Consider the following 99,248-nt stretch of genomic DNA (forward strand, 5'->3'; position numbering starts at 1 on the left):
AGCATCGAAATCTAATTATATCCAAATATTCGCACCGGATGGTAACCTGGTGGGGTACTTATCCAAACAAGGAAATATCATTAAGGAAAAACAATCGTTCTATAATGGGGTATATTCAATTCTGGAAGACAAAGATGGAAATATATGGTTGGGGACTAAAGAAATCGGACTTTTCCAACTTAAAAAGACAGGAGCAAATCATTACTCTATTCACCATTTTGAACACCAGACAAATGATCCTTATAGTTTAAGCAGTAATAGCATTTATGCTATCTTTCAGGACAGTCGTAATAATATTTGGATAGGATGTTATGGGGGTGGATTAAATCTGCTGGCACAAGCTAAAGATGGAAAAGTTTCATTTATTCATAGTAATAATGAGTTAAGAAACTATCCCATAGCTTACGGTATGAAAGTACGCAATATTGCAGAAGCTCCGGGAGGAGTGATTTTAGTGGGAACGACTAACGGACTGCTGACATTCTCGAACAACTTCGAACGCCTGGAAGAGATTAAATTCTACCGGAATATCCGTAGACCGGGAGATAAAAACAGTCTTAGTGCCAACGATATCATGCATATCTATACAGACAAGAATAAAACCACTTATATCATCAGTTTCACCGGAGGCGTAAATAAAGTGATATCTCCCAATCTGCTGAACGAGAATATCCAATTCAGAAACTACGACAAGAACAACGGGCTGGCGTCCGATTTGGCACTATCAATGATTGAAGATACACAGAATCAGCTATGGGTTGTTTCGGAGATTGCGCTCTCCAAATTCGATCCAGCCAAAGAAACTTTTGAGAACTATGAATTAAGTTCCATCTATCAGGAATTCAATTTCTCCGAAGCTCTTCCTATTATCAATGCCCGCAACCAAATTATCTTAGGAACTGATAAAGGCTTTCTGGAAGTTTCTCCGGAGAAGATGCGGAAGAGTAGCTATGTCCCTCCTATTGTGTTTACGGGACTCAAGATTCAAGGACACCTTACCGATCACTCTATTGACAATCTGGAAGAATTGGAACTGGAGCCCTCTCAAAGGAATGTAACTTTCCAGTTTGCTGCACTTGATTATGTCAATCCAAAAGGGATTTTATATGCCTATCGCCTGCAAGGACTAGAAGAAGAATGGAATGAAGCAGATAATAACCGTTCCGCTAGCTACATCAACTTACCTGCAGGCAAATATCAGTTGCAGATAAAGTCAACAAACAGTGACGGGGTCTGGGTGGACAATGTACGGACTCTATCTATACATGTACTCCCCACCTTTTGGGAAACCTACTGGGCATGGCTGCTCTATTTCATTCTATTCATACTCTTTACGGCAAGCATCGTATATGTATTATTTTACATCTACCGGTTACGTCACAGAGTGGATATGGAACAACAATTAGCAAATATCAAACTGCGATTCTTTACTGACATATCTCATGAATTACGTACTCCGCTAACTTTAATCAGTAGCCCTGTGACAGAGGTATTAGAGAATGAGCCGCTTTCTCCTTCCGCCCGTGAGCATTTGACTTTGGTACATCAGAACACAGAGCGCATGCTCCGACTGATGAATCAGATTCTGGATTTCCGCAAGATTCAGAATCAGAAAATGAAACTACTGATTGAAGAGACCGATTTGATTCCACTTTTGCAAAAGGTGATGAGTAGCTTCAAACTGATAGCTGAAGAAAAGAACATAAACTATCAGCTGACTTCTACCATCCAGTCGGTATATAGCTGGGTGGATAGAGATAAGTTTGAAAAGATATTCTTCAATCTGCTTTCCAATGCATTCAAATATACACCTGCCGACAAGTCGATTACAGTCAATATCACAACGAAAGAGAAGACGGTAGAGATAGAGGTTGCAGACGAAGGAATCGGAATTGCAGTAGAAAAGCAACATTCCTTGTTCCAACGCTTCGAGTCATTGGTAAAACAGAATATTCTGCAACCATCTTCCGGCATCGGGCTGTCTCTCGTGAAAGAGATGGTGGAAATGCATCATGGCACTATTACAGTAAATAGTCAACCCGGAATAGGCAGCCGTTTTACAGTAAGCTTGCCTTTACAACGGGAAATTTTCGAAGAGGATGTACAAGTCGAATTTATCCTGAATGATAGTCAGAGTTCAGCACCTCATCCCGTCGATAGCATGAAAGCGCCAGAAGAGGTGGAAGAAAAAGAAGACCTTGAGACTAATTCGGATGGTTTCTCCATATTGGTGGTAGAAGATAATGAAGAGTTAAAGGCTTTTCTGAAAAGTATTTTGTCGGAGAATTATACGGTAATCACAGCTTCCAATGGTGAAGAGGGATTGCAACATGCTGTTGACGACCTGCCCGATCTTATTATCAGCGATGTTATGATGCCGGTGATGGACGGTTTAGAAATGATTAGGCAAATCAAAGAGAACAACAATATTTGCCATATCCCCATCATTGTATTATCAGCCAAAGCCTCTCTGGACGACCGTATCGCCGGATTGGAACAAGGCATTGACGATTATATCACCAAACCTTTCAGTGCTACTTATCTAAAGACCCGTGTAGCCTCCTTGTTACGACAACGCAAAGCATTGCAGGAGCTCTATATGAATAGGCTGATGGAAGGAAAGAATACCTCTTCTCCCGATCCTCTGACTCCTTCACAACCACAGATTACTCCATACGACGAGCAATTTATGAAAAAAGTAATGGCATACATGGAAGAACAGATGGACAATGCCGAACTAACGATTGACGAATTTGCAGAACAGTTGATGCTTAGCCGTACAATCTTCTACCGGAAATTAAAATCAATCGTCGGACTGACACCTGTTGACTTTATACGGGAAATACGTATCAAACGTGCCGTACAACTGATTGACAGCGACGAATATAACTTCTCCCAGGTAGCATATATGACGGGGTTCAACGATCCGAAATATTTCAGCAAGTGCTTCAAGAAAGTGATAGGAATTACCCCGTCAGAATACAAAGAGAGAAAAAAATAACTCTTTGATAAGCATATAAAAAGTCCCTTTATACCCGGTTGTCTCATTATTCGATCAATCAAAATTTGATAGAGTAAACTGATATAAAGGGACTTTTCATACAAGATAAAGAGATTTGCCTGTCAACAACACATCAATATCCAAACTTACATTGACAAACAAACACCTGTTTTTCCGAATCATCATTAAATACTTCTTCTTCAAATCCTCCATATTTATGAATAATACTAAAACCATTCCATTCCAAATATGAATCCAACTCTTGAGGGAAAAACATTCTCATATCCAGATTTTGAATAGAATTGAATTCACCATTGATAAAATAATGCCATTCGATCCGATTAATCTGGGTTTTATTTTCATATCGCATTGTCTGCTTTATCGAAACTTCTCTTCCATCATCAGTTGTATACGTGGCTATTTCCTGCTGCTCTTTCTCATCTTCAACTATATACCGAATATTCGGATTAAAACAATCCAACAGAAATAAGCCTCCGTCTTTGAGGTGATTTTTAACGACATGAAGTACCTTAAATAAATCTTCATTCTCATATAAATGATGGATCGAATTAAATGGAATAAAAATAAGGTCGTACTTCTCCTGTAAATCCAGAGTCCTGATATCCGCCTGAATGAAATTGATTCTTAGTCCAGCCTCGGCAGCTTTCATCTTAGCCTGATGGAGCATTGAAGCAGTGTAATCAACCCCACTTATATCATATCCATCCTTTGCAATAGGAAGAGTAAGTCTGCCAGTTCCACAGCAAAGCTCAAGTATTCGGGCATCCTTGTTTTTAGGTAACCACCGCTTATAAAATTGCAAATCATCCATGCTGGTATTCATTCCATCATAAATATTTGCATCATAAATTAAATCGCCAACTTTATAATCACTATTCATTTGCCTCCTCCAATATCCATTATTTACTATTATTTCTTATACAAACAAGAATATCCCCAACGCACAATGTACCAAAAGGATATTCTATAAATAACCGGAAGTATTACCGGTCGTTCGCAAATGTAGTAAATATCTATAAGCCAGCTATGATTATCCTCTAAAACCTTTACTTTAGTGATTTTCTATTTCGATAAAGGTTCGATATATGACCTTGTTGGATATTCTACTCAAATATGAAATTCTTAATAGATAAGCTCTTATTTGAACCTCTGAACACAAAATAGACTTTCTCTTTCTTTCGTAATTTCTTTACTTCAAAACTCTGCTTCGTCCACTCCCCGTTAGTAGATTGAATAGTGCAAGAAGCCAACAGTTCCCCTTGTAAAGAACCTCTTCTCATCTCAAGAACTCCTCCCGGATTCAAAGCCTGCAGTTCGAATGTTATCTTTCCGGGTCTTTTCTTAAATGTCAAGTTATTAAACACAAGCCAATCGCTGTCCTTTATATCCGTTAGAAATTGCATCGGACGTTTGCCGACAGGACGAACCAATGTCATCCCTTCCCGGTCGTCATAACGAAAGAAGTCTATTTCCGTAAATGCATCATAATGATTGCCGCGATGCGCACTTTCCAGTTCAAAAGAGTCAAAGTCGGCATATCCGCAAGGATTTCCTTTCATTACATTATAACAACAGAGTGCATGCCGTATCCCTAGAAATCCCCAGAAATTAGAAACACCTTCAGGACCGAAACGATGATATTGGCGATTATCCAAACTATAATGAAAACGAGTAGCCCCTTCTTTCGTTGTTTCTGTGCGCAGATAAATTCTCTGAACATCTTTCAATTCAAGACTATCCACAATCATCTCTGCCGCATTCCGGTTCCCTTTTCTCATTTCAAGCCAAAAGCGGTTGTCCTTCTTTCTGACTCCAAATTGATACATCATTCTTCCCATAATCCCATTTCCGGCAAAGTCACCTTCCTTTAAACCGGACAAGTCTAATAATACCGTGCCCGTGCTATACGGTCCTGTCACCTTTTGAGTTAACGAGTTCCTCGCCCAATAAAAACCTTTGGCATGTTGAGCATATATTCTAAAATAACCCGGCCTGTCCGTCAAGCTCCACTTCTCTTTATACGGAACATGATTAAATTCCCAGACCGGAGCCAATTCCGGTTTGTCAAAAGAATCGGAATGATGAGGATAATTCATCTTATGTTTACCTTTGACTGCCGGTTTCCGATAAGTAACCACTCCTTTCCCCGGTCTGCCTTCCGGTCCGACAACCGGCCATTCATTCTCCCATTTCATAGGATATAACATAAGACACCTCCCCATATAATCGCGATCTTGAAAAGTGTATGCCCAGGATTCTCCTTCAGCCGTTTCTATATACCCACCCTGATGAACACCTGCACCGGCATAATTAATATCATCATCTATCAGAACTTTCGTTTCATAAGGTCCATAAAGGTTTCGTGAACGGCTTATCATCTGCACCCCATCATACCCCAACGCCGGATTAAAGACATAATACCATCCGTTTCTTTTATAAGTGTGACATCCCTCAAACAAATGGCCGTAACCTTCGGGAGCTGTTATAATGAGCGTTCCTTTATCTTGAGGGTCGAGCACTCCCGTAGCATCATCTTTCAACCGCGTCAGATAGATTTTCCCTTTTCCGTGAGTGACATACTTTTTACCGTCATCATCAATAAAAAAGCCGGGATCATACAACCGCTTTTCAAACTTATGCATCGTATAAGGACCTTCCGGCCTCGTACTCTTAAACATGACGAAGCCATCATCCGCAATATTGACTCCTATATAATAAATGCCTTCATCATATCTGATGGTAGGGGCCCAGCACAAACGGCTATAAGCCGTTTTCTCATTTTCCATCCGATATTGAGGCTGGAAAGTGATACTGTCATAGGCATGACCGATAATTTGCCAATTAATCAAATCTTTCGAATGACAGACCGGAATTCCCGGCATTGCCACGAAGGACGAACTAACCATGTAATAATCCTCCCCTACACGGATAATATCCGGATCAGGATAATCGGCATTAATCACCGGATTGGTATAGGTTCCGTCACCATTATCGGAGGATAACAGGACATATCTCTGAACAGGTGCACAAGCTTGCAGGAACGTCAATATGCACCCCAGAATCAAAAGATAAGGTAAACACTTAAAAGAACAAGTCGAATGATACATCATAGTATTCGCATTTTAATCAATGAATAAACGCCCGGATGAGCTTAATTAACAATGCAATATTAAGCATTTCCTCCATCCTGCCAGAGTAATAATCAGTACAAAAGGAGGACAATCATACATACCCTTTCAAACAAACATTTCAGTATCTTTCTATTTACATTATAAAGTTCACGTTCTATTCAGCTAAAATGTTTTATCTTTGAACAGGTCTATGGATTTATCGGCTCCAAATAAGCCTTGCATAGGAAATCCTCCTTTTCTACCGGATATTCCCCACAAAAATAATGAAAAGCACGTACTATTGCAGTCTCAAATCTAAAAACCAAAAGAACTAGAAAATGAAAAAGCAATGGATCATTGCCTGTCTTATCGGAATTCAAGGGGTAAATGTACAGGCACAACAACCCAGCAAGTATCCCTATCAGGACACGAAATTAACTGCGGAACAACGGGCGGACGATTTACTTCAACGCCTCACATTAGAAGAAAAAGTGGCGTTGATGCAAAACAACTCACCGGCTATTCCCCGGCTTGGCATTAAGCCGTATGAATGGTGGAACGAAGCTCTTCATGGCGTTGCCCGCGCCGGACTGGCTACTGTCTTTCCACAAGCCATAGGTATGGCCGCTTCTTTCAACGACGAACTATTATACGAAGTCTTTGATGCCGTATCTGACGAAGCACGCGCCAAGAACCGCCAATTCAATGAAAAAGGACAATATAAACGTTATCAGGGACTGACCATGTGGACTCCCAACGTCAATATCTTCCGCGACCCCCGCTGGGGACGGGGACAGGAAACATACGGCGAAGACCCTTATTTAAGCGGACGTATGGGAATGGCGGCAGTCAGAGGTCTGCAAGGACCGGAAGATGCCGAATATGACAAACTTCATGCCTGCGCCAAACACTTTGCCGTACACTCGGGTCCCGAATGGAACCGTCACAGCTTCAACGCAGAAAACATTGCACCCAGAGACTTATGGGAAACCTACCTTCCTGCTTTCAAGGAACTGGTACAAAAAGCAGGAGTTAAAGAAGTGATGTGCGCTTACAACCGTTTCGAAGGCGATCCCTGCTGCGGCAGCAACCGTCTGTTAACCCAAATTCTCCGCAACGACTGGGGATTCAAAGGAATCGTAGTCACCGACTGCGGAGCAATCGGAGACTTTTTCCAACGCAAGAAACATGAAACGCATCCCGATGCCGCCCATGCCTCTGCCGACGCTGTTTTAAGCGGAACAGATCTCGAATGTGGCGGTAACTTCAAAAGCATCACCGATGCTGTGAAAAAAGGCCTGATTTCGGAAGAGAAAATCAATACATCAGTCAAAAGACTACTGAAAGCCCGCTTTGAACTGGGAGAAATGAATTCGACTCATCCCTGGAGTAACATTCCATTTTCTGTTATCGACTGTCCCAAACACAAAGAACTGGCACTGAAAATGGCACATGAAAGTCTGGTATTACTCCAAAACAATAACAACATCCTTCCATTAAACCGTCAGATGAAAGTCGCAGTCATCGGCCCCAACGCCAACGACTCGGTAATGCAATGGGGTAACTACAACGGCTTTCCTTCACATACCGTCACTTTACTGGAAGGAATACGCGCCAAACTACCTGACGCACAAATCATCTACGAACCTGTATGCGGATATACAAACGACACCACCCTGCACAGCCTATTCAATCAGTGCAGCATCGACGGAGAAGCCGGATTCAACGCCACCTACTGGAATAACCGCGAATATAAAGGCAAAATTGCTGCAACCGACCGTCTGACCACTCCTTTCCATTTCAGTGCAGAAGGTTCTACCGTATTTGCTCCCGGTGTAGGATTGAAAAACTTCACCGCCATCTATCGTTCCACTTTCCGCCCAACAGATTCCGGTGCCGCCACTTTCCGCGTGATGACTAACGGAGGAGTTACTTTATTCCTCAACGGCAAGCAAATAGCAGAAGCCACCAACATCAAGAATCATACCAATCTGTATTCTTTCAACTACGAAGCAGGAAAGAGTTACGACATCGAGTTGCGTTTTATTCAGGTTAAAGATAACCCTGCACTGAACTTCGACTTGGCAAAACAAACTCCAATGGATGCCCGTGAAATCCTGAACAAGTTGCAAAGCGCAGATGTAGTTATCTTTGCCGGAGGCATCTCCCCCCTATTGGAAGGAGAATCCATGCGGGTATCCGACCCCGGATTCAAAGGCGGCGACCGTACAGAAATCGAATTGCCCGCCATCCAGCGAGAAGTTCTTGCTCTTCTAAAGAAGAATGGAAAGAAAACAGTATTCGTCAACTTCTCCGGTTCGGCAATGGCCATCGTGCCTGAAACGCAGAATTGCGATGCTATCCTGCAAGCATGGTATCCCGGACAGGCAGGTGGAACAGCCGTTGCCGATGTTCTTTTCGGAGATTACAATCCTGCCGGACGTCTGCCTATCACTTTCTATAAAAGCATGCAACAATTACCGGATTATGAAGATTATTCGATGAAGGGACGTACCTACCGTTTCATGACGGAAACACCTCTTTATCCATTCGGCTACGGTTTAAGTTATACCCGTTTCTCTTATGGGAAAGCTACCCTGAACCAATCGAAGCTGACCAAAGGCGAAAAAGCAATCCTTACTATCCCGGTAAGTAACGTCGGGCAGAGAGACGGTGAAGAAGTGGTTCAAGTGTATATCTGCCGTCCTGACGACAAAGAAGGTCCGCAAAAAACTCTTCGTGGTTTCCAACGGGTTAGCATTGCTAAAGGTAAGACACAGAACGTCCAGATAGAGCTTCCGTACGATTCTTTCGAATGGTTTGATGCAGCGACCAATACCATACGTCCTTTAAACGGAACATATAAGATACTTTACGGAAACAGTTCAAATGAAAAAGACTTGCAAACGTGCAGTATTCAGATTCAATAGGCAATGCTATTACATACAATTTGAGGCCGGGTTAATGAACTTAGGCTACATTGAGAATTTATAAAAAATGGTTTTTATTGTCAGGCCAAGAGTTATGGCTTCATAAAGTGATTGTTTTCAAGCTATTACCCACTGACAATAGAAGCTGACAATAGGCTGACAATAAAGATTTCCGTCTTTTATTGTCAGCCTATTATTGTTTAAAACTGCACTATGCAGCTATTATCCCTTACTTACCAAGCCTGCATTATTCCGCAAAGACACCGTTATTGTTCAACTAAGGTGCCGTTATCGTTCTGCTAAAGTATCGATCTTGTTAGTTCTTCACGGCCGTGACGAGATCTCTCCACGGCTGTGGTAGTATCTCACCACGGCCGTGAGAAGAAGCTACCACGGCCGTGGGAAGGTAAAGATAGCGGCACCTTTCAGGGAAAACGCATTATACTCTTTCCTTAATCTTTTATACATTTATCTTACACCAATATTGTCTTTTCATCTTATTAATAAGATATTTATCTTTCATTTACAATATTATTTGAGTACATTTACGTGATTATAAATCACAATTAAAATGAAGCAAGAAACTAAAAGAAAGATTGAGATCAGCAACCTACATGAATTTGCTGATTCATTAATATTGATAGATAACCGGATAGACCGTTGTAAAAAACATCAGGCCAGTACCATTGTTCTTATTGCAATTTCTGCTGTTATATGTGGCGCTGATACTTGGAATTCAATAGAAGACTTTGGTAAAAGTAAAGAATCTTTTTTTGCAGCCAAGCTTTCCAATTTTAATGGTATCCCTTCCCATGATACATTTAATCGCTTTTTCTCGGCATTAGATCCTTTAAAATTTGAAGAATCTTATAGGCAATGGGTCCAAAGCATTCTCAAATGTTATTCGGGGCATATAGCCATTGATGGTAAAACCATACGAGGAGCCTATGAATCCGAATAGGACAAGCGTCATCGTAAACAAGGAGTGCTTCCTGATTCGAATACGGGAAAGTACAAATTGCATGTCATCAGTGCATTTGCAACAGAACTGGGAATCTCCCTTGGACAGTTATGTACACAAGAAAAGGAAAATGAGATAGTTGTCATTCCTGAATTATTAGATATGTTGTGTATAAAAGATTGTATTATTACAATTGACGCTTTAGGATGCCAGCGTACAATTGCAGAGAAAGTCATAAAGGGAGAAGGTGACTACATTTTTATAGTGAAAGATAATCAACCGAAATTAAAGGAAATAGTACTGTCAGTAACAGAAAGTATTGTATCAAAAGGTACAACAGTACGATTTGACAAATATGAGACGCATGAAGAAGGACATGGCAGGAATGAGTCGAGAATCTGCTATTGCTGCAACGATCCTGGTTTCCTGGGAGCAGATATTAGAAAGAAGTGGAAAAATATACAGTCTTTCGGATATATAGAGAATACCAGAAATACAAACAAAGGCACTACAGTGGAAAAAAGATGTTTTATATCTTCCTTGGAACCTGATGCGCAGAAGATACTTAAAAATAGTAGAGAACACTGGGAAATTGAGAATAATCTACATTGGCAGCTAGATGTCAATTTCCATGAAGATAATACCAGAAGAAGAAATATATCAGCATTAAACTTCTCCGTACTGGCGAAAATTGCATTGGCTACATTAAGAAACAACAAAAGAGAGATACCAATCAATAGAAAAAGATTAATAGCAGGGTGGGATAATGAATTCTTATGGGAACTTATTTTACATGATTTATAATGCGTTTTCCCTGCGGCACCTTTGTCCAACTATACCGGCACACTAATCAAACTATACAGGTATACTTACTCAACTATACAGACATACTTACTCAACTGTACAGGCATACGAATGCAACTATATCAGAACCTTAAAACAACAATTCCAAGATGTCAGCATAACTATACGATAAAAAAACAGGCTGACAATAAAAGACGGGAATCTTTATTGTCAGCCTATTGTCAGCTTCTATTGTCAGCATGTATTATACTGTAATTCACATCTTTAACTGCCACCCTGACAGATTGACAATAAAAACAGTATAAAAACAATTAGTATAGTTAGTTTTTGGTTAGTAACCGCTTCTCCGAAATCGTTCCCAACTCTTTTCCGTTAATGGTGATATCCGTTGTATTTTCTATCTGTATCATAGATTGATCGGGAGTGTCAATTTCCACATTCTCAATGTTGAGCTTTGCCACTTTATTCACTACAATACCCTCTTTAGCACCTGTAACCACCATATTCTTGATGGAAATATTCTCAATCGGCATTTCGGGAAGTCCGTTCAGATACGCCGCCCGTCCTGCTCCCCTGCAAAACACATCCGAGATATAGATGTTCCTAAAAGCAGGAGTCTCTTCACTCACACTCGGAATCGGTTCACCGGGAGCACTTTTGGCCGCATAATATAAATCGGCAATCAAAGCATCATTAGGAATATCAATCATATTTATATTGTTGATGTAAATATTCTCCACGACGCCACCACGTCCACGGGCACTTTTAAACCGCAACCCGACATCCGTGCCGATAAAAGAACATTCGGACACATATACATTCTTCACTCCTCCGGACATCTCACTACCAATTACGAATCCGCCATGACCATGCAAAACGGTATTGTTTCTCACAATCACATTCTCACAAGGTTCACCTCTGCGACGGCCATCTTCGTCTTTACCAGACTTCAGGCAGATTGCATCATCTCCCGCATCAAAGAAACAGTTGGCAATCAGCACATTCTTGCATGATTCCACATCGAGCGCGTCTCCGTTCTGCGAATACCAGGGATTGAACACCTTTACATCATTCAATATCAAAGATTCGCACGAAAGCGGATGAAGACACCAGCTCGGAGAGTTTTTGAAAGTCACGCCTTCCAGAAGCACCTTTTTACTCTTCACAATACTTAGCAGTACAGGACGCAGCCAACTTTTCATCTCCTCCCATTCTTCACTCGTGATTTCAGCCTGTTGATTCCCCTGGCCAGACATGAGAACGGATGCTTTCAATGCCCCTTCATTAGGATACCACACCTTGCCGTTCTCATCCACATTACCACCGGAGTTCACCAGATTCTTCCACTGTCTGTCCGTCATTTTATCCTTCTTCACAGGACGCCATCTGTCTCCCGCTCCATCAAAAACGCCATAACCGGTAATAGCTATGTTTTCTGCATTCATTGCCGAGATAGGCGACTGGCAGCGCCGTGTATCCAGTCCTTCAAATGAAGTCGTAATAATCGGATACAACGAGGTGTCACCGCTAAACACAATCAAAGCATTCTTTTCTGCATGCAAATTGACGTTACTTTGCAAAACAATGGGGCCTGTGAGCCACAAACCTTCCGGAATGATTACTTTCCCCCCTCCTTTGTCGTGCACTACTTTGATAGCCTTATTAATAGCCTCCGTGTTCAGCGTCACCCCATCGCTTTTTGCTCCGAAATCACAGATATTTACCTGATAATCGGGAAAAACGGGACGCTCTATGGCGGGCATGGAGAAAGGAAGGTCTGCATACATTGCCTTCAAATCTGTCTCCACATCCACCTGCTTGGCAGTACCCTGACAAGCACAAAATAGTCCTATGATGACCGGCACCAAGCCAGTCATTCGATTCAATCTATTCATCGTATCTTTTTACCTAAACATTTTATTATTTGAACCAAGCCGCATCGGTATAGCCATCCCAACTCATGATGGTTTCACGTGTACCGAAGTATTGATCGTATTGTTCCTTACTAAGTTGCAGCACTGTATTGCGCACCGTTGCCGGAATAGATTGATAAATATCCGAACCCGATTCAGTCTTGCAGTTGTAAAGTTTGCAGCCGGTGGCAACAGTAGGTACAGCCGGTGTCAGCGGTTTATTCTCTCCTACAAAGTTAGGACCGTACACATCGGCAAACGTACAGTTTAAGAAGGTCAGATTGTCCGGCTCGAACTGATAAATCAAAGTAGAGTTAGTGACGCCTTCGCCTACCGTGAAACGGCTGTTCAAGAATACATATCCCAAGTAACCCGCACTGACACGCGCTTGCATTACAGCACGTGTACCGGTAGGCGCATGAAGTTCGCAGTCTTCAAACAGTACCACCTTACCCGCCCCCCAGATGAAATCGGTAGCTCCGGCTATGAAACAATCTTTGAACCAGTTGTAACCTCCACCGGGAAGCAAAGTATCCTGGAAACTCAAGACACGGCAATTGATAAAAGCAGCCGATTTGTTGTTAATATAAAGTGCCTCGGCCTGACCATTCTTGCCTAGTGTCCAGCCATACGCATTCTCTATCGTCACATTTTCAAAGCGGATTTTATCACTGTTACCATCGAGTATCACCACCGAACGACCTCCGGAAGAGGGCACAATAGTGCCGGTAGGGGCAAACTGATCGATATTGGTTCCGCCGCCTATACCACCGTTAATATCATTGCTGTTATCATATTGAATATTGACAACCGTATTATCACTAGCATTTCCTTTTACTGTGATGTTGCTTTGATCGCGCAAGTAGATAATCTCCTGATAGATACCGTCATCCATCCGGAATGTCTTAGCAGCATTCAAATCGACATGTGTGGCACAGAAGTCAATAGCACCTTGCAAAGTATAGAAGTCAGCATTGGGGTCGGTGTGACTAATTTTCACCTCATAGTTCGGTCCGGTCAATGCTGGTGCCGGCTTCGTCTTGAACGTCCATGCACGGCCATATACTCCCTTGAAGTCTGTTTGTTTCACTGCTGCCTGTTCGATGGTTACATAATATTCGGTGTCGGGTTGTAAGCGCTGTTGATGAGGCTTGATAATGAAACTCTTACCTTCCACCCGTGCCGGATAATAATTGACGATACGACGACTGACGGAAGAACCGGTAGGCGTAACGCCGATAATATCCATCCACGTATTCAGTTGGGTCTGACCGTTTACGATAGACTGTCTGCGTTCTGCCATATTGATTTCATCTACCTGTTTATGGTCGCTCATACGATAGATGCGGATACAACCACTCGTACCAAGTTCGGGTGCAGTGCCTTCAAAGGCGATTTTCAGTTCGGTATCTGCTAGTGCTTGCTGCGTGCCGTCGGCAGGTGTGAAGGCATATCCTGATACAGGAGTCTTGTCACCTTCGGCCGTTCCGTCCTCACTGCTTCCGTCTTCCCAGGGAGCTGATGAGTTTCCACCTTCCACATTTTCAAGACGTCCCATCTCTACAAAGCCGCTGTCGTCTATGTAGAGTGCGAATGTGTAGCTATAACCTTTGTGGAATTGCGGCAAAGCAATGTCCAAATTAGTAAATATCCACTCTTTCTCTCTATCGTCCAATACGAAAGACACTTTATAGCTGTCTGTCAATGCCGATGGAAGAATGATAGCTTCGTAGAATCCTGTTGTAGCATTGTGATAAGGGTTGATTGTAGCAACAGAGCTTTCGTCAACCGTCAGTACATCTGTTTGTATATTGAATGAAGCGGCAGTTTGCATCCCCTCAATCCGTACATCACTTACTTCCAACGGTTCTTTTTCCATATTCACAAACTTCAGAATCACTTTTGCCAGACGATGGGTAAAGTTTAATGAGATATGGGGTTCGTTCTCCGGAGAGTAGGTGTATTCTTCTTTCGTGGCAGCATATAGTAAGTCGCACGCCGTACTTCCTCTTTCTTGAGCGGCCAGTTGCACGGGATAATTAAAATTACGTACATCGGCATTATACGGATAGTATGCCACAAACTTCACCGGTGTTCCATCATTTTGCACTTTCAGCGGTGTAGTGGAAGTGAAAGAAACCGACGCACCCTCTTCCGAGCAGACATAAGGTACATTCGCTGCTTCTGTGACAGGTTCAAGAGTCTTCATATCCAATACGTATGTTCCGATCTTATCTCCGTCATTCCATGACGATCCGTCTTGGGTGACACGGGTTGAGAAACCTGTGAGGTCTACACCGAAGGTAACCTCTCCCGCAGTAGTAGGTTGTTTTGTGCCTGTATCTTGCTCATCATCCGAACAAGAGAGGCAAAACAAACCACCTAACAAGGGATATAATAATGAATGAAATAATTTCATAACTGTAATGTTTAATCAGTATTACAAGAGTAATTCAATGGTTATTTTACATTCTTATACCAACGCGGGTCACCTACTTGAGCATCAATTCTCAGTTTGAAGTTGCCGTTTCCTGCATCTTCAAACAGTTCGGTAACTGTTTTGGACGTATCTATCCAGGCATTAGGAAAAGTATTGGTATCAATTGCTTTTCCATGTACATTCAATACAGGCATCTGTCCGGCTTCGGTAGCTGCCGCTGCATAGTTACCGGAGAATTCCCGTACATCCATTTTATAGCCTATGTTAGGGTTACTTGTAACGAAGCAGGCCGAAATATTATTCTTATAATAGAGATTACCATTCGCATATCGGCTTTCAAATGGAGTCTTTGCCATATCTGCCAATGTGCAATTTTCGACAGTGATAACTACACTATTGGCATCTTTCACGTAAATGACGCGTTCTGTCATTTTATAAAGTGTAGAGTTAGTGATAGTGATTGCTTTAGAACCATAATAGTTGAAGACATTTTGCATATTGGCAAACAGACAATCATCGATCACTACAGCAGAAAGTAAGTTTTGTGCCCCGTTATCTCCGGTTGACCAGTCACAAACAGTCTTCATGTTACTAAAGTTACACTTCTTGAAATCTACCACAGCATCAGTAGCGAGTTGGGCAGTTTCATTGTTAGTCAGCAGAGCGGTTGAGTTATCACCTGTAATATCTAAGTTATTCAATGCTATCTTTTGAAGACTGGTATATTGTATCTGTTTCAGATTCATCTTCACTTGTTTTTCTGTATCACCAATCAGTAACAACTCTGTTACAGCTTCGGGCACTACCATTGCATCGCTAAAGGTATAACCTTCTGCATTGGCAGCAAATACTAACGCAACTTTACCGGAAGCACCGGACAATATTGTCGACAGGTTTGTTTCTGCATTAATCGCTTTTTGAGCATAATCAGCAGGAATTGCTTCATTCTCTGAAACTTTATCACCGTCGCCATCCTCGCTGCCACCATCACCCCAAGGTGTGTTGCTGCCGGAACCACCGCCTATTTCTCCGCTAGTCTCTTTTCCTACATTGATATTGAAGGTATACTCATAGCCTGCAACAAACTTATCTATCTTGCTGCCTTCAGGCACTGTGTACTGATACTTACCACCGTCTGCCATGATAGTGAGCGACATTTTATTTATCAACTCTTCAGCAGGCAACATGATACCAATAAAAGATTTATCTCCTGTTTTCTGCAGGGAAATAGACTTCTGCGTATCCATGTTAGTCAATTTCCCGTCTATCAGGCTGAAAGTAGCTGTGGTATTCATCCCCCCTACCGTTATACTTGTCACATTCGACACGTTTTCATTCGTAATCTTAACACGTAGAAGCACTAACTTATGATGGAAAGTGAATGCCAATCCACCTGCCAACAATGATTCCGTTGACTGGTTGGCAGCCTTTGCCCACATTAAATCGTGGGCAGAGATACCGTCAGACTGATCGCTTACATCTACTTTATAAAGTGCTGCTGTGGCATCAATAACATCTGCAGATGTAGTATGCGGATAATAGGCTACGAAATTCGTAGGCATATCATAGATTGCTATTCCGGGATCGGACGAGAAGTTCGCCGTAAGCCCCTCGCCAATCGTCGTATATTTCACGTTAAGGGCATCGTTCAACACATTCTTATCTTCCGTATCGAACATATATATACCAATAGCATCACCGTTCTCCCATTCACTGGTTTCGCTATTCAATCGTGTAGTGAAACGGTCGTTGCCCGAACTGATAGTGCGAAGCATTCTTTGACCATCGCCATCAGTAAGAGAATTTTCATTAACTTCACTACAAGCTACTGCCAACGTTCCGGCAACCGCTAAGAAAAATAAATGTTTCAGATTCATAATATTATATTTTAATTTATTCTTAATCATGTAAGTTCATATTCTCAATTTAAATTTAAGGCAACCAACGAGTATCACCGGCACGGTTGCTTACAATCGGAGAAGAGGTATCCTTAATCGTCAAGTCTCCATTAGCCGGATCGGCAAACAGTTCGACTGCCGTAATTTTCAAATCGGTCGCATTCATATTCTTACCTCCCAATGTATAGTCTGCGGTGGTATAGTTATTAGAGAATGTAGTAGTAGTGTTAGCACCGATAGCAAACAAGTCACCGCAAGGGGATGCCAACAAGATACCTTCCATTACCAATTTAGAACCTACGGCAGATTCAATGTTAATCAGACGTTGATTACGGCTGTAGTTGTAAATAGTTACATTCTTATATTCCAGGTCGATAGGTTTATCCATATAAGGAGCATAGAAAAGGTTACCCCAGCCATAACCATTGGTTCCATCATTGTCGTTGCTAAATGTACAGTTGCGGAAGATTGCACGGTCTACCTGGTCATAAGAAACTCCGTTATCTTTGTCGAAAGACTGAAGATTAAATGCACCATAAGCACTTGTTTGCCATCCACAACCTTCGAAACGGCATCCTTCCATTTCCAGATTCATAATGTACTTGGCATTAGCGGACTGATGGCGCCAGAAACCTCGGCGAAGACTTATGAAATCGCAATTTACAAAGCTGACATTCTCTATTGTGTATGCCTTGCTGGTATTCATAAAGTAGTTATTGTTTGCTTCATGACGGAATTCAATATTATCAAACTCCAGACTGGAGAGGTAAGAACCCTCTGCAATACTCCAACTACCTTCCAAAACAACAATAGGTTTAACTCCATCACGACTACCGGCCAAACGGAAGCCTTTCATCAAAGCGAACGGAGTGACGCGGTAAGAAGAACCTGCAGGCAAATAGTATTCTGTACCTTCGGGCACTTCAGGATCGACATCGTTGTTCAGCAACATCGCAGATAAATCGTCATCCAAGCCTACCGGTATGGACATAGCCGACGGGCCTGCCGTACGGAACGTTACCTGATTATAAGGTTTGTCATATTTACGCGGTTTACTGGTATCATACAGGTTGACAGCATACAGTGTATTCTTCGTTAAACCATCCACCTCGGCAAATCCCTGCATCATTTCTTCAATGGTCAGATAGCGGCTAATACCAGGCAGTGTCGTATTCATCATAGGGATAATGCTTATACTATCCACCGGATTCTGTTTATTGTCTTTCTTCCAGCGAATGATAGCCGATGATTCCGTAATTTCGGTTTTGGAAACATCTTCCACCAGTTGGGCATATTCCGGACGAGCTTCAATAGAGGCACTGGTGTATTTCCATTGCGAGTTGTTGGTAGCGTTGGCAGCATTACTGCGTACACGAATATAGAAAGTAGTTCCGTAAGGAATATCATCGATAAACACATAAGGATCAGTGGTTTCTATCTCCATAAACAAGCTGGTATAATATTGATCCTGATGTAGTTGTACCGTATAAGAGATAGCATCGTTCACTTTATACCATACCAATGTCACAGAGTTTGCTTTCACCTCCGGTTTCTCCAATACAAACCGGGGCTGGAACAGGTCGTCCACTTTCGTATATTTATCATCTGCCTCGCAGCCTATGAACAGGGTGCCGCAAAGGAGTGCGGGCAGCATAGCCGTTGCAAGTTTTCGTAATAACTTTATCATAACGTTTGTCTTTTTACTGATTAGTATCCATAATAGTTCCGAATCAATCCGCGATGGTCTGTTATAACCTTTGCAGGATAAGGACACAGGTATCTCACAGGATCGGTAGGTTTCACTAATTGATCGTTGTTCTTGTTGATAAATCCACGGAAACTCCATGAAATAGCATCCAACGTTTCATAAAGCTGTGTTTCTTTGTTCAACACTCTCCATCCCAACGCATACTCCAATACTGTGTAACCGGCAGGGCGACCTACACCGGGACCATATTCGTCAATACCTACAATGTCTAATACCTTTCTATCAGAATGTTCAGGGTCCGTCACTTGCTTGTAATAGATATTAGACGGTACTTTCTCAATGCCTGGTACGTAAGCTCCGTTAGCTACCAATCCCCAATTAGTCATCTCGTTATAAAGATTGTAGATAACTTCACCATATTTATTCCAACGCGCAAGATCGTATTTACGAATACCTTCACCACCAAACTCCCATTTACGCTCATCCATGACTGCTTGGAAGAAATCTGCTTCATTAGTCAGGCTCTCTACATAACTTTCTACTTTATCCGTCCATTGAGCCGCATCGAAAGCACGGCGGCGAACACGCTTCAGTGCTTCTTTTGCATCGTCACGCGGTCCGTAAAGTTCATTGACTGCTTCAGCATACATCAGCAAAACATCTGCAAAACGCATACGTACACTGTTGATACCTGTATTAGAACCACTGGAAGCACCCAGCGGAGACTGCATATAGAGTTTGGACCATTTACCAACACCCATACCAGTCACTCCCATATCAATCTCCTGATTCAGGTCTTTATCATATTTATAAGGTACACAAGTCATATCACGACGCAAATCATCCTTATCAAACGAATAAACATACGTACCGCAGAAAGTTACATAGTTGCGGGCGCTGCCATAAGAGTGCTTACCTTCTGCAATAGTAACACCGATATTATAGCCATAACGACTGGTGACACTTTTCAGCATCGGAACAGCGAACATGACATCATCGTTGTTGGCAGTCTTCCAGTTACATTCATTTACCCACAAGTTTTCAAAACTTTGACTCAAGTCGTGTTTGCTTTCTTTGATTACTTTTCCCAGATAAGTGACGGCAATTTCATAATAATGTTCAAAGTTATCGCCACGTTCCATGTAACCTACGTGAGTCACATCTTCTTTGTCGGCACGAAGAGTCCAACCACCCCGATAGAGAGCCAACTGTCCGATAAGCGACTGGCAATATTCGCGTGAAGCACGTTCTACGCCATAATCCAAATCGACTGCATATTTCATCGTCGGTTCTACAGCTATCAAGTCATCAATCAGATATTCCAGAATGACATTGCGGTCGGTAGTACCCAGGCTGAAGAAGTCATCGGTCGCTTCCGTTGGTTTGATAATAAACACTACATCTCCCCATGTACGGATCAAGTCCAGATAGAGCATGGCACGAAGAGTTTTCACTTCTCCATACATCTGTTGTGTTTCGGAAGGAGTATCACCTGTTACTTTATCGGAAAACAATGGTGACTCCTGCACAGCCTGCAAAAAGTCGTTGGCATAATTGATAGCATAATAGATATTGTTCCAAGTAGCGTTCAATACCGACCAGGTGGGACGGGAATCAAAGCAGCCTATATCCGAGCCATTGGTACTGACAGTGTTGTTCTTGAACGAACTCATTTCCACATCGGTATTCGTATTCAAACCGCTGGCAAGGTTACTTCCGTACAATCCGTCTTCCGTCATGGAAGAGTAGATACGGGTCATCAACGCTTTCATCTCCGATTCGCTGGAAAATATGTACTCGGGAGTAAAGCCGGAGGCGGGCTGCACATCAAGAAAATCATCGCAAGACGTCAAAGTGAACATAGTTCCGGCAATGAGTGAGTATATTAGTTTCTTATTCATTGTTCTTTCATTTTATAGATTTCAATTAAAAAGTCAACTGTGCACCAAATGTATAGGTACGGCTACGCGGATAACGGTTATAATCAATGTTCGGTGTCAAACCGGTAGCGATGTTCACCTCCGGATCATAACCACTATATCCGGTAAGGGTAAACAGATTATTGCCCGATACATAGAAACGCACTTTACTCAAACCGACTTTCTTCGTCCACACACTTGGTAAGGTGTAACCGAGGGTAGCTGAATTAAGACGCAGGAACGAACCGTCTTCCACGGCATACGACATACAGATGGGGCGCCCGATGGAAGTGGGATTCCACATGGTAGCATTCTTATTGAATTCTGCCAGTACTTCCGGACTATAACGGATCTCATTCCCCATGTCGTCGAAGTTACGCCAGCGTTTATCCGAAGCAATGTCCATCAGGAAGTTGTTCTCTTTATTGTCCGCCCACGTGGTCAGCATGATTTTGTTGGCATTCAGTACATCAAAATCATACATAAAGTTGAAGAACATACTCATGTCGAACCCTTTATAAGTAGCATTCAAGCCAAAACCTCCCGAGAATTTCGGAGTGGTGTTACCAATAACAGTACGGTCGGCTTCTGTCAACTGATAAGGATTGGTGCTGTTAGGATCTACCGGAGTGAGTTTCTTGAACTTGGCATTACCGGGACGCGGAGTGTCGGACAATGGGCTTGAATCTACCACTCCTTCTTTCAGTTTCCATGTTCTGGATTTGGAGTCGAAGGATTCAAAATCGGCTACGGTATAGAATCCGTCATTGACATAACCGTAAATCAAACCACTGGTACCACCCACATAGGCACGGTAATCATCCGAGTTCACCACATCATTTCTCCAACCCGAAGTGAGAATCCATTCTTTTTCACCACTTGCCAGTTTGTCAATCTTGTTTTTATTATGACCGATATTAAAGGTAGCGTTCAGTGAAAAGTCTTTCGTCTCTACCAGCCAGGCATTCAGTTGAAGTTCTATACCACGATTTGACGTTTGTCCCACATTGGTCATCAGCTTAGTGTAACCTGTATAACCGGGAATATCCGAAGGCACCAACAAATCTTTCACTGTATTCCAATAAACATCAACAGTACCGCTAATGCGTTCTTTGAAGAAGCCGAAGTCAAAACCAATGTTACGTGTGATGGTAGTTTCCCATCTCACATCGGGATTGTAGACATATTTAGAGTTATAAAAATTGTAGTAATAGTGACTGTTTTCTCCCCAGCCGGCAGGACGGGAACTGCTTACACCATACAATTTCTGATAAAGGTCGGCATCAATACGGTCATTACCGGAAGTACCGTAACTGACTCTCAACTTTAAGTTGGAAACGACCTGATTATCTTTCAAAAAGTCTTCATTAGAGATACGCCATGCCAACGCTCCTGCCGGGAAGAATCCCCAACGGTTACCTTTGGCAAACTTGGAAGAGCCATCGGCACGCAACGTTACTGTAGCAAGGTATTTATCATTATAGCCATAGTTGATACGACCAAAGAATGAAGAAATACGCGAGGGAGAGGCCGCTGACGAGGAGTTCTCGTAAGGAGTACCTAGCGACAAATTATCAAAGACCTTTTCTGCCGTGATATTTTCCGGAAAAAAACGGGTAGAGTAAGTTTTGGTAGTAGTCTGGTTATGCTTGATTTCCTGTCCCAACATCAGACGGATATCATGTACATCTTTTAGCATAAAGTTGTAGTTCCACACGTTGGTAAGCTGCCACTTAGTACCTTGTTTCATGCTCCATTCCGCCACCGGCTGGTTATTGTTGCTACGAGCTTTACTAGTCTCCATACCCCAGAAACGGCGTTGTTCTTCAGAGTTATTTTCGAAACCAAATTCACTACGGAAAGTCATACCTTTCATAATATCCCAAGTCACAGCTCCCATCGTATTGAGAGACTTATTAATTCTCTTTTTATAATTTCTTTTCGATTCTTCTTTGGGATCAAAAAGAGTTTCCTCTTCCAGTTGATCGGGATCGAAATACGTATCGTCTTCAGGAAGTTTCATATATTCATCCAGACCCTTAGTAGGTTTTTGGCGCAAAGCAGTCAACAAACTAACGCCTTCCGTACCGGATCCATCCACTTCCTTATGTAACAAACGCGTGCGGTATTCCAACGTCAGGAATTTAAAAGGCTTGAAGTTGAAAGAAGCATTCATATTATTTTGTTTCAGTCCGTTACCTACCATCACACTCGGTTGGTCCTGATGGATAAAGGATAGTTTATATTTGGCTTTTTCCGTACCACCATTCACACTAAGGTCTACATATTTAGCCACCGGATTGGAACCGAACACCTCGTCCTGCCAGTCTTTTCCGGCATTCCCTTGATAGATATAGTGTTCGTAAGCATGTCCATACTTATTATTGAAAGCTGTTGGGTTAGAACTTTTCTGACGAGCATTTTCATATTGCATCAATACAAATTCGTAAGGGTCCATCACATCCAGCTTGTTAGAAAGTTCTTTGGTCTGCACATAAGTGTTCAGACTAATGACAACCCGTCCTTCAACAGGACGTTTGGTTGTCACCAAAATAACACCGTTCGCACCGCGTGCACCATAGATGGCCGTAGAGGCCGCATCTTTCAACACTTCGATAGATTCAATATCGGTAGGAGGAACATCGTTCAGGCTGCCCACTTCAAATCCGTCCAATATGATAAGCGGACTGTTATCTTGTGTAATAGAACCGCCACCACGCACCAAAATCTTGATTTCTGCATCCGGCGAGCCGTCTACAGCCGTCACCTGTACGCCCGGCAGCTTACCGACGATGGCTTCAGCAGCAGAAGTGGTCTGTACTTTTTCCAATATCTTGCCGGATACGCTGGCGATAGAACCGGTCAGGTTACCTCTTTTCTGCGTTCCATAGCCGATTACGACTACATCGTCCAACATTCCGACAGCTTCTTTCATGTGGATATTAATGTTCGAGGTACGTCCTTTCAACGGTTCTTTTGCTTCTTCCATACCTACATAGCGAACTATCAACACGGCCTTGGCTACATTGGACACGCCAGTCAATGTAAATTTACCGTCCAAATCGGTCGTGGCACCGATCGAAGTGCCTTGCACCGTTACTGTGGCACCAATCACCGGTCCCATGTCGTCGGTCACCGTACCGGTCACAGTAGCAGTCTGTGCCATAGCACCCACCGCTACCCACAGCAGGATAAATATGTTTATGATTATTTTATTCATCATTCTATGCTTTTATTGTAAATAGATTTATTTGCTCCACACCATTATTTCTTTTCCATCACTATTCCGCCTTGGTTCTGATAGTAAATGATATGCTGAACCAGGTTGTGAAAATAAACTTCGATGTTCGGATAGCGTCCGTTAGGATCAACCGACGAACTGATTTTTTGTGCATCACTCGGATCGTTAGGATTCAACCCGTAAGCTTCTTCCCAAATATCAGGAATTCCATCACCATCCGTATCAGGCCAGGGATTCAACGACTTCACCTTAATGTAACCTTCAGTATCTGATACTGTATCAATGATACCGGGTTGCTTGGCTTTGCCGTCTTCTTCGGGTTTGGAACCGATATAGGTGTAAGTACCATTCTTTACTTCGCGAACGATACGCTGATCTATCACATCTCTACGCAAAGAAGCTCCGGCATATTCCAATACTTTATCGTAAGCTTGTTCAGCCGTGTGACTGGTCAGTTTGCTGAAAGGTTGGTAATCTGCCATCTTCATAGCTTGCTTTTCTGCTTCAGGAACCGTACCCAGTGAAGAGTCGAATTGTCCCCAAACACCCTCTGTCCAGTTATCAGCCGTGACACCTGTGTTACCTAACACATAATTGCCATTGATATAAGCTCTGGCAGTAGGATCACTTGACAGGATACGGTAAGAACGGTTGTTTGTTCCGGTAGCTGGTCCCGGTTTATAATAGCAGTTGGTCAGGTTGAAAGCAGCATACTTTCCGCCGTAACTGCCTTGTCCTCTTCCACTCCAGTTGTAGTAGACATTATTCCTCACATCGAAATATCCGGTAAAGTCATAAGATTCTTGTGTACCGGGAGCAGACAAATCGGAGATACGCGGGCAGCGGCTACCGTGGTGTGCTAACAGTATGTGGTGGAAAGAAGCATTATCTCCACTAAACATAGCACCATAACCATGAGCACCCTTGGCATGGTTAGACAGGTTCATACTTTCAGAAGCGATACACCATTGTGCCGTGAAGTTCTGTACGCCATAGAAAGTCAGTGTTTCATCCACACTCCATCCGGCTGTAATATGGTCGATAATGGCATCTTTGAAATAGCGTCCGCCAATCGCATCTTCTCCATAATCGGCAAACTGATCGCCCGGACGGCAACGCAAGAAACGAACAATAGCATTCAGACTGCCACCTGCACCAATAGCCGGATCTTTCGACAGGTTAAAGGTGAAGTTGTAATTCTTCAATGTGATACCGTCGCCCGGTGCGGTCTGACCAATGATACTCAAATTAGGATATTCATTCAGATACAGCCCTCTTTTCAGTTCGATGATACCGGATACATCAAAAATGATGGTGCGTGGTTGGTTGGATTTCTCAATTCCGTAGCGTAAACTGCCCTCAATAGGGGTTTCGTTTTTGTTATAATCTGCCAGCGTAGTCACACGATAGATTTCGCCGCCACGACCACCGGTAGTAAAACGACCGCCACCTTCGGCACCCGGGAAAGCGAGTATAGAAGTAGAATGATCGTCACCGATGCTTGTATCGGGTTTACCATATTGGAAGATGGTAATTACTTTATCCAACATCTCTACCGTTGCTGTACGTGGGAAGACTGTTTCATTATTTTCGATATTCAATACGACTTCATTGGCAGTAGAGTTTTTCTTATCCTGCGTAATCCAACTCTCGGATATTACAGCATCGTAATCTACCGGGTTTTCTCCTTGCGGAGCCGAGATAACCAGTTTAGGACATTTATAAGGAATGATATACTCATCCTGTTCTATCGTCACCTCACCGCTTACACCGTCTTGTGTCACTTTCAGGACACGCTGCAATGTATAATCTCCTACGGATTTGAATATCAGGACGGCTGTTCTGGTTTTGTTTGCATTTGCATCTACGGCAAATGTTACTTCATCCGTCACAAAACTGCGGGTTCTGGGAGTTGCTTCCTTCAACTTGATCCAGTCGTACTCTGCTGCTATCTCCAGTTCCCATTCCACATTTGCCACTACTTTGCAGGTGAATGTACCTCCCCGGAATGACAAAGGGTCTGATGAATAATCAAACAAAATATCGGGATCGGCCCCCAGTTGCTCTACGCTAATCTCTTGTTCCAATGTCGAGCCTGCACCCGACATTGATACTTTTACTGTTCCGGTGCGCTTGGGACCGTCTGTATTCTCGGTAAAAAACAAACGGAGATCACCATTCCCCTCTCCGGAGCTTTTTGATATAGTCAACCAGTCGCCTGTCGAGGTCACTTCGGCAGTCCATGTAGAGGTAGCCGTTACGTTGATTGTAAACGAACCGTCTACGTTACTCAACTTCACCTCATTCTTCGACACTTCCAGTTTGGCAGCTGTTGCACCCGCATTAGATTCGTCGTCCGAACTACATGCGCTCAACAATCCTACCAATAATATGAATAGAAAATATCTCATGTTTTATATCTTTATATTGTTAATACTCTATTGATTATTTAATCCAATGCGGATCACCAATTCCATTTGTATATACTTCGGAGTTTTTATCGGTAATAGTGAAATCTCTACCAGCCACATCTTTGAAGAGTGTTTCCATAGGGAGAGCTGTTTCTACCGGTATTTCAGCAGTATCAACTCCCCAGTTAGCCACTACAAAGCCATTGGTGCGATAGTTATTCTCGAAAGTCTTGCTTGTGACGTTTCTTGTAGTGAACCAAGTTCCCTGTCCGACTTCACAAACACCACTAAAGAGATTATTACGGACAACTAAGTGGAATGAAGAGGTATTCTTCGGATTTAAGTCGAAGAAGGTCATTGCAGCAGGAGCCATACTCACAAATGTACAATTCTCTATTGTCACATTCAATTTGCCTGTCATACTGCCCAAACCGGTTATCAAAGCTCTTGTCAGATTGTTGGCATGGAACGTAGAGTTCTTGAACACAAAGTTGTGTACCGGCGCGTCCTGCTTGGTAGAAAGACCGAACAGGCCACTTCCACCGGAATTCAAACCTAAGAAACGACAATTCTCAATCACAATATGATCGGCAATCTGTTTCTGTGCAGCATCTACTTCCTGATACCACATTGTACGTACCAAATCGCTGATTTCACAGTTCTTCCAAGAGATAGTAGATACATGGAAAGCTTGGTTTTTAAACTTAAAGAAATCGGAAGTTGTCACCTTTATTTTCAGATTCTCGAAGTGGAAGGCTTCAATAATGGCATCAGGACAGTTGATACTCATGTTGCCCATTTCCATAAATGCCAATTCTTCACCATCACCCGGTGCCTGTCCCATGATGTAGAGAGCTTTCGGTATTTCGGTCTGTGTACCTAATTTATAGGTAGCACCTGCTTTCAGGAAAAGTTTCACCTCATTTACAGAAGCATCCGCCAGCATTGATTTACAGATTGATTCAAGGTTCTCTTCCGGACTTACATATCTGTATCCGTCAGGAATTCTCATCGGAGCTTCCGGATTGATATCTTCTTCGTTCCATCCTTCCGAAGCAATTGTTACAGTGTAATCTTGTATGATCGGTTCATCTACGTTGTTCAGTGCAAACACCACTTGTACCGTATCATCAGGCAAGATGGGGAATGTGCCATCGATAGCTTTAGATTGGACTACCGTATTATTCTTATCCAGATAGTCGATACGCACGGATACTGTTCCGCCTTCGCTTTGCGTTTGAAACAATACAAAGTCATCGGTGTAGTTCACTCCACCGGTTGTTGTCTCTTTCTCGCGTTGCACATCTGTCGGAGCTTTTACAAAAGTAGCATCCGATAGTTTATATCCTGATATTGGTGAAGAAACGACTGCGCGTAATTTCGAGTAGCTTTTATCCGATTTACGATCGGTAGACTTCAGACGAAGCACACCTGTACGATTGTACATACGCACACTAAGCGGTTCGTCGAACGGGGATTTATACGTCACCGGTGCCGAAATGGCATATTTTGTTTTAGCCGTCGGATCCTGATGTATCACAATATCATTCAGATTCTTCGGACTGGGAATAGAATCGGATTGTGTGGTAGAAATAATGTTATAACTCCCATTGGGCAACTGAAAGCGATAAAGCGACGAATAGTTGGCTACATACTCACCATCGGCTGTATAGATAAACAGGGGTTTGTTAGAGGCACCTGTGTTCACCGCCCACGGTTCGTCATCCAGAAACAGTTGTATCTCTTTTACTACCGAAGTGGCATATCGTTCTTCTTCCGAACAAGCTGTTATTCCCAACAGGAGCATTATTCCCGTCAGTGAATAGAATATATTTCTCATATAACTCCTGTTTTAAAATTCTGAAACTTCTATTGTAAACGGTTGAGTGGATGTACTCTTATACATGACTGTGCGTACCGAAGGCCACGGCTCGTCCAAGTAATTCTCATCCATAATTTTCATATGTACGGTAGAACGCTTGGAAGACTCAAAGCCTATACCGGTATCAAGAGGGCTGATGATGCGATTCACCTCCTCGCCTCCTTTCAGATATACCACATCTATAGATGTTCTGGAATCTCCATTCACTGTGGGAAATGAATAAACCGAAGCTCCAAAGCCGGTAGAAAGATTAGTGGAAATGGTCACATTTTCTGTAATACATTCTTTACTCTTTACTTTATAGCCTATTGCCACATTTGTAAAAGTGACATTCAACTGGTCAAAACGAGTGATAGCACTCAATTCCTCCTCCGTCTCTTTCGGCTGGAACACTGCTTGCCCGACTAAACGTTTCAATTCTACGTTGAGCGAACTGACCGAGTTATCTGAAGTAAAGCCTACGACATCCGAAATATAAACCGGCTTTTGAATATGAGCATCCTGATAAACTACCACTTTGGAAAGACTATCTGTATCCACCAGATGATCGGCATTTGCCACGATGAAGGTTTGCAGATTTTCTCCTAAAGGAAGGTCGACTTTTAAATCTCCATTATTTAAAGGGAGATTTTTTCCATATACCATGGAATCTTGCAGGTAGACATAAACACCGACCTCTGTAATTCCATGTTCAGCAAAAGTTTCAAGACTAGCCCTACTGAAAGAAACGCCAACCGGGTGGGTTTCGGGCACATTGGGAAGTTGTTCATTCGGTTTCCATTCATCATCCATTTGCTGTGAACAAGAACAGCAAAGCAGAAATGACAGAAGAAATAAACTTGCTAGATGTTTCATAAATATTAGTTTATATATAATTTAAAGATATACAATTATTAAAAGAATAAAAATTCTATGCCCTTTTTCTTTAAAAGGCGGATTCAAGCCTAAGGAGGATTGGCTATTATAAGTGCTGGCTTCATGTTTCTCATTTGTTTAGATTTTCATTGTACATTAATGATGTTTTTCGCTAGAGTGATTTTTTTGTTCTTTCACCAGTGCAAAATTGAGGATTAAGCAAGAGAAGATAGAGTAAGATTTAGTAGAAAAGGAGTAAAAAACGGACTGGGGTAAAAAAGTGCCCCTCTGGTATAGCCATGCACAAAAAAGATATGCCCTTCAAATGTTATCATAAAACACCTGAAGGGCATATCATCTAAATTCTCCGCATTGAACGGGGAATTGCTGATTACCTATTTGTTCTGTGCATCGACTATATGTTGCACCAAACTATTCAAATATACCTCAAGATTCGTATATTGTCCATTCGGATCTTTCGTTTTTGTATTTCCATCTACGGGATTATTCGGATCAAGTCCGTTTTTTATTTCCCACTCATCAGGTATGCCATCACCGTCCGAATCTACCGGTGCCGAAAGACCTGTTATTGATAATTCCGGCCAGGGAGAATCGCCTGTGTCTTTGGGGCTATTGATAAATCCGGGTTTATTTCCTTCTCCGGTGAAAGTTGCCGTTCCTTTCCGCGTGTCGGAAATGATACGTTTGTCTACTTCATCACGATAATTACAGCAACCTGCATAGTTCATCACCTGTTCATAAGCCTTGTCAGCCGAATAAGTAGTGATTACTCCAAAATCAAGAGGTTCTTTCAGACGGATAGATTCTTTGGCATCTTCTGTCCAGAGGAAATCTACTTTTTCATCATTCTTCAACTGGGCATAGACTCCGTCCGTCCAGTTATCGGCAGTAACTTTGTTGTTACCTTCTATCTTATTTCCATCAATATAGAAAGTTCCCCATTTCTGCAGGTAAGGTTGAAAAGCCAAGTTCTTTTTGGGTTCTCCATCAACGTAAACATAAGCTTGCGGATAAACTCCGACTTTGGCAATACGATATTGCACCTGTTTGGAAGCCTGTTTTGTTGCCGGTCCCGGTTTATAATAGTTATTGACGATATTGACATGCTGATCTTCCCCGCCATAGCAACCGTTTCCAGCCCAGTTGTAGAAAACATTATTCCGGATATCAACACATTCGCCAAGAGCTAATGTAGAAGGACGAGGGCCCAAACGAGGCACGCGACTCTCACAGTGAGCGATCAGGTTATGGTGATAAGAAGCTTTATGTCCTCCCCAATTGCCTCCATATCCATGTGCCCCTTTTACATGAGTCGCTTTTCTTAATGCTTCAGAGCCAATACACCATTGTACCGTAGAGTTTTCCATACCATAAACGGAAAGACATTCATCTACACTCCAACTGACAGAGCAATGGTCTACCATAATATCTTTCTTATCACAGCCGCCCAACCCATCGGGTTCTTTCCCACTGGCTTCTCCGGGGCGGAAACGAAGAAAACGGATAATTACATTATTAGAATTAATAGAAAAGCCATAATCAGCCAGACAGATTCCTCCGGGAGAAGTCTGTCCTGCAATGGTGAGATGATCTTTCCCTGTTCGTAATTCCGATTTCAGATGAATCGTACCTGCCACATCAAAGACAATCGTTTTAGGTCCATTTTGTTTCAAAGCCCAACGTAAAGTCCCCTGCGAACCATCGTCTTCCAAAGAAGTCACATGATACACTTTACCACCACGGCCGCCTGTCGTGTATCTACCGTGTCCTTCAGCTCCGGGAAAAGAGATCACTCGATCTTCCCGGCCGCCTGTCTCCTGTTTTTCGGGTATGTCATAGGAAAAGGACATCATTCCTCCCGCAAACATTGCCAGCAGACAAACATAAACTAATTTTCTTTTCATTTCCTTATTCACATTATTAGATGATGGAAACAAAAGTAGTGGAAGCTTTTCATTCTGACATTCATTTTTTGACCGATATGGGGGAAAAATCAGTTTTTATGATAAGATTGAACAAATTTTAGATCCCCAGCCGCTCTTTTAATAACCGGTAACCGGAAAGACTTACTTTAAGTTTCACGCCAGTCTTCAATAACAACTGATAAGTTTCTTTTCCAAAAAGCTCGACCCGCGAAATTTGTGTTACGTTGACAATCGTAGAACGATGCACACGCACAAAAGTATCAGGAGACAGATGGGTCTCAAAATATTTCATAGTTTGTTCTTTCAGATATTCTCCGGTAGGGGTTATCAACATTACATAATCTCCACAGGCTTGTATGTAAATCAGTTCGTCTGTCTTTACCAGATGAATGCGGGAACCGTCTTTCACCGTAATGCGATCTATTAATTCTGTCTGTGGTTCTCCTTGTTGTTCGGTCACAGTTAGCTGATGTGCAGCCAATTCTTTATCCAGTTCCTGATTCTGTACTTCTTCTTTAGTTACGATCAGGCGATACCATAAAGTAATGGCAATCAAGGTTGGCAGCCCGAACAATAACCGGAAAGGTATGGTCTGCGCAAAAGGAATATAGGATATGCCTACAATCCTCACCATGATATCACAGATCATAAAACTACCCGCCAGCCATAACAGGCTTCCAACGATTATCATGATTATATCCGTCTGGAACAACGAAACAAGACCGACCACAAACCAGGCCAAATAGGCTATGGCTGCCAGCCAACCAATTGTTGCCACTCCATCTACCAGAGCAGGAAGATAGTCGTTTCCGGTATATCCACAGACTAAAGCCACCTGTGTCGCAACCAGAATAAACGCCAGCACCAGCATCGGAATCCAGCGGAATGGATAATCTATTATCGGATGTGGTTTCATACGCTAGTCTTTAACTTCCAAGCCTCCGAAAGAAAGCGTTCCACGAATGACCAATATATTCTCCTTGTTTACATTCCCATTTTGCCAGCGTTTGTCATCACATCCTCCAAAGAAAGCATTGCATTTGAAGACGACTGTCCAATCCGACGGGACATAAATCTCGACTCCTCCCCAACTGCAATCCAAATCAATATAGGTTTCTCCCGGTGCAATATGGGTATGGCGAAGATCAATAGTCGTCCCCCCGAAAGAGGTACGAATCATGGCTCCTTTAAACAACTCATCAAGTACTACGTGACGTGCAGCTCCCCAGACATTCTCCGAACGCAAAAAGCCATCTACTGATTCCGATTGTTGTTGCTCACTCTCAAAGTTCATGCCGGGTCTACCCTGATGCATCTTCATCCATTGCCGACGATGTTCCATTGTATGCTGACGAGCCCATTGCGCCCTCTTATTTCTGCCGGGTTTGAAGATAAATAAAACACCTGCTATTATCAGAGCGAGGGGCCACACCATTGCCTGTGAATTTTCCGGTAACCAGGAAAGTCCTCCTATCAGAAAATACACACCTATCAGCAAAAGGATGATTCCACCGATGAAATGGCGGCGAATCATTGCATATATACCTAATAATATAAGGAGTGAATGCCAGGATACGATCAAATCAAATACTTCTGAAGTTATCCATCCCATATTACGGGCAAACAGTAGAATCCCGGAAAGGATAAAAAGCAAAGCTATCAGTATTTTACCGGAAAAGCCTGTAGCACGGGGAAAATTTTGTTTCTCTTCCATTGTTTCTATTATTAATTGATTAATGGTTCAAAGATACATCATTTCCCTATGCTTCCACAGGCTTTTCAGTTGATTTACGGTATAAATTCCGATGAATGCCGGATAAAAACCGGTGAAAAAATCAATTTATAAATCTCTGATTCGTATATTTGCCGGCCTTTAGAACACAAATAACACCCTTCAAAGCTAATAACTACACCTCGTAACAAACTAAAAAACAAAAAATACGAGGTGAAAAACAAATATTGCACATCACTGTATCTTCATTCTCATACTTTTGTAGCGATGAATGAACTCTCATCGGGATTTTTATGAAATATCAAACAACAACCATTAATTAATAAACATGCAAAGAATGTCTAACAAAGTGAAAAACATGCGCTCCTTATTGCTAATACTATTTTCAGCAATATCGCTTAGCGTATCTGCGCAAACGATTACCGTAAAAGGTAACGTGAAAGACACCAGCGGAGAGCCTGTTATTGGAGCCTCTGTTGTAGAAAAAGGTAATACTACCAATGGTACGATTACAGATTTAGATGGTAATTTTTCTATTAAAGTTGATGGCAAAAAAACATTGGTTATTTCATACATAGGTATGAAAACTCAAGAAATAGCCGTTCAAGGTAGAAAAACAATTAATGTACAAATGGTCGACGACTCGAAAGCTTTGGACGAAGTCGTAGTAATTGGTTACGGTACGGTCAATAAAAGAGATTTAACCGGTTCTGTAGCCTCTGTTAGTGCCAAAGACTTAGCTGCTATACCAGTAGCAAGTGCATCTGAAGCCCTTACCGGTAAACTTGCCGGAGTTAGTGTTACTACTACTGAAGGTTCTCCCGATGCAGATATAAAGATCCGTGTTCGCGGTGGTGGTTCACTATCACAGGATAACTCTCCTTTATATATTGTAGACGGTTTCCCTGTTTCAAGCATTAGTGATATCGCTCCCTCGGAAATTCAAAGCATCGACGTATTGAAAGATGCTTCTTCCACAGCCATTTATGGTGCCCGTGGTGCAAATGGTGTAATCATCATTACTACCAAGAGCGGAAAAGAAGGTAAAACGCAAGTAGACTTCGGTGCTTCTTTCGGTTTTAAACAGGTAACCAAACTGACTGAAGTCTTGAGTCCTTACGATTTCGTTGCTTATCAGCGTGAAATCGGTTCTCTGGATTATGGAAACTTTGCCGATATGGATATTTGGCGTTCTATTGATGGTACCGATTACCAAGACGAGATGTTCGGACGTACTGGAAACCAGCAACAATATAACATTAATGTAAGTGGCGGAACCAAGCAAATGACTTATAGTGTCAGCTATGCCCATAATGAAGAAAAAAGTATCATGCTTAATTCCGGCTTCAAAAAAGACAATGTAAATGCAAAAATTAAATCAGAACTGAATAAATGGATGACACTGGACTTTAACGCCCGGTTAAGTTACTCTACCATTGACGGTTTAGGTGGTGGTGCTGATACCAATGAATCCAATGCTGCCAATTCAACTGTGGCTAATGCTACCGTATTCCGTCCGGTTGATTCACTTAAATACAGTGATGACGACGAAGAAAACAGTTCGGCACAACAGAAATCTCCATTGGAACGTCTGCTTGCAACGGATAAAACCCGCAATACTTTCAACCAGAACTACAATGTAGGTTTAAACTGGAAACCATTCAAGAACTGGACATTCCGTTCCGAATTCGGATATGGATGGAAGTTTGACGATACAGAACAGTATTGGGGAGTAGATGCAGTATCTAATTCTAAATATGGATATAACGGTCAGCCACAAGCCTACCTGTTGAGAGAAAAGACGATGAGCTGGCGTAATGCCAACACATTGACCTATGATAACAAAAAACTGTTCAAAGGTCGTGATAAACTCAATGTATTGATCGGACATGAAGTAAGCAGCAGCCAAAGGAAATCAATAGAAAATGTATCTGTAGCTTTCCCTGTTACTATGAATTTCGATGATATGAAAGCAAATATGGGTTCGGGCAAAGCTTTAGCCAACCAATCTACCATTGCTGCAAAAGAAAACATATTATCATTCTTTGGTCGTGTGAACTATACTATGATGGATAAATACTTGCTTGCTGTTACAGTACGTGCAGACGGTTCGAGCAAGTTCGGTTCCGGAAATCGTTGGGGTGTTTTCCCGTCAGCAGCTTTGGCATGGCGTATCTCTGACGAGGCTTTCATGAGTAACACTCAAGACTGGCTGTCAGCTTTGAAACTACGTTTAAGCTTCGGTACTGCCGGTAACAACCGTATCAATTCCGGTTTGCTTTCCACCACTTACTCTTTGGGAGGTAATGATGCACGCAATCCTTTCTTCAACGGAGAAAGCACTACCATGTTGGAACATGGAACGAACTTATACAACCCCGATTTGAAGTGGGAAACAACAGTTACCCGTAACATCGGTATTGACTATGGATTCTGGAACAATCGTATCTCCGGTGCTATCGACTTTTACTGGAATACAACCAGAGACTTATTGATGCGTACTGAAATTCCTTCTCTCTCCGGATATAACTATCAGTACAAGAACTTCGGACAGACATCCAATAAAGGTGTAGAATTGTCTGTTAGTGCTGTTTTATTTGATAAAAAGAATTTCTCTTTGAACTTCAATGCCAACATTGCTTACAACCGCAACCGCATTGATAAACTGAATACAGACTCTCCCTGGCAAAGTAGTAACTGGTCAGGTAGTACAATGGCCAAATACGAAGACTTCCGCGTAGAGAAAGGCGGACGTTTGGGTGAAGTTTGGGGATATAAGACAAACGGTTATTATACTGTATATGATCCTGTCACCAACCCTACCGGCGAACTGGTTTGGGCAGGTAGCGAATGGGGATTAAAAGACGGAATGCAAGATAACAGTCCTACTATCACCGGTGGTAAATACTATCCGGGTGGTTTGAAACTGGAATGTGATAAAGATGGTAACCCTCTCAAACAACGTTTGGGTAACACTATCGCTCCTACAACCGGAGGTTTTGGATTCGATGGTCGTGTAGGTAATTTCGATTTCAATGTATTCTTTAACTACTCTCTCGGAAATGTAATTGTCAATGGAACAAAACTGGCAGCTTCTTTCCGTTCAGGTTCAAGAACCGGTTATAACTTAAACAATGATTTCAGATTGTCTAACCGTTACACATGGATTGATCCGGAAACTGGTTTGAACCTGTCGTCCAGCTCTACAGATGTCCTCAATACCTATGGAGACATGACAACAGCAGGATTACGTCTGAATGAAATAAACGCTAACGCCAATATGTACAATCCGGCCAGCGCTACTACCATGCAGCTGACTGATTATGCAGTAGAAAAAGCCTCGTTCCTGCGTTTGAATAACATTACTATCGGATACTCTCTTCCGAAAACAATTGTAAGGAGAGCGTTTATGCAGAATGTGAGAATCTATCTGACAGGATATAACCTGTTCTGTTGGACTAACTACAGCGGAGCAGACCCTGAAGTCGATACAAGCAGTAAGAAAAATGCGATGACTCCGGGTATAGATTACGCCGCTTATCCTAAGAGCCGCACATTTGTGGGTGGTATTAACGTTACATTCTAATTAAAACATTAAACAGATTGATCGTATGAAAATATATAAGACATTATTCCTGGGGCTGGGGTTAATTGCCCTGTCTTCCTGTTCGGACTTCCTGAATCAGACCTCACCGTCTGAATTGGATAATGAATCAACTTTTAATAATGCCTATTATACAGAGTTGGCACTTAATAAAGTTTACGGCAGCCTGACGCAAGACCAGACTTATTCTAACTTCCTACCTATCATTGCCGGAACCAATACCGACTGTGAACTGATTGACGGTTTGGGTACGGATGCAAGCAACACGTCCAGCGAACGTGGTAATATGAACTACAACGCTAATCCGGGATGGTCACAACTTTCCAAAGTATGGGATGCCATGTACGGAGTAATCGAGAATGCGAATCTGGTAGTAGATGGTATAAACAATAGCCAACTGATACAACAAGCAGGAGCAACCCGTACCAGCATGATGAGATTCCGTGCAGAAGCGATGACATTGCGTGCGATGATTTATTTCGATCTGATCCGCTTGTTCGGTGATATTCCTTTCAAAACAGAATCTTCCAACAGCGACCTGTCTAATGTTTACATTGGAAAGGCAGATCGTGACGATATCATGGATGAATTGATAATTGAACTCGAGGAAGCTATCGGATATTTACCTTGGGCTGGTGAAGACGGTTATACAACCGAACATGTAAGCAAAGGCTATGCTCACGCTCTCTTGGCTAACATTGCAATGACACGTGCCGGATATGCTATCCGCGAACAAGCTAAAGACGGATATATCACCGGAGATAACAGTGACGCTACTTATCCTACTCAACGTTGCAGCGATACCAAACGTAGAGAACTATTCGAATTGGCCGAAAAACATCTGGCAGCTGTTGTCAGTTCAGGAAAACATAAACTGAATCCTTCTGTAGAAGAATACTGGCGTTTAATAAATATCGGACAACTAGATCAGACTTATCAAGAAAACCTGTTCGAGATTCCAATGGGACTAAACAAAAGTGGTGAGCTGGGATATACTATCGGATATCGTATAAACGGTGCCAGTTCCCTATTCGGTCCGAAAGGTAACTCATCCGGTAAGTTGAAACTGACTGCTCCTTATTATCTGTCATTTGGCGAAGGAGATATCCGCCGCGATCTGACTTGTGCTATTTCACAACTTTCTACAGACAAAAACACCAAAGTATTTAAAGAATATATGTTAGGAAATGCTCCTTTCGGTCTTTATTGTGGAAAATGGGATTATCGTAAGATGATGGAAAACTCTGAATGGTACGCAGCTGTATTGGCCAGCGATCAGAAAGTTTGTTCCGGTATCAACGTAGTGAAAATGCGTTATCCGCAAGTATTGCTGATGTATGCCGAAGTTGTGAACGAACTTTATGGTAAGGGTGCAACAGCCGAAGGTTGTACATTAACAGCCACAGCAGCCCTGAAAGAAGTACACGACCGTGCTTTCACCGATGCAACCAAACGTGATGCTGCATGGACTGCTCTAATGGGAAAAGACTTCTTCGATGCAATTGTTGACGAAAATGCATGGGAACTGGCAGGAGAAGGTGTTCGTAAGTTCGACCTAATCCGTTGGAACCTGTTGAGCGAAAAAATAGACGAGTTCAAAAACGAATATACAAATGCAGTGTATAATGGTACATATCCACAGTATGTGAACTATAAATATCGCACGGACAATCCGATGTATATCGATATGACTTCTCTCGTATTTGGAGCTAAAGTAGGTGGAGAATATGAAAACAAGAGCTTCTTCGGAGCTGAAACCAGTGACAAGGAGCAAAAGAATCTGAAAGTAAACTTGCCTAGTATTTCTGGCGGATTGAACAAGGCTGTGAAGAATCGTTATTTATTGCCGATAGCTTCTACAACCATCTCTACCTCAAACGGTAAATTATATAACTCTTATGGTTATTCGGATTAATCTTAAAATCGTAAAATGATGAAGAATATAAAAAATATATTGGGAATGGGAGCTTTCATGCTCCTGGCCTCTTTGGCTGTATCTTCGTGTACAGAGAAAAGTGATTGGGATATTGACTCTTCCTATAGCCGTCCTTTCGGAACTGATGAAAACGGAATCAGTGTAGAAACAGACAGTAAAGTAGCCAGAGCGGTAGTAACTTGGAGCTCAACATCTAATACCGACTATTACATTATCGAGATTAGTCCTAACGAGATGACTGACGAAACTCCAATGGGATCAGAAGAAAATGGAAATATCGTTTATGGAAATGATCCTGCCAACCGGATCAAGCAGTCACCTTACACAATGGATAATCTGGCTGTAAATACGACTTATTATATGCGTATCAAGTCTATTTCCGGAGAGAAAGAATCTCGCTGGGTAAATTATAAAAAGACTTTTGCTTCAGTTAAGGAAGAAGCTATCCTGAATATCCCAACTACTGAAGACTTACCTGAAGGTCAAGGAAAAGTACGCATGTCATGGGAAGCCGGATTAGCAGTCGATCATTTCGAAATCATGGAAACAGGTGCCACAGAAGCAACTTCACGTGTTATTTCGTCAACAGAAGCTGCCGCAGGTGAAGCATGGGTTGAAAATTTGAAGTCGTTCACTGAATACACAATTACTATTTATAATGAAAATAATCCGCGTGGTTCACAGACTGTTACCATTCCTGGTTTGGAAATCGAATCTACCATCAGTGATATAACAGCAAATTCAGCTGTATTCTCATGGGAAGAAACGGTGGATGTAGATGAATATGCTTGTGTTCTTTCTACCGAAGGAGTACCTGAATCAGGAACCCAATTATCACCAGCAGATATTGCTGCACATAAGGTGACAATCACAGGTTTGGCTTCCAGTACGGAATATACGGCTTATGCTTTCGCAAACGGCTCTATATGTTCCCGTATCACCTTTACAACTAAGAAAGGTAAACCGACGGGTTATACTGAAATAGAATGGGAAAATGTAGATTGGTCTACTTTGAGTGGAAAGGTATTGATTAATATAAGCAACGATGCATCAATAATTCTGCCTAATAACAGTATTCCTGCTGACATTGAGGAAATTGTATTCTGGGGAAGCGAAACAAAACCAAGTGTAGAAATTAATAACATTGATTTCTCTGGACAATGTAAAAAGATTGAATTCTATAATCTAGATATTTATTCTACAAATAAAGGTGGCAATTTTGTCATTTATTTGGATAATCAAGGTAAGACTAATTCTGGTTCTGTAGAAAAGTTAGTTATCTCATCTTGTATGATAAGAGATTTCCGTGGTGTTATTCGTGTACGTAAAACAACAAGTAATGCAAATACAACAATAGAAATTGACGATTGTATTATCAAAGGATTACAAGGTGGACATTATGGCATTCTACATGCAAGCGATATAACAGGAAGTAGTGGTGCAGGTTCTCTCGCATCTCTCAAATTAAATCTAACCAATTCTACCATTGCAAACTTCATTGGAGCCGCTTCATCAATAGTAAGAACAGCAAACACTCAACAGAATGTCACTACTAATATTGAAAATTGTACGTTCTATGGCTTAACAACATCTGGTGAGCAATTAATGAGAGATATTACTGGAGCAACATGTACATTTAATGTTTCAAATACTTTGTTCGCTGCAAGTAACACTAATTATAAAGTCTTTAATTCGGCAACAGTTGCACCGTCAAATGTTAGTTGGCAGAAAGTTTATGCTACTAGTGACTTCAAATTCACTAATACAACTAGTTCTACAACATATGACACTATGACTTTAAGTTCATCTGAATTATTCTCATGCACTGATTCTAATTCCGAATTCACATTGACTTATGGCAACAATGTTTCTGAAGAATACAAAGTCATCGGTGACCAACGTTGGAACAAATAACTAAATAAAACTACAAGGTTTTCCGTCAAGTCTGGAATTTGCATTTACTTGACGGAGAATCTTCTCTAAAAAGCAACAGATATTATGAATACAAATTCAATCAATACAATAAGTAAATACTTACTTCTGCTCTTGTTGATTCTTACAGGTGCTTCCTGTAATGACAACGATGATGCAGAAGATACAAGCATCCCTGTTCTGATTTCACAGAATATCAATGATGGTGATGTAGTAGGTCCGAGCGGATATGTAGAACTGACTTTCAGCAAAGCTATGCGTCAGGCTCCAGACACAGAAATCTATTTCAACGGAGGAGTAGTGCGTGTATCCATCAACTACGAAAAAGTACGTTATACCTTCTCTGGTATGGAAAACAAAGAATGTACTTTCGAAGTTCCTGCCGGAGCATTAACGGATATGCAGGGAAGAGCTTACGACGAAGACTTCTTTTTAAGCTTTACTGCCAAATCTGAAATTTCGGGTGGTGGAAAAGTATTCGATGCAATTGTTGATTCAAAAGGGAATGGCGATTACACTACTCTCCAGGCAGCAATCAACGCCATCACTACTCCACCGACCAGTCCTTATAAAATCTTCATAGCCAACGGAACTTATAATGAATGTGTCCGGATCAATAAGAATAAACCATTTGTTCATTTAATCGGTGAGAGCCGCGATGGTGTTAAAATCCAGTTTGCAGTAAACCGTGTAGATGATTCAAGTAATGCTACCTCATGGCCTTATTCTATTTTCAACGAAAACTCACCAGCCCGCAAAGCCGGATATAGTGAAGAGCAAAACACAGTAGTGTTGATTGAAGCCACAGATTTTTATGCTGAAAACATTTCAATCATCAATCTTTATGGTGCATTCTCAAATCGTCACACTGGTGGTTTAGGTAAAAACGGACAGGCAGAAGCCTTGATAAACCGTGAAGACCGCTTTGCTTTGAATAATTGTTTGCTTGTCTCCTATCAGGATACATGGTGGACCCGTTATTGGAACAATACAACCCCTCATCGTGCATACGTTTATAACTCATGGATTGAAGGTCATACAGATTATATCTGGGGAAGTGGCGATGTACTTATCGAAAACAGTACATTCTATAATACAGGCAATGACGGTGGTAGCGTTATAACTGCTTCGCGTACCAGTGAAAGCGATAAATACGGATATGTTATAAAAGATTGTACGGTAAACGGTGATGATACAAAATTCTCATTCGGACGTTCCCAAGCCACAACCACGAAAACTGTCTGGATCAACACCAAGTTGAAAATGGATATTATAGATTCACACTGGGGATATGGTGGACAAGTACCTACACTATATGCTGAATATAACACTATCGACAAGAATGGAAATATGATTGCGGAAAGTAAAACAATCACCTCCGGAAACGTTTCCTTCACTAGTTCAGTGCTAACAGCATCCGAAGCTGCTAAATATACATATGAGAATATAATAACTATTGACAGTTGGAACCCGAAAGAGTATATGGAAACTCCCCTTGCAGCACCTACCAATGTCAATCTGTCGGGAAACACTCTGACATGGGATGCAGTATCCGGTGCTGCCGGTTACCTCATCTTTATGAATGGCAACTATGCAGGGCAAACTACAGACACTACCGTTACACTGACCAACACTGACGAAAGCAATATTTATACAGTGAAAACTGTAAGCCAGTACGGTACAGTAAGCGAATAAAACCAATAAGATTTAATAAAGAGTTCTTTGTCACATCATCAGCAAATATAATGTATGAGACAAAGAACTCTATTTTTTTAAAAGATAATTTGTATGCTCAAATCTATTAAAATGGGATTATTGTGCTTCTGTGTAATCAACCTATCGGTTGCTTGCAGCAGCGAAGACCCAAGTATCACTGATGAAACACCGGGACAGAATACCGGTAACGGTGGTAATGAGAACGAAGGTGGTGAAGAAGAGACACCTGCCGAAACGCGTTATGCCTTTCCGGGTGCTTACGGTGCAGGTCGTTATACTACCGGCGGAGCAGGCGGAGAAGTGTATACAGTAACTTCGCTTGAAGACAACGATAACACAACACAAGGGACACTACGCTACGCATTAAATCGCACGGGAAAGCGCACGATCGTATTTGCGGTAAGCGGATTGATAGAACTGAAAAGCCCCTTGAAGATAACCAACGGAGATGTAACGATTGCCGGCCAGAGTGCACCGGGTAACGGTATTTGCCTGAAAGGACATCCCGTATCCGTACAGGCAGACAACGTAATCATCCGTTTCATGCGTTTCCGCATGGGATCGGACAACTTTACAACAGAAGCAGAAGCCGACAGTGGTGATGCACTGTGGGGAAAGCAACATAAAAATATTATCATTGACCATTGTTCGATGAGTTGGAGCACTGATGAATGTGCTTCTTTCTACGATAACACTAACTTTACCATGCAATGGTGTATCATCAGCGAAAGTTTGAATCGTTCGGTACACACCAAAGGTAATCACGGTTATGGAGGAATATGGGGAGGATCACCCGCTACATTCCACCACAATTTATTAGCCCACCACAGTAGCCGTACACCACGTTTATGCGGTAGCCGCTATACAGGGAAACCGGAAAATGAAAAAGTCGATTTACGAAATAATGTTTTCTATAACTGGGGACCGACCAATGGTGGCTATGCAGGAGAAGGAGGAAGCTATAATTTCGTGAACAACTACTACAAGCCCGGACCAGTTACCAATACCAAGAAAAATATAGTAAACCGTATCTTCCAACCTAACGGTGATGACGGTACAAATAAAAACACCAAAGGTATATGGGGTACTTTTTATCTGAAAGGAAACTATTTTGATGGCACATGTCCTGAATTGAAAGCCGAATATCAATCTCTGCTTACTTCTGTAAACAATGACAACTGGCAAGGGTTACACCCCAATGCAACAGAAGCCGTTCCTTTACCCGATGGAGGAGAAAAAGCACTTCAGTCAAGTAACGAATTTACTATTTCCGAAGATGCATCCGAATTCACTCAATCGGCAAAAGAAGCTTATGAATCAGTATTAAAGTATGCCGGTGCTTCCTTAAAATATGATGATGTCGATAAACGCATCATAGCCAACGTTCGCAACGGAGATTATACGGCAGACGGCAGCAATGGCAGTGAAAAGGGACTCATTGATAAAGCCAGCGATGTAGGTGGCTGGCCGGAATATAAAAAGGAAACTGGTCCGAAAGACACCGACGGCGACGGCATCCCTGATGAATGGGAGACTGCCAACGGTTTGAACCCCAAAAGTAAGGCCGACGGTGCCAAATATACTCTAAGTAAAACGTATACCAATCTGGAGGTTTACCTCAACAGTCTGGTAGAAACGTTGTATCCCAACAAATAAATCGTCTATATCCCCAAACAGTTAAAAGATAATGAAGCAGAAAATATCTCTATTTTATGTAGCTATTGCATTCAGCATCGCAGGATTATGTACCTCATGCTCTTCCGACGATCCTGTAGATGATACAGGTGGAGGAACAAATAATCCAGGTGGGACATCTTCTGATGTCAAGCAACTGGATTATGGAGAACTTCTTGCTTTCCCATACGCCGAAGGCCACGGTCGCAATACCACCGGAGGACGCGGAGGAAAAGTTTATCATGTGACTAGCCTTGAAGACGACACCAGTGGAAGTATCAGCGGAAGTCTGCGCTGGGCTATGAAACAAGACGGTCCTAAAACGATTGTATTTGATGTGTCGGGTACCATCTATTTGAAATCGGAATTAAAAACCCAGAAAGATGATCTGACCATTGCCGGACAAACATCACCGGGCGGTATCTGTATCGCCAATTATCCATTTACGATTAATTCCAGCAATATCATCATTCGTTTCATCCGTTTCCGCCCCGGAAACTCTAACGTAGACTGCGACGGATTAGGAGGTTGTGACAAACAAAATGTAATCATCGATCATTGTTCGGTAAGCTGGGGAAGCGATGAATGTCTTTCTGTCTATGGTATGCAAAATTCTACCGTACAATGGTGTTTAGCTTATCAAGCCTTACGTGTGACTGATGTAAAGATCAATGCTGCCACAGGTAAATTCGCTTCTCACGGATATGGCGGTAACTGGGGAGGAAACTATGCCTCTTACCACCATAACCTGATAGCCCATTGCGAAAGCCGTGTTCCACGCCTTGGTCCCCGATATACTACATTAGCACTGAACAACAACGATGGAGAGCGAGTGGATATGCGCAACAATGTTTACTACAATTGGGGAGGCGAAGGCTGCTACGGTGGTGAAGCGCAACACGTGAATATCGTTAACAACTACTACAAGCCAGGCCCCGGAACCGATGAAAGCGGTAAAGCAGACCGTGCTTACCGTATCGCCAAGCCGGATGTATATCCGGAAAATTACTCCGGCGAAGCTTACAAAAAATGGCTTCAAACTTGGGGGAAGTTTTATATCGACGGAAATAAAGTGGTAGGCAATACGACTGTTAGCAATGATAACTGGACAAAAGGCGTATTTGAACAAATGGATAATAAAAACTGTGCAACTACGGAGCTTTGGAACCAACATACCCAGATAAAATCAAGTTCACCGGTAGTTAAGGCAGGAAATGTAAGAACTCATACGCCGGATGAGGCTTATGAACGTGTGATGAGCTATGCAGGAGCCAGCAACTATCGTGATAAAGTCGACGAGTTGATAATCAGCGACGTTAAAAACAGAAAAGCAAGTTGCACGGGAGATGCCAGCAAATGGAAAGATCTTTCCGGCTACTCACAAAACAAAAGTGGATATATCAACGACCCGAAAGATGTCTGCACAGCCTTAGGAGTAAATGATCCCTACGATGTTCTGAAATCTGTAACCAATGCAAACGTGAAAGATACGGACGGTGACGGTATTCCCGACTACTGGGAAGAAGAATATGGTTTGAATCCCAAGAAATCTGCTGATGGAAAAGAAACGACTATTGACAAAAACGGGAAGTACACTAATCTGGAAATGTATCTCAATAGTCTGGTGCACGAAATCATGGTAAATGGTGCGACAGGTGGCAGTGTTATAGAATAAATTTAGTAAATTCGAACCCAAATGATAAATTAGTAATGAAAAAGAATATATTAGCAATCTGTAGTTTGATATTGGCTTTTCCTCTAGTGGGACAAGCCATGCAACCTGCCATTTCGGTTGAAAAAACATCAAAGGACTATCCTACCCCGGATCGTTCCAAAGTTCTCGCCTTCCCCGGTGCCGACGGAGCAGGAAAATATACCACCGGTGGTGCCGGAGGTGCTGTATACACTGTTACGTCCCTGGCAGACGACGGTTCGGAAGGGACACTTCGCTGGGCTATCAGCAAGAAAGGTCCCCGCACCATTGTCTTTGCGGTTAGCGGAATTATTGAACTACAAAAAGCATTAAAACTCAGCAATGGTGATGTGACCATTGCAGGACAGACAGCTCCGGGTGATGGCATTTGCCTGAAAAACTATACATTCTCTATTCAGGCAGACAATGTTATCGTCCGTTTCATCCGTTCCCGTATGGGAGTCGACATCAAACAAAAAGGTGACGACTCAATGAATGGTACTAAAGCGCACCAAAACATTATCATAGACCACTGCTCCATGAGTTGGTGTACGGACGAATGTGCCACATTCTATGATAACCGTAATTTCACACTTCAGTGGTGCATCATCAGTGAAAGTCTCGCCAATTCTATCCACGAAAAGGGAGCACATGGTTATGGGGGTATCTGGGGTGGAGAACCTGCTACTTTTCACCATAACTTACTCGCCCATCACACTAACCGCACACCCCGTCTTTGCGGAAGCCGTTATACGGGTCGTCCGGAAGATGAAAAAGTGGAATTATTCAATAATGTGATTTATAATTATGGCAGTGACGGTGCTTATGCCGGTGAAGGAGGTTCCTACAACTTTATCAATAACTACTATAAACCGGGACCTTTCAGTGCGACAAAAGGTTCTTTCAAACGCTTGTTTACAGCGTATGCCGATGATGGCAAAAACAACAATAAAGCAGGTGTTCATGGTGTATTCTATTTCAAAGGTAACTATATGGATCCTACCTGTCCCAAACTGACCGATAAGCAGAAAGAGGCTCTTTATAAAGTGAATATGGATAACTCTTACGGACTGGTTATCAAAAAGGACTTTGCCACAGAAAAGGAAGTACTGTCTAAAAAAGCATTTGACATAGCCGAACATACTTCTTTGCAACCTGCCAAGAAAGCCTACAAAGATGTTCTCGAGTTTGCCGGTGCTTCATATCGCCGTGACGCCATAGACCAACGCATCGTAGATGAAACTCTCAAAGGCACTTATACTTACGAAGGTTCTCACGGAAGCACGAATGGAATGATTGACCAACCGTCTGATGTAGGAGGATGGCCGGAATATAAATCAGAAACAGCACTTGTTGATACAGATAGTGATGGTATTCCCGATGAATGGGAAAAGAAACACAACCTTAATCCCAATGATCCTTCAGACGGAGCCAAATATACATTAAGCCCGGAATATACAAACCTGGAAATGTATATGAACAGCCTTGTGAATCATCTATACCCTAAAAAATAATTTCGGATAACCAAGATGAGGGTAAATGTATCGGAACTCTCATAAACAAAAAATCACCCTCGCCACAGATAGTTGTAGTGAGGGTGATTTCGATAAAAGGGGAGCTTTGAACATCCCCCTTTCTATTTCTTTCCTTTCCTATTATTATCTCCCCACTCTATCCCGATACTCTGTAGGCGTCATTCCAACCTGTGCTTTAAAGCATTTACTGAAATAACGCGGATCATTAATGCCGACCATATACGAAATCTGGGTCATATTAAATTCTCCGGTTTCTATTAATTGTGTAGCCCGCTTGATACGCATTTCTTTGATAAATTCAATCGGAGCCAATCCGGTAAGTGTTTTCAGCTTCTTGAAGAAGACAGAACGGCTGACAGCCAGTTCCCGAACCAAATCATCTACCACCAGTTCTCCATTATCCATGTTCTGCTTCATCAATTCAACCAATTTATCCATAAACTTACGGTCGTTGGGAGACATTTCGAGAGTTGTAGGTGGAGTTTCGGACACATCTTCTTCAGCAGACGGCATATCCGTAGCCACAGGCACTTCCTCCTGACCGGTAGAAATATTGATATGCATCAGACTATCCCGGTAGAAACTTTGCAGTTTCTTACGCTGCATCAACAGATTTTCCACACGTGCTTGCAGATAGGTAGCACTGAAAGGCTTCGTTATATAATCATCCGCACCATATTCCAATCCCTCCAGTTTGCTTTCAATCGTAGTTTTGGCAGTAAGCAAAATGATAGGTATATGGCTGGTCGTCATATCCGCACGCAGTTCACGCGTCATTTCGATACCGTCTTTTTCAGGCATCATCACGTCACTGATGATAATATCCGGCAGGTACTTCAAAGCCTTGCTTGCCCCCTCCTTACCGTCAGCAGCTTCCACCACCCGGTACATCGGAGAAAATATACTGCGCAAGAATTCACGTAACTCCTGATTATCTTCGACTAACAGCATCAATTCTTTGGAGTTCTCTTCTTTCGCAAATTCTTCCCCATACACATCATCAATCTTCTCCGAATCATCGCTTACCAACGTTTCAGACTGAATGGAAGAATTGGCAATATCCACTACCTGTCCCATTCTTGCCGGAGCATCCGCATCTTCCAGAATAAACTCGGCTTCCTTATCGTAATGTTCTTTTCCCTTGAGGAAATCGACTTTGAAGCAACTCCCTTCTCCCAAATGACTATCAACGGAAATAGTCGCTTTATGCATTTCCACCAACTCTTTCACCAATGAAAGTCCGATACCCGTACTAGCCTGATTGAAAAGATTCTTATCTACCAGATTCTCAAAACGGACAAACAGTGACTTCTTTTTGTTTTCTGCGATACCGATCCCCTGATCTTGCACACCGATAGAAACCGTCTTTTCATCTTCCCGGATAAACATCGTAATCATCTTGCCATTCGGCGTATATTTAAATGCATTGGAAAGCAAATTGAATACAATCTTTTCCAGCTTATCGGCATCCACCCAAAGATAAAGATGTTCCTTTTCGGTCTGGAACAGGAAATCAATCCGATGTTCCTCGGCCACAGCTTCAAAATTATCCATCACCTTACGGACGAAAGGTACAATATCCACCCGCTGCACCTGCATCTTCATCTTCTTATTCTGAATCTTGCGGAAGTCCAGAATCTGATTGACAAGACGGAGCATCCGATTGGTGTTCCGTTCAACCACCACTAACTGTTCGCGAGCATCAGCCGGCAATTTATCATTCTTCAAGACCTGCTCCACCGGACCGGATATCAACGTAAGCGGAGTACGCAACTCATGCGATATGTTAGTAAAGAAACGCAGTTTTATATCTGAAATCTGCTGTTCGACCGAAACTTCATGCTTCAACCGATAAATAGTAAACAGGATATAAACGGCTACGAGAATAATAATCAGAATAAAAAGAACATAAAGCACATAAGCTACCGGCGTCTCCCAGAAAGAAGGCAGAATAACAATGTTCAGTATACGTTCATTATCCACCCACACACCATCACTATTCGTTGAACGAACACGGAGCACATACTCTCCTTTCGGAAGATTCGTATAAGTCACACTACGCTGCTTGTCGGCAAAAGTCCATTGTTTCTCAAATCCGTCGAGAATATAAGCATACTGTATATTCTGCGGATTAGTATAATCGAGTGCAGCGAAGTGAACGGAGAAAATATTCTCTTTGTGTGAGAGCACCAATGGGTCGGTATCGTCAATATCCACCTTCAACAAGGAGTTATCTCCGGGCGTAATATCCTCATTAGTCACCATCAGTTTGGAGAATACGATAGGTGGGATATAGCTACTCTTACGAATAGAGTCGGGATTAAATATAAAGACTCCCCCACTGGCACCGAAAAGCATACTTCCTTTAGCCGTCAATGTGGAAGCCGCTTCACTAAAGCGCACTGGGAAAGTAATACTACGTTCGTCGTAACTTTCAAAACGTTCTTCAGACGGGATAAATTTACAAATTCCATTCTCCGTACTAATCCATAAATTCTCCTTACTATCTTCGCGGGCAGAAAGCAAGACGTCGGAAGGAAGACCGTCCAGTACGGAATATGATTTGAACTCTCCGTGGCCGTCCTTACTGATAGATATCAGTTTGTTGAGTCCCCCACCGAAAGTAGCCAGATACAGTTCCTTTTTCTTAGTGGAAATAATCCAATGGACATCATTATTACTCAGACTTTGCGTATCGTTCGGCATACGGGAGAAATGATAAAACTGCACATCCTCCGGTTTCTTAAAGTTCTCATCAAAAGCAACAGCTCCCGTAGTTGTACCTACCCACAGGCGTCCATTATTATCGGAAGTAATGAAACGCGCTTTGTAGCAAGGATCAATCGGATACCCTTTCAGATTATTCCGGTGATTGATAAACAATGTCTTTCCTGCTTCATTCTGCGTGATATAATTGATACCTCCGGCAAAAGTAGCTACCCAAATACGACCATAATGATCTTCATAGATACAATACACATTATTATCGCTCAAACTGTACATATCCTCTTCACGATGAAGATAACGGGTCAGTTTATAAGACATTCCGTTGGAAGAAGTCGGCTCGGCACGGACAAGTCCGTCTCCTTTTGTTGCAATCCAGATGATTCCTTTCGAATCCTGAATAACAAAATAAACAGTTCCCAACATGGGAGTACCGGTAGTAGAAACGATGCCGCTTTCGGTCAGGTATCCTTTATAAGCTTTATCGGCATCATACATACGAAGCATACCATCTTTCAAGCCAACCCACAGATTACCCAGTTTGTCTTCGCACAGGGCACGTACCTCATTATGCAATGATTCATGTTCATGCGGCATGGGAGTCATCATCGCAAAAGGTACATTCCGATAAGTCACCTTCTCCAATCCCTTGGAGTGGGTGCAAAGCCATAAATTACCTTGTTTGTCGGAGAAAGCCGAATGAATCTTATTGGAAAAACGCCAGTCACGACTACCCAGTCCATTATAGAAAGGAACCAATCGTTTTTTTTGAGGATCGAAGTAAGAGAAACCTCCTCCATAAGGGTGTACCCAAAGATACCCGTTTACATCTTCATGGATATGGAAGGCCGGACGGGAACGTTCAGGATTACTGTATTCAATAAGAATCTGTTCACGGGTCACCACTCTGGTCGAGGGATTAAAATGGGCTACAACACCCGGTTCTTCCTGCTCGAACCACACTTCCGAAGAACGGTCTACATAAGCAGAAAGGATTGGTTTTGCGGGTAAAGCCTTACAAGTCAGGAATGAGTAATGCACATTTGTTTTGGTCCGCAGATTGTAAGTAAAGAAACCATCCGAATCGGTAGTAATTACAGAAACGTCCGGTGCAACGGGGTGAATGGAAGTGATCTGTCCTTTTGTAGGAAGTTCGATCAACGTAAATTCTCCGCTATCTTTCTGATAAGACCAGATACGTCCATGATCCGAAGCAAAGCAGATGTCCTTATCCCGCTCCTGTACTGCATAGAAGGCTTGGTTTATGCCGCCAAACTTTCCTTTTGTCTCCGTAAAATAGGAATCCGGTTCTTTCTTTCCGGGGCGGATCATGCCGAGGCCGTTATCTGTCAACAGCCAGTCATTACCTGCTTTGTCCTGATGTACTTTGAATACATGTAAAGAGGGAAACAATTCCGTCTTACTGGAATAAATATCCCATGTCAGGCGATGATTCTCATTTGGATGAGTCAGGATGCGGATAGCTCCGTCATTTTCTGTCAGCAGCCAGACGGTTCCGTTCGGCATCACCTCAATGGTATGCACATTGAAAGCACTCCCCTCCTCTCCGGCAGCAGGTACTTGTTCGAAAGTCTCTGTCTTCGGGTCGAAACGATGGACACGATTATCATAAGTCAGTAGCCACAAAAAACCATAACGGTCTTCATAGATACGGTCTACGCGATTATTGGTCAGACTGATGTAGTTTCCCTGACGGGCCTTATATGTTTTGAAGGTATAACCGTTGAAACGGTTGATTCCATCCCAAGTGGCAAACCAAAGGTTGTCTTTGTGATCTTGCAAGATGTTCATCACCGTATTTTGGGACAATCCATCTTCAGTAGAATAGTGGGTGAAAAAACAGTGCTGCTGCGCATGTGTCGAGAACACAATAGCTAGCAAAAGAATTACTGAAATTAAGGTTTTCTTCATCATATAACTAGGTTCTGTGCCGTAAAGATAGAAAAATAGTTGTACTTTTATGCAATCTTTAGCGGCTATTTAACAGAATCGAGCCATTCTATAGGACAAGTGATCTATTGTCTTTTATATATCCATTGTTTTTTGCTTAGTAATTCATTTCTTTACATATTCGTCAAGTCAACGTTTCACTGTTATCAGTTTGTTTCCGTCCGCTACCGGATTCCATCCATCTTCGCCTGCCAGTACAGTCGTAATCTCGTATCCTTGCAGGTTTTTCAGTTGTTGGGAGAAAGCGGCACGCGCTTTCGGATTGGCTCCTTCGCCCCGACTCTCATATTCGGCATAGAAGACTGTATTTTCGTTCTCTTTCTTGCCCCAGTTATTCCAACCGACAGGGAGAATGTGTTTACCTAGTTCGCAACGGATAAATACAGCTTGCGCATACGGACGCCAGGGACGAGACAGATATACTTTTGTGGCTTCCGGTTCCGCAGTCAGTTTGCAATCATAAAATACATAGCCATATTTTTTACCTTTATCCGTAGAAGGAGCGGTGACATAACCATCCCGCTTACTATGAATGTGGCAACGATTGAAAACAGCCGTAGACCAACCGAAGATAAAATCAACCGTTCCTTCGATGTAGCAATCTTCGTAATACTGGCGGCTTTGTTTACCGTATGTATAGAGCGTATCTTGGAAGCCGAGGAAACGACAGTTCTTAAAATAGACACGATCGGCAGATACGAAACAGGCAACTGCTTGTCCTACGGGACCTGATGAGTTCTCGAATGTGATATTCTCCGCATAAAAATCGGGGGCATAGATGTAACAGCTGGACGAACCGGAAGTTCCCATGTTCTCGCCGAATACATTTTTCTTGTTTGCAAAACCGTCATAAGTCAGTATCGCACCGTCTTCTCCAATCAAAGAGATATTAATCTTGGATTCAGGGATGATGAGCTTCTCTTTATAAGTTCCTTTACGAATCAGGATAGTGGTACGAACGTCTTTGCGAAAATCGGGAACAGCATTGATAGCTTCCTGCACGGTAAAGAAATCACCGCTACCGTCTTGGGCCACTACATAATCGAATTGACGGATATATTTCGCCAGTTCCGGAATTTCCTTGCCGATGGCATCCACTGCCAGTCCGGCAATTGTTCGTGCTCCGTATACGTTTAAATGAGTATTGTCTTCACGACCTTTCGGGAAAGCCGGCACCTGATTGGGTTCGACAAACATGAATAGTTTCTTTGATTCTACAGGTCCAAGTCCCTGCACCAGGTCATGAGTAATCTTGTTCATGTCGATGAAAGTCACTCCCAGTTCTTTTGCCACATTGCGGGGAGCATCCAGATAGGCGCCATGCGTATCGAATAAAACAGTTCCTTCTTTCGGTTGTTCCTTTTCCCCCGGTGTGCGGCGGACATCTTTTGCGATGGCATCATCCTTCGGCTGTACGAAGTTTCGACGGACGATAGAGTTGAACAACACCGGAATTCCACCTTTGGCGCGGGTTTCATTCACATACCGACGAAGAATTTCATCAAAAGTACTACCCGGATCGGTGTGACGGGTAGAGTCTGCTTTCTCATCATTATGGCCGAACTGGATAAAGACATAATCTCCTTTCTTCACCTTAGAAATTACTTTTTCCCAGCGTCCTTCGCTGATAAAGCTCTTGGAACTTCGACCGTTGGCTGCATGATTGTCTATCCGTATATCTTCGGAGAAGAATCCGGGAAGTACCATTCCCCAACCACGTTCGGGATTTCCTCCGTCTATTTTCTTGTTAGCCATTGTCGAATCACCTATCATAAAGATAGTGATGACCGGTTTATCTGCACGAAATGCAGAAAAAAGAATAAGAGCCGTTGCAAGTAGCCCTACCATTTTAACCCTAAGTGTTTTCATATTCTTCATCCCCTCCTACGAGTTTTATTTTTTGTTTTTATCTGCCACCTGCAACGTTTTGCTCATATCTTACTTGCAATCAACCGATTGCAGCGTTGCAGATACTGTTGCAGATACCGTTGCAGATGTTTATCTGCAACACCTTTAATAATCCTGTTTTACACGCAGACAAATTCAGTTTCCACGTATAGGAACTACAGTTTCCCCGGTAAGAAACGCTAGTTTCCACGTAGAGATACGACAGTTCCCACATAGGGAACTGCAGTTTCCTGCCTTGGAACGGGAATTTCAAGCCAGGAAAGCAAATGCCCAAGCCCGGAAACAAAAATTTCAAGCTGCATAAACAGTCGGAAAATCTACGTATTTTTATTTATAAGGATACCAATTACTGCTTTCCTTAAAGATATTTTGCGGAGTATACTTCATTGCCTCCTTATTTGTCAACTGTTTAGCCCATGCCACACGCCCGGAAGTATCTGCGCCCGCACCCGTATTTCCGAATTCGGCATAACGGGCTGTCTTTTCGTTCTCCGGATTCTTCCAATTGTGCCATCCTTCGGGACGGATATGATTACCAAACTCACAATTGATAAAGACCGTTACCGCATAAGGACGCCACGGACGACCCAAATATACTTTTTTCACTCCCGGAGCGGCTGTCAGCTTACAGTTTTTGAAAACATAACCGAATTCTTCACTTTGAGGAGTGGAAGCGGCAGTGATATACGAATCACGTTTACTATGCAGTTCACAATATTCGAATAGAGCAGTGGAAGGACCAAAAATAAAATCGGTAGTTCCCTCGATATAGCAATTCGTGAATAAGAGACGCGCTCCTTCTGTTCCTGTATAAATAGTATCCTGATTTCCCAAGAAACGACAGTTGACAAACATCAGTCTGTCACCTTCGGTATGAAGAGCTACCGCTTGCCCCAGTGGAGCCGCATTATTTTCAATCGTCAGGTCTTTGAAAGTGATGTCATTTCCCTCCACTTTCACCGTATAGGTGCGGAAAGTACCCATCTTATTGATATTGGCATGGTCATCATAAGTGATAATCGTTTTTTCTGCGCTTTCGCCCACTAATTGCACATTCTTTACCCAGGAAGGAATGACTAGTTTTTCTTTGTATATACCATTCTTGATATAGATCGTCACCGTATAATCCATAAAAGCGCGGACAGCTTCCACGGCTTCCTGAATGTTACGATACTCCCCTGTCCCGTCGCGTGCCACGACTAATGTGTCTTTGCGTTGCTGTTGTTGTGCATAAACAGATGTTGCTCCCACACCCAGTAGAAGCAAACACATCATTCCTTTAAAAATAGTCCTTTTCATTGTCGGAAATTACTTTTGTAAACGTTCGTATTCCAAGCTAGCCATAATAAAAGGTCCTACGGCTTTAGGATCGTTATTGCGGATAGTTTCATTAATATAATAGTCATAATCGCCGGAACGATATACCTTTCCTCCCAATCCTGCCACTGCACAAGCCTTGGTGATGGTTACCAATCCGTTCTTGTCTACTTCGATAAAATTATCCAGGAATCCTTTGTAGCCTTTCAATGCCACATCCAGATAAGACTTATCAATATATCCCAAACGAACCGCCTTAAAGAGCGAATAAATGAACATAGCGGAACAAGAAGATTCTACGTAATTACCCTTATCACCACTCCGATCCATCACCTGATACCATCCTCCGGTCTTCGGGTCCTGAAGTTTCTTCACCTGCACAGCTACATTATTCAATATATCAAGCAGGGAATCTCTTCCGGCTTCATGCTGCGGAATAAATTCGAGCACATCCACCAATGCCATCGCATACCATCCCATTGCACGTCCCCATGTATGTTTCGACTGTCCGGTCACCGGGTCCGCCCAACGTTGAGTGCGGCTTACATCGCACGCATGACGATAAAGACCATTTTTAGGATCGTACGTATGACGGGCACAAGTGACAAACTGGTTGATTACATCTGCATAGTCCTGCGGAAGATTATTACGGAATGCATATTCCGCGTAGAAAGGAGCTCCCATGTAAATTCCGTCCAACCACATTTGGTGGGGATAAATCTTTTTATGCCAAAAACCACCGTCCTCATTACGCGGTTGTCCTTCAAACTGGCTATAAAGCAGGTCGAGCGCTTTCTTATATTTAGGATTCTTGGTCTGCTCATAGATACGGAAAAGGATTTTTCCGGAGTTGATACGGTCGAGGCTATAATCGGTTAATTTATAAGCGGTAATGCTTCCGTCCTCGTGCACCATTGTATCCGCATACGCGATGGCGTAATCGCGAATTTTCTTGTCGCCATAAGCGTCGTACACATCAAGCATGGCTCCCAGTTCAAGTCCGTGGCAATAATCCCACTTCAGTTTCGGCTGAAAGTCAAGTTGCCAGGATTCCGGGTAACGGATCATTTCCGATTCAGTCAGCCGCACAGACCAGGGAAGCTTGCTGTCTACCTGTTGTGCCGATGCCGGAAGTGACATTGTAACCAGCAGAGTCAATATAAAAAAATTATAAAAAAGAGTTCGTCTCATGGTTTGTTATTTTAAGGATTAAACATACAAGTCTTTCACGCTACGAAAGTAGTGTTTTTCCTCCAAAGCCAGTGGGATTTTTTAGTCAAGTAGGTGCATTTTTTGTTTTTCGTGCACGGAAACGACTAATTTTGTGCACGCAAACGTCAAAAATGTCCATTTTTGATGCAATATCTCATAAATTAAGAGTTTCGTTTTGGAAGAAAGCAAAAAAGGTCTTACTTTTGGCACGGTTTACAACTAATACCCTCTGGGGAAACACAGGTAATTTATCATTAAAACAGAGAAAAAATAGAACAGAATGGAAGAAGTATTCAAGTACATTATCGGTCTTGGAGCGGCAGTGATGATGCCGGTCATTTTCACAATCTTAGGAGTATGTATCGGTATTAAATTCTCTAAAGCGCTGAAAAGCGGTTTATTGGTAGGTGTCGGTTTCGTTGGTTTATCGGTAGTCACAGCGTTGCTTACCAGCAGCCTGGGCCCTGCACTAAGTAAAATGGTAGAAATCTACGGATTGGAACTGGGTATTTTCGACATGGGATGGCCTTCTGCAGCAGCAGTTGCCTACAATACATCTGTCGGTGCTTTTATTATCCCGGTCTGTCTGGGTGTCAACTTACTGATGTTGCTTACCAAAACAACCCGCACCGTCAACATCGACCTTTGGAACTACTGGCATTTCGCCTTTATCGGAGCCATCGTCTATTTTGCTTCCGACAATATCTTCTGGGGCTTCTTTGCAGCAATCATCTGCTACATCATTACACTGGTAATGGCGGATATGACTGCTCCTGCTTTCCAAAAGTTCTATGATAAAATGGAAGGTATCTCTATTCCGCAACCTTTTTGCCAAAGTTTTGTTCCGTTTGCCATTGTAATTAATAAACTACTTGATAAAATCCCGGGATTCGACAAACTGAATATCGACTCGGAAGGCATGAAAAAGAAATTCGGATTGATGGGTGAACCGTTGTTCCTGGGTATTGTGATCGGTTGCGGTATCGGCGCACTGGGTTGTGCCAGTTGGAAAGAAGTGTTGGATGGTATTCCGGGCATTTTAGGACTGGGTATCAAGATGGGTGCGGTAATGGAATTGATTCCACGTATCACCAGTCTCTTCATCGAAGGTTTGAAACCTATTTCTGACGCTACCCGCGAGCTGATCGCTAAGAAATATAAGAATAACACCGGATTGAGCATCGGTATGAGCCCTGCACTGGTAATCGGTCACCCGACTACCCTGGTGGTATCTCTACTTTTAATCCCTGTAACTATCTTCCTGGCTGTTATCCTTCCGGGCAACCGTTTTTTACCGCTGGCTTCCCTGGCAGGTATGTTCTACTTGTTCCCGATGATTCTGCCTATTACAAAAGGTAACGTAGTGAAATCATTTATTATCGGTCTGGTGGCTTTGACAGTCGGTCTGTATTTCGTAACAGGACTGGCAGGCTTCTTCACACTGGCCGCCAAAGATGTATATGCCGCAACGGGCGACCCGACAGTGAATATCCCCGCCGGTTTTGAAGGTGGAGCACTCGACTTTGCTTCCAGCCTCTTCTGTTGGGGTATCTTCCACCTGACCTACAGTCTGAAGATTATCGGTCCTGCCATCCTCGTGGCACTGGCACTCGGAATGGCTATCTACAACCGTATCCGCATGACTAGAAATGACGCAAAGAATGCATCAACCAATAAAGAATAATATAAATCCTATAAAGAAAAGATTATGAAAAAATTAGCAATTGCAATGATGTTGGGTATCGCAGCGATGTCTGCTTCTGCCCAGGTGAATTACAAGATGCAAGTGGCTTGCAGTCCTCAAGACGTGAAAACGTATGATACCAACCGCCTGCGTAGTAGCTTTCTGATGGAGAAAGTAATGGTTCCGAATGAAATCAACGTTACTTATTCAATGTACGACCGCCTGATTTTCGGTGGTGCAGTACCTGCAACAAAAGAACTGGTACTTGAAACGATTGATCCGCTGAAATCTAAATTCTTCCTTGAACGCCGCGAACTGGGTGTCATCAACATTGGTGGCGAAGGTATCGTAACCGTAGACGGTAAAGAATATACGCTGAAATTCAAAGATGCTTTATACGTAGGTAGAGGCAAGCAGAAAGTGACTTTCAAGAGCAAAGATTCCAGCAATCCTGCCAAGTTCTACATCAACTCGGCTACTGCTCACAAGGAATACAAAACTCAATTGATTACTATCGACGGACGCAAAGGTTCTCTGAAAGCCAACTCATTTGCTGCCGGAAAGATGGAAGAAAGCAACGACCGCGTTATCAACCAGTTAATTGTTAACAACGTACTTGAAGAAGGTCCTTGCCAATTACAGATGGGACTGACAGAGTTGAAACCGGGTAGCGTATGGAACACGATGCCGGCACACACTCACTCTCGTCGTGTGGAAGCATACTTCTATTTCAATGTACCGGCAGGAAATGCGATCTGTCACTTCATGGGCGAACCTCAAGAAGAGCGTATTGTATGGATGCAGAATGAACAAGCTATCATGTCACCGGAATGGTCTATTCACGCTGCTGCCGGAACAAGCAACTACATGTTTATCTGGGGTATGGCAGGTGAAAACCTCGACTACGGAGATATGGACAAAATCAAATATACAGAAATGCGCTAATCGTTGCGTATTCCTGTTCATACATATAATCAATGATCCGAAAAACTTCATTCTTTTCTCCTGCGAGAGAAAGGAATGAAGTTTTCCGGATTTTGCATATTCTTCCCCCAAAGAACAAACATTCGTTACCTTATTATATATAGGATGTAACAAAATCCAACTATAATGCAACGAATAATACATGATTTTGACCAATTTTTACAAATAAAATTCAGTCTAAATACCGACCTTTGTCAACGAAACAAAATCTATTTAAATCCATTATCATGAATGCATTTCAAAAAACAGGCGAAAAAATGACAAACTACAGATGGACTATCTGTGCTATGCTATTTTTTGCTACCACAGTTAACTATCTCGACCGTCAGGTTCTCTCATTGACATGGGATGAATTTATCAAACCGGAATTCCACTGGGACGAATCTCATTACGGTACTATTACTTCTGTTTTCTCGATTGTATACGCTATATGTATGCTGTTTGCCGGTCGTTTTGTCGACTGGATGGGAACTAAAAAAGGCTACCTTTGGGCCATTGGTGTCTGGTCTGCCGGTGCTTGCCTCCATGCTGTCTGCGGTATCATCACAGAAGCTCACGTTGGTCTCCACAGCGCAGCAGAACTGGCTGGCGCAACAGGAGACACTATCGTCGTTATCGCTACTGTCAGTATGTATTGCTTCCTCGCTGCCCGCTGTATTCTGGCCTTAGGAGAAGCTGGCAACTTCCCTGCCGCTATTAAAGTAACTGCAGAGTATTTCCCTAAAAAAGACCGTGCGTATGCTACTTCCATCTTTAATGCGGGTGCGTCAATCGGCGCATTGATTGCCCCTCTTACCATTCCTATCTTAGCCAAAGCGTTCGGTTGGGAAATGGCATTTATCGTGATTGGTGGACTTGGCTTCATTTGGATGGGATTCTGGGTATTCATGTACGATGCTCCATCTAAAAGCAAACATGTCAATCAGGCAGAGCTTGATTATATCGAACAAGACCAGCGCGAAGCAGGCAGTGCTCCGATGACAGATGAGAAAGACGAAAAAAGAATGAAGTTCTGGCAATGTTTCAGCTACAAGCAGACATGGGCCTTTATCTTCGGTAAGTTCACCACTGACGGTGTATGGTGGTTCTTCCTTTTCTGGACTCCGTCTTATCTGAATACTCAATTCGGCATCAAAACCTCCGACCCGTTGGGTATGGCATTAATCTTTACGCTTTATGCGGTAACCATGTTATCCATCTATGGTGGTAAATTACCTACCATCTTCATCAACAGAACGGGTATGAATCCTTATGCAGCCCGTATGAAAGCGATGTTGATCTTCGCCTTCTTCCCATTGGTTGTATTGTTAGCACAGCCGTTAGGTACGGTTTCTCCATGGTTCCCGGTTATTTTAATCGGTATCGGTGGTGCTGCTCATCAATCCTGGTCAGCTAACATCTTCTCTACTGTAGGTGATATGTTCCCAAGAACGGCTATTGCAAGTATCACCGGTATCGGTGGTATGGCAGGAGGCGTAGGTTCTATGATTCTTCAGAAAGTGGCAGGTAACTTGTTCGTATATGCTTCCGGAACAACAATGGTTGACGGCAAAGAGGTGGAAATGACGAAAGAATTGCTCGAACAAGGAGCACAATTCGTACACCCTGCCATGACATTCATGGGCTTCGAAGGTAAACCTGCCGGATATTTCATAATTTTCTGCGTGTGTGCAGTAGCTTATCTGCTTGGTTGGGTCATCATGAAGGCATTAGTTCCGAAATACAAACCTATCGTATTGGATTAATTCCATTTCAATAGATACTATCAATAAAAACAAAAGAGTAATCCGTCGCCGGATTACTCTTTTGTTTTTAACCAATTATTCAAAAAATGAAAAATAAAAAAGCCTCTTCTCACGAAGAAGGCTTTTTAGGTTTACTTATCCTGCATCATCCTCCTGCAAATTTTTTAAACGTAACACTAAAAAAACAGTGTTTTGCATTCCTATAATGAAGTATAGTAAACGTTAAGATGAAAAAAAGGGAAGTCTCACGACTTCCACAATTCTTCTAACCTTAAATCTAAATCTCTATGAAAAAACGTGTTGCAAATATAGGCGTTTGTTCAATATAGAGGTGTTAATGAATTGCATAAAGAGAGAATAAAAACTAACATCTGCAAAAATGATGCAATTTTTCAGGAGCCTTCTATTAATTTTAATAAACTTTTATAGAGAGGATTGCGTTCCAAGAGTTCGGGAACTCCCGTGATGAACATCTGTTTCCTTGCACGGGTCAAGGCAACATTCAGTTTCCGGTCAATCAAAACACCCTCTTCTTCCGTCAGATTGGATAGAAATTTTAATTGATAAGGGTAGTTGACACAGAAGGAATAGATTATTACATCACGCTCGCTTCCCTGGAACCGCTCCACCGTGTCAACCAGAATGCGATTCAAAACCGGAATACCTACTGATTCTATTTCTTTTTTAATCAATGCTATCTGACTCCGGTAAGGAGTAATGATTCCTAAAGTACGGGATTCGTCAAAATCCGACTGATGGTGTTCATAAATGCGAACGGCTAAATCCGCAACGATACGTGCTTCCGAATAGTTGATTTTGGCAGATGCTCCTGCTTTCTCCGGCACAGACGGATAAAAGGCTAAACGGCAGATCGTGTCCGAGTCCTCTATTTGATGAGGTAGTCCGACAGGAATCAGCCGCCCCCCGTAAAAAGCACGATTGGCAAATAAGGCAACTTCCGGATGCATGCGTCCCTGACGACAAAGCATATCATAGGAACGATGAATAGCAGACGATGAACAGGCTGCCGTACAGTTCCGATAAAGACGTTCGAACAAAGAATCTTTCAGATTGCTCAATCCGATAGACAGTAATGATTCATCATAGATTGCCGCCTGTTCCGCGTTTTGCTGCACAACAGCAGGCAGTTGCTTATGATCTCCGATCAATACAAACTTATCTATTGCATCTTTTTCATCTTCTCCACGTGCACAGAGGATTCCTAACAACTGCGGTTCCAAGATTTGGGTAGCCTCATCAATAATAGCTACATCAAAATGTTTCAAGCGAAACAGTTCCGGCTTACCGGAAATAGCCGCTACCGTTCCCACAATAATCCGACAATTCCGAATACGCTCGTAAACTTCCGAACGACGGTTGCAAGAGGATAATTCATTTTCAATCAGATGCCCGCGGTAGGCTTCATCACATGACAATTCACTTCCTACCCGGATAAAGTCAACTGCCGGAGCAATGGAAGCCAACGACTTGCATATTTCATCAACCGCCCGGTTGGTATAGGAAAGCAAAAGAATCTGCGCATCCTTGTCTGCATGGAAAGTCTCTACCATTTTCTTCAAGGCACATGAAGTCTTGCCTGTTCCCGGAGGTCCGATAAGAAGGAAATAGTCCTGTGCGGCTTTTGCCTTCAGGGCGACTCGCGTAAAATCGTCTTCCGAACAGAAAATCATGGAATCCAATGATTTATCAAACCTCGGAGGACGTTGTGACAGCAACAAGTCACGACGTTCTTTTCTTGCAGAAAGATAAGCATATAATCCCTGATACATCGAGCGGAATGTCGTATCCATTGTATCATGCTCTATGGCATAAAGGCTTTCGGCCGGAAGTACGGATGGATTCTGCTGGGTAGCACGCAAGCGGATACCTATTTCGTTTTCTGTCAGATACTCGATATTGCCTTTGAAAACCATTTTATTGGTGACATTATCTGTATCACAGTTTCGTTCATAAAGGATAATGGCGTCGCCTTGACGGAAATTAGGAAGGAAAGTTTCAGCATGAAGCATCTCACTTCCAGCGGTAAGAGTAAGTCCGGCTTTATATTCATCGGCGGCATGGTTCTCCTTTATTTTCAGATCATAAATGATTTCTCCAGCCTCACATTTCTCCGCCAATGTAGAGAGCCACAAAGAAGCTGCCCCTGTACGTCCCTCATAATCCACGTCACCGGATTTTGAGGTATAAAGTTCCTTTGTTATAAAGTTGTACACCGCATAGAAGTAATTCTTTTCCAATGCGGAAAGAGCTTTCAGCTTCGATTGAAAGTTATCAATAGAAGGACGCAGGTATGTTTCCCAGAAACGCCCTTTCAATCCTCGTTCATTCAAGGTGGAAGCATTGATTTCTTCCAGTTTTTGTGACGTATACTCCAGGCTGTTTCGTAATTGGATGCCATATTCATCGGCTACAATCCGGTTACGCAAATCAATTACCCGGCGTACCATCGCCCACGAAGGACGGGAAGGGTAAAGAAGCGGATAGCGGGTATAAAGCAAATAAGCTTTCACTTTCCGGTGATCCATTCCCATCGAATATTGCAATACCGCCTGATAAAGCAACATCTGTACTTTATTATTCTCTTTCGGTTCTACCTTGCCCCGGATAGCATACTCGTCCGCTTTACCGGATTTCATTTCGATAAAAGAAGACATATCCCGTTGCATATAGTCAAGACGTCCCTGGAGTCCGAGTGCTTCGCAAATATAAGATGGTTCGAGCACGGCATCTGTCTTGTCAAGCTCATAGCCGGCTGCATGAAAGGTGTCATTTACTGTTTCACGAATATGATCGAAGTGCAATTTGCAGTCTTCAAAGAATTGGCGTTCTTTCTCCTTGTCTCGCAAATCAGAGCAGGCGGCCAGTTCAATAGGATAACGCCGGAAGGCTTTCTGCATACAGGTACGATAGTCTATCTCTTCACTCTTTGCATGAATCCATTCGTCCAGAAAAAGGTTGGCTATATTTCCCAGTAATAAAGGACGAGCATTTTCGATCGGTTGAAGACGGGAAAGAAAATAGTTGGCCGGATGGTGTCCGTAGTCACGGAAACACTCGGCAAGGGAACTGATGTCGAGCAAGTAATCCGGTTCGAGTACGATAAAAGAAGGGGTCAGGATTCCTGCTTCATCGATGGCTACATCCAATAAATTGACTTGCGCATGCCGCCAAAGCAGCTTGCACGTTTCTGCAAACTCTTCATTGATTTGAGGAACATTATAACGGACAAGGTATGGTTGCTCAGAAACTTCATCCAAGGGAGTCACATACAGATATTGTTCGTCGGCATACTGGAAACAGACACGCATCCGCTGTACCCGCTCGCGGGCAGGAGGCGCAACCAAATAGGTGGCATCCGCACGCGGAAATAGTCGATATAGTTCCAGAGGAATATCTTCATCCAAGAGTTTACGGATAAAGAAAGCCAGAGTTTTCGCATCCCGCAAGAGTTGTTCTCGGTTGGGCTCTTGTTGACGGTTCAGGATAGCATTTGAAGTTAACCGGAAAGTATGCAGCCGGTTCTGCTCTGTAACAGAAAGACCCACCTTAGCTGACACAAAACTAATTCGTGCGGAAAGATCGGTCATCTGTAAACTTTCGTTTTGCATTTGCCCGCGACAAATGCGTTCCAGCAAGTCGCGCATTTGCTTATATCCTACGGCAAGATAGGCATCTTCTGCCCGGCAAACTGCTAAAAGGATTTCATAAGATTCTATCGCTTCATTCTTCGGACAAGGCAACTTCATCTCCAGTTTCATCTTCTACTTCCTCTTCCTCTTCGGTTTTCTTCTTGTCTTTTATCATCAAAATACTCATCTCGTACAACAGATAAAGTGGAATAGCTACGACACTCAATGTGAAGGGATCGCCTGTCGGAGTAATAATAGCAGCTGCTATCACGATGACAACCACCGCATGACGGCGGTATCTCCGCAAGAAAGACTTGTTCACCACTCCCAGCAAAGAAAGCAGCCATGTAACCAACGGAAGTTCAAAAGCCAATCCCATGCAGAGAACCAGCATCATAAAATTATCTATATAGGAATTAAGCGACAAGATATTCTCCACTTCCGAACTCAACTGATAGGTAGACAGGAAACGGAGAGTCAGCGGATAAACCATAAAGTAACCCAGCAGTACGCCGATGAAAAACATCACCGTTCCGATAGTCAATGCTTTACGCACGCCCTTTCTCTCATTCGGATAAAGAGCGGGATTGATGAAACGCCATATTTCAAAAAAGATATAAGGCATAGCCGTCACCACCGACATCCAAAATGCTGTCGACATGTGAATAAAGAAAGGAGCAGCCAAGTTGATATTGACCAGCTTCACATAAAATTGTTGTGTGAAGAAGTCATCGGTCAAATCAAATGTTTTACCGATATGCCGTAATAAATCGTAGAATATGAAATCATTGTGGCAAGGTGCAAGTATTACATGGTCGAAGAGGTAGGGCATAGCAATAAAATAGCCTATCGCCAATACAAACCAAACTCCAACTACCCGAAAAAGCACCTTACGCAGTTCGTCCAAATGATCCCAAAAGGTCATTTCTGCCATCCGTATGTTGTGCTCTTTTAGTTCTTAGAAGGATCTACAGGTTTGTCCAACTCGTCTTTTGCCTTGTTTATTTCATCTTTCGCTTCGTTCACACCGTCTTTGAAACTTTTTACACCTTTGCCTAATCCGCGCATCAGTTCAGGTATTTTCTTTCCACCAAAAAGAAGAAGGATAACCAAAGCGATAATAATCCATTCGGAACCACTAGGCAAAAAGCCTAACAATAATAAGTTTGTCATAAGTTTATTTGATATAAGAGGTTTTTAATAGTTGCTGCAAATATAATCATTTTCACCACAGGTTACATAGATTAGCCCTGTTTTTTATGACAACACAGGGTTATTAGAAAATTCTAATCCTGATAATATACCCGCTTCACCCGTGTCGATATACTTGTCAACACTTCATAAGGGATCGTATCCAGCTTATCGGACAACACCGTAATCGGAAGATCATCACCAAAGATGATAGCCTGATCGCCTTCCCGACAATCAATATCCGTCACATCGATCATGCAGACGTCCATACAGATATTCCCTACATAAGGAGCTTTCTTTCCGTTCACCAGGCAATAGGCGTTGCCGCGTCCCAAATGGCGGTTCAATCCATCCGCATAGCCGATAGGAATGGCCGCAATGCGTGAAGGACGTGCCAAATGCCCCATCCGGCTATATCCTACCGTATCTTCTTGGGGAACATCCCGTATCTGAAGAATGGTAGTCTTCAACGTACTTACATTATGTATAATCGAATTGTCTATCGGGCTAACTCCATAAAGTCCGATTCCCAAGCGCACCATATCAAATTGTGCATCAGGGAAACGCTCGATTCCTGCCGTATTACAGATATGACGGAGAATCTTATGAGAGAAGGCAGCCTGCAATTCTTGCGAGCCTTTCTCGAACAATTCAATCTGCCTGCGAGTGAAAGCGTCGAACTGCGGCGAATCACTTCCTACAAAATGAGAGAATACCGAACGGGGGATCACCGCACTCTGATTCTTCAGACGACGAATGAGCAATGGTATATCTTCTACCGCAAAGCCCAGACGGTGCATACCTGTATCCAGTTTCACATGAATCGGGAAGTTGGTGATTCCTTCTTTTTCTGCTGCTTTGATGAGCGCATCAAGCAGATGGAAATTATAGACTTCCGGTTCCAGCTTATAATCGAACATGGTTTTGAATGCCGTAAGCTCCGGATCCATAATTATAATAGAGGCGGTAATACCTGCTTTGCGAAGTTCGGAACCTTCGTCAGCCACGGCCACAGCCAGATAATCGACATGGTGTTCCTGCAAGCTCTTGGCTATTTCGTACGAACCGGCTCCGTAAGCGGATGCTTTCACCATACAGATCACCTTTGTTTCCGGATGGCGAAGCATGGAACGGTAATGGTTCAGATTGGCGACCATCGCTCCCAGGTTTACTTCAAGGATGGTTTCATGCACCTTCAATTCAAGTTCTTCGGATACCAAATCAAAGTTGAACACGCGCGAACCTTTTACCAGAATTACTTCCGAATGAAGTGATTTGAGTATGCCGGATGTAAGAAGTGCTTCTGTGTTAGGAAAGAAGTAGCGTTCGAGATCGTCATCAAAACGAGCGGAACAGGAGGATATTTCCTGCCCTACACCAATCAGTTTATTTATTCCTTTACTCTGCACCAACTGTGCTACACGCCGGTAGAGCGTAGCGGTACTTTGGCCGGTTTCCAGTATATCCGACAGGATCAGTGTCCGCTTCAAGCCTTTCTTTTCCGAACGGCGTACCAGAAAGTCGAGTGCAATATCCAACGATGCCAGGTCTGAATTATAACTATCATTAATCAATACGCAGTTATTCTTTCCTTCTTTCACTTCCAGACGCATGGCAATCGGTTCGAGACGGGCCATCCGTTCGGTGATCTGGTCGGCAGGTGTCATCAGGTAAAGACAAGCTGCCAGGCAATTCAGCACATTTTCAATGGAGGCGTCATCGATGAAAGGAATACAGAATGTATTATCCATTTCCAGATAACGATAGGATATAACGGTATGATCTTCTTTCTTGATTACACGGCTGATATACAACGGACGTTCAATATCCCTACGGCTCCAGGCTATTTCACGTGCAGTCAGCATTGATTTTGCGACACAATTACTGATTAATTCGTTATCGCCGTTGTAAATCACTACATCGCAGTCTTTGAAAAGCGTCAGTTTCTCCATGCATTTCTCTTGCAATGAGAAGAAATTTTCCTGATGGGCACCGCCGATATTGGTCAGAATACCAATGGTAGGCTTTATCATTCGTTTCAAGGCTCCCATCTCTCCCATTTCGGAGATGCCGGCTTCGAAAATGCCCAGTTCTGCTTCTTCTGAAAGTTGCCATACAGAAAGAGGAACTCCGATCTGCGAATTATAGCTACGCGGAGAACGGACGATACAACGATCCGGACTAAGTAACTGGTGCAACCACTCTTTCACAATGGTTTTTCCATTGCTTCCGGTGATACCGATCACAGGGATTTTAAATTTATCACGATGCGCTTCGGCAAGCTTCTGCAAAGCCTTCAGAGGATTGGGAACGATAAGGAAATTGAGAGTTGAGAGTTGAGAATTGAGAATTGGCTGCGCATCATCATCCTGCCCAGATTTCTCCATTTTCAATTCTCCATTCTCAATTAATTTAAAGTCTTCTTCTGTTATTACAAAATTGCGTACGCCCCGGTCGTATAATTCGGGGATATAACGGACTCCGCTATTTCGTTTGGTAGTTAAAGCAAAAAAGAGAGTTTCTTCCGGAAAACTCAAAGAGCGGCTGTCTGTTAACAGCCAATCAATAGTCGCTTTATGTTTGCCCATACGGCGGGCACCGATACTTTTGGCTATGGATTCAATCGCATATGACATAGTTCTGTTTCTTTTTGAAAATCTAAGTACGGGTATTTTCCGATAAGTCGTTCTATTTTTAACACTATTTGTCCTAAAAAGCGTTGATACACCTCTGACTCGGGGTGAAAGGGTTTATGTGCCAAGTCCCGGCGGATGTCCTGCACTGCCATGATAACCTGCTTTGTTTCAGCGGAAAAGAAGGTTTCGGAGAAGCGTTCCCACAGGTAACGAATCGCCAGAGGAGACGGATGCAGCATATCGTCAGCATAGAAGCGATAATCACGCAATTCGTCTAATATGATTTCATAAGAGGGGAAGTAGAACACTCGTTCCGGGAACAATTGCTGCAACCGGTCGATGGCCAGTAACAACGTAGATTTACTTAATTGATTGGCGTGCATTCCGTCGCGTATATGACGGATCGGGCTGACTGTAAACAGCCATTTTAATTCCGGATTGCAGGCTGCCATTCCGGTGATGAGCGCTGTATAATCTTCTACAATTTCTTCAACAGTAAGCCGGTAACGTAAGAAATGGTTTTCCGGCAGTTGATGGCAGTTGGCTACCACTTGCCCACTCTCTTTTTGTTTATAAACATAAGCGGTGCCCAAAGTTACCATTAGCCAGTTCAACTCCGGTAGTCTTTGATGGGCGTGATGAAGACGGGCATTTATGGTATGCAACGTTTCTTCGGGCGTAAAAGCTGAAAAAGAGCCGTGATGCATCGGACTATGCCATAAGTCTTTGTAGGTAAACAAATCCTGGCTGGTATATTCTTTATGTCCCATAATCTCTCTCAAAGCGGATGAGACGGACAAAGGATTATAAAGGATACCAAAAGGATTCAGATCCAGCTGAAACCCGGCGTCCATTAATTGTCTCCCGATATTTTCTGCAAAACAGGAGCCCATCAAAAGAATACGATCTGCATGACTGACAGGTGGCATCCCGGCAGGCAATTCTACAGATGTTTGAAAGTTCATACGATTTTCCATCATTTCATTACGTTTCATATGCAAAAGTAATCAAAAAACAATTTCCTACCTCTTTTTCCTCACGATTCAATAATCTTAGGGAGTATGGAAAAACAGATACGTCCCTATGCCGAATAAGATTTTATAAAAAAAAGGGGGGCGAATATACTTTCTTTTCGTATTTTTGCACTAAATTTCCTCGAATCATGAAGAATGAACCGATATATAACTTGCTAAACACTATCAATTATCCTGACGACCTGCGAAGACTAGACGTAGAGCAACTGCCGGAGGTATGTAGTGAATTAAGGCAAGACATTATTAAAGAACTTTGCTGCAACCCGGGGCATTTTGCTGCCAGTCTGGGAACAGTGGAGCTGACCGTAGCTTTACACTACGTCTACAATACACCTTATGACCGTATTGTATGGGACGTGGGACATCAGGCATACGGCCACAAAATACTGACAGGACGCCGTGAAGCCTTTTCTACGAACAGGAAACTCGGAGGAATCCGCCCTTTCCCGTCTCCGGAAGAAAGCGAATATGATACTTTCACGTGCGGACATGCTTCCAATTCTATTTCTGCAGCTCTCGGTATGGCTGTCGCAGCCGCCAGAAAAGGAGATGTCAAACGCCATGTAGTAGCCATCATCGGCGACGGTTCCATGAGTGGCGGACTGGCTTTTGAAGGGCTGAACAATGCATCTGCCACGTCGAACAACCTGCTCATTATCCTGAATGACAATGATATGGCCATTGACCGTAGTGTAGGAGGTATGAAGCAATATCTCTTCAACCTGACAACTTCCAACCGCTATAATCAGTTACGTTTCAAGCTCTCGCGCATGTTATTCAAGCTCGGCATCCTAAACGAAGAACGTCGCAAAGCGCTCATACGTTTCGGGAACAGCCTGAAATCAATGGCTGCACAGCAACAGAATATTTTCGAAGGGATGAATATCCGTTACTTCGGTCCGATAGACGGACACGACGTAAAGAACCTGGCAAGAGTATTACGTGATATCAAAGATATGCAAGGACCTAAAATCCTGCATCTACATACTATCAAAGGAAAAGGATTCGGTCCGGCGGAGAAACACGCTACCGAATGGCATGCTCCCGGCAAATTCGATCCGGTCACCGGCGAACGTTTCATTGCCAACACTGAAGGAATGCCTCCGCTTTTCCAGGATGTATTCGGAAATACATTGGTAGAGCTTGCCGAAGCCAATCCGAAGATTGTCGGTGTCACTCCCGCCATGCCTAGCGGTTGTTCGATGAATATACTGATGGAGAAAATGCCCAAACGTGCGTTTGATGTAGGCATCGCCGAAGGACATGCGGTTACTTTCTCCGGTGGGATGGCAAAAGACGGACTGCAACCATTCTGCAATATCTATTCTTCTTTTATGCAACGGGCGCATGATAATATCATCCACGACGTAGCGATTCAGAATCTCCCTGTTGTTTTGTGCCTCGACCGCGCCGGATTGGTTGGCGAAGACGGTCCTACTCATCACGGAGCTTTTGATATGGCATGTTTACGCCCGATCCCTAATTTGACTATCAGTTCCCCGATGGACGAACATGAATTACGTCGCCTGATGTATACGGCACAATTGCCGGACAAGGGACCGTTCGTGATCCGTTACCCCCGTGGACGCGGCGTACTGGTGGACTGGAAATGTCCGCTAGAAGAGATCCCGGTAGGAAAAGGACGGAAACTGAAAGAGGGTAGCGACCTTGCAGTGATTACTATCGGACCGATAGGAAACGTAGCCGCCCGTGCCATCACCCGGGCAGAAGCTGATTTCGGTCTGTCGATCGCCCATTACGATTTGCGTTTCCTGAAACCGCTGGACGAAGAGCTATTACATGAGGTAGGACGCAAATTCCAACGTGTCCTGACTATCGAAGACGGGATTATCAAAGGCGGTATGGGTAGTGCTATCCTTGAATTTATGGCAGACAACGAATACAAACCAACCGTGAAGCGTATCGGTATCCCCAACCTATTTGTAGAGCATGGATCAGTTGCCGAACTGTATCAACTGTGCGGCATGGATGAAGAAGGGATTCTGACTAAAATAAAAGAATTTATCAATTGACATGAAGATTATTATTGCCGGTGCCGGCAACGTAGGCACCCATTTGGCCAAGTTGTTATCGCGCGAAAAGCAAGATATCATCTTGATGGATGATGACGAAGAGAAACTAAGCGCTCTTAGTGCCAATTTTGACTTGCTGACTGTTGCCGCTTCTCCTTCTTCCATCTCCGGATTGAAAGAAGTGGGCGTCAAAGAAGCCGACCTGTTTATCGCAGTCACACCGGACGAAAGCCGTAACATGACTGCCTGTATGCTGGCTACCAATCTGGGAGCTAAAAAGACAGTGGCACGTATCGACAATTACGAATATCTTCTGCCCAAAAATAAAGAGTTTTTCCAGAAGTTGGGAGTAGATTCTCTGATTTACCCGGAAATGCTGGCTGCCAAAGAAATCGTATCTTCCATGCGTATGAGCTGGGTACGCCAATGGTGGGAGTTCTGTGGAGGTTCTCTAGTTCTGATTGGCACGAAGATGCGCGAAAAGGCTGAAATCCTGAATATACCGCTGCATCAGCTAGGCGGTCCTAACATACCTTATCACGTAGTAGCCATCAAACGTGGAACGGAAACGATTATTCCCCGTGGAGACGATGTCATTAAATTGCATGATATTGTTTATTTCACCACTACCCGCAAGTATATTCCTTATATTCGTAAGATAGCCGGCAAGGAAGATTATGCCGACGTACGCAATGTGATGATTATGGGGGGAAGCCGTATCGCAGTCCGTACCGCACAATATGTGCCGGACTATATGCAGGTGAAAATAGTAGATAATGATCTGAACCGTTGCAACCGCCTTACGGAGTTACTGGATGATAAGACAATGATTATCAACGGAGATGGTCGCGATATGGATTTGCTCATCGAAGAGGGACTAAAGAATACCGAAGCATTTGTTGCTCTGACCGGTAACTCGGAAACGAATATTCTAGCCTGTCTTGCCGCTAAACGTATGGGAGTGGAAAAGACAGTGGCAGAAGTGGAGAATATCGACTATATCGGTATGGCGGAAAGCCTTGACATCGGTACTGTTATCAATAAAAAAATGATTGCTGCCAGCCATATCTACCAAATGATGTTGGATGCCGATGTGTCTAATGTGAAATGTCTTACTTTTGCCAATGCGGACGTTGCTGAATTCACTGTACCGGAAGGTGCTAAAATCACCAAACACCTGATTAAGGACCTGGGACTCCCGAAGGGTACTACCATCGGAGGAATGATCCGCAACGGAGAAGGTATCTTGGTGACGGGTGATACACAAATCCGTCCCGGCGACCATGTAGTCGTATTCTGCCTGAGTATGATGATTAAAAAGATTGAGAAGTTCTTTAATTAAGCATAAGATAACTAAACCAATTTATGATTAATTCAAAGATGATATTCCGGATTCTGGGCTTTCTGCTTCTGATAGAAACAGCAATGCTGTTATGTTGTGGAGCGGTTTCTCTTTTTTATAAAGAGAATGACTTGCAGAGTTTCCTGATTTCATCTGCTGTCACAGCCTGTATTGGCTTTCTGCTGCTTGCCATCGGGAAAGACGCAGTGAAATCCCTGAATCGCCGCGATGGATATGTCATCGTCAGCGCAGCATGGGTTACCTTTTCCCTTTTCGGAATGTTACCTTATTATATAGGAGGATATATTCCCAATGTTGCGGATGCATTTTTTGAGACGATGTCCGGATTTAGCAGTACAGGTGCCACTATTCTGAATAATATAGAGTCGATGCCCCACGGAATACTTTTCTGGCGGGCTATGACGCAATGGATAGGTGGTTTGGGTATTGTATTCTTCACCATTGCCGTTCTGCCGATTTTCGGTGTGGGCGGAATTCAGGTGTTCGCAGCAGAAGCCAGTGGACCTACTCATGATAAAGTGCATCCTCGCATTGGCATCACTGCTAAATGGATTTGGGGTATTTATGCCGGAATGACGGGAACGCTGATTATTTTATTAATAGGTGGTGGCATGAGTATATTCGACAGTGTATGTCATGCTTTTGCTACGACCAGCACTGGTGGGTTCTCTACCAAACAGGCCAGCATTGAATATTACCATTCACCTTACATAGACTATGTAATTTCCATTTTCATGTTCCTTTCAGGTATTAACTTCACGTTGCTGCTGTTGATGTTTAATGGGAAGATTAAGAAGTTCCTACATGATGCGGAACTGAAGTTCTACTTTATTTGTGTTTCATTCTTCACTCTATTCATTGCTATCTGGCTCCATCAGACTTCTTCTATGGGAGTAGAGGAGGCATTCCGAAAATCGCTTTTCCAAGTGGTTTCATTGCAAACTTCTACGGGATTCGTCACAGCTGACTATATGCTCTGGCCTTCTATCCTCTGGGGCTGCCTCATTATTGTGATGATTATCGGAGCTTGTGCCGGCAGTACAACAGGAGGTATCAAGTGTATTCGTATGGTTATCCTGTTTCAAGTAGTGAAAAATGAATTCAAACATATTCTTCACCCTAACGCCATACTCCCGGTGCGGGTAAATAAGCAAGTTATTTCCCCTTCCATTCAGTCTACTGTATTGGCTTTCACCTTTTTGTATGTGGTCATTGTTATCATCAGTGTACTTGTCATGATGGGCTTAGGAGTCGGTTTTCTGGAATCAATAGGAACCGTAATCTCAAGCATAGGTAATATGGGACCAGGCCTCGGCAGATGTGGTCCGGCTTTCTCATGGAGTGCATTGCCTGATGCTGCCAAATGGCTGCTTTCTTTCTTAATGCTCTTGGGACGCTTGGAATTGTTTACAGTATTATTGCTTTTCACTTCCGATTTCTGGAAAAAGAATTAAGAATTCAATAAAGGTAGTCTGTTTAATGCAAAAGCTACAATAAGGAGTACATTATCAGGCTATTACAAAGAGTACTTATCTATTCATATATTCTCAACGATACTCACTGTAATGAGAAAAAATACTCATCGCAATGAGAAAAAGTTCTCATTATAGTGAGAATTCTTTCTCATTACGGTGAGTATTCTATCGTATTTCTACGCTGTTATCACATCAGACCTTTCTAAGTAAAATCTTTCTTACAACAGGCTTATTTATTTCATAAATTTTATTGATAAGAACATCCATTTCCTGTTGGCGAGCATCACGGACAGCTTCAAACATCATCTTTGAATACATATCACGACGTCCCTTCAACCAAACGTTTTTATCCAAATTTTCATCCATCACCTCGATCGCTTTTCTGTCGTCAGCATACAACAATCCCTTTTGCTGGAAAAAGCCGAATTCACACCACGCATATTCTCTGAATGTTCTTTCAATTTCCCAACGATATTCATTCAAGTGCATCACCGTCAATGCTTGTTGGTATTGGGGAGTTTTGGATTCAGCAGCAAGATTAATGCCCTTTGCCAGTTCATCTCCACTCCAGATTCCAATTTCTTCATCGTCTATCAACAACTTATAATTGCCTTTCAGTCCTGTTACTTTCAACGTTTCACGGTTCATCTCTTCCATAAAAGGAACAACTTTCAGCACTTCTGCCTGGCTCTTTTTCTGTCCCCAACCACGGGCAATAGTATCTAAAGGATAAGGAAGAGCTTCTGCCAAATAGTCAAAACTCAAATCTTTTCCGTTCTTCTTTATATTTGAAACGGTACAATTTTCCGACTTAACGACTTGTTTTTTATTAGCATTAATCTCCATATCCGCTACTTCTTTACCTACAAATCCCTGGGCTTTCAGGAAAAGATAGGCCATTACCATGTGTCCGTCGTTATCGGGATGAATACGGTCACTGCCACAAAGGGTAAAGGTAGGATCTTTCTGCTGATATTGCTGATTAATAGCTGTCATAGGAGCATTTAAATCGGTAAATTCCCAATTATTCTTAGCTGCCGATTCTTTCTGATATTCAACAAGCCGTTTGATGGTTTCATTTTTTGTCTTGAACGGTGTATTCTCTTTGAGTTGTACGGTTTCATCATACGGAGAAGTCCCGACCATCACGATACGGGTATCAGGAAGATCTTTAAAACGTTTCTCCATCTGCTGGTAATTCTTTATACTTTCCTGATATTTCTGCTCACCGAATTCTTTGGGCTTATCACCGTTGTATTCAAAATATCCGGAATCATTCATACCAAAAGTAACCATCAACACGGAAGGTTTCATCACAAAAATATCTCCATCCAGGCGTTTGTTCATATCATAGGCCGTATCTCCACCAATACCACCGTTGAAAACACGGATAGGCATATCCGGAAAACGAGTCATATAATATAACCAGATGTATGAATGGTAATGACCACCATCCGTTATACTATTTCCCAGGAACACTGCTCTCTCACCCTCCTTAAAAGGTTTCACAGTTTGTGCAAACGCAGCAGTACATGTCATACAAGCCGCTGCAATCAATACAAAAAGTTTTTTCATGTCTTAATTTCTATTTTATAAATACTATAAGTTTATATACATTAATTCTATCACTCTTCATGCGTTTCGTCTATTTCAGGTTTATCATTCTGAAATAGGCAAATTCCGCCGGAACCTCTTTCGCTCCACAGTGAAGCAACCCCGGACGTTGCACCCTGTCCCAACGAATCAGGGATTCTCCTTTTAAGGGAGTGTCCAGTATGGGGTTCCAGATCTTTCCATCTTTACTTTTATAGAAGTTGAAAATACAGCCTTGTTCGACTTCTATCTTCAAATAGATGTCTTTATCAACAGCACCGGATTCATAAAGGATGGATTCGGAATTTTCTTTTATAAATTTCAACTGCAACTGTTTTCCTTTGACTCCCCAGGTTATCAGATTCTTATCGTCACCGTATAAAGTTAATCCCTGCAAACTCTCATTAGCGTGAATCACTTTTGTCTCGCAACTGTAATGAGAAGACTGCGGACGCAAGCATAATGCCGTCCCTCGCTGATTGTCTTTTTTCGGAGTTCCGGATAGGGATAGCTTTCCTTTTTTCAGTACTATGTTGATATCCGAATAAGGATAGTTCCAAGTCCAGTCTACTTTCAGTTTGTTTTCTGTAAAGTGATCTTCAAAATCGGTAAGAGGCTGCTGGATGGTAGTTTTAAAAGGCATGGGTTGTTTGGCAATAGCCAGTTTCCCCGTTGTAAAGCGCACCCAATGGTCTGCTGTCATCTCCATTTCCTGCAGAACAGGTTGGCGTCCGGCATAAAATCCTTCTCCTTTCAAATAAGCATGACACATATAAAACATTTTTCCGTCGGGAGTCTTTACGACTGTGCCATGACCACATGAGAGATAATCACCCTCACCACCATGCAAAACGGGATTTCCTGTATATTTTTCATAAGGTCCGCAGAAATTTTTAGAGCGTGCTACATATACATCATAGTTACTGGAAGGTCCACAGCAACCATGGGCTGAATATATAATATAATAGTAGTCCCCTTGTTTGAAGTGGTACTGGCCTTCCATGCCTATCTCTTCGTCATCCACCAATAAAGAGAATGGTTCACCTTTCAGGTGCAATCCGTCAGCAGAAAGTTTACAGCCTAATAGTTCTATCGGGCGTTTGTCCAGTCCATACGCTTTCCAACTGATATATAGCTGTCCGTTGTCATCATAGATAAATGCGTCAATAGCTTCTGTGCCATAGGTGATGATCGGACCATGATCGGTAAATTCGTGTAAAGGAGAATCCGATGTAGCTACTCCGATATAGGAAATTCCGGTACTCTTTTGACGTGCGGTGTAGTAACAATAGACTTTGCTATTGTGATAAAACAGTTCTGGCGCCCAAAACGAATTTGAAGTCCAGGAAGGCTGTTTAGAGAAGATATGTCCTGCCTGTTTCCAATTGACCATATCTTTGGAGGTAAATACCGGATAGAAAGGAGCCCACTCGGAAGAGGTACCTGTGGCATAATACGTATCATCTATCCGGATGATGGAAGGATCGGGCATGTCGCCCCGAATGACCGGATTCATAAAATAATGTTGTTCTTGCGCCACAAGTTGCAGCGCAAGACAAACACTAAACAGAAAGATTGTTATCTTCTTCATGAACGTTTTCTTTATTTTTTGAGAGGATCATATACGGCAACTGCCACGCGTGAATCGGCACAGCCATAATATAAGAACCATTTCTGATTGTAGAATACAAGTCCTTCTATAAATACGGTTCCGGCTGGATATTGTCCGCTCTTTTCAAAGTCTGATTCGGGAATATAGAAAGGTTTATCCAAGCGATCGATTAGTTTAGTAGGATTTTTGGCATCAAATAAGGCTTGTCCGGCGCAATAAGAGTTGGCTGTATACAGTGTGTCTCCTTCTGCGCCCGATTTATTTTTGCCGTTATAAAATAAAAGGATTCCTTTGTCAGTCAGGATGGCAGGAGGACCACATTCGGTCAGGTCACTGTCGAACTTACCTGCGCGGGGAGTCATCACTTTCAGGAATTCTCCATTTTCATCCAACATCGGTTCCCAGTTGACAAGGTCCGTGGAAGTGGATACATTCACAAACTTTTCTCCCCAGTACATCCAGTATTTGCCGTCAATCTTGGCAATCACTTGTTTGCCGTCAATTAATTTGGTTACGATAGAGGCAGATTTGGAAAATTCATCTATGAATCTTCCGTTGTATGCTTTTGCGAAAGCCGGTCCATGTTTTTCCCACGTTTGAAGATCACGCGAGGTGGCCACTGCCAAACGTGCCTGTTTGCGGTTCCATTGTGTGTAATGCATTACGTAAAGCCCGTCTTCTGTTACAGCAACACGTGGGTCTTCGCAACCGCCGGGATTTTCCAGTTCTTTCTGACTATCGTCTGCCGGATAAAATACAGGTACGGACATTCGTTTGAAGTGTAGTCCGTCGTCAGAAGAGGCATATCCCAAACGGGAGGTACGTGATCCGATACCGGTTGCCGAGTTATCTTCAGCCCGGTAGAGGACTACTACTTTTCCATTATAAACAGTAGCAGCGGGATTAAACGTATCATTCGCTTCCCATGCTACTGAATCCTGTCTCATCGGACAATAGAAAAAGGTTGTAGTGTCAGGAGAAATAATCGGATTAATACCTTCCGGACGCTGGAAATCTGCCCATGCCCAATCCGGGAATTCAGATGTCTGCTTCTTCCCGCCACAGGAAGTGACTAATGCGGCAGCCATCAGTAGATAAGCTATGTTTTGTAGTTTTCTTTTCATTTTCACGTTTGATATTATAAATAAGTACTTTTACAAAATAATCTTAGATGGTTAGGAGGCACGGATTACACGGATTTCACGGTTTTTAGAGTGATGAATATATAGAACAACAGCGTTAATCCGTGTAATCCGTGCCTAAATTTATGATATAAACTTATATGCCTCGTTAATTTGCTTTAAGGAAAAGAGGGAGGTGTCACTTTAGTTCCCCACTTCACGTCAGGCTTGGACGAGGTAGTGTATTCTATTGTAGCCCCATTATTCAGTTGGTCCCAATCGATCCATGTACTGTCATACGGTTTACCGTTCAGCTTCATGGACTTGATATAAATATTCTTTTCCGAACCGCCTTTTATCACCATATCCCCTTTCTTCAAATGAACTTTCACGGATGAGAATATCGGAGTGTTCACCGTAAAGCCTCCCACTCCCGGTATTTCGGGATAAAGACCGATACAAGCGAACACATACCAGGCGCCCATCGTCCCTAAATCATCATTGCCCGGCAGACCATCAATTTTGCTTGAATACTGTTCATTCAATACACGGTTAATAATCTCCTGTGCTTTATAGGGAGTTCCGACCCAGTTGTATATCCAAGGAATGTGAAAACTCGGTTCATTGCCGGAAGCGAACCAGGCATCATTATAGCCGGCATCCAGACGAGTAAAGAATTCATCCAGGCGTTTTTCTGCCGCTGCTTTGCCTCCGATAATTTCTATCAGTCCGGCAATGTCGTATGGCACCATCCAGAAATAATTCTTATAGGTCGATTCACGGAAATCTTCAGTCAGTGGTTTCCACGAACCATCCGGATTACGTGATTGCAACCATCCGGTTTCCGGGTTATACAGATTCTTCCATGAACGTGCGAAATGGAAATAACGCCAGCTTGCAAACTCATCTCCTACGGCATGTAAGGCAAATTGTGCGATTGCAAAATCAGCGGAAGTATATTCTAGTTGTATAGAAGCGTTGTAATATCCTTTATCCAAATACTGTTTCAGTCCCGGACGAGCCTCAACCTCCTGTGACATTGCTCCCGGTTCTTCCGCTCCTTTTCTCATGGTTTTGAAAATCGGTTTCGGGTCATAATTGCGGGCACCAAAAGCGTAAGCATTGGATATCAGGATAGGAGTCGGATCTCCTTGCATCACGCCGGTCTCTATATTAGCCATCACCCAACGCGGGAAAGCACCACCTGCTTCTTCGGCAAACAATTGGTGAGAAATAACAATATCAGAGACTACTTCAGGATCAAGGATTGACAATAGTTGAATCTGTGTACGATAGGTATCCCAGTTGCTAAAAGAAGTATAGTGCTTGGAACGTGATTTATGCACTTTGAAATCAGCTCCCATGTATTCCCCATTCACATCACTACATACGTTCGGGTGAATGAATGAACGATACAGATGGGTATAAAATTGAGTGGTACGATCCGGATTGGTTCCTTCTACTTCAATCTTACCCAAATAATGATTCCATTTGGATTCTGCCTGATTCTGAATCTGCAGGAAATCCCATCCGGTATTCTCCGCTTTCAGATTCTCGCGTGCATTTTCTACTGATACATAAGAAACCCCAATCTTATATTGGATATTTTTCTTCTTATTTACATCAAAAGTAAAATAGACTCCGGAGTATTCTCCTTCAGCAAAAGTCGTGTTCGGCTTCAGTTCATTTCTTTTCCATGTTCCCGATTCCAACGCATCCGTATCAAACTCTGCTACAAAATAGACTTTATACGGTGTACGGAGTCCACAGAAATTACCACCTTCTGCATATCCTTCACACTTATTCGGTGCAGTAATAACGATGGCGGCCTGCTCTATCGGAGTAGCGGAAATACCTCCACCGATAATTACCGTACCATATTGCTGATCGGCCGGATATTCATAACTCGCCATACCAGTTCTTTCGGTCACAGTCAGTTTAGCTTTGATGTCTTCCTGCACCATTGCCTCATAATAACCTGCATGTCCTTTTTCTTCAGAGATATTGATACGATAGTTGAGAATATTGTCCGGAGACATCTTCAGTTTGCCTTTTACCGGAAAAGTAGGGAAGTTGCCCATGTGTTCGCAACCGCCGCCACTCAATTGGTTGATGACGAATCCGGAACGTTTGGAAAAGTAAGAGGGGGTAAACTGCACCATTCCATAAGGGTAGGTGGCTCCGGGATAAAGATATCCCGAAGTCAGACCCACACCTTTCGTTCCTATCAGGGTATTTACCTGACGGGAATAATTACTCCCGGCGCTCTGCGCCGAGAGACTCCCCCACCCTCCAATCAAAACCAATAATAAACCTGTTAAAACTTTATTTTTCATACTGTATTCTCGTTACACTTTTTAGTTTCTTATTCTTTCGACAAAGAGAAAGGAGCGGCATACTTCGACGTACATCGTTCTTTATTCGGCTGACTCCCCATTTCGAAGCGGATGATTCCTCCGTCTGCTATATCGTCGTATCTGATAAAATTCTTATCCAACACACGTCCATTTAAGGTAGCAGACTGGATATAGAGATTCTCTTTACTATTGTTGTTCGCTTCAATCACGAATTTATTGCCGTTTTCCATCGTTATAGTAGCTTTCTTAAATAACGGACTGCCAATTACATACTCATCCGTACCCGGACAAACGGCATAAATGCCTAATGAGCTCAAGATATACCATGATGACATACCGCCTTGGTCTTCGTCTCCCGGATATCCTCTTTCTGTGGAATTATACAATCTTTCAACGATCTGGCGTACCCAATACTGGGTTTTCCACGGTTGACCGGCATAGCTATACAGATAAGGCATGTGCTGAATCGGCTGATTGCCGTGTGCATATTGTCCCATACCTGCCAGTTCCATTTCTTTCATTTCATGGATCACTCCTCCGTAAGTTCCCGGTTTAATAGTGCTGGGAAGGGCGAATACCGAATCCATTTTGGTCGTAAATCTTTGGTCGCTTCCGAACAAGTCTATTAATCCTTCTACATCATGGAATACGGACCAGGTATAATGCCAAGCATTACCTTCGCAGAAAGGTCCACCCCACTCCAACGGGTCAAACGGTTCCTGCCATTTACCATCGACGCCTTTTCCACGCATAAAACCGATAGACGGATCGAATACGTTTTTATAATTATACATCTGACGGGCAAAGACTTCCTGATAATGTTTGTTTCCAGTCATCTTAGCCAGTTGGTAGCCACAGAAATCATCGTATGCATATTCCATTGTCTGTGCACTCGATCCCATTGATTCCGGATAAGGAACATATCCCAGTTCAAAATATTCTTTCCAGAAACCGCGTCCGTTGGCGCCTCCCCAAGGACCTTTATTCATGGCTTCGTGTGCGTATGCTTTCAAAGCTTTCTCCGGATCAAAAGTCCGAATCCCTTTTGCCCACGCATCTGCTAGTAATGAAATGGAATGATTACCCAACATTCCTCCTGTTTCTCCGGGAGCTGACCAGGAAGGTAACCATCCGCATTGTTCTTGTGCGGCAAGCAAGGCATTCATGTAACGTCCCTGCATAGTAGGATGCAGAATATTAGTTAATGGAAATTGAGAACGGAAAGTGTCCCAGAATCCATTATCAGTATACATATATCCGTCATATACTTTACCGTCATAAGGACTATAGTAATAAGGTTCTCCGTTTGCTTTACGTTCATAGAATTTGCGTGAAAAGAGATTGGCACGGAAAAGGCAGGAGTAGAAAGTTTTCATTTGTTCGTCTGTTCCACCTTCTACCTGGATTCGGTTCAATAATTCATTCCACGTTTTATGTCCACGTATTTTGGTGGTTTCCAAATTCTTATCTTTACCCAGTTCGTCGTTCAGTGTAATCACAGCCTGCTCTGCGCTGATATAGGAAGAAGCAGCCTTTGCCTGTACTTTCGATCCTTTCTTAAATTTGATATAAGCACCATAGCCTTTGCCTTCTCCTTCCAACTTTTTAGGGAAAATCTCATCTTTCTGATTTTCCCACATACCGTAATCCTCAAATACTTTATCGAACTGCACTACAAAGTAACTACGGAATGTCTTAGAGTTATTTACAAAACGTTGGTTATTCACCCAACCGGAAATTTGTCTCTTAGCCGGATCAATCTTGATTTCACTCATATCTGTATATCCGTCAATTACCAGATAGGCGTCTTCAGTAGAGGGATAAGAAAAGCGTAAATGTACACCACGAGTAGTTGGAGCCATCTCGGTTGTAATTCCATTATCCAGCATCACTTTATAATAATGTGGCTTGGCAATTTCATTATCATGGCTGAACTTCGTTGCCCGCATCTCCTGATTTACAACTAATTTCCCCACCATCGGCATAAAAGAATACACTGCATAATCACTCATCCACGGACTGCATTGATGGGATTGGCAGAATCCTCTGATATTATCTACTGCATATTGATATTTCCAGCCTTCTCCATTTTTCCCTGTTTGGGCAGACCACGTATGCATGGCATAAGGCATACCGGTAGTAGGGTATGTATTTCCATAACTTAATCCGAAATGAGAGTCGGTACCTTGCAGTGTATTGACATATTGCACCAAGTTTTTCATTTGGGCATATATACCTGTTGAGAAAAAAGAGAAGATCACTAAACAAATGAGTTTGTTCATGGTTATTTTTTTATGTGTTACATCTATTTCACTTGACAAATCGAAACTACTATATCTATTTATTACCATAAGTAATACCCTGCCAGTCATCTGTGCGGAAAGGAGATGCCGGAAGGTTAACACCATTATATAAATTACAGATTGGATTATCCGCCCAAGCATAACGCACCGCTATTGGGAAAGCAACTTCAGGAGATGAGACGATGATGGAATTACCATCAATCATAGCATCAGCCCAGTGAAACTTATGATCAACGCCAGAGATAGTAAATCCTTTTACTCAAGTGGAGCATCGTTATCGTACAATGATTCCCAATTAAATACACGATAGAAATAAGGACGATAAAAGTCGGCACTACCCGGTGCATTAAAATTATCCCAAAAGTTGGAACAGTCTGTATTGGTAGAGATCACCAATTCACCGGTACGTGATAAAGCCGGATGAATATTTACCATATAAACATGTTGATAACGTTGTTCGCCAATCTTATCAAGAAATTCGGGCAATGTAAAGAGAGTCTTTTGGTCGACAAACGGCCCATAAGGGTGCTTACTACGGAACATCAGCACGTCTCTCCCGAACCACATGGATTGTCCGATCATGTAGTAGGTATCACCTTTTTTAAATACCCAAGGCATAGAGCATGCACTTTCCAAAGGGATAATTGTAGAATTTTCAGCATCTTGGGTTGAGGGGTACTGCGTTGTCCACGAGAAATTTCCTTGCGGGTCGGCCACATAATATTCCCACTGGCTGCCAAGGTCGCGTGTAGCGGTACGTGCCACAGCCACCTTATAATTGGAAGTTGTGTAAAGATAGATATGTCCGTCTTCGTCTTCCCACATAGTGTCGCCATAACCTAAAGTGTGGTCGTTAAAATCATCATTACGACTGATAAGTTTCATATAAGTATCATCACCCGGCTTTCCTTCCAAGCTATAAGTAGCCAAGCAAGTACCAAAGCGACGCATCAAGTTGTTCGGATCGGTATTATCAACGGCTCCCCACAACATTTGCATCTGATTGTTATATATCGTAGCATCTCCTGCCCAATAAAGATAATCCTGATCGATTTCTCCAGCTTGTATTTTTTCATCCGAAAGTGTAGCTTTCGGATGACGAATGTGAGTACGTACCTGATAGTATCTATCCGCATTAGGATCGTTGGTTTGTACGTAATCAGCTAACCAAACAAGATTTTCATCCTTCTCACCAGGTGTTTGTACCATAATACTGTTACGCGGGAAACTACAATTACCTCGTGAACGATTTTCATTGATTACGCCATAGAAGCTATCATTGAACGACCAAAATATATTCCCGTCAGGCAAACCAGTGGTGAACACACCGTCTCCTCCATTCCAGCCCAACGACCGAGTGAAAAGGGCATTGTATTTCAAGTCTTTGTAGACGAACACTTTCCAATATTGTCCTGATCGATTTGGCATTAGTTCGAGATTCCATTCGGAATCAATTTGAGGCATCTTCACTTCTGAATTGCCGTAATAAGGTTCTTGCTGGTCACCACATGCTCCTCCAGCGAGGAGTGCGATACTTAGGATAAGATGAATTGGTTTCATGTTTAATAAGATATTTAAGATTATTTAATTTGTTTCTGCACCTGTAAGGCCGATAATACAAGCCATAAAGGTTGACAAAAAGATGCGTCTCATAATGTTATACTATTAGAGTTTAGGATAAAGACGATTCAGGAATGAAAAACCACTAATTCGGATAATTCTTTCTTTAGATGTATTTGATTTACTATCATTGCTCGAATAATACAATGATCTTTTCACTGAATAATAATACGTGAAAAAAAAGTATTGGGTTTAGTGGTGTATATCTTGTCAATCGTCTTAATACAAATTCAAGTCGTGAATTAGTCTCGGCTTATTGGCTTTAAATTGTTTAATTTTAATTTTATAAGTTTTACTATGAAATTGTACATGAAATCATTAATGCTACTCCTATTTTTAGGAACAGTTGCGTCCTGTAATGACAGTTTCCTCGATCAAACCCAAACTTCGGATTTAAATCGTGAGACCGTTTTTGCAGATAGTACGTATACCGCCAACTTCCTGACCGGAATTTATACCGACATCGGGTTTGATATCAACTACAACCGATGGACATACCTTTTGGCTAATGGTGGTGGGCTGCAAAGCGCTTGTGACGAAGCTGAATTTTATCCTTCGTCAACCATCTGGACAAACATGATGTTTGCTACCGGTACGGTTAATCCGGTTACGGTGAGTGATGACGCATGGTCGAAATGCTACACCAACATTCGTCGGTGCAACGTATTCCTCGCCAATATCGACCGATCACCGATGGTACAGAGCCAGAAAGCTCAATACATATCCGAAGCACTTTTCTTGCGTGCCTGGTACTACTTCATTCTGATGAAACACTACGGCGGTGTACCAATTATTGGTAATAATGTATATGATGCTACTTCGACAATGAAAACCTCGCGTAATACATGGGCAGAATGTGTAGAGTATGTGACCCATCAATGTGACTCTATCGTCCAACTCAATGTACTTCCCGTGAGACGAACTGGTCAAGAAAACGGTCGTGCCTCATCGGCAGCGGCATTGGGTCTTAAAGCCCGTGTCTGCCTCTATGCAGCCAGTCCATTATTCAATGGAAGTGATTTCGCTCCTACCGATACCAAAGAATTAGTAGGCTATCCCTCTTATGATAAAGAACGTTGGAAAACGGCAATGGATGCTGCCCGCGCAGTAATCAACCTAGGAACCTATAATCTCTTTATTAGAAGTAAAGATTTGAACGGCAAAGCCGAACCTGGTTTCGGATTCTACGTCGTATTCCAAGCCGGTGATACACGAAATGCCAATTTGACCGATGATGATGGTAAAAACAATAACGGAGCCTTTGCCGGCAATATCCTCGACCGTAAGTATCAACGTGAGTCTGGACATGAAGCTGCTTACTATCCCCCTAGTGGCAGTCACTCCGGAACACGCCACGGCGGGTACATATACAAAGAACTGGCAGATGCCTTCCCTATGATTGACGGTAAACCGATTAACAATAGCCAATACACATTCGATCCTTTGAATCCCGCCAAAAATCGCGACCCACGTTTCAACAACACTGTGATTTATGACGGTGCATTAGTTCCTGCCGACGATACTTACAGTGCTACCACAGTTGTTAACACATGGATTGGCGTAGGGCAGACAAGCGATGCCGTATACCAAGGCACTGCCACCGGTTTCTATGTACGCAAGGGATGTGATCGCTTATGTAAAGGTAGTACATGGAACCCAAGCCGTCACAACGATTCACTAATACGTTACGCCGACATTTTACTGATGTATGCTGAAGCAGCCAATGAATATCATGGTCCCGATTTCGAAGAAACACTAGGCGGGCAACAACTCGGTTGCTATCCTATATTAAAACTCATTCGCAAGCGTGCCGGCATCGAGCCCGGTGCAGATGGTATGTATGGACTTGAAAAGAATATGACACAAAAACAGATGCGCCAAGCCATTCAGGAAGAACGCCGCCTTGAATTTGCTTTTGAAGGACATCGCTTCTTTGATGTACGCCGCTGGATGATTGCTCCACAAACCGAAAGCAAAACCATGCATGGCATTGAAATCACTCGCGCCACTGACGGAACAAAGACTTGGAAAGAATTTGATGTACGCACGCATGTATGGCGTCCGGCTATGTACTTCTTCCCAATTCCTTACAATGAAACGGTGAAATCGAAAGATTTGCTACAGAATCCCTACTATAACTAATAAAATACCCAAAATATGAAACATAGCATACATTTGGCGGCAATAGCCTTGCTGACTACTCTGCTTGTGACATCGTGTGATACGTTCTCTGCTCCTGCTGATCCTGACAAAAACACGGAGCAGGTCAAAGACATATCAGGCACGTGGCAACTCACCACAGTGAGCCGCAACAGTAATGATATTACCGAGACCATGGACTTCAGCCAGTTCCAAATTGACCTGAAGAAAGATGGTAAGTACACAATTGAAAACTATCTGCCTTTTGTGGTACGCCACAATGGCACGTGGAAAGTTGACGATATCTATTATCCTTTTCGCCTCTATTTCACAGAAGATGGAGCCACGGAGCAGGCCAGTACCGATATCCTATTCCCCATTACCAATGGCGAACGTAACATCGTGATTACTCATAGCCCCGGATGTGGTTCGAATACCTACACCTATGTATTCAAGAAAATATCAGAAAACTAAAAATCATAACGCTTTATGAAAAAGAAATTAATCAGCTTGCTTCAACGCAAACGGCACATCGTAGCGTTATCAACTATACTTATGACTTTTGTCGTTATGAGTTGCCTCTTTATCGATTCTGTCGATATAACCCAAATGATAGACGGAAAAGCCGTAAACTATGCAAAAGCCGGAACGACTGCCACTTTCAAAATGCATGGACACATTAAGGTTGAAGGAGACCCACGCAATGACAAACGACTTGTTTTCGGTTTCTTGGCTCCTAAAAGTTGGAATCTGGCACAAAATGCCAGAGTTTCATATATAGAAGATACATTTGATCCGAATATAGGTGAGCAAAACATGACACTTATACCATCGACCGAACAGCCTAGCAATAAACCAGGATTGTCATGGTCGGCCGCTCTCATGCAAGAATACGGTGTAGGTACCAATATTCTGGAAGATATGGAATGGGCAGCCTATTGGACAAAACCCTATAACGGCGTTGCAGGGGAGATTCATTTTACAATCTATGTCCGTGTACCGGTAGGAAACAAAAATCTGCGTTTTAAGCCATCATTCTTTATTAACAGTACTGACGATAACTTCAGTACAAGTGCAGATGCAAAGAAATGTGAGGAAGCCGGATGTTTTGAGGTAGTAGAAGGTGAAGGACTTGTTACTGACTTCTGTAGCGAACACTTCAACAAAACTACTCCATTGACAGCATTGCAAAACGATTTTGTTACCTTTAGCTTCATAGGAGGCATGGACGAGGATAATGCACTTGTCAAGGCCGATAAGATCTATTTTGAAGGAACGGCGGTAGGTAGCGACGGACACCGTTATACCGTAAATGAGAAAAGTGACAAGACCCTGATGAAACGAGAGAATCAGTATACAAAAACATACAATATCACATTTTGGCCGGAAGGGTTCTTCAATGTACCTGAAGGAACAGAGCTTGTAAATATTGAATATGCCTTCACCAATGCCGATGGATCTATCTCCATTACACAGTCTGATGATGACTTCGTAATGTTAAATATACCTCTCCCTCCGCAGAAGGAACCATTCATATATACGTTCTATTGCGAGTGATAACCTTATATTCTACTGATAATGAAACAGAATATGTATAAAATAATAACGACGGGACTACTATGTGTAGCTGCCGTCGCACTAAAGGCACAAGATGCACCGGCAGACAGTGTGGCGCACACTAAAAGTAATACCCTAGGAGCATCTTCGACGGTTTATACCAACGACTTGGTAAAATATCAGTCGGCTACCATCCTTACCGGATTGCAAGGACGATTGAAAGGTCTTAATGTATCGCCTTTCCGTGGCATGCAACTGTTACGGACTGAGGCCAATACCAAATCCGATATAGTAGGAGCTATTCCTAATGTAGGTGGAGGTATCTACGGAGATAATTCGGAATTTCTCATTTCAGCACGCGGACAGTCACCTATAGCCATTGTCGACGGTGTGGAACGTGACCTGTATTCCATAGATCCCGAAGCCATTGAATCGGTTACCATTCAAAAGGATGCTCTTTCCAATATGTTTTTAGGAATGCGCAGTTCACGTGGTGCATTGATTATCACTACCAAAAATCCTGATGCAAAAGGTGGTTTCCATCTCTCACTCACCGGAAAGTTTGGTATATCCAGTGCATTGAAATCCGGTCCAAATCCACTTTCGGCTTATCAATATGCTTATTTGCTCAACGAAGCATTGCTTAATGATGGCAAGTCACCGCTCTATACGTATGATGATTTTGAAGCCTATCGCAATGGAACTTCCCCTTATCTGCATCCCGACGTAAATTGGAAAGATGCTATTATGAACAATTCTACTACGTCGCAAGCCTATAACCTGAATGTAACAGGTGGCGGACGAGTGGCTCAATACTTTGTAAGTTTGGGATATTACAGCGAAAACGGATTGTTCAAGACGAGCGATGCTAATAGCTACAACACCAATTTCAAGTACAACCGGTATCTCATCACATCGAAGGTAAACATCAACGTGACAGATGAATTTAAGGTAAGCATGTCTTTAATGGGACGTATAGAAGAAGGAAACCAACCTGGAGGTATTTCGGGGACAGGATACAGCGACCTTTTGAGCAACGTATGGCAGACTCCCAACAATGCTTATCCCGTCTTAAATCCCAACGGTACGTATGGTGGTAACGCTTCGTATACCCAAAATCTCTATGCACAGACCACTGGTTCGGGATATATCTCAAGCAATACCCGCGACGTCGTAGGAACCATTAATTTGAAATATGACTTCGATAAATTGGTGAGAGGACTTTCCGTTGGTGCAACGGGAAACATCTCATCGCAAGTGCGCAATGCTATCGTTCGTACCAAACAGGCACAAGTATTTCAATACAGCATAACCCAACAAGGCAACGAGGCTTATGACAAGTATGGAGATGTGAGTTCACAAACCAACAGTTACCGTTCAGTATCGACGTACCAATATATGTATGGCAAAATGTATGTAGACTGGGAACGCCAATTCGGTATGCATGGTGTAAAAGCTTCACTTTGGGGCGATACACGTACTATACTCAACAACTACGACCTGCCTATGATTCCGTCGAACATCGGACAGAAAGTTGAATACAATTACGATAACAAATACTTCGCGCAAGCAGCCGTAACGGAAAGTTATTACAACCGCTATGACAATGGACGTCGCTGGGGAACATTCTGGGCAGTAGGTCTGGGTTGGGATATCAGCAAAGAGAAGTTTATGGAGGCATCGAAGATAGACCAACTCAAGTTACGTGCTACCTACGGTCATACAGGAAATGGAATCGACAATGCCGGTTACTTCAGCTATTTAAAGAGATACAATGAAGATGGCGGATTCTGGTATAGCAACGGTACATCCATGAGCAACGGAGGTTCAGTGTCGGAAATATCCCCATTGGCTAATACCCTCCTGACATGGGAAAAAGGAAGGAAGGTCAATGTAGGTTTAGATTTAACCTTGTTAAAGAATCGTTTGACTCTCTCGGCCGACTATTACAATGACTACTACTATGACATATTGCAATCACGTGGTAAGAGCATCGAATTGCTGGGTATTGCTTATCCGGCAGAAAATATCGGAAAAACACGTTACTACGGATTGGAAACACAACTTAGCTGGCAAGATCACATCGGCAAGGTAAACTATTATGTATCAGCCAACTGGAGTATGGAACAGAACAAACGGTTGTTCATGGACGAGCAATACGTACCTTACGACTATCTGAAAATGACAGGTCAACCCACCGGTACCATCTACGGATTGGTAGCTACCGGATTCCTCACAGCTAAAGACATAGCCGATGGTTATCCCGTAATGAACGGCTTCAACAATATTCAAGCGGGTGACGTGAAATACAAAGACATGAACGGTGACGGCGAAATCAACGAATTCGACCGTACTGTGATTGGTGGCGACAAACCGACTTGCTATTTTGGTATTGATTTAGGCTTTGAATGGAAAGGGTTGGAAGTTACAGCACTTATCCAAGGTGCTTACAACCGCGACTTATATAATAGCGACCGCACGTTGCTCGAAGGATTCCAAGTGATCGGACAAAGCTACGGACAAGCTTACACCAATTTGCTGAATCGTTGGACACCCGAAACAGCTGAAACAGCTACGTATCCGAGACTGACTGCCGGAGGCAATATGTACAACTACGGAAACAACTGGAACTCTTCACTCTTTGTACAGAACGGCAACTATATTCGTCTCAAGAACGCCACCGTATCGTACAAACTACCCGAAAACTTCTGCCGTAATTACTTAGGCGGACTGCGCGTGAAGATATTTGTACAGGGACAAAATTTACTCACATGGTCACGTACCCGCTTGCAAGACCCTGAAGTTACTTTCACCAGCTATCCGTTACAGCGCACCATTACGACTGGAATCAATCTTAACTTCTAATAAAAATGATGGATATGAAACAAAATAAATATGGCACATGGGCAGTAGGAGCATTTATGCTGTTATTGAGTGCTGCCGCATGTACAGACAGTTATGAGAGTACGCCTGTAGATATGTTTACAGAAGATTATCTCTTCTCGAAGACCGACTCCAACGGAACTGTAGTACGTAAATACCTCAACCGCATCTACTATTACATGCGTAATGGACACAACGGCGTAAATGGTGACTACCTGGATGCCGCTTCCGACGATGCGCTCTCTGTTATTTCGTCCGAGTCCGATGTATACAAACTGGCCATCGGACGTTACAGTGCCTCCAATCTTATTAACTCGGATATGATTTGGAGCGACCCTTATTTGGTGATTCGCCGCGTGAACATTCTGTTGAGTGGCATTGACGTAGTACCTTTCAACACTACTTACACTGATGCACTCGGTAATACACGCAGGCTCAATGATTCTATGAAAGCCGAAGCCCGGTTCCTGCGTGCTTACTTCTATTTTGAATTGGTGAAGCGCTACGGTGGAGTGCCCATTATCGGTGATAAAGTGTACGAATTGAACGAAAACATCGAATTGCCACGTAGCACGTTCGAGCAATGTATCAAGTATATTGTAAGTGAGCTTGACGATATCAAAGATGACCTTCGTTCGCTGCCACTACCTGACGCCGCCGCCAGCGCACACGTAGTAAACACACAGGCTGCCCAGGCACTGAAGATTCGTGTATTGCTCTATGCAGCAAGTCCGTTATTCAACGAAAAGCCCATTGAATCTGGTAACGAGTTGATAGGTTATGCCTCTTACGATCGCGAACGTTGGAAAATAGCAGCCGATGCCGCCCGCAACTTTATTAACACGTACGGAACAGGTGACGGAGCTATCATGGGACTTGACGATAATTTCAAGAATGTATTTACCAATTGGTATTCAAACGAACATAAAGAAGTTATCTTCTTCCGTGAAAACGCAATGGATAAGACGGTGGAAACAGCTAACGGTCCATTGGGACTTAGCGGTGCCAAACAAGGAAACGGTCGCACCAATCCCACACAGAATTTAGTCAATGCCTTTTTAATGAAAGACGGTCACTTTATCAATGATAAAGGTAAATATGAATACAATGAACAGCTTCCTTACGCACAACGTGATCCACGCTTGGAATATACCATTATACACAATGGTTCGTCATGGGTGAACTCTACGATGGAAACATGGCAGGGTGGAGCCAATAATCCTCTTGGTTCGTCGTACTCGCTCACGAGTTATTACATGCGCAAGTTTATGGGTGATTTCGAAGCAGCCAACGAATATCAAGACACACAACACAACTGGGTGATGTTCCGTTACGCCGAAATACTTCTGAACTTTGCCGAAGCCGAAAACGAATATTTGTCTACTCCTTCGCAAGCTGTATATGATGCTATCATCGCCCTGCGCCGACGTGCAGGTATCGAACCTGGTGAAAAGAATTTGTATGGACTAACAACCGATGAGCTGACACACAATTTGACGCAAGCCGAAATGCGCAAAGTGATTCAGAATGAACGCCGCATTGAATTGGCTTTTGAAGAGCATCGCTATTGGGACATTCGTCGTTGGCGACTTGCCGAACAGGTCTATGCACAGCCTATTCAAGGAATGTACATCACTAAATCACAGACTTCCACGACCTACGTTCCGCAAGCTGTGCTCAATGTACAATGGGACAATAAACGTTATTTCTATCCGATTCCTTATTCGGAAGTAATAAAAAATAAGAATATGGTTCAAAACCCTAATTGGTAATATCTTATGAAAAGAGTAATTATAACATTCTTGTGCCTCCTCTGCATTGTACAGGCATACTCCCAATCGTTTACGATAAGCGGTACCATTATTGATGGGGAAAGCAACGAACCGCTTATCGGGGCGGGTATTCTGGTAAAGGGAGCCGGAAGGGGTACCATCACCAATATAGATGGAAAATATTCGCTGGAAGTGAAACGCGGCGAAACATTGGTATTTTCGTTTGTGGGCTATCAAAATCAGGAAGTCGCAATAACGAATCAGCGCACACTGAATATCGCATTGAGGGTTTCCGAAGCCAACAACCTGAACGAAGTTGTTATCACAGGTCGCGGTAGCGCGAAACGTATCACTCTGACCGGTGCTGTGAGCGGTATTCAAGCCAACGAATTGCGTAGAGTTCCTACAAGTAGCTTACAGAATACATTATCGGGTAAACTGCCCGGCTTCTTCAGTCAGCAACGTTCCGGTCAGCCGGGAAAAGATGCTTCCGACTTCTTCATCCGTGGTGTCAGTTCCTTGAATGAGGACGGCAACAAGCCGCTTATTATGGTTGATGATGTGGAATACAGTTACGAACAGCTGTCACAAATCAATGTCAATGAGATTGAAAGCATATCTATTTTGAAAGATGCATCCACTACTGCTATTTATGGTATCAAGGGGGCTAACGGTGTGTTGGTAGTCAAGACACGTCGCGGTGAAGAAGGAAAACCAGTGATCCATGTACGTGCAGAAGCCGGCGGTCAGATACCTGTCCGTAAACCCAACTTCTTAGACTCATACAACACCGCCCTGTTAGTCAACGAGGCACGTACTAACGATGGTTTGACTAAAATGTTTACACAACATGATTTGGAACTGTTTAAAGACGGTTCCGACCCATACGGACATCCTAATGTAAACTGGTACGACGAAGTGTTCAAAAAATCGGCTATGCAGTCGAACATCAATGTCGACGTATCGGGTGGTACCAAACGTTTGAAATACTTCGTATCCGGGGGTTATTTCTCACAAGGTGGTTTGGTTCGTAACTTTGCTAAAGCGGATGACGATGTGAATACCGGCTATTTTTACCGCCGTTTTGACTACCGTACCAACTTGGACTTTACTGTTACTGATAATCTGACTATGCGTCTGGACTTCAGTTCGCGCTTCATGAACATCAACGAACCGAGTAGTCTGAATGCTACAGGCGAGATTTACAATTTCACCGCCATGCACCCCTATTCGGCACCGGTACTCAATCCGGACGGATCGTATGCTTATCTTTCAGATGTGGACGGTTACGGACCTACATTGAATGCACGTTTGGCTAACGAAGGTTACACGCGTACACGCCGTAACGATAACAACATTCTCTACGGTGTGAACTGGAAGATGGATTGGCTTACCAAAGGATTGTCGGCCAATGCACGTATCGCTTACTCTACCATTGATGAAGTCTTCCGCAAGGTAAACCGGGGAAAAGATGCGTACCCTACCTACCACTACGATCCTACTACGGATCAGTATAACATCAACCCCAACCGTAAATATGCTTATTCACAGTATGCTCTGACGGCCGGAACCAACCAGGCTGTGAAAAATCTGGATGTTCAGGCCTCCATCAACTATGCACGCATATTCAATGGAATACATGACGTTAGTGCCACGTTACTGTATAGCCGCCAAAGCCGTACCGTAGAAAAAAATCCAGACGATACAGGAGAAAAGATTCCCGAAAACTTTCAGGGCCTTACCGCTACCGTAGGTTACAAATATAAAGATAAATATCTGGTCGACTTCAATGTTGCATACAACGGTACCGACCGTTTTGCCGAAGGACACCGCTACGGAATATTCCCTGCTATTGGTGTGGGTTGGCGTATCTCCGAAGAATCGTTCTTCAAGGATAACATATCTTTCATCCAACTATTGAAAATCAGAGCTTCGTATGGTATTGTAGGTTCGGACGTAGCTATGGGTAACCGCTACCTTTACAACCAGATATATACAGCAACTGATAATGCTTATAATTTCGGACAAAGCGATGTCACTTCCACTGCTATTACGGAAGGTGACCTTGGTAATAGCAGTGTGACATGGGAAGAAGCTAAGAAGTTTGATATAGGTCTCGACTTCAATGCATTCGACCGCTTCGCATTTACTTTCGACTGGTTCTATGACAAACGATACAATCAGCTTGTGAAACGCAATGACATACCGCAGATCTTAGGTGTGGGTACTTCACCTATCAACGTGGCACGCACCAGCAATATGGGTTTCGACGGACAGATTGGTTATCAAGACCGTTTCGGTGAGTTCAACTTCAATACCAACTTCGTATTCTCGTATGCTAAGAATAAGGTAGAATTTAATGCCGAAGCACAACAAAGATACGATTGGTTGTCGGCAACAGGTCGCCCTATCGGTCAACCATTCGGTTACACTTGGATAGGTTATTATACACCTGAAGAAGTGGACTTGATTCATGCAGGAGCCGCAAATGCACCGGCTGTGCCTAATACCGATGTGCCTATCCAAGCCGGCGACTTGAAATACAAAGATTTGAACGGAGACGGTGTTATCAACGACTTCGACAAGGGAGCTATCGGTAAGCCAAACTTACCCAACACCACACTGGGATGGACAATCGGTGGTTCGTGGAAAGGATTGTCAGTGAGCGTACTCTTCCAAGGTTCGTTCAACTACAGTTTCTCGGTAAACGGCACAGGTATCGAACCTTTCAAGAGTCAATTCCAACCTCTACACCAGAAACGCTGGACATTGGAACGCTACCTGAACGGTGAAGCCATCGAATTTCCGCGCTTAACAAGCAATCCGTCAACTGTAAACAGCGCAGCAGCGTATATGTCCGACTTTTGGTTAATTGATGCTTGGTACATCCGCTTGAAAACCATCGACGTCTCCTATCAAGTGCCCACAAAAGTGTTGCCTTCATGGCTTACAAACCTCCGTGTCTACCTCAATGCTTACAATATGTTTACATGGACAAGTTTTGATAAGTATCAACAAGACCCGGAAATCAAGTCCAACTCCGCCGGTGATGCATACATGAACCAGCGCGTGTTTAACTTAGGGGTACAACTTACATTTTAATAAACCGATAAATACTCATAATAGTATTGATGTAGAAAGGGGATGCGTCCATGTGATGCATCCCCTTTTTACTTTCTGATAAGAGTATGATATATAGCCAGAAAAGCGACATATAATATCCTATTCAAACGGGTAAACCTTCCAATGCAATCTGGCTAAATCGTTCCTGATAAACTTACATCATAATCTAGTTTCAGTCGTTTTAGTATTGTTCACAAACTCCTTGATAGAAGAAGATAGCAACCAAAAGCGAATTACAATATCCCCTACAGAGAGAGATTTAAGATAAGGAGGAGGAGTACTTTCAATACTTTCAGTCTCTTTGCGTTTGCCGGTGGATCTATATATCCAGTGTGGTGTAGATATATAATCACCATACTGGATATATATATACCTGACACGTAGTCTAAAGAATACAGAGCGGAAGCCTGGCAACGCTGAAATACAGGCTTAGAATCATTGATATGCAGGATGAGAATCATTAACACGTCAGGTGAGTAAAACAGAGCCTCTGTTTAAGTGAAACGAAGCCTGCATTTCACTTAAACAGAGGCTCTATTGAACGAATATAGAGGCTCTAAAAAAGAGACTGAACTCATCTCTCTTTTTTGCTTTCGGTTCGCTTTCAGTCAACAACCTTTTTTACTGATGTTTTTGACTGGAAGCTATTTTTAGTAATCACATTTGGATTATAAGGATGAAGTTTAGTTCTAAACAGTACAAAAAGAAGATGGTTAAATAAACGAACTCCTCATTTATTGTATTCTCCCTTACAATTTCACTGTAATGCCTTTAGCTATATCACCAGAAGATTTATAAGTATGGCCAGCATGCAATACTTCTACCTTTATCATTCCAAAATCAATTTGGTCTTCCCCTTTATCGTCTGTCACTTTTACAATAAGATGATGCCCGTCTACTAACTCTGCTTTAAAAGTTAGCTGTTTATAATCTCCTTTCTGAAATCCCCATCCATCTCCTTTGTCCCAATACAGGGAGCCTTCCGCTTTGCCATCCTCATCCGGGCAAACAACTAAAGTCAATGGGTCGAATGAATTTTCATTCACATTCTGAATTATTTTGCCTACTGGAATAATAGAACCACCTCTCACTTTTAATTTGGCCTGATATTTACCTTTTGTATCTCCTTTAACCAAAGATAAATTTTCCCAAATTCCTTTGGGTAGAGAAGGATTCTTTGCAAATGCAGGAATTATCAACAGGTCTGTCCCCAACATGAAAGCTTGCTCTTCAGCACGCAAACTTTCATCTTTCGGATCGGCAAAGAAAACCGGAGCCATCACAGGCTGTCCATCTTTATGAGCCACATGAAAAGCAGTGTAGAGATAAGGCAGCAAACGGTAACGACGTTCTAATGCCATGCGTGATTCCTTTTCTATATCTTTAGTAAATGCCCACGGTTCCTTGTTATTTGTATCACAGGAAGCATGTCCTCTGGAAAAAGGGAAAAATGCACCGAAGCCTAACCAGTTTCCCCACAAATCGGGAGTCGTATTCCCAGCAAATCCACCTATATCCGGACCATTGAAAGGCTGACCGGACAACCCCAATGTAATAGACATCGGTACAGAAAGTTTCATCTGTTCATAAGTAGCTTCGTTATCGCCCGTCCACATGGCTGCATAACGCTGTCCGCCAATAATATTGGAGCGGGAAAGAAGAAATGGACGTTTGCCTGGATTAGCAGCCATCATGCCATTATAAGAAGCTTCGACCATCAGACGACCATAAGCGTTATGATACATTAAATGGCTACCAATAGGTAAATTGCCTCCTCCTAAATGAATATTGTTCTCCGGCATCGTTCCCCCAGGACCATCAAATACAGACGGTTCATTCATATCATTCCAAATGCCATCTATTCCATTAGCCATAAAGTCTTTATAAAGTCCGGACCACCAAGTGCGCGTCTCCGGACGGGTAAAGTCAGGAAATGCGCAAGCACCCGGCCATACTTTCCCGTGAAACTCATTACGATAGATATCACAAACAAAAGCATTTTGCTCTTTTCCGGTTTTATACACAAAATAGTTATCATCCACTTTTACGCCTGGATCTATCATATACACGGAATGGAATCCATTATCATGCAGATACTTATTCATGCGCTTCGGATCTGGAAAATCCCTGTTATTGATCGTGAATACACGGAATTCATCCATATAGTTGATATCAAACCATATTACATCGCACGGTATCTTCTTTTCACGAAAAGTATTGGCAACTTCTTTCACTCTAGCTTCCGGCACGTAAGAAAAACGAGACTGATGATAACCAATTGCCCATCTGGGAGGCATACTTATAGTACCGGTCAATTCGGCAAGTCCTTTTAATACAGCTTGCGGAGATTCACGATCTATGATATAAGTACGAAAAGGTGCTCCTTCAGTATTAAATTCAATTTTATCTGAATTAGTAATCAATTCAGCCTTCCAAAAACTATCAAACAATACGCCAAATGCTGTCCCGTCCGGACGAACACCCAATACCCACGGATGCGTTTGATACAGACGTGAGCCACCATCAACCCGATACATACCATTATCCGTATTCCACATTTTAATCTTTTGCCCATTACGCAGCAACGGACCGGTCACTTCACCACCTCCATACAGACTTGTTCCGGCTGGAACATCCAATGAGGCATTTGCCTTGCCATCAGTCATCGTAAATTGAGGAACTAATTTCCAGTTTTCCGGTACTTCACCTTTCTTTTCCGGTTCATGGGAGAGAATTAATGAAGGCGTACGGGAAACATCATACCCTACGGGGATAAATTCTACAATTCCATTTCCTACCAGTGTTACTTTTTCTGTTTTTATATTACCTGCCCAAGCTACCTGAGCCGTAAAGAAGAAAACAGCCATTTGCAATAACGATATTCTTTTTCTCATTTAAATATTATTTTAGTTATTAGTTCCGCCAACGGATTTTAGTCTGGCAATTTCATAATCAAAAGCTTGGAAAACAGTCCTCATGATATCATATTTTCATTTTGGTCAAACAGGATTTCCAGCAACTCCTCCGGTCACTCATAAAAGAAGAATAAACAGACCGGAGGAATATTGTGGAATTTCAAACACCAATCCTAACTTTTTACCTATATCTATTGAACTTTATACTATGAACGCTTGAAATTTAAGAAACCACTAAAGAGAAATTTAAAAAGAATCATATAAAAATAATAATCAAGGCGATTAACTTCAAGTCAATTCACAAGACAATTTTCCTAAAGTTAATTTTGTTTCTGCACAGATTTAAATTAAATGATAATTTAGTTTATTACGGTACGTTTTTAAATGTATCAATAAAAAATTCAGCAGTCTCTAGAGAAGATTTTTGGTTCTTCGTCAAATTTGGTGGTAATCTCTTTTTTATT

At 42.7% G+C, this 99,248-nt stretch carries 51 protein-coding genes and 2 pseudogenes (1 of these 53 cut by a window edge); 22 read left to right on the top strand and 31 right to left on the bottom strand.

Features of this window, described 5'->3' with window-relative positions:
- Nucleotides 1–3,001: the 3' portion of a hybrid sensor histidine kinase/response regulator transcription factor gene (locus tag DWZ47_RS07330; protein ID WP_008775409.1), read on the top strand. It extends 1,340 nt beyond the left edge of the window; only the last 3,001 of its 4,341 coding nucleotides appear in the window; its start codon lies off the left edge, out of view; the stop codon is at nt 2,999–3,001.
- A gap of 133 nt (nt 3,002–3,134) precedes the next feature.
- Here DWZ47_RS07330 and DWZ47_RS07335 read toward each other — a convergent pair whose 3' ends face one another.
- Complete coding sequence (locus DWZ47_RS07335) at nt 3,135–3,902, bottom strand: class I SAM-dependent methyltransferase (RefSeq protein ID WP_008775408.1); 768 nt, start codon at nt 3,900–3,902, stop codon at nt 3,135–3,137.
- 223 nt (nt 3,903–4,125) lie between these two features.
- A complete protein-coding gene (locus DWZ47_RS07340) occupies nt 4,126–6,132 on the bottom strand; it encodes a family 43 glycosylhydrolase (RefSeq protein ID WP_117512681.1) in 2,007 nt (668 codons plus the stop codon).
- Between the two features lie 338 nt (nt 6,133–6,470).
- Here DWZ47_RS07340 and xyl3A point away from each other — a divergent pair, with 338 nt between their 5' ends.
- On the top strand, nt 6,471–9,062 hold the full coding sequence (gene xyl3A, locus DWZ47_RS07345) for a xylan 1,4-beta-xylosidase (RefSeq protein ID WP_117512682.1): 2,592 nt from the start codon (nt 6,471–6,473) through the stop codon (nt 9,060–9,062).
- A gap of 571 nt (nt 9,063–9,633) precedes the next feature.
- A pseudogene (locus tag DWZ47_RS07350) lies at nt 9,634–10,827 on the top strand (ISAs1-like element ISBaov2 family transposase).
- Nucleotides 10,828–11,147: 320 nt separating this feature from the next.
- On the opposite strand, the gene DWZ47_RS07355 reads toward DWZ47_RS07350, so the two are convergent.
- The 12 genes from DWZ47_RS07355 to DWZ47_RS07410 all read right to left on the bottom strand — a co-directional run bounded on the left by DWZ47_RS07355 (nt 11,148) and on the right by DWZ47_RS07410 (nt 32,754).
- Nucleotides 11,148–12,722, bottom strand: a complete 1,575-nt coding sequence (locus tag DWZ47_RS07355) for a glycoside hydrolase family 28 protein (RefSeq protein WP_117512683.1) — start codon at nt 12,720–12,722, stop codon at nt 11,148–11,150.
- Nucleotides 12,723–12,747: 25 nt separating this feature from the next.
- Nucleotides 12,748–15,159, bottom strand: coding sequence for a pectinesterase family protein (locus tag DWZ47_RS07360; RefSeq protein ID WP_117512684.1), 2,412 nt, complete (start codon nt 15,157–15,159; stop codon nt 12,748–12,750).
- 41 nt (nt 15,160–15,200) lie between these two features.
- Nucleotides 15,201–17,057 (bottom strand): fimbrillin family protein, encoded by a 1,857-nt coding sequence (locus DWZ47_RS07365; RefSeq protein ID WP_004320964.1) that lies wholly within the window; start codon nt 17,055–17,057, stop codon nt 15,201–15,203.
- A 55-nt stretch (nt 17,058–17,112) separates the two neighbouring features.
- A complete protein-coding gene (locus tag DWZ47_RS07370; protein ID WP_117512685.1) occupies nt 17,113–18,765 on the bottom strand; it encodes a DUF5123 domain-containing protein in 1,653 nt (550 codons plus the stop codon).
- Between the two features lie 20 nt (nt 18,766–18,785).
- A complete protein-coding gene (locus tag DWZ47_RS07375; protein WP_074556802.1) occupies nt 18,786–20,687 on the bottom strand; it encodes a RagB/SusD family nutrient uptake outer membrane protein in 1,902 nt (633 codons plus the stop codon).
- Nucleotides 20,688–20,712: 25 nt separating this feature from the next.
- Nucleotides 20,713–23,925 carry a SusC/RagA family TonB-linked outer membrane protein gene (locus DWZ47_RS07380; RefSeq protein ID WP_117512706.1) on the bottom strand — a complete coding sequence of 1,071 codons (3,213 nt, stop codon included), beginning with the start codon at nt 23,923–23,925 and terminating at the stop codon, nt 20,713–20,715.
- A gap of 44 nt (nt 23,926–23,969) precedes the next feature.
- Nucleotides 23,970–26,357, bottom strand: a complete 2,388-nt coding sequence (locus DWZ47_RS07385; protein ID WP_004301524.1) for a BACON domain-containing protein — start codon at nt 26,355–26,357, stop codon at nt 23,970–23,972.
- Nucleotides 26,358–26,391: 34 nt separating this feature from the next.
- On the bottom strand, nt 26,392–28,197 hold the full coding sequence (locus DWZ47_RS07390) for a DUF5123 domain-containing protein (protein WP_117512686.1): 1,806 nt from the start codon (nt 28,195–28,197) through the stop codon (nt 26,392–26,394).
- Nucleotides 28,198–28,209: 12 nt separating this feature from the next.
- Nucleotides 28,210–29,094 (bottom strand): hypothetical protein, encoded by an 885-nt coding sequence (locus DWZ47_RS07395; protein WP_117512687.1) that lies wholly within the window; start codon nt 29,092–29,094, stop codon nt 28,210–28,212.
- Between the two features lie 395 nt (nt 29,095–29,489).
- Complete coding sequence (locus tag DWZ47_RS07400; protein WP_117512688.1) at nt 29,490–31,019, bottom strand: pectate lyase; 1,530 nt, start codon at nt 31,017–31,019, stop codon at nt 29,490–29,492.
- A 118-nt stretch (nt 31,020–31,137) separates the two neighbouring features.
- Nucleotides 31,138–31,956, bottom strand: coding sequence for a LytTR family DNA-binding domain-containing protein (locus DWZ47_RS07405; protein ID WP_117512689.1), 819 nt, complete (start codon nt 31,954–31,956; stop codon nt 31,138–31,140).
- A gap of 3 nt (nt 31,957–31,959) precedes the next feature.
- A complete protein-coding gene (locus DWZ47_RS07410; protein WP_004305289.1) occupies nt 31,960–32,754 on the bottom strand; it encodes a LiaF transmembrane domain-containing protein in 795 nt (264 codons plus the stop codon).
- Nucleotides 32,755–33,100: 346 nt separating this feature from the next.
- Here DWZ47_RS07410 and DWZ47_RS07415 point away from each other — a divergent pair, with 346 nt between their 5' ends.
- From DWZ47_RS07415 to DWZ47_RS07445, 7 genes are all read left to right on the top strand, one after another.
- Nucleotides 33,101–36,358, top strand: coding sequence for a SusC/RagA family TonB-linked outer membrane protein (locus DWZ47_RS07415; protein ID WP_117512690.1), 3,258 nt, complete (start codon nt 33,101–33,103; stop codon nt 36,356–36,358).
- A gap of 25 nt (nt 36,359–36,383) precedes the next feature.
- On the top strand, nt 36,384–38,291 hold the full coding sequence (locus DWZ47_RS07420; RefSeq protein WP_117512691.1) for a RagB/SusD family nutrient uptake outer membrane protein: 1,908 nt from the start codon (nt 36,384–36,386) through the stop codon (nt 38,289–38,291).
- Nucleotides 38,292–38,306: 15 nt separating this feature from the next.
- On the top strand, nt 38,307–40,226 hold the full coding sequence (locus DWZ47_RS07425; RefSeq protein ID WP_004301513.1) for a DUF5123 domain-containing protein: 1,920 nt from the start codon (nt 38,307–38,309) through the stop codon (nt 40,224–40,226).
- Between the two features lie 84 nt (nt 40,227–40,310).
- A complete protein-coding gene (locus tag DWZ47_RS07430; RefSeq protein ID WP_004301512.1) occupies nt 40,311–41,939 on the top strand; it encodes a pectinesterase family protein in 1,629 nt (542 codons plus the stop codon).
- 93 nt (nt 41,940–42,032) lie between these two features.
- Nucleotides 42,033–43,616 (top strand): pectate lyase, encoded by a 1,584-nt coding sequence (locus DWZ47_RS07435; RefSeq protein ID WP_117512692.1) that lies wholly within the window; start codon nt 42,033–42,035, stop codon nt 43,614–43,616.
- A gap of 31 nt (nt 43,617–43,647) precedes the next feature.
- Nucleotides 43,648–45,309, top strand: a complete 1,662-nt coding sequence (locus DWZ47_RS07440; protein ID WP_032844446.1) for a pectate lyase — start codon at nt 43,648–43,650, stop codon at nt 45,307–45,309.
- Between the two features lie 35 nt (nt 45,310–45,344).
- Nucleotides 45,345–46,841: a pectate lyase gene (locus DWZ47_RS07445; protein WP_117512693.1), complete on the top strand. Its 1,497-nt coding sequence runs from the start codon at nt 45,345–45,347 to the stop codon at nt 46,839–46,841.
- A 144-nt stretch (nt 46,842–46,985) separates the two neighbouring features.
- Here the strand turns inward: DWZ47_RS07445 and DWZ47_RS07455 are convergent, their stop codons facing one another.
- From DWZ47_RS07455 to DWZ47_RS07475, 4 genes are all read right to left on the bottom strand, one after another.
- The gene (locus tag DWZ47_RS07455) at nt 46,986–51,521 is read right to left on the bottom strand and encodes a two-component regulator propeller domain-containing protein (RefSeq protein WP_117512694.1); all 4,536 of its coding nucleotides are present in this window, start codon (nt 51,519–51,521) and stop codon (nt 46,986–46,988) included.
- A 165-nt stretch (nt 51,522–51,686) separates the two neighbouring features.
- The gene (locus DWZ47_RS07460; RefSeq protein WP_182281622.1) at nt 51,687–53,435 is read right to left on the bottom strand and encodes a pectinesterase family protein; all 1,749 of its coding nucleotides are present in this window, start codon (nt 53,433–53,435) and stop codon (nt 51,687–51,689) included.
- Nucleotides 53,436–53,792: 357 nt separating this feature from the next.
- Entirely contained in the window at nt 53,793–54,764 is a 972-nt protein-coding gene (locus tag DWZ47_RS07470) for a pectinesterase family protein (protein ID WP_115485055.1), read from the bottom strand.
- A gap of 9 nt (nt 54,765–54,773) precedes the next feature.
- On the bottom strand, nt 54,774–55,973 hold the full coding sequence (locus DWZ47_RS07475; RefSeq protein ID WP_074556820.1) for a glycoside hydrolase family 88 protein: 1,200 nt from the start codon (nt 55,971–55,973) through the stop codon (nt 54,774–54,776).
- A 301-nt stretch (nt 55,974–56,274) separates the two neighbouring features.
- Here DWZ47_RS07475 and DWZ47_RS07480 point away from each other — a divergent pair, with 301 nt between their 5' ends.
- The 3 genes from DWZ47_RS07480 to DWZ47_RS07490 all read left to right on the top strand — a co-directional run bounded on the left by DWZ47_RS07480 (nt 56,275) and on the right by DWZ47_RS07490 (nt 60,407).
- On the top strand, nt 56,275–57,678 hold the full coding sequence (locus DWZ47_RS07480) for a PTS galactitol transporter subunit IIC (RefSeq protein ID WP_004305301.1): 1,404 nt from the start codon (nt 56,275–56,277) through the stop codon (nt 57,676–57,678).
- Nucleotides 57,679–57,702: 24 nt separating this feature from the next.
- The gene (gene kduI, locus DWZ47_RS07485; RefSeq protein ID WP_099145998.1) at nt 57,703–58,623 is read left to right on the top strand and encodes a 5-dehydro-4-deoxy-D-glucuronate isomerase; all 921 of its coding nucleotides are present in this window, start codon (nt 57,703–57,705) and stop codon (nt 58,621–58,623) included.
- 266 nt (nt 58,624–58,889) lie between these two features.
- The gene (locus tag DWZ47_RS07490) at nt 58,890–60,407 is read left to right on the top strand and encodes an MFS transporter (protein WP_004305304.1); all 1,518 of its coding nucleotides are present in this window, start codon (nt 58,890–58,892) and stop codon (nt 60,405–60,407) included.
- 392 nt (nt 60,408–60,799) lie between these two features.
- On the opposite strand, the gene DWZ47_RS07495 is transcribed toward DWZ47_RS07490, so the two are convergent.
- The 5 genes from DWZ47_RS07495 to DWZ47_RS07515 form a co-directional block, all read right to left on the bottom strand.
- Nucleotides 60,800–64,186, bottom strand: a complete 3,387-nt coding sequence (locus DWZ47_RS07495; RefSeq protein ID WP_008648899.1) for an AAA domain-containing protein — start codon at nt 64,184–64,186, stop codon at nt 60,800–60,802.
- Complete coding sequence (tatC, locus tag DWZ47_RS07500; protein WP_032852553.1) at nt 64,149–64,991, bottom strand: twin-arginine translocase subunit TatC; 843 nt, start codon at nt 64,989–64,991, stop codon at nt 64,149–64,151. The genes DWZ47_RS07495 and tatC overlap by 38 nt, the downstream gene beginning before the upstream one ends.
- A gap of 17 nt (nt 64,992–65,008) precedes the next feature.
- Nucleotides 65,009–65,230, bottom strand: coding sequence for a twin-arginine translocase TatA/TatE family subunit (gene tatA, locus DWZ47_RS07505; RefSeq protein ID WP_004301497.1), 222 nt, complete (start codon nt 65,228–65,230; stop codon nt 65,009–65,011).
- Between the two features lie 113 nt (nt 65,231–65,343).
- The gene (locus DWZ47_RS07510; protein ID WP_004315053.1) at nt 65,344–67,884 is read right to left on the bottom strand and encodes a bifunctional UDP-N-acetylmuramoyl-tripeptide:D-alanyl-D-alanine ligase/alanine racemase; all 2,541 of its coding nucleotides are present in this window, start codon (nt 67,882–67,884) and stop codon (nt 65,344–65,346) included.
- A complete protein-coding gene (locus DWZ47_RS07515; protein WP_233525018.1) occupies nt 67,860–68,879 on the bottom strand; it encodes a GSCFA domain-containing protein in 1,020 nt (339 codons plus the stop codon). The genes DWZ47_RS07510 and DWZ47_RS07515 overlap by 25 nt, the downstream gene beginning before the upstream one ends.
- 167 nt (nt 68,880–69,046) lie before the next feature.
- Here DWZ47_RS07515 and dxs point away from each other — a divergent pair, with 167 nt between their 5' ends.
- From dxs to DWZ47_RS07530, 3 genes are read left to right on the top strand one after another with little or no spacing between them, the layout of a single operon-like run.
- The gene (dxs, locus tag DWZ47_RS07520; RefSeq protein ID WP_004315051.1) at nt 69,047–70,951 is read left to right on the top strand and encodes a 1-deoxy-D-xylulose-5-phosphate synthase; all 1,905 of its coding nucleotides are present in this window, start codon (nt 69,047–69,049) and stop codon (nt 70,949–70,951) included.
- A 1-nt stretch (nt 70,952) separates the two neighbouring features.
- Nucleotides 70,953–72,293, top strand: a complete 1,341-nt coding sequence (gene trkA, locus DWZ47_RS07525; protein ID WP_004305310.1) for a Trk system potassium transporter TrkA — start codon at nt 70,953–70,955, stop codon at nt 72,291–72,293.
- 23 nt (nt 72,294–72,316) lie between these two features.
- Nucleotides 72,317–73,768 carry a TrkH family potassium uptake protein gene (locus DWZ47_RS07530; protein WP_004315050.1) on the top strand — a complete coding sequence of 484 codons (1,452 nt, stop codon included), beginning with the start codon at nt 72,317–72,319 and terminating at the stop codon, nt 73,766–73,768.
- 213 nt (nt 73,769–73,981) lie between these two features.
- On the opposite strand, the gene DWZ47_RS07535 is transcribed toward DWZ47_RS07530, so the two are convergent.
- From DWZ47_RS07535 to DWZ47_RS07565, 7 genes and pseudogenes are all read right to left on the bottom strand, one after another.
- A complete protein-coding gene (locus tag DWZ47_RS07535) occupies nt 73,982–75,364 on the bottom strand; it encodes an SGNH/GDSL hydrolase family protein (protein WP_004315049.1) in 1,383 nt (460 codons plus the stop codon).
- A gap of 70 nt (nt 75,365–75,434) precedes the next feature.
- Entirely contained in the window at nt 75,435–76,973 is a 1,539-nt protein-coding gene (locus DWZ47_RS07540) for a family 43 glycosylhydrolase (protein WP_004305313.1), read from the bottom strand.
- 11 nt (nt 76,974–76,984) lie between these two features.
- Nucleotides 76,985–78,118, bottom strand: coding sequence for a glycoside hydrolase family 130 protein (locus DWZ47_RS07545; RefSeq protein WP_117512696.1), 1,134 nt, complete (start codon nt 78,116–78,118; stop codon nt 76,985–76,987).
- 176 nt (nt 78,119–78,294) lie between these two features.
- Nucleotides 78,295–80,451, bottom strand: a complete 2,157-nt coding sequence (locus DWZ47_RS07550; RefSeq protein ID WP_004305315.1) for a GH92 family glycosyl hydrolase — start codon at nt 80,449–80,451, stop codon at nt 78,295–78,297.
- A 29-nt stretch (nt 80,452–80,480) separates the two neighbouring features.
- The gene (locus DWZ47_RS07555; RefSeq protein ID WP_117512697.1) at nt 80,481–82,754 is read right to left on the bottom strand and encodes a GH92 family glycosyl hydrolase; all 2,274 of its coding nucleotides are present in this window, start codon (nt 82,752–82,754) and stop codon (nt 80,481–80,483) included.
- 55 nt (nt 82,755–82,809) lie between these two features.
- Nucleotides 82,810–83,034, bottom strand: a pseudogene (locus DWZ47_RS07560) (9-O-acetylesterase); the annotation flags it as partial.
- On the bottom strand, nt 83,031–84,335 hold the full coding sequence (locus tag DWZ47_RS07565) for a DUF5005 domain-containing protein (RefSeq protein WP_117512698.1): 1,305 nt from the start codon (nt 84,333–84,335) through the stop codon (nt 83,031–83,033). The pseudogene DWZ47_RS07560 and the gene DWZ47_RS07565, both read right to left, overlap by 4 nt.
- A gap of 357 nt (nt 84,336–84,692) precedes the next feature.
- Between DWZ47_RS07565 and DWZ47_RS07570 the strand changes: the two genes are divergently transcribed.
- Genes DWZ47_RS07570 through DWZ47_RS07595 form a run of 6 tightly spaced genes read left to right on the top strand, consistent with a single transcriptional unit; the run spans nt 84,693 to nt 95,848 of the window.
- Nucleotides 84,693–86,537 carry a RagB/SusD family nutrient uptake outer membrane protein gene (locus tag DWZ47_RS07570; RefSeq protein WP_117512699.1) on the top strand — a complete coding sequence of 615 codons (1,845 nt, stop codon included), beginning with the start codon at nt 84,693–84,695 and terminating at the stop codon, nt 86,535–86,537.
- Between the two features lie 15 nt (nt 86,538–86,552).
- Nucleotides 86,553–87,008, top strand: a complete 456-nt coding sequence (locus DWZ47_RS07575) for a DUF5004 domain-containing protein (RefSeq protein ID WP_004301484.1) — start codon at nt 86,553–86,555, stop codon at nt 87,006–87,008.
- A 15-nt stretch (nt 87,009–87,023) separates the two neighbouring features.
- Complete coding sequence (locus tag DWZ47_RS07580) at nt 87,024–88,091, top strand: DUF4961 domain-containing protein (RefSeq protein WP_008777404.1); 1,068 nt, start codon at nt 87,024–87,026, stop codon at nt 88,089–88,091.
- A gap of 33 nt (nt 88,092–88,124) precedes the next feature.
- Nucleotides 88,125–90,956, top strand: a complete 2,832-nt coding sequence (locus tag DWZ47_RS07585; protein ID WP_032849841.1) for a SusC/RagA family TonB-linked outer membrane protein — start codon at nt 88,125–88,127, stop codon at nt 90,954–90,956.
- A gap of 14 nt (nt 90,957–90,970) precedes the next feature.
- A complete protein-coding gene (locus DWZ47_RS07590) occupies nt 90,971–92,746 on the top strand; it encodes a RagB/SusD family nutrient uptake outer membrane protein (protein ID WP_117512709.1) in 1,776 nt (591 codons plus the stop codon).
- A 6-nt stretch (nt 92,747–92,752) separates the two neighbouring features.
- Nucleotides 92,753–95,848 carry a SusC/RagA family TonB-linked outer membrane protein gene (locus DWZ47_RS07595; RefSeq protein ID WP_117512700.1) on the top strand — a complete coding sequence of 1,032 codons (3,096 nt, stop codon included), beginning with the start codon at nt 92,753–92,755 and terminating at the stop codon, nt 95,846–95,848.
- 770 nt (nt 95,849–96,618) lie between these two features.
- On the opposite strand, the gene DWZ47_RS07600 is transcribed toward DWZ47_RS07595, so the two are convergent.
- Nucleotides 96,619–98,763, bottom strand: coding sequence for a TIM-barrel domain-containing protein (locus tag DWZ47_RS07600; protein WP_117512701.1), 2,145 nt, complete (start codon nt 98,761–98,763; stop codon nt 96,619–96,621).
- Nucleotides 98,764–99,248 lie beyond the last annotated feature (485 nt).

Source organism: Bacteroides sp. AF32-8BH, from assembly GCF_003435205.1.
Classification (GTDB): domain Bacteria; phylum Bacteroidota; class Bacteroidia; order Bacteroidales; family Bacteroidaceae; genus Bacteroides; species Bacteroides ovatus.

Excerpts from the sequence above, each read along its gene's own strand:
- DWZ47_RS07335 (WP_008775408.1), bottom strand. The coding sequence starts at position 3,902 with ATGAATAGTGATTATAAAGTTGGCGATTTAATTTATGATGCAAATATT.
- DWZ47_RS07340 (WP_117512681.1), bottom strand. The coding sequence starts at position 6,132 with ATGATGTATCATTCGACTTGTTCTTTTAAGTGTTTACCTTATCTTTTG.
- xyl3A (WP_117512682.1), top strand. The coding sequence starts at position 6,471 with ATGAAAAAGCAATGGATCATTGCCTGTCTTATCGGAATTCAAGGGGTA.
- DWZ47_RS07355 (WP_117512683.1), bottom strand. The coding sequence starts at position 12,722 with ATGAATAGATTGAATCGAATGACTGGCTTGGTGCCGGTCATCATAGGA.
- DWZ47_RS07360 (WP_117512684.1), bottom strand. The coding sequence starts at position 15,159 with ATGAAATTATTTCATTCATTATTATATCCCTTGTTAGGTGGTTTGTTT.
- DWZ47_RS07365 (WP_004320964.1), bottom strand. The coding sequence starts at position 17,057 with ATGAATCTGAAACATTTATTTTTCTTAGCGGTTGCCGGAACGTTGGCA.
- DWZ47_RS07370 (WP_117512685.1), bottom strand. The coding sequence starts at position 18,765 with ATGATAAAGTTATTACGAAAACTTGCAACGGCTATGCTGCCCGCACTC.
- DWZ47_RS07375 (WP_074556802.1), bottom strand. The coding sequence starts at position 20,687 with ATGAATAAGAAACTAATATACTCACTCATTGCCGGAACTATGTTCACT.
- DWZ47_RS07380 (WP_117512706.1), bottom strand. The coding sequence starts at position 23,925 with ATGAATAAAATAATCATAAACATATTTATCCTGCTGTGGGTAGCGGTG.
- DWZ47_RS07385 (WP_004301524.1), bottom strand. The coding sequence starts at position 26,357 with ATGAGATATTTTCTATTCATATTATTGGTAGGATTGTTGAGCGCATGT.
- DWZ47_RS07390 (WP_117512686.1), bottom strand. The coding sequence starts at position 28,197 with ATGAGAAATATATTCTATTCACTGACGGGAATAATGCTCCTGTTGGGA.
- DWZ47_RS07395 (WP_117512687.1), bottom strand. The coding sequence starts at position 29,094 with ATGAAACATCTAGCAAGTTTATTTCTTCTGTCATTTCTGCTTTGCTGT.
- DWZ47_RS07400 (WP_117512688.1), bottom strand. The coding sequence starts at position 31,019 with ATGAAAAGAAAATTAGTTTATGTTTGTCTGCTGGCAATGTTTGCGGGA.
- DWZ47_RS07405 (WP_117512689.1), bottom strand. The coding sequence starts at position 31,956 with ATGAAACCACATCCGATAATAGATTATCCATTCCGCTGGATTCCGATG.
- DWZ47_RS07410 (WP_004305289.1), bottom strand. The coding sequence starts at position 32,754 with ATGGAAGAGAAACAAAATTTTCCCCGTGCTACAGGCTTTTCCGGTAAA.
- DWZ47_RS07415 (WP_117512690.1), top strand. The coding sequence starts at position 33,101 with ATGCAAAGAATGTCTAACAAAGTGAAAAACATGCGCTCCTTATTGCTA.
- DWZ47_RS07420 (WP_117512691.1), top strand. The coding sequence starts at position 36,384 with ATGAAAATATATAAGACATTATTCCTGGGGCTGGGGTTAATTGCCCTG.
- DWZ47_RS07425 (WP_004301513.1), top strand. The coding sequence starts at position 38,307 with ATGATGAAGAATATAAAAAATATATTGGGAATGGGAGCTTTCATGCTC.
- DWZ47_RS07430 (WP_004301512.1), top strand. The coding sequence starts at position 40,311 with ATGAATACAAATTCAATCAATACAATAAGTAAATACTTACTTCTGCTC.
- DWZ47_RS07435 (WP_117512692.1), top strand. The coding sequence starts at position 42,033 with ATGCTCAAATCTATTAAAATGGGATTATTGTGCTTCTGTGTAATCAAC.
- DWZ47_RS07440 (WP_032844446.1), top strand. The coding sequence starts at position 43,648 with ATGAAGCAGAAAATATCTCTATTTTATGTAGCTATTGCATTCAGCATC.
- DWZ47_RS07445 (WP_117512693.1), top strand. The coding sequence starts at position 45,345 with ATGAAAAAGAATATATTAGCAATCTGTAGTTTGATATTGGCTTTTCCT.
- DWZ47_RS07455 (WP_117512694.1), bottom strand. The coding sequence starts at position 51,521 with ATGATGAAGAAAACCTTAATTTCAGTAATTCTTTTGCTAGCTATTGTG.
- DWZ47_RS07460 (WP_182281622.1), bottom strand. The coding sequence starts at position 53,435 with ATGAAGAATATGAAAACACTTAGGGTTAAAATGGTAGGGCTACTTGCA.
- DWZ47_RS07470 (WP_115485055.1), bottom strand. The coding sequence starts at position 54,764 with ATGAAAAGGACTATTTTTAAAGGAATGATGTGTTTGCTTCTACTGGGT.
- DWZ47_RS07475 (WP_074556820.1), bottom strand. The coding sequence starts at position 55,973 with ATGAGACGAACTCTTTTTTATAATTTTTTTATATTGACTCTGCTGGTT.
- DWZ47_RS07480 (WP_004305301.1), top strand. The coding sequence starts at position 56,275 with ATGGAAGAAGTATTCAAGTACATTATCGGTCTTGGAGCGGCAGTGATG.
- kduI (WP_099145998.1), top strand. The coding sequence starts at position 57,703 with ATGAAAAAATTAGCAATTGCAATGATGTTGGGTATCGCAGCGATGTCT.
- DWZ47_RS07490 (WP_004305304.1), top strand. The coding sequence starts at position 58,890 with ATGAATGCATTTCAAAAAACAGGCGAAAAAATGACAAACTACAGATGG.
- DWZ47_RS07495 (WP_008648899.1), bottom strand. The coding sequence starts at position 64,186 with ATGAAACTGGAGATGAAGTTGCCTTGTCCGAAGAATGAAGCGATAGAA.
- tatC (WP_032852553.1), bottom strand. The coding sequence starts at position 64,991 with ATGGCAGAAATGACCTTTTGGGATCATTTGGACGAACTGCGTAAGGTG.
- tatA (WP_004301497.1), bottom strand. The coding sequence starts at position 65,230 with ATGACAAACTTATTATTGTTAGGCTTTTTGCCTAGTGGTTCCGAATGG.
- DWZ47_RS07510 (WP_004315053.1), bottom strand. The coding sequence starts at position 67,884 with ATGTCATATGCGATTGAATCCATAGCCAAAAGTATCGGTGCCCGCCGT.
- DWZ47_RS07515 (WP_233525018.1), bottom strand. The coding sequence starts at position 68,879 with ATGAAACGTAATGAAATGATGGAAAATCGTATGAACTTTCAAACATCT.
- dxs (WP_004315051.1), top strand. The coding sequence starts at position 69,047 with ATGAAGAATGAACCGATATATAACTTGCTAAACACTATCAATTATCCT.
- trkA (WP_004305310.1), top strand. The coding sequence starts at position 70,953 with ATGAAGATTATTATTGCCGGTGCCGGCAACGTAGGCACCCATTTGGCC.
- DWZ47_RS07530 (WP_004315050.1), top strand. The coding sequence starts at position 72,317 with ATGATTAATTCAAAGATGATATTCCGGATTCTGGGCTTTCTGCTTCTG.
- DWZ47_RS07535 (WP_004315049.1), bottom strand. The coding sequence starts at position 75,364 with ATGAAAAAACTTTTTGTATTGATTGCAGCGGCTTGTATGACATGTACT.
- DWZ47_RS07540 (WP_004305313.1), bottom strand. The coding sequence starts at position 76,973 with ATGAAGAAGATAACAATCTTTCTGTTTAGTGTTTGTCTTGCGCTGCAA.
- DWZ47_RS07545 (WP_117512696.1), bottom strand. The coding sequence starts at position 78,118 with ATGAAAAGAAAACTACAAAACATAGCTTATCTACTGATGGCTGCCGCA.
- DWZ47_RS07550 (WP_004305315.1), bottom strand. The coding sequence starts at position 80,451 with ATGAAAAATAAAGTTTTAACAGGTTTATTATTGGTTTTGATTGGAGGG.
- DWZ47_RS07555 (WP_117512697.1), bottom strand. The coding sequence starts at position 82,754 with ATGAACAAACTCATTTGTTTAGTGATCTTCTCTTTTTTCTCAACAGGT.
- DWZ47_RS07565 (WP_117512698.1), bottom strand. The coding sequence starts at position 84,335 with ATGAAACCAATTCATCTTATCCTAAGTATCGCACTCCTCGCTGGAGGA.
- DWZ47_RS07570 (WP_117512699.1), top strand. The coding sequence starts at position 84,693 with ATGAAATTGTACATGAAATCATTAATGCTACTCCTATTTTTAGGAACA.
- DWZ47_RS07575 (WP_004301484.1), top strand. The coding sequence starts at position 86,553 with ATGAAACATAGCATACATTTGGCGGCAATAGCCTTGCTGACTACTCTG.
- DWZ47_RS07580 (WP_008777404.1), top strand. The coding sequence starts at position 87,024 with ATGAAAAAGAAATTAATCAGCTTGCTTCAACGCAAACGGCACATCGTA.
- DWZ47_RS07585 (WP_032849841.1), top strand. The coding sequence starts at position 88,125 with ATGTATAAAATAATAACGACGGGACTACTATGTGTAGCTGCCGTCGCA.
- DWZ47_RS07590 (WP_117512709.1), top strand. The coding sequence starts at position 90,971 with ATGAAACAAAATAAATATGGCACATGGGCAGTAGGAGCATTTATGCTG.
- DWZ47_RS07595 (WP_117512700.1), top strand. The coding sequence starts at position 92,753 with ATGAAAAGAGTAATTATAACATTCTTGTGCCTCCTCTGCATTGTACAG.
- DWZ47_RS07600 (WP_117512701.1), bottom strand. The coding sequence starts at position 98,763 with ATGAGAAAAAGAATATCGTTATTGCAAATGGCTGTTTTCTTCTTTACG.